Below are 113,250 nucleotides of genomic sequence, written 5' to 3' on the forward strand. Positions count from 1 at the left end.
TGCCAAACACCTCAGACGGATCGCGGCCAGCCAAAAGCTGGTCCAGAAGTTCCTTGTCGATAGCCATGTGATGATTCTCTCCTTTCCATCATCATGGCCTCACGCACAGAATTCCTGACAGTCCCCCCGGCATCCCTGAAAACGCACATGATCGTCGAAAATACCGAGCGTATTTTTCAGATGCGGCTCGATAAATACCTTGTCCACTCCGAACCGGCTCACGCCCTCGGCGGTCAGCCAATTGATCGCGGCAACCATCCGCTGCTCCTCAAGCCGATAGTCCGGAAACAGCGGCTGCAGCACATCCAGATCCCATCGCCCGGTCAGCCAGTCATTCCGTCCTTTGCATGGCTGCTCCTCGCCATCGGCGGGTTGCTCGAAGGCGAAATAGCCGATCGGTGAGCGGGTGCCGCCATCGAGGAAGTTGCCGCTGGCATCCTTATAGTAATAGGCGAGGTCGAGCTTTCTGCCGTCGGTATGCGACAGGTGCGGCAGCAGGGGAAAGCCGGCAAGGAAGGGGAAATTGGCATCCAGCGCGATCGTCGTCGTTCCGGGAAATTCCTTGTCCATATGATCGGCCAACGCATGGGCCAGATCGCGCAGACGCGGCGTTACATAGTTGCGATTGAGAGCACAGTAGATCGGTGAGCGGACGACGAGCTTATCCGAAGCGTCTGCCAGACAGGACAGGGGAACACGCCCGAAGATCGGTGCAACGATGCTGGTGGCGAGTATCAGGCTAGTATAGACGAGCAGGAAGATCGCAAGCTTCGGCACCCATCTGCGCACGCCCCAGCGGCGCGTAACTGCAAGGCCCACGAGATAAGCGATACCGCCAATCTGGGTGAGCAAGGTCAGAAAGACGGCGACTGCGAAGCGGAAGGCGAAACGAAGCATTTGATATTTTCTTGCACCGGAAGTTGTGATTTTCTTTTACTGCCATTCTGATGAGCGATGGCACAAGGGGTAAGTTTGATGCGAACACGTCCGTCGGCACGGCTGCTCCTGCTCGATCAGTTCGGCTGCGTCCTCCTGTTCAAATTCGTCTTCAGATCCGGTGCGCTTGATGGCGAATAGTGAATAGTGAGTAGTGAGTAGTGAATAGTGAGTAGAATGGAAGGCCCGGCTGCGAAGCTGGGCTTTCTGGTCGTTGGGCTGCCGCCCATTCACCACCTCATTCCTGTGCCTGTCACAGGAATCCAGTGCGCCCAAGTCATTGGGCGCGAAAGACTCTTTTCTTCCGGCATGCTCAAGTCGCTCACCAGGCATCAGTTGCGCATGGCCTCCCGCAGCAATTCGATCGTTTCCGCCACGGGCGGTCCTTCGATCGCGGGCGGGTCGGACCTTTCGCAGAATTTGCCGCCGGATGAAGAAGGTCAGTGACGAGAAGCGGTGGCTGCGAGCGCTTGATGGAGAATAGCGAATAGTGAGTAGTGAGTAGAACGGAAGGCCCGGCTGTGAAGCTGGGCTTTCTGTTTGTTGGGCGTCCGCCCATTCACCACCTCATTCCTGTGCCCGTCACAGGAATCCAGTGCGCCCAAGTCATTGGGCGCGAAAGACTCTTTTCTTCCGGCGTGCTCAAGTCGTTCACCAGACATCAGTTGCGCATGGCCTCCCGCAGCAATTCGATCGTTTGTGCCACGGGCGGTCCTTCGATCGCGGGCGGGTCGGCCCTTTCGCAGAATTCCCGCCAGATGAAGAAGGTCAGTTCGGCGCCGTCGGTCGGGGTTTCGCCGGGGCCTTCGGCAAAGGTCTGGAGCAGGCGGTATCGCTCGTCGCGCCAGAAGAGCGCTTCCACCCAGTCATAGACCGGGATGATGTGGAAGTGGACGGGAAGTCCGGGCGTGTGGCCGTATCGGCCGATATAGACGCGTTTTGCGCCAAGCCTGCCGCCGAGGACCTTCTGTGCTTTCGCCAGCAGCGGGCCGAGTTCGGCGAGCGCTTCCGGCGACAGGTCCGAAAGGTCGTTGGTAAAGTTTCGGGAACTGACCATGAGATAGCCGGGCAGGGCGGAGTTGATGCGATGGTTCACCAGCCAGCCGGGCGTTTGCGCAATATGGAACTGGGGAGGAATTTCCAAGGACTGTTTCCTTCATCTGCGCAGGGCACCAGAGCGGAATCGCAGAGTGGACGACGGCGGCCTGTTTCGGCAAGGGTCATGTCTCGGACTGCTGGGGGGCAGTTCCGACACCATCCATAACGGAAGGCGCGCCGCAGGGACGCGCCTTCCGCCATGTTCGCCAGGAAACTCAGCCCTTGATGAAGGCCAGGATGTCCGGGTTGATGATTTCGGGATGCGTGGTGCACATGCCGTGCGGGAAGCCGGGATAGGTCTTCAGCGTGGCGTTCTTCAGGAGCTTGGCCGAAAGCGGCGCGGAATCGGCATAGGGGACGATCTGGTCGTCGTCGCCGTGCATGACGAGGACAGGCACGGTGATCTTCTGCAGGTCTTCGGTGAAGTCGGTTTCGGAGAAGGCCTTGATGCAATCGTAATGGGCCTTGGCGCCGCCCATCATGCCCTGGCGCCACCAGTTTTCGATGACGCCCTGGCTGACCTTCGCGCCCTCACGGTTGAAGCCGTAGAAGGGGCCGGTCGGGAGATCGAGGAAGAACTGGGCGCGGTTGGCAAGGAGAGCCGCACGCAGGCCGTCGAAGACTTCGAGCGGCAGGCCGCCGGGGTTCTTGTCCGACTTGACCATGACGGGCGGCACGGCGCCGATGATTACCGCCTTGGCGACGCGGCCTTCCTTGGCGCGGGCAACATAATGGACGACTTCGCCGCCACCGGTGGAGTGGCCGATATGGATGGCGTTCCTGAGATCGAGATGGTCGGTCAGCGCGGCGACGTCGGCCGCATAGGTGTCCATCTCGTTGCCTTCGAAGGTCTGGGTGGAGCGGCCATGGCCACGCCGGTCATGGGCGATGACGCGGAAACCCTTTTCGAGGAAGAACATCATCTGCGCGTCCCAGTCGTCGGCGCTGAGCGGCCAGCCGTGATGGAAGACGATCGGCTGGGCGTCCTTCGAACCCCAATCCTTGTAGAAGATTTCAGTTCCGTCCGTAGTCTTGATGAAAGGCATGGTCTGGCTCCGATTTTTCAGGTGATGTTGGACTGGCTGCGGCGCCGCCTGTCGGAAGAAGGTCCGCCGCCAGCGCAAAACTGCGTTCAAACATGGCTAGGCACGTTCGCCTCCGTGCGGGCTTGCGCGCGCCCCTTCGACGAGGCCACGCTCACCCGCTTGCGGCGGCGATACGCGTTAACCGTCGTAAATTGATGCAAAGCAAAAATGACGGCAATGGGCAAAAAGGCGTAGCGGGCTTACGAAGACAGCAAGTTGTCCGCACGTTTCTTCTTCTCGAAGCCGCGAAAGCCTTGATGCGCCAGGGGCGAGAGCGTGGCGATGAGATAGGCAAGGCCCGTCAGGAACAGGGCCGCAGACAGGCCCAGGGCATCGATCAGCACGCCGCCGACCAGCCCTCCGAATGGAAGCAGCGCCCAGCAGAGCGCGGCGTTCAGCGACGTGACGCGGCCGGTCAACGGCTTCGGGATGCGCTCGAACAGCACGGCCGAGAGGATGGGATTGAGAAAACCCGAGGCGAAGCCGCCAATGGCGAGCGTGGCGAAGATGAGCACGAGCGGCGAATCCACCGCAAAGACCAGGAAGCGCGGAAAGCCGGCCAGCAGGAAGGCGACCGTGTAGACGGCAAGGCGCGGCAGGCGCTCGCCGATGACGGCGGCAAGCATGGCGCCGGCGATCGAGGCGCCGGAGAAGGCGGCGAACATGATGCCGAGCAGGGCCGGCCCATTGCCCGAGGCCTGCGTCCAGACCGGCAACAGGACGGCGGCGAAGGCCTGATCGAGCAGGTTGGTGGTTGCCACCATCAGCACGATTGCGACCAGCACCGCGTCGCCGCGCAGGAAACGCCAGCCTTCCGCCAGTTCCCGGCCGTAGGCGGAGATACCGGCCGGTCCGGCCGCCGGGGCACGCGGCAATGCGGGGATGCCGGCTGCGACGGTCATGGCCGCAGCGGCGAAGGTGAAAGCGTTGACGACCAGCGCCTGGCCCGGCCCGGCAAGGGCGATCAATGCGCCGGCGCCGGCCGCTCCGGCCGTCGATGCCAGGCGCTCTATGGCGCCGACGACGCCCGTCACGCGCTCCAGCGGCACCGAGGCCAGATCGGCGATATCAGGCACCATGGATTGCTTGGCGGCGTCGGAGGGGCCGCGCAGCACGCCCATGGCAAAGACGATCGGAAGCAGGAGCGGCATGGTCAGCAGGCCGAAGAGATGCAGGAACGGCACGAGGCCGACCGCGACCACCGATGCAGCGTCGCAGACAATGGCAATGCGCCGGGCGCCGAGGCGGTCGATCAGGGGGCCGCCCAGCGCCTTGGCGACGACATAGGGCAGCATTTCCATCATGGCGACGAGACCGGTCAGCACCGGGCTGCCCGTCGTGCTCAGCACCAGCCAGGGAATGGCGACGCCGGAGAGCCGCGTGCCGGACAGGGAGAGCGTTTCGGCAAGGGCGAGCGCGAGGAAGGGGCGGCGCCCGCTCACGGCTCGTTCCCGTCTTCGCCATGCGGCACCCGGCCCGGATAGGGGAAGGCGTGCAGCATGACCGAGAAGGGCACCATATCGGCGGGCAGGGGCTTTCCGAGCGGCGGGGCGGCGGCCATCGCTTCCATCACGATATCGTTCAGCCGCCCGGTCAGCGCTTCGGCCTGCGCCGGCGTCAGGGGTATGACGATGTCGTTGGCCGCACTCGCCCTGCGCCATGCAAGCGGCAGTTCGGCATATTCCTCGACCGCCTTCTGCATCAGGCTGACCTGCAGCGACAATGCGGCCTGCGTGAAGGCGACATCCATGTCGAAAGCTTCGCCTTCGCTTTCGGCGGCCGGCACCGAGGTGATCTCGTGACTTGCACGCCATCTGCGATCGCGGCGCGAGGGACCCGGCGCATCCTCGATGAAACCGTATTGGGCAAGCTGGCGCAGGTGATAGCTGGTGGCGCCGCTGTTGAGGCCGAGGCGCACGGCAAGCTCGGTTGCCGTGGCGGGTCCGTCGATGCGCAGCATGCCGAGCATGCGCAGGCGCACGGGATGGGCAAGCGCCTTCAGCGCCGTGACGTCGGGAACGACCCGGCTGACGTTGCGGGAGATTGCTGGCCTTGCGTCAGGATCGGCTGGTGTCTTCATGCCGCCAGCATAATACCGCAAACAAATCTTTGCAAAGATTCCTTTGCAAATTCCGTCTGCGCATCAGGCCTGCCCGCGCTCTCCCAGAATGGAATGCAGGCGGGCGATTTCCTCGCGCACGGCCGTCAGTTCCGTCAGCACATGCATATCGATCTTCTGGTGCAGCGACAGCACTTCCAGTTCCGCCTTCAGGTTTACCTCATAATCCTTGGCGGCTTCGAAACGGTCGCGCTCGGCCTGCCGGTTCTGCGACATCATGATGATCGGCGCCTGGATGGCGGCGAGCATGGAGAGGATCAGGTTGAGGAAGACGAAGGGGTAGGGATCGAAGGCGCGCGACAGCAGGATGACCGTGTTGACGATCGTCCAGACCACCAGAAAGCCGATGAAGGCGAGAATGAAGGACCAGGAACCGCCGACGCGGGCGATGCCGTCGGCCAGCCGCTCGCCGAAGGAGGCTTCGGCGGAAAAGGCGGCGTTGACGTCGGTGGAGATGATCCTGCGTTCGTGCGCCTTGGCGATCACGCGCTTTTCGATATCGCCGAGTTCGTCGGCCGGCTTGCCGAAATGCAGGTGGACGAAATTCGGAAGGTTATACATGGCATTGTCCCGGAAATGGATCGAATTGGCGCGCAGTATTCCGCCAATGCCGCAAATTGCAATGCGCATCGGCGTCGCGCAAGGCAAACGCAGGGATGGGTTCCGGCACCGGCGCCGCCTTCATCAAATTTTCGCCGCAGATCGCTACGGCTTTTCAAGCGGCTTATTGCGGTGCACGAAGGGGCGGATTAAATGAATGACATGACACAGGAAAACGCTCTCTCCCAGATCTTCAACATCGCCATCGCCCAGCTGAACCCCACGGTGGGCGATATCGCCGGAAACCTTGCCAAGGTGCGCGAGGCGCGCGCCGACGCGGCCCGGCAGGGCGCGCATCTGCTCATGATGACCGAGCTTTTCATCTCGGGCTATCCGCCTGAAGACCTGGTTCTCAAGCCGGCCTTCATCCGCGCCTGCTGGAAGGCCGTCGAAAGCCTGGCGGCCGATACGGCCGATGGCGGGCCGGGCATCGTCATCGGCTTTCCGCGCCAGGACGAGACGGGGCGTTACAATTCCGTCGCCGTGCTCGACGGCGGCAAGGTGATTGCGGTGCGCGACAAGATCGACCTGCCGAATTACGGCGAGTTCGACGAGAAGCGTGTCTTCGACCAGGGCGCGATGCCCGGTCCGGTGAATTTCCGCGGCGTGCGCATCGGCATCCCGATCTGCGAGGATATCTGGGGCGATCTCGGCGTGTGCGAGACGCTGGCCGAGAGCGGGGCGGAAATCCTGCTCGTGCCGAACGGCTCGCCCTATTATCGCGGCAAGGTCGATATCCGCCATCAGGTCGTGCTAAAGCAGGTGATCGAGACCGGCCTGCCGATGGTCTATGCCGCCCAGCTCGGCGGCCAGGACGAACTCGTCTTCGACGGCGCAAGTTTTGCCTTCAATGCCGACAGGTCGCTCGCCTTCCAGCTCAGCCAGTTCGAAGCGACGCTCGCCGTGACCACCTGGAAGCGCACGGAAAAAGGCTGGCATTGCTCGGAAGGGCCGATGGCGCGCGTTCCCGAGGGCGAAGAGGCCGATTACCGCGCCTGCCTGCTCGGCTTCCGCGACTATGTGAACAAGAACGGGTTCAGGAATGTCGTGCTCGGCCTTTCCGGCGGCATCGATTCGGCGATCTGCGCGGCGATCGCCGTCGACGCGCTCGGCGAAGAGCGGGTGCGCACGGTCATGCTGCCCTATCACTATACGTCCGAGGATTCGCTGAAGGACGCGGCCGATTGCGCCAAAGCGCTTGGCTGCCGCTACGACATCGTGCCGATCGAGGCGCCGGTGACGGGCTTTTCCTCGGCCTTGTCGAACCTTTTCGAGGGCACGAACAGCGGCATCACCGAGGAAAACCTGCAGAGCCGCGCACGCGGCGTCATCCTGATGGCGATCTCCAACAAGTTCGGCTCCATGGTGGTGACGACCGGCAACAAGTCGGAAATGTCGGTCGGCTACGCCACGCTCTACGGCGACATGAACGGCGGCTTCAACCCGATCAAGGACCTCTACAAGATGCAGGTCTATGCGCTCGCCCGCTGGCGCAACGAAAACGTGCCGCCGGATGCGCTCGGCCCTTCCGGCATGGTCATTCCGCAGAACATCATCGACAAGGCGCCGTCGGCCGAACTTCGCCCGGACCAGAAGGACCAGGATTCGCTGCCGCCCTATCCGGTGCTGGACGACATTCTCGAATGCCTGGTCGAGCGGGAAATGGCGGTCGAGGAAATCGTGGCGCGCGGCCATGATGTCGAGACGGTACACCGCGTCGAACATCTGCTCTATCTCGCGGAATACAAGCGCCGCCAGTCGGCGCCGGGCGTGAAGATCACCAAGAAGAATTTCGGCCGCGACCGGCGCTACCCGATCACCAACCGGTTCCGGGATCGCTGAGACGCTTCAAAAACCTGGGAGGGATGAATGCGCAGCTCAGTTGAAATCTACAATGTGCGGCGGGGCGAAAGCCGTGTCGTCTGGCAGACGGAAGCGCTGGTGGAGGCGCCGAATTTCTCGCGCGACGGGGCCTATCTGCTGATCAACGGCGACGGGCTGCTCTATCGCCTGCGGCTCGACGGCAGCGATCTGGTCGAGCGGGTCGATACCGGCTTTGCCGTCCATTGCAACAACGACCACGGCATTTCGCCGGATGGCGAGCAGATCGTCATTTCCGACAAGACCGAGTTCGGCAAGTCGGCGATCTATATCCTGCCGATCGAGGGCGGCAAGCCGCGGCTGATCACCAAGAACCTGCCGTCCTACTGGCACGGCTGGTCGCCCGACGGGCGCGAGCTTGCCTATTGCGGCATCCGCAACGACCTCTTCGATATCTACACGATCTCGGTCGATGGCGGCGAGGAGAAGCGGCTGACGCATGGCGAGGGCCGCAACGACGGGCCGGACTGGTCGGCGGACGGGCAGTGGATCTATTTCAATTCCAGCCGCACCGGGCTGATGCAGATCTGGCGCATCCACCCGGACGGCACGGGTCTTGAGCAGGTGACATCGGACAATTACGGCAACTGGTTTGCGCATCCGTCGCCCGACAACGACAAGGTACTGATCCTCTCCTACGACCCCGACGTTTTCGACCATCCGCGCGATCTCAACGTGCGCCTGCGCATGATGGACATGGACGGCGGCAACCTGACGGAGCTGTTCGAGCTGTTTGGCGGGCAGGGCACGATCAATGTGCCGAACTGGTCGCCAGATGGCGAGGAATTCGCCTACGTGCGTTATTTTCCGGCGAAGTCTTGAGGGGTGCGCACCACTACTTGATGATGGGGTGGTGGGCACTAGCGTTTCATTGCAACTTGACGTAACAAGCACATCGACGCGACACGATGGGCGCTAGGTTGAGGGATTTTTTAATGTCGAACTGGCTTTTCCCACCTGTGCCAGTTTTTTTTGCTCTCTTCGGCCTGTGGATGATTTACAGCGGCTGGGGCAAACACTGGTCTGTCGCCTTCTCGACCAATCTTGTGCTTCCCTATTTCTATGGGAACATTTTTGTCGCCAACTTCTCGAGAACACCAGCGTCCATGTTCATCGCCGTTTTCCTGACGATGATCCCCTGCCTGTGGGCAGCCTTCTACCTCGTGTTAAAGCTTAAGGTAGCGGTTTTGCGGAACGCGGAATTCTCTGATACGAAATCGTTTTTTAGAGCTGCCGGCTTTTTCTTGTCGGCAGCGATTGTCACCTATGCCGCCGCATTTGTCCCCTCGACATGCCAAAACGCAAAGTGTGAAACTGGTGTCAGCCTTTTTGGCCCGCTGGACTACTCTGTAGTGTGGGCGGTGTGTATGTGGAGCGGATCCCTTGCCTCCGGGTCGGTACTGCTTTTTTTCGACATCGTGAGACGGCGATTCAATTTTCGCTGACAGAATCGCCCACGTTTTGATTGAGGGCGGCGGGATATCTCCCGCCGCGCTTGGATAGTGCCACTCAGGCCGCAACAGCAGCCTTCCGCCGCTCGCGGACAGCCTTCGCCAAATCCTCAAGCACATCCACCGACATATCCCAGCCGATGCAGCCGTCGGTGATCGACTGGCCGTAGACCAGCGGCTTGCCGGGGACGAGGTCCTGGCGGCCGGCGACGAGGTTGCTCTCGATCATCATGCCCTTGATATGGTGGTTGCCGGCGACGATCTGGCCGGCGACGTCGCGGACGACCTTCGGCTGGTTCATCGGGTCCTTGTTGCTGTTGGCGTGGCTGGCGTCAATGAGGATGCGCGGATCGACGCCGAGCTTGATCGCCTCGGCGATGACGGCCTGGACGTCGGCAGCCTCGTAGTTCGGCCGCTTGCCGCCGCGCAGGATGATGTGGCAGTCCTCGTTGCCGCGGGTAGACGCAATCGCGGCCTGTCCGTCCTTGGTGACGGCCGGGAAATGGTGGGGCTGGGAGGCCGCGACGATCGCGTCGAGCGCGATGCGCGCGCCGCCGTCCGTGCCGTTCTTGAAGCCGATCGGGCAGGAGAGACCCGAGGCGAGCTGGCGGTGGATCTGGCTTTCGGTCGTGCGCGCGCCGATGGCGCCGTAGCTGACGAGATCGGCAATGTATTGCGGCGTGATCGTATCGAGGAATTCGCAGCCGGCCGGCAGGCCCATGGCGTTGATGTCGAGCAGCAGGCGGCGCGCGAGGCGCAGGCCTTCCTCGATGCGGTAGCTGCCGTCAAGATGCGGGTCGTTCATCAGGCCCTTCCAGCCGACGGTGGTGCGGGGCTTTTCGAAATAGACGCGCATGACGATTTCGAGATCGCCGGAGAGGCGTCGTCGCTGCTCGACGAGGCGGGAGGCGTATTCGCGGGCGGCTGCCGGATCGTGGATCGAGCAGGGGCCGATGATGACGAGCTGGCGGTCGTCCTTGCCCGTCAGGATATTGTGGATCGTATCGCGCGTGCCGGTCACGGTCTCGGTGACGGCGCGGTCGCGCGGGATTTCCGAGAGGATGTCGGCAGGCTTGGTCAGCGGGGTGATCTCGACGATGCGCAGATCATCAATGGTATCGGTCACGGTATGCTCTCCTGTTTGGTCATACCGTGCGGAACAAAAAAGCCGCCAGGTAGACTAGCGGCTGTTCGGGTTGTCGTCGCGTTAGTTTCGGTTACGCACAGACCCGCATCCGCTGGAAGCAGCGGTACGAATAAAATCGCGATGCGTAAACGGACGAAATCGACATGCCGCCTATGTAGACATGCGAATTGGAATTGTCACGCGGAATCTGTGAGGAAAAATGACGGGTCGGTGAAGTTTTCAGCGGCTTTCCGCCATTGCCTCTTCCGGATGCCGGTTCTTGCGGCGCCGCGTCGTCAGTTCCTCGCCGGCATTGGCGGGCAGGCGCAGGAAGGTGATGCAGGCAAGCGCCGAGATCGTCGCCACGATGAAGAAGGCGATGTGGAAATCGCCGACCGTGAGCCTGCCGCCATGGAAGCTTGCGGAGACTTCCAGGATCGTGCCGGCCACGGCAACGCCCATGGCCATGGAGATGCGCTGCGCCACGGCATTGATGGCGGTTGCCTGGCTGCTGTCCGCCTCGTCCACATCGCCGAAGGCCATGGCGTTGACGCCCGAGAAGGCCATGGAGCGCAGCAGGCCGCCGACGAGAAGACAGCCCATGATGACGTAGACAGGCGTTTCGGCGGTGAAGAAGCCGTTGATGCCCAGGAAGATCGCCGCCAGGAAGGTCGTCAGCGCGATGACGTTGCGGAAGCCGAAGGCATTGTAGGTGCGCGATGCCGCGAATTTCGAGCCCATGGAGCCGAGCGCGCTGACGAAGGTGATCGAGCCGGACTGCAGCGGCGTCAGCCCGAAACCGAGCTGCAGCATCAGCGGCAGGAGGAAGGGCAGCGCGCCAAGCCCCATGCGGAAATTCGAAGCGCCGAGAATCGCCGCCCGGAACATCGGATAACGGAACATTTTCGGATCGAGCAGCGGATGCGGCGTGCGTTTCGCGTGCACGAAATAGAGGATGCCGGAGAGGATGCCGACGGCGACGGTGACATAACCGTAGACGATGGGAACGGCCGGCAGGCTGATGACGGAAATGCCGAAGACGAAACCGGCAAAACCTATCCCTGAAAGGAAGAAGCCCGGAAAATCCATCGGCTTGGGGCTGCGCGGCTCGACCGCCGGCAGGAAGCGGGTGACGAGAGCAATGCCGATAATGCCGATCGGCACGTTGATCCAGAAGATCCAGTGCCAGCTCAGATAGGTGGTCAGGAAGCCGCCGATCGGCGGCCCCATGATCGGGCCGATGAGCGCCGGTATGGTCAGCCAGGCCATGGCATTCACCAGCTGGTGACGTGGCGTGCCGCGCACCAGCAGCAACCGGCCGACCGGCGTCATCATCGAGCCGCCGGCGCCCTGGATGAGGCGGGAGATCACGAAGGCGGCGATGGAATTGGAAAAGGCGCAGGCGACCGAGCCGACCATGAAGACGAAGATCGCCAGCCGGAAGACGTTGCGGGCGCCGAAGCGATCCGACATCCAGCCGCTGATCGGAATGAAGATCGCCAGCGCCACGAGGTAGCTCGTTACTGCAAGCTTGAGCGCGATCGGCGAGGTGCCGATATCGGCGGCAATGGCCGGCAGGCTGGTGGCAATCACGGTCGAATCCATCTGTTCCATGAACAGGGCGACCGCAAGGATCATCGGCGTTAGACGGGACACGGGCAACCGGAATGCAACGGGATGGGATTCGGCGCCTTCGGCACCGGTCGGATTCTGGCTTCCTTCTAGGCCAGCATTTTCGGCCTGTCCACGAAATCAATGTCGCAGCGGCTTGCCGTCGTGCCGTTTCCGCGCCATAGATCCGATTGTCAGGTGCCCGCCGTCACAGGCGGGAGAATCGGGAATCCGGTGCAAGACCGGAACGTGCCCAACGCTGTAAGGCCGACGCCCGCCGCTTCATGACGCCACTGGCCGCAGGGCCGGGAAGGCAGCGGCCGGGCGGATGACGCCGAGTCAGAAGACCGGCCTGGCAAGATAGACCTAACCCGCGCGGACGGCGGGCGGTTGCGTTGTTGGGGATTTGACGATGCGACCCATTGACGATGCCGTTTGCCCGGCATCCGGTTTTTCTGCGGCCGAACGCGAGGCCGTCTATCACGCAATCATGACGCGGCGCGACGTGCGCGGCGAGTTCCTGCCCGATCCCTTGCCGGACGACCTGATCAGGCGGCTTCTGACGGCCGCCCATCACGCGCCTTCGGTCGGCTTCATGCAGCCGTGGAATTTCGTTCTGGTCAAAAGCGCCGAGGTGAGGGCGCGGGTGCGCGACGCTTTCGTCAAGGCCAATGAAGAGGCCGCCCTGATGTTTGCGGCCGAACGGCGGCAGGCCTATCGCGCGCTGAAGCTCGAAGGAATCGTCGAGGCGCCGCTCGGCATCTGCGTCACCTGCGATCCCACCCGCAGCGGCAGCGTCGTGCTGGGGCGCACGCACAATCCGCGCATGGACAGCTATTCCACCGTCTGCGCCATCCAGAACCTGTGGCTTGCGGCACGAGCCGAAGGCGTCGGCATCGGCTGGGTCAGCATCTTTCGCGAGGGCGACCTGAAGCAGATTCTCGGCATACCCGATCATATCGAGGTCGTGGCCTGGCTCTGCGCCGGTTTCGTCGATCGGCTCTATGAAGAGCCGGAACTGGCGGTCAAGGGCTGGCGGCAGCGCCTGGCGCTGGAAGAGCTGGTCTTCCATGACGGCTGGGGGCAGGCGGCAGGCTAAGGCCGCGCCGTCTTTTACGGCTGCTGCTGCGGCTGCGGGCCTGACACGGCCGGATTGGCAAGATCGATCTTGCCCTGATCGCCGGCAAGGAATTGCGGGCCGACCTGGCGAACCTTGGTTGCCGGATCGTAGGGGCGATCCGGCACCTGCGCCTGCGGCGGCGTATTCGCGGCCTTCGGGGCCTCAGTGCGGATCGTGGTGATCGAGCCCTGCGGCTCGGGCGCCGGCGCGGAGACCGTCTGGCTCCGGCGCATTTCCTCGTAATAGGCCGTCAGGTTGCAGGAGCAGGCGGATTTTTCGCCGGGCGGGCGGGTCTTGTAGGCGAAGGCGTTCTTCATCGCGCCATAGGGCGCGCCCGTCGCCGTCGAGATCATGTTTGCGGCTTCGGTGCTGGAAATATCGCGATAGTAGAGTTCCGTCTCCACGCCGGGGCACATCTTGGCGCAGGTCGCGGCATCGCGGCCGAAATCGACCGAGGTGGCGTTGTTGCTGATCGGGAAGAAGCCGCCGTCGCAGGTGCGCACGCAGATGGTGCTGACGGGCGAGAGCATTTCGGCGCGCGGCAGGCCGTAGCGCTCACCGCCGCCGAGGGGAATGAACGTATCGCCGCGCATGGCCTGTTCCTCGATCGAGGGGGCCGGCGCATAGAGATCGCCCTGTGCGGGTTCGCTGAAACTCTCGCCGTTGCAGCCATTGTCTTCAAGCGCGGCCAGCAGGCCTTCGCGGGCCGGATCGACAGCGGACTGGCGCAACGCGTCGCGGCGGTCCTGCAGGTAGCGGATGTTGTCCACCATCTTTGCCTGCGCCTGTTCCAGCTCCTCGCAGAAGCCGGCATTCTCGCCGCCGACGACGACCATGCTGCCGGACGTGCAGCCGTAGCGGCGCAGATCGCCGCGCACCTTGCGCAATTCCAGATTCTGTTCGGCCAGCGCGCCCGCATATTGGCGCATCTCGGTGCCGTTGGCATTGCCGATCACCTGCGGCAGGTCGGCAAGACGCCCGCGCAGATCCTCGCAGATCGCATTGGTCTGCGCCTCTGCGGGAACCGCGAATGCCAGAAAGAAGACGAGATACAGGTTTCGGCGCTTCACGACGTCGTTCCGGAGTGAGAAAAAGCATCCATCGGCGAATTGCGGCTTCAATCCGCCGCGCTTTGTCTTAACGTATTTCCCTTAATAAGCTCGGATGAATTCCTAGCGCATTTTTGCGATCTTATCCAGAAGACCCGATGCTCCGTTTCCGCCGCTCCCGCAATCGCGCGGGGGCATCCGTGACAGCTAAACAGTTGATATGACAGATATCCCACGCGACATGCTCTCCCGCGCAGCCGCATCGGCAATGCCGCAGGGCAGACAGGGCCTTCACGTTTTCGTGGACGGCTGTTTCGAGCCCGGTTCCGGGCAGGGAGGATGGGCCTTCGTCGCCTACCGCGACGGCGCCGAAATCGCCGCCGGCTTCGGCGGCGCGGAGAATTCCGCCAATAACAGGATGGAACTGACCGCCGTGCTTGAGGCGGCGGCCTGGATCGGCGGCGCGGCGGCGGGCCTGCCGGCGCTGATCTGGTCCGATTCCGTCTACGCCGTCGAAGGCTGCAACCATTGGCGGGCGATCTGGCGGAACAACGGCTGGAAGAAGAGCAATCCCGGCGGCAAGGCCCGGAACCGGGCGATAGCGGATGCGGACCTCTGGAGGGCCGTCGATCTCAGGCTGTTGCAGAATCCGGCGATCGGCATTGCCTGGTGCAAGGGCCATTCCGGTATTGCCGGCAACGAGCGCGCCGACGAACTGTCGGATCGGGGACGCCGCTCGATAGGGCGTCCCCGACAGGCTTGACATGTTTAGGCCGGCTGCGAGGCCTCGACGACGGCCAGCGCCGCCATGTTGACGACGCCGCGCGAGGTGACTGACGGTGCCAGGATGTGGGCGGGCATGGCCGTGCCGAGCAGGATCGGGCCGACATGCAGGCCGTCGGTCATCGACTTGACGACGCCGAGCGTGATGTTGGCGGCATCGAGGTTCGGGAAGACCAGGAGGTTGGCTTCGTCATTGAGCGTCGTGTGCGGCATGACGCGGCGGCGCAGCTCCTCGGAGATCGCGCTTTCGCCGTGCATTTCGCCGTCGACCTCGAGATCGGGTGCTGCCTCGCGCACGAGCTGCAGCGCATTGCGCATCTTGGTGGCGCTTTCGGATTCGCGCGAGCCGAAGTTCGAATGCGAGACGAGGGCGGCGCGCGGGGTGATGCCGAAACGCTTGATTTCCTCCGCTGCCAGAACCGTCGCCTCGGCGATCTCTTCCGCCGTCGGGTTGAAGGTCACGTAGGTATCGGTAAAGAAGGTGGCGCCGCGCTGCGAGATCATCAGGCTGAGGGCGGAGAAATCGCGCACGTTCGGGCGCTTGCCGATGATCTGGCGCACGTCGCGCAGGTGCTTCTCGTAACGGCCTTCGAGGCCGCAGATCAGCGCATCGGCTTCGCCGCGCTTCAGCGCCAGCGCGCCGATGACGGTGGTGTTGGTGCGCACGATGGTGCGCGCTGCTTCCGGGATCACGCCGCGACGGCCGACGAGCTGCAGGTAGAGATCGACATATTCGCGGAAGCGCGGATCGTCCTCGGGGTTGATGACCTCGAAATCGGCGAGCGGGCGGATGCGCAACCCGTAGCGCTTCAGGCGCGTCTCGATGACCTGCGGGCGGCCGATGATGATCGGCTCGGCAATGCCTTCTTCGAGCAGCACCTGGGCGGCGCGCAGCACGCGCTCGTCTTCCCCTTCGGAGAAGATGACGCGCTTGCGCTCGGCCGTCTTGGCGGCCGTGAAGATCGGCTTCATGACGAAGCCGGAGCGGAAGACGAAGCGGTTCAGCTGGTCGAGATAGGCATCGAAATCGGCGATCGGGCGGCGCGCGACGCCGCTTTCGGCCGCAGCCTTGGCGACTTCAGGCGCGATGCGCAGGATCAGGCGCGGATCGAAGGGCGAGGGGATGAGGTAATCGGGGCCGAAAACGGGCGTTTCGCCGGAATAGGCGCGGGCGGCAACGTCGGACGGCTCCTCGCGGGCAAGGGCTGCGATGGCGCGCACGGCGGCCATCTTCATTTCCTCGTTGATCGTCTCGGCGCCGCAATCCAGCGCACCCCTGAAAATATAGGGGAAGCAGAGGACGTTATTGACCTGGTTCGGGAAGTCGGAGCGGCCGGTGCAGATCATCGCATCCGGGCGGGCGGCGCGGGCGAGATCCGGCATGACTTCCGGCGTCGGGTTGGCGAGCGCCATGATGAGCGGTTTTTCGGCCATCTGGGCCAGCAGTTCCGGCTTTAGAACGCCTGCGGCCGACAGGCCGAGGAAAACGTCGGCGCCGCCGATATTTTCGGCGAGCGTGCGCGTGTCGCTCTTCTGGGCGTAGACGGCCTTCCATTCGTCCATCAGCTCGACGCGGCCTTCATAGACGAGGCCTTCGAGATCGTGGACCCAGATGTTTTCGCGCCTGGCGCCGAGCGTCACCAGGAGGTTGAGACAGGCGAGCGCGGCCGCGCCGGCGCCCGAAGCGACGATCTTGACCTCGTCGATCTTCTTGCCGGCGAGTTCCAGGCCGTTGAGGATGGCGGCGGCGACGATGATGGCGGTGCCGTGCTGGTCGTCGTGGAAGACCGGGATCTTCATCTTCTCGCGCAGCTGCTTCTCGATGCGGAAACATTCCGGCGCCTTGATGTCCTCGAGGTTGATGCCGCCGAAGGTCGGCTCCAGCGAGGCGACGGTGGACACCATCTGGTCGACGTCGGCCGCATCCACTTCGATATCGAAGACGTCGATATTGGCGAATTTCTTGAACAGCACCGCCTTGCCTTCCATGACCGGCTTGGAGGCCAGCGGGCCGATATTGCCGAGGCCGAGAACGGCGGTGCCGTTGGAGATGACGGCGACGAGATTGGCGCGGGACGTATAGTCGGCAGCCTGTTCCGGATTGTCACGGATGGCGAGGCAGGGAGCGGCCACGCCGGGCGAATAGGCGAGCGCCAGGTCGCGCTGGTTGCCGAGCGGCTTGGTGGCCTGGATTTCCAGCTTGCCGGGGCGCGGATAGCGATGGAAGAAGAGCGCCTGCTCGTCGAGGCTGCCGCCCGTCAGATTCTTTTCCGATTTGGATTTCTCCTGGTGATCCATCGCCGCCTCCAGCGTTGTTCGAAGTCTTTTGGAGCTTCCTCCATACATCAATCGACCGGCCTGGACAGTACGGAAATGCGGCGTGGGGAAAGTTTTCGTGCGGGGGGCGGGGCGGCTCTTGGTGCCGAACGGTTGCCGCCAGCTAATCCTTTTGGGGAAACTTGTCTGGTGAGGGCGGCAAGCGCAGAATGCCGCACGCGACGGTGCGGGGCGCCGGTCGCATGGAGGAACTCATGGACAACTTGAACCTCACGACCCTGCAAAGGGGTCAGGCGATGGTCAATGACGTGGCCATCGATGCATTTGCCGCCGGATTTCGCGGCAGTCTCCTGACGAGCAAGGATACGAATTACGACGAGGCGCGGGCGATCTGGAATGCGATGATCGACCGGCGGCCCGGCCTCATCGCCCGCTGTGCGGGCGCTGCCGATGTCGTTCGAGCGGTGCGATTTGCGCGCGACAACAATCTTCTCGTTTCGGTGCGCGGCGGCGGGCACGGCATTGCCGGCAACGCCGTCTGCGACGGCGGCGTCGTCATCGACCTGTCGGCGATGAAATCGGTGCGGGTCGATCCGCAGACGCGGCGCGCCAGGATCGAGCCGGGTGCAACCCTTGCCGATGTAGACAAGGAAACGCTGGCCTTCGGGCTAGTGCTGCCGACCGGCATCAATTCCACGACAGGCATCGCCGGCCTGACGCTCGGCGGCGGCTTCGGCTGGCTGACTCGCAAATTCGGACTGACCCTCGACAATCTGCTCTCGGTCGACGTGGTGACGGCGGATGGCGAACTGGTCAAGGCGAGCGAGACGGATAAGCCCGATCTCTTCTGGGCATTGCGCGGCGGCGGCGGCAATTTCGGCGTCGTGACCTCCTTCGAGTTCAAGCTCAACCCGCTCGACACCGAGGTTCTCGCCGGGCTAGTCGTGCATCCCTTCGCCGATGCGGAAAAAGTGCTGAAGGAATACCGGCAAGCGCTGGAGGCGGCGCCCGACGAACTGACCTGCTGGGTGGTGATGCGTCAGGCGCCGCCGCTGCCCTTCCTGCCGGCCGAATGGCACGGCAAGGAGATCGTGGTGCTGGCGATGTGCTATTGCGGAGATGTCGCGGCGGGTGAGAAGGCTGCTGCCAGGTTGCGCGCTATCGGAAAGCCGATTGCCGATATCGTCGGCCCGATGCCGTTCACCAGCTGGCAGCAGGCCTTCGATCCGCTGCTCACACCAGGTGCGCGCAATTACTGGAAGAGCCAGGATTTCGCTTCCCTGTCCGATGCGGCGATCGACGTGCTGCTCAAGGCGGTGCGCAGGCTGCCCGGCCCGGAATGTGAGATCTTCATCGGCCATGTCGGGGGTGCTGCCGGGCGCGTGGCCAACGAGGCCACCGCGTTTCCGCAGCGCAGCTCGCATTTCGTCATGAATGTGCATGCCCGCTGGCGGGAAAGCGGGATGGACGGAAGCTGCGTCGGCTGGGCGCGCGAGCTTTTCGATGCCACCAAGCCGCATGCTGTGGGAACCGCCTATATCAACTTCATGCCTGACGACGAAACCGACCGCGTCGAAGCCGCCTATGGCACCAACTACGCCCGCCTTGCTGAGATCAAGCGGCGTTACGATCCGAACAATCTGTTCCGGATGAACCAGAACGTGAAACCGATGGCGACGGTGCGCACTGCCTGAGGATTGATGTTTTAGGGAAGGAGTTTCGCGCCAGCGCCGGAATTTGAATGTGTTGGCGTGAAGCCGGCCAGAGCCTCGAAGGGGAGGTTCGGTTGGCGTTCCCGGTGAAGCACCGTGGAAAGGCCACCAGGCGCTCCACATCTAGCCTGTATGAACGGCTTTGCAGGGCTTTCCCGCGCTTTGTCATCTTCCTGATACACGAGTCTGATTTTGGAAGACCAGACGAAGAACGATGGGACACGAGCGGAAAGGCTTGTGACAGACATGATGGAACCCCGGCGCTTCCGCACCCTCTTCATTTCCGATCTGCATCTGGGCTCGAAGGCCGCCAAGGCGGATTTCCTGCTGGATTTCCTGCGGTATCACGAGGCCGACACGATCTACCTCGTCGGCGATATCGTCGACGGCTGGCGCCTGAAGCGCAGCTGGTACTGGCCGCAGGTCTGCAACGACGTCGTCCAGAAACTGCTGCGTAAGGCGCGCAAGGGCACGCGCGTCGTCTATATTCCCGGCAATCACGACGAATTCCTGCGCGCCTTTCCGGGCACGCATTTCGGCGGCATCGAAGTGGTCGACCGAATCGTCCATGACGGCGCCGACGGCAAGAAATACCTGATCCTGCATGGCGACGAATTCGACGTCGTGGTGCGCAACGCAAGGCTGCTCGCCTATCTCGGCGACTGGGCCTACGACATGGCGATCCGCGTCAACGTGGTGCTCGCCGCCGTGCGCCGCCGCCTCGGCATGCCCTACTGGTCCTTCTCGGCCTGGGCCAAGCTGCAGGTCAAGCACGCCGTCAACTTCATCGGCGAGTTCCAGCGCGTGGTGGCCGACGAAGCCCGCAAGAGCGGCGCCGACGGCGTCATCTGCGGCCATATCCACCATGCGGTGATCGAGGATATGGAGGGCATCCGCTACATCAATACCGGCGACTGGGTGGAAAGCTGCACGGCGATCGTGGAGCATGAAGACGGTACGTTCGAACTCATCACCTGGCGCGCGCTGACCAGCAACGTGCCGGCATTGACATCTGTCGAATTGCTTGAAGAGGGCGATCTCGCCCCGCAGGCTGCCTGAATAATGTGTGCGTACCGCATCGGCGGCCTGCCGCCGGTGCACCATGAATTTAGCCGTTGCCTTCGGGCGACAGGCCCTATTTATTTTTTAAATCGTTTCGAATTCTATCCGTATCGTTTCGATCGGGCTATTTCTCGCCATAGTCGTGTCTGATTGGATGTGTTAGGCAACGCAGAGTTTCCTTCAGGTCCATCATGATTCCCGCTCAAAATCCCTCCAGGGGCGAGGGAGCGCCACCGCGCTTCCGGCTGCTCAGCGCGCTGTGCTACAGCGCGCCGCTGCTGGTCAACGGTATCGTCCTGCCCTTCTTTCCCGTCTGGCTGTCGACCCACCAGTTCAACGACCACCAGATCGGCACGATTCTCGCCGTGCCCATGGTGGTGCGCGTTCTGGTGGCGCCCATCGTGGCGGTCTTTGCCGACCGCATGCAGGAGCGGGCGCATGTGCTGCTCTGGTCGGGCATCCTGTCGCTGCTGACGGCCATCGCGCTCTACTGGACGACGGATTTCTGGCCGGTGCTGATCGTCTTTGCGCTGCAGGGCGCGACCTTTGCGCCCTATGTGCCTGTGGTCGAATCGATCGTGATTTCGGGCGTGCGCCGCTGGGGGCTCGATTACGGCTCCATGCGCGTCTGGGGCTCGGTCGCCTTCATCGTCTCGACGCTCGCAGGCGGCGAGCTGGTCGGCCGCTGGGGCGGCGGCATGGTGCTGCCGGTGATGATCTTCGGCTTCCTGCTGACCATCGTCATGGCGATCTTCTGTCCGCGCATCGGCCCGACGCGGCGGCGCGGCCAGCCGATCAACCTTCCGGCCACCACCGGCAGCGGGCTGCGCGAGCCGCATCTTCTGCTTCTGCTGCTCGGCGTGTCGATCCAGCAGGCAAGCCATGCGCTGCTCAACGCCTTCTCCTCGATCTACTGGCACCAGCTCGGCTTTTCCGGCACCGAGGTCGGCCTTCTCTGGAGCGCGGGCGTCGCCTCCGAGGTGACGGTCTTCTTCCTGTCGCGCCGCCTCAACCGCCGCTTCAACGCCTGGACGCTGATCCGTTTCGGCTGCGCCGTCAGCATCTGCCGCTGGGTCTTCTTCCCGACGGAGACGAGCTTCATCGGCTTTTTCGCGCTGCAATGCCTGCACGGCTTCACCTATGCCTTCGTGCATACGGGCGTGCAGCGGCGCATCGTGGCGACCGTGCAGGAGACGCAGGAGGCTTCGGCCCAGGGCGCCTATTTCTTCTATATCGGCATGGCCTCGGGGCTGATGACGATCGCCTCCGGCTATATCTACGCCGCACTCGGCCTCGACAGCTATTATGTCATGGCCTGCGTCGCGGCCTTCGGGCTCGCGCTCGTCATCATCGCCTATTACCTTCAGCCCCAGAGGCTGGCTTCGGGCGGGGATACGAGGGAGCCGGCATAGGTCAGGCCCGGCTCGCGGTCGCGGGCAAGCAGCAGCGGGCCGTCGAGATCGACGAAATCGGCATCCTGCGCCAGCAGGACCGCCGGCGCCATCGCCAGCGACGTGCCGACCATGCAGCCGATCATGATCGAGAAGCCGAGCCGCTGGGCTTCCTCCTTCATTTCAAGCGCTTCCGTCAGGCCGCCGGTCTTGTCGAGCTTGATGTTGATGGCGTCGTAGCGGTCGGCAAGGCTTGCGAGATCGCCGGTGTGGTGGACGCTTTCATCGGCGCAGACAAGGACATGACGGGCGATCTCGGCCAGCATGTCGTCGCGGCCGGCCGGCAGCGGCTGCTCCACCAGCGCGATCCCGGATTCGGCGGCGATGCGAAGATGATGTTCCAGCCGATCCTCCGGCCAGCCCTCGTTGGCATCGAGAATGATGGCGGCGTTCGGGGCGGCTTGGCGCACGGCGCGGATGCGGCTTTCGTCGTCGCCGGTGCCGACCTTGACCTTCAGGAGCGGGCGCTGCGCATGTTCGCGCGCCTGGGCCGCCATCACGTCGGGTTCGCCGAGCGAGATCGTGTAGGCCGTGGTCAGCGGCTTCAGCTTGCGCAGGTCGAGGCGGGAGGCGACGCTTCTGCCCGTCAGCTTGGCCTCGAGATCCCAGAGCGCGCAGTCGACGGCGTTGCGGGCGGCACCCGGCGGCATGGCATGCAGCAGTTCGGAGCGCGAAACGCCGTTCTCGATCAGCGGGCGGGCCGCTTCGATCTGCGCCATGACGCTTTCCATCGTCTCGCCGTAGCGGCGGTAGGGCACGCATTCGCCGAGCCCTCTGGCCGTTGCCTCCGTCAGCGTGCAGGTAATCACCTCTGCCGAGGTCTTTGCCCCGCGCGAGATGGTGAAAGTTCCGGCAATCGGGAATGAATTCATCTGGATATCAAGGTGACGCGGCATATTTGCTCTCCTGCGAGCATGGAAATTGCGCGTTGCTTCTGTATATTGACGCGCCGGCGGCGAATATAGTGTTCGCGAGTCGGAACTGTCGCCGCAAGCATTGAAAGACACAAGTATTTTGAAGTCCGAGAAACGCAACGCCGCCTCGCTGCATGTGGACGACCGAGCCGGTGGCTCGGGCCAGCACGTGCATCTTGAAGGCAATTGGCGCAGCGCCAACATCCATCTCGTGCTGCAGGATTTCGACAAGCTTTCGCGCAGCAACAGCGGCGACCTGACGCTCGACCTTTCCGGCGTCACCGATATCGATACGGCCGGCATCTGGCTTCTTTGCCGACTAAAGAAACAGCAGGAAGAGGCCGGGCGGACGGTTCGCTTCGAGGGAACCAACCCGCATATCGACGAGCTGATCGCCACTTTCTCCAGGGAGCCCGAAAAGCAGGAGCCCGAGCAGAAGGAGCGGCTGTCGATTACCGAGCGCATCTTCGCGCCGATCGGGCGCATGACGCTCGACGTCTGGGACAACCTGGCCGCCGCCATGTATATCCTCGGCTCGGCGGTGCGCGGCGCGCAGATGAAGTTCGGCCGCGGCAGCGGCGTTTCTCCGGCCTCGATCGTCAACCAGATCGACCATATGGGCGTGCGCGCCGTTCCGATCATCCTGCTGATGTCCTTTCTGATCGGCGCGATCATCGCGCAGCAGGGCGCCTTCCAGCTTCGTTACTTCGGCGCGGAAATCTTCGTCGTCGATCTTGTCGGCATCCTGCAGCTGCGCGAAATCGGCGTGCTGCTGACGGCCATCATGATCGCCGGCCGTTCGGGCAGCGCGATCACCGCCGAAATCGGCTCCATGAAGATGCGCGAGGAAGTGGACGCGCTGAAGGTGATGGGGCTGAACCCGATCGGCGTCCTGATCTTCCCGCGGCTGGTGGCGCTGACCGTGGCGCTGCCGCTTCTGACGGTGATCGCCAACTTTGCCTCGCTCGCGGGTGCCGCCGCCGTCGCCTATGCCTATTCGGGCATTACCTTCGCCACCTTCCTGTCGCGCCTGCACGAGGCGGTGACGCTCTCGACCGTGCTTGCCGGCATGATCAAGGCGCCGTTCATGGCGCTCGTCATCGGCATTGTCGCAGCCGTCGAGGGGCTGAAGGTGGGCGGCAGCGCCGAATCGCTCGGCCAGCATGTGACGGCCTCCGTCGTGAAGGCGATTTTCGTCGTCATCCTGATGGACGGGCTTTTTGCGATGTTCTATGCAGCGATCGATTTCTGACATGGCGGGCAACGTGGATCAGCAACCGATCGAAACGGGCAGGAACGGCACCCAGAACGGGGGGCGCGACGTCGTGCTTTCGGCGCGCGACGTCACCGTCGGTTTCGGCTCCAAGGTGGTGCTCGACAAGCTCAGCCTCGATATCTACCGCGGCGAGATCCTCGGTTTCGTCGGCGCCTCCGGCACCGGCAAATCGGTGCTGATGCGCACCGTGCTGCGCCTCCTGCCGCGCCGCTCCGGCACGATCAGGATTCTCGGCCAGGATTTCGACGAGCTGGACGAGCCGGAGCGCAATGCGCTGGACATGCGTCTCGGCGTTCTCTTTCAGCAGGGCGCGCTCTTCTCCTCGCTGACGGTGAAGGAGAATATCCAGGTGCCGATGCGCGAATATCTGGATCTGCCGGCGACGCTGATGGACGAGCTGGCGCATCTGAAGATCCGCATGGTGGGTCTGGCGGCCGACGCGGCCGACAAATATCCGTCCGAGCTTTCGGGCGGCATGATCAAGCGCGCGGCCCTTGCCCGCGCACTGGCGCTCGATCCCGAACTCGTCTTCCTCGACGAGCCGACCTCGGGCCTCGATCCTATTGGTGCTGCCGAATTCGACGAGTTGATCGCCAACCTGCGCGATAGCCTGGGGTTAACCGTCTATATGGTGACGCATGACCTCGACAGTCTGTTTTCGGTCTGCGACCGTATTGCCGTGCTCGGAAAGAAGCGGGTAATGGTGGAAGGAACGATCGACGACATGCTGGCCTACGACGATCCGTGGGTGCAGGCCTATTTCAGGGGCAAGCGGGCGCGCTCGATCGTGCCGCAGGACGACGCGCCGGCAAGGGCGCAGCATGACAGCGGGAAGTGACCGGAGACGATGGAAACCAGAGCCAATTACACGATCGTCGGCTTTTTCACCGTTCTGGTGATCGCGGCCGCATTCGGCTTCGTCTACTGGATGGCCGAATATGGCCGCAGCGGGCCGATGGCCGAGCTGATCGTGCGCATTCCGGGCTCCGCCAACGGCCTCAGCGTCGGCTCGCCCGTGCGCTTCAACGGCATTCAGGTCGGCTCGGTGCAGACGCTCTCCATCGATGCCGACGATCCGCAATATTCGCTGGCTTTCACCGAGGTACGCTCGGACGCGCCGATCTATCCCTCCACCAAGGCCGCCCTTGAAATCCAGGGCCTGACGGGTGCGGCCTATATCGAGCTTTCGGGCGGGCGCAAGGAAGACAAGAACATTCTCCAGCAGGCGCTGGAAAGCGGCAAACGCGCCGTCATCGTCGCCGACCAGTCGAGCGTCACCAACCTGCTTGCCACCGCCGACAAGATCCTCGACCGCGCCAACGATGCGGTCGGCGACGTGCAGGGCTTCGTGCGCGATGCGCGCGGGCCGCTCACCAAGACGCTGCAGAATGCCGAGACCTTCTCGGATGCGCTGGCCAAGAATTCCGGCAATATCGACAGTTTCCTGCAGAGTGTCGGCGATCTCTCCAACACGGTGCGCAACGTCTCGGGCCGGGTTGATTCCACGCTTGCCGCCGTCGAGGATCTGGTGAAGGCCGTCGACGCGCAGAAGATCAACACGATCCTGACAAACGCCGAGAAGGTGAGCCGCGATATCGCCGATGCGTCCGGCGATCTGAAGGGTCTGGTCGACAAGGTCGACCAGACGGTGACGACCTATAACGAATTCGGCAAGAAGGCGCAGGTCACGCTCGACCGCGTCGATACGCTGGTGGCCGCCATCGACGCCAACAAGATCAAGGGCTCGGTCGACGATATCGCCCAGGCGACCAGGGATGCGCGCGTCGCCGTCGCCTCGATCCGCGATGTCACCAACACGGTGGCCGACCGGAAGAAGGATATCGACCAGACGATCCAGGACGTGCAGCAGATGGCGAACAAGCTGAACTCGGCTTCGACGCGTGTCGACGGCATTCTCATCAAGGTCGATGCGCTGCTCGGCTCGGACAATACGAATTCGCTCTTCACCGAGGCGCGCGCGACGCTCGAATCCTTCAAGAAGGTGGCCGACAGCATCAATGCCCGCATCGGGCCGATCGCCGACAATCTGCAGCGCTTTTCCGGCAGCGGCCTGAGCGACGTGCAGACGCTGGTCAACGAGCTGCGCGGCACGGCCAACAATCTCAACAATGCCATTACCAATTTCGACCAGAACCCGCAGCGGATCATCTTCGGCGGGCCGACGGTGAAACAGTATGACGGGCGTACGCGGCGTTGAGGCGGTTCCGGCAAAAATGCGCAGCGGTCTTGCGTGCGGAATTGCCGAGCTGCAGGCAGCAGTTTCAGTCAGGATTTGCGGGAAAGAAGAACAGAGGTCAGGGGTAGCGTAATATGGGTCTATCGCATGTGATGTCGCGCCGTTCCTGGATCCGCGGAACGGCGATTATTTTGCCGCTGACGGCCGCACTTCTGGCAGGCTGCGGAACGACGGCAAAGAACGACACCTTTGATCTATCGGCAGCCAACGTCGACGGCACCGGCCCGTCGGCCAAAAACAAGCAGATCCTGATCGCCGACCCCACGGCTCTGAAAGCGCTGAACAGCGACCAGATCGTCATCCGCGTTTCGCCCTCCGAAATCCAGTATCTGGCACGCGCCCAATGGAGCGATACGCTGCCGCGCATGGTGCAGTCGAAGCTCGTCGAAGCCTTCGAGAATTCCGGCAAGCTCGGCGGCGTCGGCAAGCCGGGGCAGGGACTGGCGATCGACTATCAGGTGGTGAGCGATATCCGGTCCTTCGAAATCGATGCTTCCTCGGGCAACAAGGCCGTGGTCGAGATTTCCGTCAAGATCCTCAACGACCGCAACGGCACGGTGCGCGCCCAGCAGGTCTTCCGCGCAACGGCTGCGGCCGGCGGCGACAATGCGGGCTTCGTGAAGGGGCTCGACCGGGCGTTCACGGCCGTGACCGACCAGATCGTCGGCTGGACGCTGAAGTCGATCTGAGCCTGCTCTTCCAAAAGAGAAAGCCCGAAACCGTCAGGCGGTTTCGGGCCTTTTTCGTTTCCGGCCTGTCCGGAGGCCTTACTTGGTCGGCTGCGCGTCCGTCATTGACGGCGTGCCACCCGTTGCCGAGGCCGTCGCGGTCGAGGCCTGGGGCAGGTAGCTGTCGAGCAGGCCGGCCATCTTGTCGTCGCGCAGGCTGGCGGTCTTTTCGCCCATGACGACGCCGACGACGCGGCGGCCGTCCTTGGCGGCCGATATCACGACATTGTAGCCGGACGCATCGGTGAAGCCGGTCTTGATGCCGTCGACGCCGGCATAGCGGTACATGAGGTTGTTGTGGCCGCGCAGCTTCATGCCGCGGAACTGGAAGCCGCGCATGGAGAAGAGCTTGAACTCCTCGGGAAAGTCGCGCATCAGCGCCACGCCGAGCGTCGCCATGTCGCGGGCGGTGGTCACCTGTTCGGGATCGGGCAGGCCCGAGGGATTCTTGAAGACGGTGTCCTTCATGCCAAGCTGATGGGCCTTGTCGGTCATGACAGTGGCAAAAGCCTGTTCCGAGCCGCCAAGCTGTTCGGCAAGCGCCACGGCGGAATCATTGGCCGAGAGCACGACGATGCTTTCGACGGCTTCCTTGACCGTGACCTTGCGGCCGGCGCCGACGGCGAGCTTGAAGGGCTCCTTGCTCTCGGCATTTTCCGACATGGTGATCTTCTGGTCCCAGGTCAGGCGCTTTTCATGCAGCGCCTGGAAGGTCAGGTAGAGGGTCATCATCTTGGTCAGCGATGCCGGGAAGTTCAGCTCGTCCTGGTTGGAGGCTTCCAGAACCTGGCCGGTCTGCACGTCCACGAGGATGCTTGCCTGGCCGGCTTCGGCCCGCATGGATGCGCCCAGGAGAAATGCGGAGGACAGGGCGGCGGCGATCAGCCGGGAGGTCGTCTTGGTCATCAATGTCTGCGGTCTCTGTCGTGGCAAGCGATTGGCTTGGCAAAGGTCTTGATGGAGCCATGGCCTGATACGGCCCGGCCCGTCGATGGATGCGGATCGGGAATGTTTGTGACGGAATGAAGGAGCAGGGGCAATAAAAAAGGGCCATCCACAGATGACCCCTTTTGTCTCACCATCTTTCGGCGCGCTCTCAGCTGAGCCGGCCTGCCGCATGGGCCAGCATCGTATAGACCTTGCCGGTATCGGAGGTCAGGTAGGACTGCGTGACCGTGCGGTTCGGATCGGTGCGCGCGACATCGGCAAGCAGCTTTTCGAAATCGCCGATGTAGCGGTCGACAGCGGTGCGGAATTCCGGCTCGCGGTCGTACTTGCGCTTGATCTCGTCAAAGGTCTGCTGGCCCTTCAGCGTATAGAGGCGACGGGTGAAGACGTCGCGCTCGCCGCGCTGGTAGCGGCGCCACAGGTCCACCGAAGCGTCGTGATCGATGGCGCGGGCGATATCGACCGAGAGCGAATTCAGCGATTCGACGACATGGCGCGGGTTGCGGGCATCGTTGGCACGCTGGGCGGGAGCAGGGGCCGCGGCTTCCGCTGCCGGGCGGGCCGGGGCCGCACGCGGGGCTTCCTCGGCCTCGTCACGCGAGGCGCCGCGCAGGAGATCGCTGATCCAGCCGCCGCTCGTGGCTTCCGGGCGCGGCGCTTCCTGCCGGGCTGCGGCCGGTGCCGACTGGGGAGCCTGGGCAGCCGGACGCTGCGGGGCCGGCGCAGGGGCTGCTGCCGGGTTCGGGGCGATGGTGCCGCGCAGGCCCATGGATTCGATCGACTGGCGGGCCGTCGGAGCCGGCTGCGGGGCCGGCGCCGCCGGGATCACCGGCTGGCTGACACGCGGCGCCGGCTCTGCCTGGGCGAGCGAGCGGGCGACCGGCTCGGAGATTTCCAGGCGGTGGCTGGAACGGCCGACGATCTGCGAAATATCCTGCAGGGCCTTGATCTGCTCGGCGACGGCGCGGCGCATGGCGGACGCGCTTTCCTTGGCTTCTTCCGGCAGGTCGAAGGCGCCGCGCTTCAGCTCGGCGCGGGTGGCGTCGAGTTCGTTGCGGATGTCGGCCGCGGAGCGGCGGATTTCTTCGGTGGCGCCCGAGAAGCGGCCGACCGCTTCGTCGATCGCGTCCCGCAGCGATTCACGCAGGTTCTGCGCCGCATTGTCGGAAGCGCGGCCGGCTTCGCCGAGCATGCGCTCGACTTCCGACAGCGAGGCCGTCAGGCCGCCGCGCAGGCGGTTGGTGAGATCGCCGGAGCGGCGCTCGACATTGGCAAAGCTGTTGTCGATCGTCGCATTGGCCTCTTCGCCGGCGCGGTTGATCGCCTCGCGCATGGTCAAGGCCGCTTCCTCGGCGCGCTTTTCCGTATCCGAAAGCACGCGGCCGATATCGGCAAAGGATGCCTGCACGCTCTGGCGCAGCGTCCCCGTGACCTGGTTGGAGCGCTGTTCCGCACGTTCGAAGACGGTCTCGATCATGCCGCCCAGGCCGCGCATGGTCTTTTCGATCTCGCCGGAGCGCTGGACGAGGCCGCTTGCCAGCGTCTGCAGCGCGGCCTCACGCTCTTCCAGCGTGGAGACGAGGCCGGACTGGGCGGCCGCGAGAAGTTGCGATGCCTGGCCGAGAACCTTGGAATGGTCGTCGAAGCGGCCGATGATGCTGCCGACCTGGGCGAGCGTCTGGCCGGATATATCCGACAGGCGATCGACCTTGCCTTCGAGCAGGCGGGTGGATGCGGACACCATTTCGGCAGCCTTGGCGGCCGAGTCCGTGAAGCGCGTCGTCGTGTCGCCGAGGCGGCTGTCGACGCCGCTCAGCTGATCGGCGGCGCGCGTCATCATCATGGACATGGCGGCGCTGCTTTCCGACAGGCGCTGGACAAGGCCGTTGACGTTGTTCGTCAGGCTGTTCTCGATGGCGGCGACGGCATTGGCGACATTTTCGGCGCGGGCGGCGACGGCCTGGGTCAGCGCGTCGTTTTCCGCCCGCAGGCGCTCGGCGCTGAGGCTCGCGGCCGCGGTGATGCGGGCTGCGGCTTCCTGGCCGGCATCGCTGTAGCGGTCGATGATCGGGCGCGCCGTCTCGTCCAGGATGCGCGTCAGCTCGGTGGAGCGGCCGGCCAGCATGGAGTTCAGGTCGCGGGTGCGCTCGTCGAGCGTGGCGCGGATCGAATTGCCGCGCGCTTCCAGCGCCTTGTCGATATCGCTGAGCGTGGTATCGATTTCGCGGGCACGCTGCTCCAGGCTGGAGCGGATGATGCTGCTGCGGGCCTCCAGCGCGCGGTCGACCTCGGCCATGCTGGAGGTGATCTGGCTGCCGGCATCCGTCAGCGTCGAGCGGATCGAATTGCCGTGCGCCTCCAGCGTCTGGCCGGCATCGGCCAGCGCACGGTTGATGGCGCTGACCTGGCCGCTGACGATGTTTTCGGCTTCCGCCACCTTGCTGACGATGACGTTGCCGGCTTCGGAGAAGGTCTGGGCAACGGCGGCAGCCTGGCCGGCGAGGCGGCTCTGCGCTTCGGCGACACGGTTGACGATCTGCGAGGAGCGCTCGTCCATGGCGTCGGCGAACTGCTGGCCGGTGCGGCTGAGCAGTTCGGAGGATTTGACGGCTTCGCCGTCCATGCCTTCGGCCGCTTCGGCAACGGCGCTGCGCAGGCTCGCGGCAAGGCCGGCGGCCTTGCCTTCGATCGTGCGGTTGACGGCGTCGAGGCCGACGGTCAGGGCGCGGTCCATGGTGGACAGGCGCTCTTCGATGCGCGCGGTGCCGCGATCCATCATGTCGCTCAGGGCCGCGGTGCGGCCGTCGATCGACTGGGCCAGGTTCGCGCTGCCGCTTTCGAGCGTTTCGGCAAGCTGCGCCCGGCGGCTGTCCAGAGCCTCGGTGAGATGGGCGCTGTGGCTGTCGAGGGCGTGCGTGAGGTTGGCGCTGCCGGCCTGCAGCGCATCCGTCAGGCTGGCGGCGCGGCCGTCGAAGGTTTCGGTCAGGCTGGCGGTGCGGCTGTCGAGCGCCTGCGTCAGGTTTGCGGCGCTGGTGCCGAGCGTCGTGGCGATGCGCTGGGCCGCGTCGTCGCCGATCGAGCCCAGACGCGAGATACCGTCGTCCAGAAGGCCGGAGAGGTGGCTGCCTGCGGCATCGACCCTGCCGACCACGCCCTCGACGCCATCGGCGATGCGCGCCTCGATGGCGGCAAGGCTGGCTTCGACGCGGGCGCCGGTTTCGGTGAAGCGGCCCGTGAGGCTGTCGACGGACTGGTCGAGATGACCGGAGAAATCGACGGCCGAACGCGAGATCGTGTCGGCCGCTTCCTGGAAGCGGCCAGCAATCTGGCCGGCGCCCTCGCGCATGCGCTCTTCGAGCGACTGGGCGCTGCTGTCGATCGCCTGGCGGATCGCCGCCTCGCGATCTTCCAGCGACATTTCGAGCATGCTGATGCTGGTCGCAACAGAGGTGCCGATCGAGGTCGCCTGTTCGGAGAGCGTGTCGTTGATGAGGTTGTGCGCCTCGCTCAATGTCAGCGTGATCGCATTGGTACGGTCTTCAAGCGTGGTGCGGATGCGCTCATGGGCGGCGGCAAGACCGCCTTCGACATTGTTTGCCGCGTCGTTGGCAAGGGCGGCCATGCGCTGCTCGGCGTCGGTCAGGCCGTTCTCGATGCGGCCCGTCATGCTGCCGATGATGCCTTCCATGCGGGCGCTGCCGGCGTCGAGGGCTTCCGACAGGGTGGACGTGTGCTCGGCCAGCGCGGTTTCCAGGCGCGCCTGATTGTCCGTATAGGCGGCGCGGATCGCTTCCGTGCGGTCGGCAAAGGCACCGGCGACGCGCTCTTCGGCATTGGCAACGGTGTCCATGATGGCGTTGCTGCGGTTTTCGAGCGCCGATTCGAAGCGGCTCTGGCCGTCGTCGAGCGAAATGGCGAGCGCCATGGTCTTTTCGTCAAGCGTGTCGGATAGGCGGTCGGTGCTGTTGGCAACGGCAAGGACGATGGATTCGGCGCGGCTGGCGAGCGCTTCCTCGATGCGCAGCTGGCTTTCGCCGAGCGAGGCGGTAATCCGCTCATGCGTGCCGGCGGCCGCGTTGACCAGCGCGTCGGCGCCCGCCGTCAGCGTGTCTTCCAGGCGGCTCTGGCTTTCGTTCAGCGAGATCGCCAGCGCCATCGCCTTTTCGTCGAGCGTTTCGGCGAGACGGTCATGCGTGCCGGAAACGGCGCTGAGGAACGATTGCGAATGGGTCGAGAGCGTGTCTTCGATGCGCGACTGCGTTTCGTTGAGCGAAATGCCGAGCGCCATCGCCCGCTCGTCGAGCGCTTCGGCAAGGCGGTCATGGGTGCTGGAAACGGCGCTGAGCAGCGCCTCCGAACGGGTCGAGAGCGTGTCGTCGATACGGGCCTGGCCTTCGTTCAGCGAGATCGCCAGCGCCATCGCCTTTTCGTCCAGCGTATCGGAGAGGCGGTCATGGGTGCCGGACACGGCATCGATGAGCGATTGCGAACGGGTGGTGAGCGTGTCTTCGATGCGCGACTGCGTTTCGTTGAGCGAAATCGCCAGCGCCATCGCCTTTTCGTCGAGCGTCTCGGCAAGACGGTCATGCGTGCCGGAGACCGTATTGATAATGGCTTGCGAACGGGTGGTGAGCGCCTCGTCGAAGCGGCTGTGGTGGTCGGCGAGCGCGCCGATCAGCGCTCCGCCGCGTTCGGCCATCACGCTGTCGAGATCGCTGTGCGCCGTCTTCAGCGCATCGGTGATCTCGGCGGCGCGGGCGGCGAGAACGCCGCTCAGCTCTTCGGCGCGGCCGCCGAATGCGCTCGTGACCTTTTCGGTGCCGCTATCGACGGCAGCGGCAAGTTCGCTCGTGGTGGTCTGCAGCGTCTCGCGGAATTCGGCGGCGCGGGCGGCGAGGTTGTTCTGCAGGTCCGAGGTGCCGGCCGCAAGCGCCAGCGAGATTTCCGAGGTGGCCGTGCTCAGCGCCGAGCCGAGTTCGCCGGTGCGGGCCGTCAGTGCCGAGGTGATTTCGTCGGCGCGGTTGGCCAGCGTGTTTTCCAGCACGTCCTGGCCGGTTGCAAAGGCGGTCGCCAGCGCCAGCGACCGCTCGCTCATGGACGCGCCGAGGCGATCGATATTGCTGGTGAGGATGCCTTCGATGGAATCGGCGTTGCCCGACAGCGTCTCGTTGATGCGGGTGAGGCTTTCGATGAGCTTGGTATCGAGCGAGCCGGAGCGCTTGTCGAAGGCATCGGTGAATTCGGCGACGCGCTCGTCGAAGGCGGTCGAAAGCTGGGCGACGGTCGTCTGCAGGCGTTCCTCGAAGAAGCCGGAACGCACGTCGAGATCCATGACCGCGTCGTCGGCCGTCGATTGCAGGCTCTGGCGGAAGCTCGCGCCCTTTTCGTCGAGCGCGGCGTTCAGCCTGGAGAGCACGTCGTCCAGCGTGCCGCCGATCGTGCGTTCGCCGGTCGTCAGGCTCTCGTTGATCTCGCGGGTGCGGGAAATCAGGATTTCGTTGAGCTGCTGGGTGCGCTCCTGCAGCGCCGCGTTCAGGCGCTCGGTGCTCGCATCCATCGTCGAGGCGCGCGTCTCGAACTGGGTGAGCAGGCGCTCGCCATGTTCGTTGATCGTGTTGGTGAGCGCATCCAGGCGGTTGTCGAATTCGTTGCCGATCGCAAGGCCGGAGGCGGTCAGCGTGTGGAGCAGCGTATCGGCCTTGGCGGCCAGCAGCGTGCCGAGCGACTGCATGGCGCTGTCGGACTTTTCCATGATCGCGGCGGCGCGCGTATCGATGAGCGAGGCGAAGGCTTCGCCCGAGGTCGCAAGGCGGATGGCGATCTCTTCCGTCGCCAGCGACAGTTCTTCCTTGAGCTGGTCGTGAACGCCGGCAATGGAGGAGCGGATGCGGTCGGCATGGTTGACGATCGCTTCGCGCTCGGAGCCGAGTTCATGGACGAGGCCGCGCACGCGCAGTTCGTTGTCGGCATAGGAGCGCTCGAGCGCATTCACTTCGGAATGCACGAGCGTTTCGAGTTCGGAAGCGCGCGCAATGGTGCGCTCGATGCCTTCGTTCATCGCCGAGACTTCGCGGCGCACGGCCTGGCCGACCGTCATGATGCGTTCGGAGGCGATGGTTTCCGGCTCGGAAAGGCGCAGCGCCACTTCGGCCATGGAGCGGGCGGCGTTGCGCATGTCCTGGGCGCGCGAGATCATGATGGCAAAGGCGTAGAACATCATGACCGGCACGACGATGCCGACGATGCCGGCAATCACGCCCGGCAGGGCGGCAAGATCGGTCAGCGAGCGGATCTGCGAGATCTGCGGCGCATAAAGCATGAACATCAGCCCGAGGCCGATGACGACCCAGAGGATCGAGACGAGGGCGGCCGTGCGCAGGGCAGGGCGGCTGGAGCCGCTTTCCAGCGACTTCAGCAGCGAGGCCGGCGAGTTGCGGCTGGCATCGTTGGCGGGCGAAAAGGCCGGTGCGCGCGGAGCCTGCTGATCGCCGGTGCGGGCGGCGCGGCCGCGGCGGCGCTGCGTTTCTTCCTGGGACTGATTACGGGCATTGGATGGTTCAGTCACATTAGCCTCCGGGGCATGGGGCGCGCTGCCGCGGCGAGACGGCACGTTCTCCTGGCCGAAATCAATCTGAAGCGCCTCGTCCAATGCCTTGAACGCCTTGTCCTCGATCGATTCATTGTATTTGTTATTCGCCATTCCGGTATGCCTCGCAATTCCCGGCCAGCCCGGCAGCGCGTCCGGGCCATCGCCTTCGCCCGGATGAACCTTCGCCGTTCCAGCCTTCCATCCCAAGACGGACGGATAAGCATGTCATTTCAGAGTAGATAGCCGATTTTTCAAACGAAAGGTATCAAAACACTACCATTATCCACTCTGGCGGCAAAGGCGCGCGGCAGGAGCCCGCCTCAACAGTATCGTAGTGACACATCTGCGCCCCCGAGACAATTAACGAACCCTTGCCTTTGCATGGCTCTTAACCTGTTGTTAACACCTTTAAATTTCGGAAGCCGCCCAAAAGCCGATATTTTAGCGTTATTTAAGGGACGTTAACCATATGGTCAGATTTCCGTCGCGAAGGCGCCGGAATTTAACGGGATCGCCATTCTCCGACCGCACAACGGAAGCAAGCGCGGACGATACAAGACGGGAGAATTGGCAAATGGCAGCAATGAATATCGCATTCGAGGCACCGGACAATTCCACGGGTCCTTCGCCTTCCAAGGTCCGGCCGATCGACCTTGTTCACCTTGCGCGCCAGACGATGGGCGACAAGACGGTGGAAATCGAAGTTCTCCAGATGTTTGCGCGCCAGGCGCGCGCCTGCCTGCAGGAGATCGCAAGCGGCGAAACCGCCAAGGTGGGCGCTGCGGCACATCGCCTGAAGGGAGCCGCAAGCTCCGTCGGCGCCTTCCGGGTTTCGCAGTCGGCCGAAGCGGTGGAAGAGAACAATGGCGACGCCGCCGCGATGGCGGCGCTCGGCGCGGCTGTCGTCGATGCGGAGAATTTCATTCTGAAACTCTGCCGCGGATAAGGCAGGACAGATCGGCAAGACACCAGGCCCGCTGTTCCATTCGGGAACGGCGGGTCTTTTTGCGACCAGGGCCATGACGCATTCTGAATGGCGCAAGCCTGCCCGATCTGCGACGTTCGAGGCACGCCGGCAATGTTGACTGACACGCCGAATTGTCGGAAGAAAATCCGCCCATCTCCTACGAAAGACCGGAAATAGTCCTGATGCCCAAACTTACCATCGTCGCCTTTGACGGAACGCGCTTCGATCTCGATGTCGATCAAGGCTCCACCGTGATGGAGAACGCGGTCCGCAATTCCGTGCCCGGCATCGAGGCCGAATGCGGCGGCGCCTGCGCCTGTGCGACCTGTCACGTCTATGTCGACGAGCAGTGGAGCGAAATCGTCGGCCCGCCGGAGGCGATGGAAGAGGATATGCTGGATTTCGCCTTTGACGTGCGTCCGACCTCGCGCCTTTCCTGTCAGATCAGGATGAAGGCCGCCTATGACGGGCTGACCGTTCACGTGCCGGAACGGCAGGCCTGATTTTCCCGCAAGCTCTTCAAAAAGAGAGCCTCGCACGCCGGAGGCGGGCGAGGCGAGGCGGGCGCATTACCTACGGATGAGGGAGGAACACCCGCGGCTTCGGAACGCGCCAGGAGAACACAGTCACGAAAGCCAGCTGCCTCACTGCACTTTCGAATATAGTCATATTACCGCGTTCCGGTTGAGTCCACCAGAATGAAAAATGACCGGTAAAAGGCTGTGACGTCCACAAGCTTCGCACAGGTTTCATTGTGCAGCTAACGATCTCTGCTCGCGCTGAGGGCAAAAAAGGCTTATCTTTCGCCGCCTTTGCCTCTGAGTCTGTTATTGAGCAGCCGCAGCATGCGATTCTGGAAATTGACCGCCTCGACCCGGTCGAATCGCGCCTGCAACCTGTCGTGCTCTTCTATTCCGCGAGCCGACCTGTCCGAAACGAGTTCCTGCATGAGCTCGCAGCTGCGCTGCGCAGGCAGCGCCTTCAGTCCGCGCTCCATGGCGCGCGCCTGGGTGCGGGCGATCTCGGCATGGCGCTCCTCGTGGCGCTTGATGTCGCTCGACAGCGCATCCCAGATCATCGACAGTTCGCGGCTCGCGCCCTTGCGGTTGCGCCAGCGCGGCATGATGATCTGCGTGTGGACCGTGACCTTGACGTTGCCGACGCGGCAGCGGCCATTGTCCTGGATATAGGTCGCCTCGCCGCCGAAGCGGATCTTGGTGGCGCCGGGATGGCGGGCCGAGGAGCCGTTCGCCGTCGGGCCGCGCCGGCTCAGCTCGTCGTCCAGCTCGTCGGCCGTCTTTCCCTTGATGTCGAAATAGGAATAGCTTTTCGTCGCAATGACTTCGGCTGCCGCGGTGCCGCAGAAAAAGGCAATCACAAAAAAGGCGATGGGCAGGCGTATATAACGCAACGCAAGCGGCATTCTGAACTGTACCCGTGTTGAAGTTCGGGGGAGCTTGGGGCATAGCCACCGCAAGCGCAATATCGGACGGCGGCTTTTTTGGCTACAGCATGCCGCGCAAAAGTGCGAAACGGCTCTGCGGCAACGACATGGGCCGGACAGATTCGAAGCCCGGCGGGCCGATCCGGGGCTGCGACAGGCTTCGGCGAGGAGACGGGACGAAACGGATGAAGCAGCTGGAAAGCAGTGTCTGGCGCGTGGCCCATGGCCGCGAGATCGCGCTCAACGGGCGCTCGGCGATCATGGCGATCGTCAACGTGACGCCCGATTCCTTTTCCGACGGCGGGCGCTACGACACGGTGGAGAGCGCCGTCGAACACGCGCTGCAGGCGATCGCCGACGGGGCCGACATTCTCGACATAGGCGGGGAATCGACGCGGCCGGACGCGGCCCCCGTCAGCCCGGCGGAGGAACAGGCGCGCGTGCTGCCGGTCATCGAGGCACTCAGGGCGCGTACGCAGGCCCTGATTTCCATCGATACCTATCGCGCCGAAACGGCGCGGCTTGCCATCGGCGCCGGCGCCCATATCGTCAACGATGTCTTCGGCCTGCAGAAGGAGCCTGCCATCGCCGCGCTTTCGGCAGAGACCGGGGCGGGGCTCTGCATCATGCATACGGGCCGCGACCGGGCAAAGCTTGCCGATATCATCGACGACCAGGTCTTCTTTCTCGAGCGCTCGCTGGAAATCGCGTCTGCCGCCGGTGTCGGGCGCGACCGCATCGTGCTCGATCCCGGCTTCGGCTTTGCCAAGGAGACGCCGGAAGAAAATCTGGAACTGATGGCACGTTTCGAAGAGCTGCACCGTTTCGGCCTGCCGCTTCTGGCCGGCACGTCGCGCAAGCGCTTCCTGGGCGCCGTCACCGGCCGGCAGCCTGCCGAGCGCGATGCCGCGACGGCTGCGACAAGCGCGCTTCTGAGGCTGCAGGGTGCCGCTGTTTTTCGCGTGCACAATGTCGCAATCAACAGGGATGCGCTTGCCGTCGCCGATGCTATGCTGGCCGCCCGGAACAGCAATTCCAAGGCGGGTCGCGATCCTTCAGGTCCGCGCATCCCGCTTTAAGTCTTTGTTTTACGCATGTCGCTATCGCAAGGGTGCCGCACACCTTTGCACGACACGCTCTAGAGAAGAGGCCGTCATGGGCACCTATACGATCCTGATGCAGAACTGCGCCTTCTTCGCCCGCCACGGCGTGCATGCCGAGGAGGAATTCCTTGGCCAGCGCTTCTTCGTGGATGCCGAACTGGAGGTGGAAGCGGGCAGCGCGCTGGAAAACGATTCCATCGACGAAACCGTGCATTACGGCACCGCCTTCACCATCATCGAGGAAATCGTCGTCGGCCAGCGGCGCTACCTGATCGAGGCGCTGGCGCTCGATATCGCCAAGGGACTGTGCAGGAAATTCCCGCAGATCATCCGGGCCAGGATCACCGTGCGCAAGCCGAATGCGCCGATCCCCGGCGTGCTCGACTTCGTGCAGGTGACCGTTGAGCATCGTGCACGATAATCCCTTCCGTCTCGCAACGCTCGGCCTCGGCGGCAATATAGGCGATCCGGTCAGGGCGATGGCGGCAGCGCTTGCCACGCTCGACGCCCGCGCGGACTGCCGGGTGGCCGCCGTCTCCCGGCTCTACCGCACGCCGCCCTGGGGCAAGACCGACCAGTCCTATTTCTTCAATGCCTGTGCGGCGGTGGAAACGCGGATGGCGCCGGAAGCGCTGCTCGACCTCTGCCTGTCGATCGAGCGGGACATGAAGCGCGAGCGCATCGAGCGCTGGGGGCCGCGCACGCTCGATATCGACGTGCTGACCTTCGAGGGCGTCGAGCAGGACGCGCCGCGGCTGGAACTGCCGCATCCGCGCATGACGGAGCGGGGCTTCGTGCTGATGCCGCTTGCCGATATCGCGCCCGAACTCACGGTCCGGGGCAGGGCTGTCTCCGACTGGCTGGCCGGCGCCGACGTCGCGGGTATCGAGATCGCGAACGAGGACCGCGGCTGGTGGCGCAGGCCCTGACGGCATAAAGCCCTGCCGAGCCTGTGTTCAGGGCGAATTGATGCTGGGCAGGAAATCCTCCACCTGCTTGCGGTCAGCGGCAGGCAGCGGCTGAACCCGTTCCTGCCAGAAACGTTCGGCCTCCGGCGGGTCCTTTTCCCATTGGCGCACAGTGGTGATGTTGTCGTCGATCTTGCAGCGGCGGCGTCCACCAAGGCGCAGATATTCCTCGGCGAGCCGCAGGCTCTTGGTGGAAGTATCCTTGTCGTCCGTGTTCATGTCATCGGCCTCCTTGGTTGCGCAGGGACAAGCCCCGGCATCCAGGAAGAACGACGTGCGAGGGGAAACGATCCCGCTCGGCGATAAATTTTGGCCAAACAAAAAGCGGCGGGAGACCGCCGCTTGGAAAACCCGCGAGAAGCAGACGGCTTACTGGATGGAGCCGACCGCCATTTCGTCCACCTGGCGCGTCAGGGTCAGGCCGATGACCGGGATCATCTGGCTTTCCACCTTGACCGAAACGGTGACGTTCATGGTCTTGTCGTCGCGCACGCGGGCGATCATGGCGCCGTTCAGCTTGGCGCGGTTGATGCCGACAACGACGGTATCGTCGGTGACGGCGCCGGAAACGACATCGAGGCCCTTGCCTTCGGCTCCGTCAAGGAACTTGCCCTTGTAGGTGGAGCCGGACTGGGAAATGACGGCGGTCATCGGCTGCTTGAAGACGCCGACGCGGCAGGTGCCGTCCAGCTTGATGCCGGCAGAGGAATCCTCGGTCGGCGAGCCGACGAGATTGCAGGTGAACTTGGTGCCCTTGTATTTGCCGGCGACGATTTCGCCCGGACCCTTCCAGGTGCCGGCAACGGATTCGAAGAAGGCCTTGTCGCGGGTTGCGGCAGTGGCGTTGGAAGCGACGTCTGCCACCGGAGACAATGCCGCGGCGGCCAGGCCGCATACAAAAAGAAACTTGCGCGAGTACATGGATTTTCCTTGGCAAACACCACTCGGGAACTGGTCGGAAGTTTTGCCGAAGAATGGTTAATCATTTCTTTCCGGCGGCGCTGAAATGCATGGAGATACAAGGCTTTCGCAAGGCGACGTCTCTGAGGCCGCAGCTATAGCGCCTTGAATCCGCTATGATTTTTCGCGCCACTCGAAATCGGCCGGCAATGCGGCGAAATTCGCCGCCTTCTTAAGGATTGCCGTTGCGTGCCGTCATCGAGGGCGTCAGGTCGGCGATGAAATCGCCGATTCCCGGCCGTTTCAGCGCGCGGAAGGTCAGCGGGCGGCAGAGATCCATGGCGGCAATGCCGATGCGCGCCGTCATCAGGCCGTTGATGACGCCTTCGCCGAGTCGGGCCGACAGCTTCGAGGCAAGGCCGTGGCCAAGGACCTGCTGCACCAGGCTGTCGCCGACAGCGATCGAGCCGGTCACGGCAAGGTGGGCGAGCACGTCGCGCATCAGTCGCAGCATGCCGAGCGTGCCGGGCCGGCCGCCATAGAGTTCGGCCATGGCGCGGATCAGGCGGGCGGACTCGTAGAGCACATAGAGCAGATCGACGACGGCGCGCGGGCTGACGGCGGTGACGATCGACACGCGCTTGGAGGAATTGACGATCAGCGCGCGTGCCCGGCGGTCGAGCGGGGCAAGCAGCTCGCGCTCGGCAAGCGCAATCAGATGCGGCGCGTCGATGACCTCGCCTTCGGTCTCCTTCAGCGTGGCGCGGCCCCTGGCGGTTTCAGGCTTGCTGGCGAGCAGCCCCGTCAGGCGGGCGACGACCGCGCGCGCCCTGGCGGGGCGGGTTTCCAGGATCGCGGCATCGGCCTCGGCCTTGACGGTCTGCACGGCGGCAAGGCGCATCATGCCCGCCGTCTCGCGGATGGCGATGGCGATAACGGCGAGGATGCCGATCGCGAGAACGGCAAGCGCGGTGTAGCCGAGCCAGTCGGCGCGGCTGAAGAGATCGCGGATCAGCCGGTCGGTCCACAGGCCGAAGGCGAGCGACAGCAGGATGCCGAAGGCGCCGGCGGCAATGCCGGCAAGGGAGGTGCGGCGCTTGCGCGGGCTGGCGACAGGCAGCGGGCTCGGATCCTGTTCCGGATTGAGGAAGGGATCGTCCTCATCCGGCGTCAGCACGACCTCGCCGGAGAAGCTTGCCGGCTTGCGGCGCCCGGCGCGCGGCGTTTCGGGCGCGGCGTTCTCTTCCTCGTAAGCGAAGGCGGCAGGCGCCCGGCGCGGCGGATTGGGCTGGTCGATCGGCGGCTTGCTCATGCGAGGCGATCTCCGAACAGGAACTGCATGGCGCGGTCGAGGCGGATATGCGGCACGGAAAGCTTGATGCCGCCGCCGGTTTCCTCGAGCTGCGGCGGGCGGAAGCGCACGACGCTGACGTCGGGCAGTTCGACCGAACTGTCGCCGGCCTCGATGCGCTCGAACAGGCTTTCCGGATTGTCCGGCAGATCGCCGGGGAAGATCGCCGTCTTGCGCTCGCCGTCGAAGGTTTCGCCGGCGATCCTTTCGCCGGCCATGGGCGTGCCGACGATGACGGGCAGGTCGTGGCCGTCGCGGCGCACGCTCGCCTCGCGCGTGGCGCGCACGGAGGCGAGCGCCATGACGTCGATGCCGGCGCCGGCCATGCCGATGCGGTCGATGGCGCGATCGACGAGGCGGCGCGTCAGCCGGTCCAGCCGGTCATGGCTTTCGTGGTGCAGGTGGTCGGCCTTGGTGGCGGCGACCAGAACGCGGTCGATACGCCGGCCGAGCAGCGACGACAGGATGGAATTGGTGCCGGGGCGGAAGCAGGCGAGCACGTCGGTCAGGGCGCGCTCCAGATCCTGCACGGCTTCCGGGCCGCGGTTCATCGCCTGCAGCGCATCGACCAGCACGATCTGCCGGTCGAGCCTGGCAAAATGCTCGCGGAAGAAGGGTTTGACGACGACGGACTTATAGGCCTCGTAACGGCGCTCCATCATCGCCCAGAGCGAGCCGCGCCCGGCGCGGCCCTCGGGCGGCAGGGCAAGCGGGGCAAAAGTCAGGGCAGGGGAGCCGTCGAGATCGCCGGGCAGCAGGAAACGGCCGGGCGGCAGGGTGGAGAGCGAGCGCTCGTCCGTTTTGCAGGCCTTCAGATAATCGGCGAAGCTGGCGGAAAGCGCGCGGGCGGCCATCTCGTCGGCCGTGGCGTGGATATCCGTTGCCTTGGTCAGCGCCAGCCAGCGGCTCGACAATTCCCGGCGGATGCCGGTTGCGGCAAGAGCGATGGTTTCCTCGCTGAAGGTGCGGAAATCCTTGCCGAGCAGCGGCAGGTCCAGCAGCCACTCGCCGGGATAATCGACGATATCGATCGACAGGCGACCGGGCGAGAACATGCGCGTCCAGGAACTGGCGCTCTGATAGTCGAGCGTGATGCGCAGCTCGGAAATCGCGCGGGTGGAATCCGGCCAGATGCGCTCCTTCACCAGCGCGCGGATATGATCCTCGTACTGGAAACGCGGCACGGCGTCATCTGGCTGCGGCTCCAGGCGAACGGCCGAAACGCGGCCGGACTGCACCGCCTCGAAGAGCGGCAGCCGGCCGCCATGCAGGAGATTGTGGACCAGCGACGAAATGAAGACCGTCTTGCCGGAACGGGAAAGGCCGGTGACGCCGAGCCGGATGGTCGGATTGACGAGACCGCTGGCACGGTCGGCAAGGTTATCAAGCGCGATCAGCGCATCGTCGGCAAAGGTTGTCAGGCGTGGCGGCAAATCGGGATCCCTGATGGCACTGTCCGCAATATAGGAAACCGTCGCTGCCTGAAAAAGAAGCGGCGCGAAAGCTCAGTCGATGACGAAATCGACGAGACGCCAGGCCGACGTCGTCGCGACATAATCGATGACGGCGAGCCCGGCTGTCGGAAAGCCCTTCGGCGCGGAGGCCGCCATGGCCTTCTGGCCGATCAGCGCCGAAAGGACCTGCTCCATCGTCGGGTTATGGCCGACGAGCATGACGCTTGCCGCATCCTGCGCGTCGATGATTTCGAGATAGGTGTCGAGCGAGGCATTGTAGAGCGTGTCGACGAAGCGCATGTCGAGCGCCTCTCCCATGGCGCGGTGCACGGCCTCGGCGGTGTCGCGGCAGCGAAGGGCCGTCGAGCTGATCAGGATATCGGGACGGTAGCCCTTGTCGGCGGCGCGGTCGGCGATGATCTCGGCATCGCCGAAGCCTTTCCGGCTCAGCGGGCGGTCGAAATCGCGCTGTCCGGGCTCGGCCCAGGCGGCTTCGGCATGTCGCAGCAGGTAGATCCGATGGGGCGGAGGCAGGAGGGCGGCCATGGGCAAATCCAGCTTCGAACGGAGCCTTTTCAGTAGCGGTTGCGGTCCGGCAACGTCAACTACTAGCCGGCCCTCAACGGCGCGAAACGGCATGGCAGAGAGGGCGTTTTGACGGCGAAGCTAAAATCGCCGTTCCGAATAATGGTGAGAAAATAGACTGTTAGCTTAAAATTGTGACAGATTTAAAAATCTGTTTACCTGTCTTATTTGGCTTGAATCGCGGATAGCGCTTGGGATATACACCCGGCCAGATGAGATGTTCTTCAGGAGAATCGCGTTGAGTGAGAAGATCGATCTTAGCAATTATGTTCCTTCGGAGGACGAGGAATTCATGAATGCAAATCAGCGGGCCTATTTCAGGGCCAAGCTGATCGCCTGGAAAAACGACATCCTCCGCGAAGCGCGCGAAACTCTCGATCACCTCGCAGAAGAAAGCGCAAACCACCCCGACCTTGCAGACCGTGCCTCCTCCGAAACCGACCGGGCCATCGAACTTCGCGCCCGCGACCGCCAGAGAAAGCTGATCTCCAAGATCGACGCAGCCCTGCAGCGCATCGAAGACGGCACCTACGGCTATTGCGAGGAAACCGGCGAGCCGATCGGTCTCAAGCGCCTCGACGCCCGCCCGATCGCCACGCTGTCGATCGAAGCGCAGGAGCGCCACGAGCGCCGCGAAAAGGTTTACCGGGACGAATAACCGCTCCCGACCGGCAATTGACCCGACCGGCAATTGAAAAGGCACCGCGAGACGATCGCGGTGCCTTTTTGTTTTGGCGGTCTTGCGCCGGGCTCACGCAAGCCGGCTGCTATTTGTCGCGATTGACGCTCATTTCGCCGAAAATGCGGGCGACCTCCTTCTGAAGGGCGGCATCCGCGCCGGTGATCGGCGCCATTTCCGGGTCGCGGCGCGGCATCGATCCCGGCTGGGCGGGGCCGGGCTGCGGGGCAGGGCGCGCCTGCTGCGCATTGGGTGCGGGAACCACGCGCTCGGCGGCCGGACCGGCTGCTATTTCCTCATCGAGGATGCGCTGGAAATCGCGGCGGATGGCGGCCGATTGCAGGCCGCCGTCCTCAGCCGCGAGCGGCGTGCTGCGGGAGGCGGCGGGCACGGCCTGGGCCGGCGGGGCGGACACTTCCGGCTCGATGCGCTGCTGCGGCAGCACGCGCTGGCGGGCTGCGTCGAGGATATCGGCGGCACTGGCGGCATCCGGCACAGGCTGCGGCGCGGGGCGTTCGGGCTGGCGGGACGGAAGCTGCGACACGCGCTGCGGGCCGTCGCGCTCGGCTGTCAGCGGCGGGGCGGAAACCTGCGGTGCGGACATTTGTTGCCCGGAAATTTGTTGGCCGGAAATTTGTTGGCCGGACATGGGCGGCGCAACGGCCGGAGCGACCGAAGGTTCGGGCCGCTGGCGGATGGGCTCGGCCGGTGGTGCGATGACCGGCGGGGCGATGACTGGAGCCGGCGCCGGGCTGTAGGGTTCGAAATCGGGCTCGGCGCTTGCCGCAACAGGCGGTGCGGCGACAGGGGCGACCGGCCTCGGCTGCGGGGCGGGCGGCGGTTCGCGGCGCGGCTGGACGGCCGTCGGCTCCTCGGCCGGCTGCGGGCGGGCATCGCCCGCCGTTTCGGCCTCACCTTCCGGCAGGATGCGGCTTTCGATGACGATATCGGTCGGGCCGCCGATCATGACGAGATGTTCGACATTGTCGCGGCGCACGAGCACCAGGCGGCGGCGCGCATCGACGGCGGCGGCATCCAGCACCTGCAGGCGCGGCTGGCGGTTGCGCCCGCCGCGCACGAAGGGCGAGGGGGCGCGGCTGCGCAGGAACCAGAGAACCAGGACGAGCAGGATGAGGGCAAGGCCGACGCCGCCGGCGGCGACCAGAAAGTTGCTACCGTATGCCCCTACAACATCATCGAACATAGGCACTCACTCCATTTCGCATTTTGGCACAACAGACGACGTTTCCGCTCCTTAGGCAAGAGCCGGCCTGTCTGTCCAGTCACCGGCGAACGCGATTTCGTGTTCTGCGGCCATTTGGCCGGGACAGGCTGTGCGCAGGCCGGCGAACTCACGGGCAAACTGGCGCGTTTGCCTGTGAATTCAAGCAGTCTCACGAAAGCCTGCTGTTTTTGCCGGCGCGGCAAGTTGATAAGAAGGAGAAGAATGCCTGATTCCCGCTGCGCGACGGTGTTACGCGCGGGGCGGATAAGGCTCATGCGAGGAATAGATGACGAAATCGCGTCAGGTCGACGACTATAACGCGCCGCTTGTGGACCGCGAGGGGCGTTCGGGCACGGCGATACGCATCATTCTGCTGGCGATCGTGCTGATCGCGGCGGCGGCCGCCTTCGTCTTCTTCAAGGATTCGCTCGGCAACGAGCTGGTGCTCGGCTGTCTCGGCGTTCTTGCCATGGTCGGCATCTTCTTCCTCGTCTCCTCCGTCATCGGCTTCATCGAGGTCATGCCGCAGCGCCAGTCCGACGGCCTGGCGCGCGCTTTCCTGAACAGCCATCCCGACGGAACGCTGATTACCGACGACAAGGGGCGCATCGTCTATGCCAACGCCGCCTACGGGGCGCTGACGGGCGCGCGCAAGGCGACCGAGGTGCAGACGCTGGAGACATTGCTGTCGCGCCACCGCGAATCGAACGAGGCGCTTTACCGGCTGGTGAACGGTCTGCGCGAGGGACGGGAGGGGCGCGAAGAATTCCGCCTGCTGCGCGCCGTCGGGCCGGGCAGCAGCGCCGGCGCGCACTGGTATCGGCTGAAGGCGCGGCTCCTGAAGGCGGAAGACGGCGACGGCAAGCCGCTGCAGATCTGGCAGATCACCGACATCACCGCCGAGCGCGAGGATCAGGAGCGCTTCTTCAAGGAGCTGCAGAACGCGATCGACTATCTCGACCACGCCCCATCCGGTTTCTTCTCCGCCGGGCGCAAGGGCGAGATCTTCTACCTGAACGCAACGCTGGCCGAATGGCTGGGCCTCGATCTCACCAAATTCATACCGGGCTCGATGAATATCGGCGATCTCGTCGCCGGCGAGGGGCTGGCGCTGATCCAGTCGGTGCAGGCCGAGCCGGGGCTCAAGAAGACCGTGACGCTGGATCTCGACCTGCGCAAATCGAACGGCCAGAGCCTGCCGGTGCAGATCATCCACCGCGTCACGTCCATGCGCGACGGGGCGCCCGGCGAAAGCCGCACGATCGTGCTGACGCGCGATGCGGGTGAGGAAAGCGGGCAGTCCGCCTCGGCGGCGGCCATGCGCTTCACGCGCTTCTTCAACAATACGCCGATGGCGATTGCGTCCGTCGACGGCAAGGGCAAGATCCTGCGCACCAACGCGCCGTTCCTGAAACTCTTTTCCAATATCGTCTCGCGTGACGATCTGGAGCGTGGCGCGCTGCTCGAAACCATCGTGCAGGAAAGCGACCGGCCACAGCTTGCCGAAGCCCTTGCCGCCGCCAAGGACCGGCAGGGCGATATTGCGCCGATCGATTCCCGCACGCCGACCGACGAGGCGCGCTTCTTCCGCTTCTATGTGAATGCCGTCATCGACCAGTCCGACGAGGCGCCCGAGGAGGCGGCCATCGTCTATGCCGTCGAAGTGACCGAGCAGAAGGCGCTCGAAGCGCAGATGGCCCAGACGCAGAAGATGAACGCGGTCGGCACACTTGCCGGCGGCATCGCGCACGATTTCAACAACGTGCTGACGGCGATCCTGCTCTCCTCCGACCACCTGCTCCTGCAGGCGCGGCCGGCCGACGCGAGCTTTGCCGACCTGATGGAAATCAAGCGCAACGCCAACCGCGCCGCCGTTCTCGTGCGCCAGCTGCTCGCCTTCTCGCGCAAGCAGACGATGCGGCCGACCGTGCTCAACCTCACCGATGTCGTCGGCGACCTGCGCATGCTGGTCGACCGGCTGATTTCGGGCACGAACGTCAAGCTCGATGTCGAATATGGCCGCGATCTCTGGCCGGTGAAGACCGACCTGTCGCAGTTCGAGCAGGTGCTGATCAACCTCTGCGTCAACGCGCGCGACGCCATGCCCCAAGGCGGCACGCTGACGCTGCGCACCCGTAACCTTCCCGCCGCCGAAGTCGCGGCCTTCAACTATTCCTACATGCCGCACGAGGACATGGTGCTGGTGGAAGTGACCGATACCGGCACCGGTATCGCGCCCGAGATCATGGACAAGATCTTCGAGCCCTTCTTCACCACCAAGGAAGTGGGCAAGGGCACCGGCCTCGGCCTTGCCATGGTCTATGGCATCGTCAAACAGTCCGGCGGCTATATCCAGCCGGAATCGGAAGTCGGCAAGGGCACGACCTTCCGCATCTTCCTGCCGCGCCATATCGTCGAGCCGGCCGTCGCCGCCGAAGCGGATGCCGCCGATCAGGCGGTTGCTTCGGGCGGCGCCAATGTCGTGGAACTGGTGCAGCCGAAGCAGCCGGAAGACCTGACGGGCTCTGCCGTCATCCTGCTCGTCGAGGACGAGGAGGCGGTGCGCCGCGGCGGCAAGCGCATGCTGGAGACGCGCGGCTATACGGTCTATGAGGCGGGCTCGGGCGTGGAAGCGCTCGACATCATGGACGAGCTCGAAGGCAAGGTGGATATCGTCGTTTCCGACGTGGTCATGCCGGAAATGGACGGGCCGTCGCTCTTGCGCGAATTGCGCAAGAAATATCCGGACCTGAAATTCATCTTCGTGTCCGGTTATGCCGAGGATGCCTTTGCCCGCAACCTGCCGCCGGAAGCCAAGTTCGGCTTCCTGCCGAAGCCGTTCTCGCTGAAACAGCTGGCCGTGGCGGTGAAAGAGACGCTGGATAGCTGACGGGTCGAGTGATTCAGGCGGTCAGCGCGGGCAGTGCGTGCGGCCCCCCTTTCGACAGGGAATTCTGCCGCACAAATGCGTCGGCAGGGCGGGTCCAGCCCGCCCCAACAACTAATTACTCACCCAGCGCCACGGCGATCTCTGCCGCCAGCCGCGCATTATTCTCCACCAGCGCGATGTTCGTCTTCAGGCTCTGGCCATCCGTCAGGTCGAAGATCGTGCTCAAGAGGTAAGGTGTTACCGCCTTGCCGGTGATTTCGTCGCGTTCGGCGCTGTCGAGCGCACGCTCGATATAGATTTCCATTTCCTCGCGGGCGATTTCGTCGGCTTCCGGAACCGGGTTGGCGATCAGCATGCCGCCGTCGATGCCGAGCTGTTCGCGGGTCGTCTGGAAATTGGCGATCGCGGCCGGGCTGTTCAGGGTCAGCGGGCTTGGGATGCCCGAGGAGCGCGACCAGAAGGCCGGGAATTCGTCGCTTTCATAGGTGACGACGGGAACGCCGCGGGTTTCCAGCACTTCCAGCGTCTTCGGAATGTCGAGGATCGCCTTGGCGCCGGCGCAGACGACGATGACGCCGGTGCGGGCGAGTTCTTCAAGGTCGGCGGAAATATCGAAAGTCTCTTCCGCGCCGCGATGCACGCCGCCGATGCCGCCGGTCGCAAAGACCTTGATGCCGGCGCGCGCGGCCGCAATCATCGTGGCGGCAACGGTGGTGGCACCGGTGCGGCGCTCGGCGATCGCAAAGGCGATATCGGCGCGCGACACTTTCATCACGTCCTTGGCCCTGGCGAGCTGTTCCAGCTCGGCGGCCTCCAGGCCGATATGCAGCGTGCCGTGGATGACGGCGATCGTGGCGGGAACGGCACCCTGGTCGCGAATGATCGATTCGACGCTGCGCGCCATTTCGATATTGCCGGGGTAGGGCATGCCGTGGGTGATGATGGTCGATTCGAGGGCGACGATCGGGGCGCCGCGCTGCTTGGCGGCGGCCACTTCCTTCGAATAGGAGATCGGCAGCAGGGGCGAGAAGGGTTTGGTCATGATCCGTATCCGTTTATCGATGTTGCCGCTTCATTGCAGAATTCTCGCCGCCGGGACAAGCGAAAGCATGTCGCGGAGCAATTCGGGAGAGAGATTTTCGCTCACCGCGTGATGCGACTGGACGGTGAGTGCGGCCGCCGCCGCGCCGTGGCGAACCGCCTCTTCCAGCGGATGGCCGAGCATCAGGGCCGCCAGCGTGCCGGCGGCAAGCGAGTCTCCCGCACCGGTGACATCGGCGACAGTATCGGAGATCGGCGGCTGCAGGAGAAGGGCGCGCCCGTCCTTGAAGGCGACGAGTTCCCGCTGGCCGCGGGTGACGACCGCGCCGCCGATGCCGATGTCACCGAGCAGGGGCGGCCAGGCGGCGGCATTGTCGGGCCGCTCGCCGGTCAGCGCCGCGGCCTCGGCTTCGTTGAGGAAGAGATAGTCGATGCCTTCAAGGCACGGCAGAAGGCGCACGACCTTGGCCGGGGAAATGGCAATCGCGGCGACCGGCTTGCCGAGCGCATTGGCCCTGGAAACGATCGCGGCTGCGGTCTCCTCCGGCAGGTTGGCGTCGAAGAGGACGAAATCGGTGGCGGCAAAGGCGTCGCGCACCCAGCGGATCGACAGGCGGCGCGGCACGAAGAAACGGTAGAGTTCCATGTCGGCCAACGCGATGACGAGATTGCCGTCCCTCTCGATGATCGCCGTGTAACTCGGCGTCTTGCGGTCGAGGAAGACGAAGGGGCGGTCGTCGATGCCGGCAAAGTCTGCCGCCTCGCTCACCATCTCGCCGATCGGGTCGCCGCCGCGCGGCGAAATCATCGTCACGTCGAAGCCGAGGCGGGCAAGATTGCGGGCCGCGTTGAAGCCGCCGCCGCCCGGTTCCTCGAACCATGTGCCGGGATTGCTGGCGCCCGGTGCCGTCTCGCCGGAAATACGGCCGCGGCGATCGATATGGGCGCCGCCGAGAACGAGAATCCTGGCGCTCATTTCTGCACCCCGCAAGCGAATCGAATGGCGGCGGACGCTGTCGCGTCCACAGGGCGGGGCGCACTAAGCCGTTGCTTTGCATCGATAAAACAAAAATAGAACACGGGCCGTTTTACCTTTTTCTTTCAGATATTTGCAACCCCATTGCGAAATAAGAACAAATGGGGTACAAACTTCGCATCAGCGGCGACATTGCTAGAGCAGCGTCAATAACCTAAAGGTGGATCGAATGTCTCAGAATTCATTGCGGCTCGTAGAGGACAAATCGGTGGACAAAAGCAAGGCGCTCGAAGCGGCACTCTCACAGATCGAGCGGTCGTTCGGCAAGGGCTCGATCATGAAACTCGGCTCGAACGAGAACATCGTCGAGATCGAAACGGTTTCCACAGGTTCTCTCAGCCTCGATATCGCTCTCGGCATCGGCGGTCTGCCGAAGGGTCGTATCATCGAGATCTACGGTCCGGAAAGCTCGGGCAAGACGACGCTGGCGCTGCAGACCATTGCCGAGGCGCAGAAGAAGGGCGGCATCTGCGCCTTCGTCGATGCCGAACATGCGCTCGATCCGGTCTATGCCCGCAAGCTCGGCGTCGACCTGCAGAACCTCCTGATCTCGCAGCCCGACACGGGCGAGCAGGCGCTCGAAATCACCGATACGCTGGTACGCTCCGGCGCCATCGACGTTCTGGTCGTCGATTCCGTTGCGGCGCTGACGCCGCGCGCCGAAATCGAGGGCGAAATGGGCGACAACCTGCCGGGCATGCAGGCCCGCCTGATGAGCCAGGCGCTGCGCAAGCTGACGGCCTCGATCTCCAAGTCGAACTGCATGGTGATCTTCATCAACCAGATCCGCATGAAGATCGGCGTCATGTTCGGTTCGCCGGAAACCACGACCGGCGGCAACGCGCTGAAATTCTACGCCTCCGTCCGCCTCGACATCCGCCGTATCGGCCAGGTCAAGGAGCGCGAAGAGGTGATCGGCAACCAGACGCGCGTCAAGGTCGTCAAGAACAAGATGGCGCCTCCCTTCAAGCAGGTCGAATTCGACATCATGTATGGCGAGGGCGTGTCGAAGACCGGCGAACTCATCGACCTCGGCGTCAAGGCCGGCATCGTCGAGAAGTCCGGCGCCTGGTTCTCCTATAACAGCCAGCGCCTCGGCCAGGGCCGCGAAAACGCCAAGATCTTCCTGCGCGACAATCCGGATCTCGCCCGCGAGATCGAAACCGCGCTTCGCCAGAATGCCGGCCTGATCGCCGACCGCTTCCTGCAGAACGGCGGCCCGGACGCCGGCGACGATGCAGGCGATGGCGACATGTAATCCAGCCTGAGCGCAAAGCGAATTCGAAGCGGCCGCATTCCCTCACGAGAATGCGGCCGCTTCTGTTTGTGTGCCGGACTTTGTTTGTATGCTGGACAGTGGCAGGGCCGGACGATAAAAGCCGATGGATTTAATTTTACCTGCCTGCTGGCAGCATCGAAGGGCATGAAATGAGCGGTGTAAACGATATCCGGTCGACCTTCCTCGACTATTTCAAGAAGAACGGCCATGAGGTCGTTCCATCAAGCCCGCTCGTGCCGCGCAATGATCCGACGCTGATGTTCACCAATGCCGGCATGGTGCAGTTCAAGAACGTCTTCACCGGCCTCGAAAAGCGTCCCTATTTGACGGCGACGACCTCGCAGAAATGCGTGCGCGCCGGCGGCAAGCACAACGACCTCGACAATGTCGGCTATACCGCGCGCCACCTGACCTTCTTCGAAATGCTCGGCAATTTCTCCTTCGGCGACTATTTCAAGGAGAATGCGATCGAGCTTGCCTGGAAGCTCGTCACCGAAGGTTTCGACCTGCCGAAGAACCGGCTGCTGGTGACGGTCTATTCGGAAGACGAGGAAGCCGCGACGCTGTGGAAGAAAATCGCCGGTTTCTCCGACGACAAGATCATCCGCATCCCGACCTCCGACAATTTCTGGCAGATGGGCGATACCGGCCCCTGCGGCCCGTGCTCGGAAATCTTCATCGACCAGGGCGAGAATATCTGGGGCGGCCCTCCCGGCTCGCCGGAAGAGGATGGCGACCGGTTCCTGGAATTCTGGAACCTCGTCTTCATGCAGTTCGAACAGACCGAGCCCGGCGTTCGCAACCCGCTGCCGCGTCCGTCGATCGATACCGGCATGGGCCTGGAGCGCATGGCGGCCGTCCTGCAGGGCGTGCAGAGCGTTTTCGACACCGACCTGTTCCGCACGCTGACCGGCACGATCGAGGATGCCGTCGGCGTCAAGGCCGAGGGCAATGCCAGCCACCGCGTCATCGCCGACCACCTGCGTTCCTCCGCCTTCCTGATCGCCGACGGCGTGCTGCCGTCGAATGAGGGCCGCGGCTACGTGCTGCGCCGTATCATGCGCCGCGCCATGCGCCATGCCCAGCTTCTCGGCGCCAGGGAGCCGCTGATGTACCGGCTGCTGCCGACGCTGGTGCAGGAGATGGGCCGCGCCTATCCGGAGCTGGTGCGCGCCGAGGCGCTGATTTCCGAAACGCTGAAGCTCGAGGAAAACCGTTTCCGCAAGACGCTGGAGCGCGGCCTGTCGCTTCTCTCGGACGCGACCGTCAACCTGTCCAAGGGCGACATGCTGGACGGCGAGACCGCCTTCAAGCTCTACGATACCTATGGCTTCCCGCTCGACCTGACGCAGGACGCGCTGCGTGCCCGCGAGATCGGCGTCGACATTTCCGGCTTCACCGATGCGATGGAGCGCCAGAAGGCCGAGGCCCGTTCGCACTGGGCCGGTTCCGGCGAGAAGGCCACGGAAACGGTCTGGTTCGAGCTGAAAGAAAAGCACGGCGCGAGCGAATTCCTCGGCTACGACACCGAGACGGCCGAAGGCGTGGTGCAGGCGATCGTCAGGGACGGCGCCGTCGCAGCCGAAGCCAGGGCCGGCGACAAGGTGCAGATCGTCGTCAACCAGACGCCGTTCTACGGCGAATCCGGTGGCCAGATGGGCGATACCGGCGTGATCTCTACCGATCACGGCAGGATCGAAATTTCCGACACGCAGAAGAAGGGCGAGGGCCTGTTCGTGCATTCCGGCACGGTTGTCGAAGGCGTGGTCAAGGCCGGTGAAGCCGTCGCGCTGACGGTCGATCATATCAGGCGTTCGCGCCTGCGCGCCAACCATTCGGCCACCCATCTTCTGCATGAGGCGCTGCGCGAGGTGCTTGGCACGCACGTTGCCCAGAAGGGCTCGCTGGTCGCGCCCGAGCGCCTGCGCTTCGACGTGTCGCATCCGAAGCCGATGACGGCCGAAGAGCTCAAGGTCGTCGAAGAGATGGCCAACGAGATCGTGCTGCAGAACGCGCCGGTGACGACACGCCTGATGAGCGTCGACGATGCCATCGCGGAAGGCGCAATGGCGCTCTTCGGCGAAAAATACGGCGACGAAGTGCGCGTCGTGTCGATGGGCACGGGCCTGCACGGCGCCAAGAAGGACAAGCCCTATTCGATCGAACTCTGTGGCGGCACGCATGTCTCGGCGACCGGCCAGATCGGTCTCGTGCGTATTCTCGGCGAAAGCGCCGTCGGTGCGGGCGTTCGCCGTATCGAGGCCGTGACCGGTGAATCGGCGCGCGAATATCTTGCCGAGCAGGACGAGCGCGTGAAGACGCTCGCCGCGTCGCTGAAGGTTCAGCCTTCGGACGTTGTGGCGCGTGTCGAGGCGCTGATGGACGAGCGCCGCAAGCTGGAAAAGGAACTGGCCGATGCCAAGCGCAAGCTCGCCATGGGCGGCGGGCAGGGCGGTTCTGCCGATGCCGTGCGCGAGGTCGCCGGCGTCAAGTTCCTCGGCAAGGCCGTGGCCGGCGTCGATCCGAAGGACCTCAAGGGTCTCGCCGATGACGGCAAGGCCAGCCTCGGCTCCGGCGTCGTGACGCTGATCGGCGTGTCCGAAGACGGCAAGGCGAGCGCGGTCGTGGCCGTCACGCCCGATCTCGTCGATCGTTTCAGCGCCGTCGATCTGGTGCGCGTCGCCTCTGCAGCGCTTGGCGGCAAGGGCGGCGGCGGCCGCCCCGACATGGCGCAGGCCGGCGGCCCGGATGGATCCAAGGCCGATGAAGCGCTTGAGGCTGTCGCCGCGGCACTCGCCAGCTGATCGACAAAGACCCGGAGGGCAGGAGGTTCCCTGTGAAAGTCCATCGCTCTCCAGGCAAGACGATCGGTCTTGCCGTTCTCTCGCTGCTGATGACGGCGCTTCTGGCCGCCCTCAGCTTCGCCGGTTATCAGAAGGAAGGCGTGAACGGCGTATCCGTCGTGCTCGGCCTCCTCGGCGTGCTTTTCCTCGTCGCCTTCATCGCGTTCCTCCGGAAGGCGTTTGACCGGCGTCCGGTGATGGATTTCGCTGACGAGGGCCTTCTGGTGACCGAAGTCGCTCCCCAGCGGATCGGTTGGGGTGACGTGGCTGTCCGCGCATTCCAGGTGCACAGGCAGCCCTTCATCGAACTCCAGATCACACCGGCCGCAGCCGCACGGCTGACGATCTCGCGCATGACGCGCCTCAACAACAAGGCGCTCGGAAAGTCGAACGACTATCTGACCTTTTCGGTCAGCGGTCTCGACCATCCGGTGGAGCAGATCCTGTCCGAGCTTCAGGAGCGGGCGCAGGCCGTGCGCCAAGGCTAATCGCCACGCGCTTTCATACCAGCCTCAAGTCCGCAGGATTTGTCAAATCGGGTTATGCTTTGTTGCCGCCGATCGAAGAGCGAGGTTCGACATGACAGGCGAAACGGCATGGGCGCTTTACGAGGACCGTCTGAGACGGGTCTCGGCCTATATCCACGATCATCTCGACGAGGATCTGGATATGGAGCGGCTGGCCGAGATCGCCTGCCTGTCGAGCTATCACTGGCACCGGATCTATCGGGCGATCTACGGCGAGACGCTGGCGGCGACCGTCAAGCGGCTGCGGCTGCATCGCGCGGCGGGCGAGATCGTCCGCACCGAGCTTGGTGTCAGCGAGATTGCGAAGCGATCGGGCTATCCCAATCTCCAGTCCTTCAACCGCATCTTCAAATCGGTCTACGGCATGCCGCCGGCGCGCTACCGGAAAGAGGGAAGCCACAAGCAGTTCGAACCCTCAATCTCCGGAAAGGCGCCAGCCATGTTTGATGTCACCCTGAAAACCATCCCGCCGCTCGAACTCGTCGGCGTTGCCCATACCGGCTCCTACATGGAGATCGGCAAGGCTTTCGAGACGCTGTTCGGCACGCTCTACGCGCGCGGGCTGGCAAGGCCCGAGATGCGGATGATCGGCGTCTATCTCGACGATCCCGATCTCGTGCTGCCGGAAAAGCTGCGCTCGGTCGCCTGTGTCACGGGCGGGCAGGAGACGACCGCCAACGCTCCCCTGGAGCGGCGGCTGGTGGAAGGCGGCGATTATGCCGTGCTGCATCACAAGGGGCCTTATGCCGACATGCACAAGGCCTATCAGTGGCTCTACGCCCGGTGGCTGCCAGCCTCCGGCCGGCAGATCCGGGATCGCGTCATGTTCGAGGAATATCTCAACAATCCGCGCGAGGTCGCGCCGACCGAGTTGCTGACGGATATCTATATGCCACTGGCCTGAGCGAAACGCTCAGGCGGCCTGCATCGCCTTCGCCGCCTCTTCGTCCAGCGCGCTTGCCCGCTTATAGGCGTCGCGTTCTGACAGCCTGCCAAAATAGTCGACGAAGGCCTGGCGCTTTTCGATACTGCCGAAGGCAAGGCCCCAGCCGATATGCGAGCCGACATAGACGTCGGCGGCCGTGAAGCGCTTGCCGGCAATATAGGGGGAGGCGGCCGAGACCGCCTTTTCCAGCGTGCCCATGACATCGCCGAAGGAGCCGCAGCCGGCCATGCGCAACCGCTCCTGCGGGATTTCGAAGCCGAGCGCCTTCAGCGTGACGGCAGCTTCCAGCGGCCCGGCGGCGAAGAACATCCATCGGTAGTAATCGGCGCGTTCATCAGGCTGCGGCGCGAGGCCCGCCTGCGGAAACGTATCCGCAAGATAGGCGCAGATCGCCGCGCATTCCGTCACGATCGTCGTGCCGTGACGGATCGCCGGCACCTTGCCCATCGGGTTGACGGAAAGGTAGTCCGCACCCTTCATCGTCCCGCCGAAGGTCAGGATTTCAGTACGGTAGGGGACGCCGGTCTCCTCCAGCATCCACCGCGCTATCCGGCCGCGCGACATCGGATTGGTGTAAAAGGTGATTTCCTCGCTCATCCTGGTCTCCTCTCTCCCATGTTGTTTTCGTAGCGCCGGCGCGGGAGATTTCAACCCTTGGAGAGGGCGGCACCTTCACAGCCGCAGGCGGCGCGACCGGCGTCGGCGTGATCCCGGAAGCCTGGCCGGGAGGGGAGCGCCAACGCTGATTGTAATATTGCGTCCCGGTCTCCAGCAAAGCGAGATCGAGATAAAAGACAATCATATCCTGGCCCTCGCGCCGCGCGAGAAGCCTTACAAGCTGCAGGAATTCGGGGACAATACTCGTCTTGACCATCGGAACCTCCATGCCCGGGTGAGATTCCAGATAGGCCTTGCAACTTACGCGAGGCTTATTTGCGAAAGTTTCCACTAAATTAGCGACAGGATCCGATTTTATCCGGCAACAAAAAACCCGGCGCGAAGGCCGGGTTTCTCGATCTCCGTGCGAGCAGGGCTCAGGCCATTGCGGCCTGCAGGTTCTGGTCGATCTTGTCGAGGAAAGCGGTGGTGGAGAGCCACGGCTGATCGGGACCGATGAGCAGCGCCAGGTCCTTGGTCATGAAGCCGGCTTCGACGGTGTCGACGCAGACCTTTTCCAGCGTGGAGGCGAACTTGGCGAGTTCGGCATTGTCGTCCAGCTTGGCGCGGTGGGCGAGGCCACGGGTCCAGGCGAAGATCGAGGCGATCGAGTTCGTCGAGGTTTCCTGGCCCTTCTGGTGCTGGCGGTAGTGGCGCGTGACCGTGCCGTGGGCGGCTTCGGCCTCGACCGTCTTGCCGTCGGGCGTGAGCAGAACCGAGGTCATGAGGCCGAGCGAGCCGAAGCCCTGGGCAACGGTATCGGACTGGACGTCGCCGTCGTAGTTCTTGCAGGCCCAGACATAACCGCCGGACCACTTCAGCGCGGAGGCGACCATGTCGTCGATCAGGCGGTGTTCGTAGGTGATGCCGATTTCGTCGAACTGCGCCTTGAACTCGGCTTCGTAGACTTCCTGGAAGATGTCCTTGAAGCGGCCGTCATAGGCCTTGAGAATGGTGTTCTTGGTCGACAGGTAGACCGGCCACTTGCGCATCAGGCCGTACATCATCGAGGCGCGGGCGAATTCGCGGATCGACTCGTCGAGGTTGTACATCGCCATGGCGACGCCGGCGCCCGGCGCGTTGAAGACTTCCTTCTCGATGACCGTGCCGTCCTCGCCGACGAACTTGATCGTCAGCTTGCCCTTGCCGGGGAACTTGAAGTCGGTCGCGCGGTACTGGTCGCCGAAAGCGTGACGGCCGACGACGATCGGCTGCGTCCAGCCGGGAACGAGGCGGGGAACGTTGCGGCAGATGATCGGCTCGCGGAAGATGACGCCGCCGAGGATGTTGCGGATCGTGCCGTTCGGGCTCTTCCACATTTCCTTGAGGTTGAATTCCTTCACGCGGGCTTCGTCCGGCGTGATCGTCGCGCACTTGATGCCGACGCCGTATTTCTTGATGGCGTTGGCGGCATCGACCGTCACCTGGTCGTTGGTGGCGTCGCGGTTTTCGACCGAGAGGTCGTAATAGTCGATGTCGAGGTCGAGATACGGATGGATCAGCTTATCCTTGATGAGCTGCCAAATGATGCGAGTCATTTCATCGCCGTCGAGATCGGCGACGGGATTGGCGACCTTGATCTTCTTCATGTATCTGCCTCGTAAGCTTAAGAAAGGGACAGCTGTCCCGGGTGGGTGATGTGGGTCCGGAGCGCTATAGCATTGTGAGCCGGGAACGCAAAGCAGAACGGGCAGGCGCCGTGACGTTTTTGCCGCCTTTGCCAAGCGCGGGAAAATGGCTAGTCTCGCCGGCACAAGCCCCGAGTCTCGGACATTTCGCCATGAAAAAGATCGCCGTTCTCTTCGCCGGCCTCGTTGCCGCCTCGTCCGTCCTGCCCGGCGTTTCGGCCGCTGCGGACGCGACCGCGCCGGTCAAGGAGATCATCGAGGATACGAAGAAGAACTGGGCGGGCGACAACAGCGACTGGATCGACATTTTCGACGAGGCCACGCTCGGCCGGCTCTACAGCAAGGACTTTGCCGACAAATACAAGGCGGCCGCCCAGAACCCGGCCGCCGACGAGGACGGCATTTCGCCCTTCGATTACGACGTGATCGTCAACGGCCAGGATGCCTGTCCGCTCCAGGACCTTTCGATGGAAAGCGGCCAGCCGGCCAACGGCACGACCGAGGTGACGGTCAAGTTCAAGGCGGCGACCTGCATGGAAGGCACGCCGGACAAGGATGCCTTCACGACCGTGCGCTTCGAGGTGATCGACGAGAACGGCAAGCCGGTCATCGACGACATCATGATCCAGGGCGAGGAAGGCCAGGGGCCGATCTCGCTCAAGGAAGCCATGGTGCAGATCGCCAACGGCGAATGAGGCTTCTTCGGCGTCACCGGCCGGCGACATCGGCTGCGATTTGATTTTTGCCGGGGCAGCGGTATCTCGCTCTCGGGCGCCGCCGGCGCTGGCGCGCATGAGGATTGGCAAGGGTGATTTCCGGATTCGAGTTCCGAGACTGGCTGCTCGCCAATGACCCGGCGCTTTCGCGCCTGCGCATGGGCACGCGCGTCACGCTGTCGATCGGCCTGTCCTTCGCGATCCTGCTTCTGATCCACGCGCTTGTCGTGCCGCTGCCGATCGCCTCCTATGCCCTCGGCATCGTGCTGTCGATCGAAGGCGGGGTCGCCGTGCGCGACAAGGGTTCGGCGCGCCAGCTGGTCACGCGGCTGCTCGGCTGCCTGGCGAGCGTGATCGTCGTCGGCATTGCGGCGGTGCTCGAGCCCTATCGGTATTTTTCGGATTTCATCTTCCTCGTGGTGATCTGCCTTGCCTCCATCGGGCGCGTCTATGGGCCGCGCGGCTTTGCGATCGGCATGTTCGCCTTCACCTCCTATTTCATGGGCGCCTATTTCCACCCGACCGTCGAGGAACTGCCCGTCATCGTCATCGGTCCTGTCGTCTCCGCGCTCGTCAGCCATTGGGTGAGGGCGGTGCTCCTGCCCGACAATTGGCGGCGCGACCTCCTGCGTTCGCTCGAAAGCGTGCGCGGCCGCATCAACCAGATCCTCTACAAGCTCGCGGCACTGGCCGCGGTCGGGACGGTGAACGAGGCGGACCGGCAGGAGCTGCGCCAGCTGGAAGACCGGCTGAAGGAAGTGGTGCTGATGGCCGAGAGCTTCATTCCGCGGCCGCCGGGCGGCGTCTTCGACGGCGCCTCCGCACCGGCCGCGCAGCTGGCGATCCGCCTGTTCGACGCGCATCTGGCGACCGAGAGCGCCATCGTGCTGAGCTTTCAAAGCCCGCCGTCCTTTGCGCTGGTCCATGCGGTGATCGAGGACGACCGCGCCGCACTTTCGGCCGAGGAGAAGGCGGCGGAGGACAGGGAAGGCGAGCCGCGGGGCGAGACGGTACGCGCGCTGCTCTGGCTTGCGGCGGCACGCCGGCAGCTTGCCGAAACCATCGATGCCGGGCGCGGCTCCGACTTTGCCGAGATTGCCTCGGTGGAAGAGGCGAGCGCATCGGCAGCAATCGATTTTTCCCTGAAGAACCCGCTCATGCGCTCGGCCCTGCAGATCACGCTCGCTGCGGCGATTGCCATGACGCTGGGGCTTGCCCTGTCGCGCGAACGCTGGTTCTGGGCGGTGCTGGCCTCCTTCCTCGTGTTCACCAATACCAATTCGCGCGGCGACACCGCCATCAAGGCGCTGCAGCGGTCGATCGGCACGCTGTTCGGCATCGCCTTCGGCCTGGTTCTGGCGACGCTGCTGACAGGGCATGTGGCGATAGGGGTCGCCGTTTCGGTCGCCTGCATCTTCCTCGCCTTCTACTTCCTGCAGATTTCCTATGCGACGATGACCTTTTTCGTCTCGATCGTGCTCTGCCTCGTCTATGGCATGATGGGCGTGCTGACCTTCGATCTCTTGAAGCTGCGCCTCGAGGAGACGTTGATCGGCGCGGTCGCCGGAACGCTGGTTGCCTTCCTCGTGCTGCCGGCGCGCACGCGCGGGACGCTGGATACGGCGCTCGCCAAATGGTTCGACGCCCTGAAGGAGCTGCTGTCGGCCGTATCGGAGAAGAAGAGCCAGCAGGAACTCATCGTCATCTCGCAGAAGGTCGATGCCTGCTACCGCGACATGACGCTGGCCGCCCGCCCGCTCGGCTCGACCTGGTCCATTGTCACCAGGCCGGGACAAATCCGCCAGACGCTGGCGATCTTCCTTTCCGTCACCTACTGGTCGCGCATCCTGGCGCGAAACCACATGGCCGATGCGGTCGATGACGATCTGCAGCGCAGCATCGCCGCCGATCTCGGCCTGCTGGATGCGGCGGCGCCGCGCGGTTCGGAATGTTTCCTGATCGTGCGCAAGCAGATGCGGCCGACCGGCCGCCACCTGCCGCTCTGGCGAGAAGGGGCGCGGCTTGCGGTGGAAATGATCGGCTCGACGCTGGAGCGGCTCTACCCGGAAGAGGCGCAGGACTTGCCTGTTGCGGCCGGCAAAGCTATTGCGCCGGTAAATCAGGAATAGGAAGCACATGGCGGGTACCAACAGCGAGCGTCAACTTCTGGCCGAAGGGCCTGTCATCATTCTGGTCGAGCCGCAGATGGGCGAGAATATCGGCATGGTGGCGCGCGCCATGGCGAATTTCGGGCTTGCAGATCTGCGCCTCGTCAATCCGCGCGACGGCTGGCCCAACGAGAAGGCGCAGGCCGCCGCCTCCAAGGCCGATCACGTGATCGAAGGCACCAGGGTTTTCGGCACGCTGGAAGAGGCGATCGCCGACCTCAATTTCGTCTACGCGACGACGGCGCGCAGCCGCGACAACTACAAGCCGGTGCGCTCGCCGGTCTTTGCTGCCGGAAACCTGCGCAACCGGTTCAGGGCAGGCGAGGCGACGGGCATCCTCTTCGGCCGCGAGCGCTGGGGCCTGACCAACGAGGAAGTGGCGCTTGCCGACGAGATCGTCACCTTCCCGGTCAATCCCGCCTTTGCCTCGCTCAATATCGCCCAGGCCGTGCTGCTCATGTCCTATGAGTGGATGAAATCGGGCATGGAGGATCTGGAAGCGGTGCCGTTCCAGGCGCTGGAACAGCGGCCCTCCACCAAGGAGCAGCTGTTCGGCCTGTTCGAGCAGCTGGAAGAGGCGCTGGATTCGCGCAACTATTTCCATCCGCCCTCGAAAAAGCCGAAAATGGTGGACAACCTGCGCGCCGTTCTCTCCCGCCGGGCATTCACGGAGCAGGAAATCAGCGTGCTGCGCGGCGTCATCTCCTCCCTCGACCGCTTTACGCGCAACAGTCCGCGCAAAGGCGGTTTCACCCGATCCGGCAAGGATGCGCCCACCGATGACAGCGCCGACAAGTGAGCTGAAACCCGTCCTCGTTTTCGATTCAGGCATAGGCGGGCTGACCGTGCTGCGCGAGGCGCGCGTGCTGATGCCCGAGCGCGGCTTCATCTATGTGGCCGACGATGCCGGCTTTCCCTATGGCGGCTGGGAAGAACAGGCGCTGAAGGAGCGGGTGATCGGGCTCTTTGCCCGGCTGCTCGAAGAATACGATCCCGAAGTCTGCATCATCGCCTGCAACACGGCCTTCACGCTGGTCGGGGCGGACCTGCGCGCCGCCTTCCCGCAGATGACCTTCGTCGGCACGGTGCCGGCGATCAAGCCCGCGGCCGAGCGCACGCGCTCCGGCCTCGTCTCGGTGCTGGCCACCCCCGGCACGGTCAGGCGCGCCTATACGCGCGATCTCATCCAGTCCTTCGCGCAGCAGTGCCATGTGCGGCTTGTCGGCTCCGAGAACCTGGCGCGCATGGCGGAGGCCTATATCCGCGGCGATGCGGTTTCCGACGAGGCCGTCATGGCCGAGATCGAACAATGTTTCGTCGAAAGGGAAGGGCGCAAGACCGATATCGTCGTGCTGGCCTGCACGCATTATCCGTTCATGGCCAATCTGTTCCGCCGGCTGGCGCCGTGGCCGGTCGACTGGCTGGATCCGGCGGAAGCCATTGCGCGGCGCGCCCGTTCGCTGGTGCCGCAGGTGGCCGATGCCGTGCACCCGGATCATTTCGACTTCGCCGTCTTTACCTCCGGCAATCCGGATTTCGCCACGCGGCGGCTGATGCAGGGCTTCGGGCTGAGCACGCGGTAAGGCGCAGCGCTTTATTTCACCGGCCTCATCGCGCAAGATCGCCGCGGGGAATCGCAAGCGGGTCTCTGCCGCTCAAGATGCAAAGGGATGCGCCGTGCCGCTGCAAAGACTTGTCATGCTGATCTTCTTTCTGCAACCGATCGCCTTCGGCGCCTGGTTGCCGCGCATTCCCGACATCCAGGCGAAACTGGGACTCGGCACCGCCGATCTTGCTGTTGCCCTTCTCGGATTGCCGATCGGCACGCTGATCACGCTGCCCTTTGCCGGCCGCCTTGTCTCGCGCATCGGCGGGCGCATGGCGATCGTCTACGGTTTCGTCTTCTTTCTTGCCGTGGTTTCGCTGCCGGCCTTCGCGCCGAGCGCCGTGCTTCTGTTCCTTGCCCTGATGATCGTCGGGGTGGCGCTTTCGACGGTGGAACTCGGCATGAATGTCGAGGCAGACGTGACGGAAAAGGCGACGGGGCTGATTATCATGAGCCGCTGCCACGGCTTCTGGAGCCTCGGCATCATGGCCGGCAGCCTGCTCGGCGTCGGTGCCATCGCCATCGGGCTTTCGCCGCACTCGTCGATCCTGTTCACGGCCATCGTCATCCTGCCGGTCGCGCTGCTTGCCAGCCTGCGCCTGCCGAAACTGCCGGAAAGTCACCAAGCGGAGAATGCGCAGGCAAGCACCGGCTTCAAGCCGCCGAGCCTTGCCCTGCTCGGCATCTGCGCCTTCGTCTTCGGCGTGACGATGACGGAAGGCGCGATCGCCGATTGGTCGGCGGTCTATCTGCGCGATGTCATGAATAGCGAGGGCGCGCAGACCGGCCTCGGCTATTCGGTCTTCGCTTTCATGGTTGCGGCAGGGCGTTTCAGCGGCGACTACATGAAGGGCCGGTTCGGCGCGGTTGCCATTGCCCGCGGCTGCGGCATCGCCTCGCTTGCCGGCATGCTCGTCGTTCTCCTTGCGCCGGCGACGCCGCTTGCCCTGCTGGGTTTTGCCGCAGTCGGTGTCGGCGTCTCGGTCGGCTTTCCGCTTGCGGTGACGGCCGTCGCTTCGCTGACCGACCGCCCGCCGGCCTCAAGCGTTGCGACGCTTTCCTTCGCGGCGCTCAGCGGTTTTCTCATCGGGCCGCCGATCATCGGCTTTCTCGGCGAACATCTCGGTCTGCGGGCAGGGCTTGCGGTCCTGCTGCTTCCGCTTTTCGTCAGCCTGCTCTGCACCCGCCTGCTGATTCCGGCGCAGGCAGAGATGGCGGGCGGCCTCGTCGAGCGCGAGGCGGTGTGAGGCATCTTTCCGCAGCGGACTTTCCCTGTGGGTTTTTGAAGGTTTGAAGACAACAGCGCCTGCGAATCTGCTAGGGACGTGGGCTGGAATTTGTAAGGGGAATGGGACGTGCAGGTTGGCATCGATATGGGAATGGCGTCCGGCGGTCCGGCGACGCTCGATATCGAGGAATTGCTGGCGACGCGTCTGCTCGTGCAGGGCAATTCCGGCTCCGGCAAATCGCATCTGCTGCGCCGCCTGCTGGAGCAATCGGCCCAATGGGTGCAGCAGGTCATCATCGATCCCGAAGGTGATTTCGTGACACTCTCCGATCGCTTCGGCCATGTGGTGGTCGATGGCGAGCGCACCGAGGCCGAGCTTGCCGGCATTGCCAACCGTATCCGCCAGCACCGCGTTTCCTGCGTTCTGACGCTGGAAGGGCTCGATATCGAGCAGCAGATGCGGGCGGCGGCCGCCTTTCTCAACGGCATGTTCGATGCCGATCGCGAATATTGGTATCCGGTGCTCGTGGTGGTGGACGAAGCGCAGATGTTTGCGCCCTCGGTCGGCGGCGACGTCTCGGAAGATGCGCGCAAGGCCTCGCTCGGCGCCATGACCAACCTGATGTGCCGCGGGCGCAAACGCGGGCTTGCCGGCGTCATCGCCACGCAGCGGCTCGCCAAGCTTGCCAAGAACGTCGCGGCCGAAGCTTCGAATTTCCTGATGGGCCGCACCTTCCTCGATATCGACATGGCGCGCGCGGCCGACCTGCTCGGCATGGACCGCCGCCAGGCCGAGATGTTCCGCGACCTGAAGCGCGGCCATTTCGTGGCGCTTGGCCCGGCATTGTCGCGCCGGCCGCTGCCGATCCAGATCGGCAATGTCGAGACCTCGGCGCGCTCTTCCAGCCCGAAGCTGATGCCGCTGCCGGATTCGCCCGACGATGTCGAAGACCTGATCTTCACGCCCGATCCGGAAGAGTTCCAGCGGCCGATCGTGCGCCGCGCGCCGCCCGCACCGCGCCCCACCACCGATATCCTGGCCGAACTCTCGCGGTCCACGCCCGCAGCCGGCCCGGTGCAGCCTGCCGAAACCAGGGCGGCGCAGCCGGAACTGTCGGCCGAAGAGCGCGAGGAGCGGCTTGCCGGCGTGCTCGCCGAAATCCTCGACGATCCGGGCTCCGGCTTCCGCACGGATGCCGTTCTCTATCAGGAATTCCTCGTTCGGCTGCGCATGCGCCGCGTTCCCGGCCCGCCGATGTCGCTGCCGGAATTCCGGCGGCGCGTGGCGGTGTCGCGCTCTGGCGTCGATCCCGAAATGGCGGCGAGCGAGGCCTGGGCGACGGCGCTTTCGCTCTCCAACGGCGTCACCGACGATCTGCAGGGCGTGTTCCTGATGATGGCGAAGGCTGCGATCGGCGGCGAGGCTTGCCCTTCGGATGCCCGCATCGCACGGGCCTATGGCACCCATTCCGCCCGGCGCGCACGCCGGCTGCTTGGCTATTTCGAAGAGCAGGGGCTGATCGTCGTGCATACGGATTTTACCGGCAAGCGCATCGTCGCCTTTCCGGACCTGCAGGCAGAGACGGCACCCGGTTCGGCCGACGCGCCCGATAGCGACTTTCTGAAGAGCGCTGCCGAATAAGCTTGCTCAGACCCAGCTCTGGATGATTTCCGGGCTGGCGTGGATGCAGGTGAGTTCCAGCCGTGTCGTTCCCACATTCTTGAAGCAGTGCGGCGTCTCGGCATTGACGACGACGATATCGCCGACATTGGGTTCCAGCGTTTCTTCGCCAACGGTGAAACGGGCCTTGCCGGAGCGCACGATCCACATTTCCGCATAGGGATGAACATGCAGTTCCGGCCCCTGGCCGGGTTCGTTGTCGATCAGGAAGATCGAGACCGGCGCACCATATTCGCCGCCTTCGAAGCGGATGGTGCGGTTGGCGAATTGCTGCTGGCTTTCACGCGGTATGACATGGAACATGATTTCCTCCTTGATCACTCGGCAGGCTCCGCTATGAATTATCTTCACGAGAAGATAATTCCCTCAATTTATCTTCTCGTCAAGATAGTTTTGGAGAGGCCATGGAACAGCAAGACCATGTGGACCGGCTGCGCGCGCTCTGGGCCGCGGAGTTGCCAGATCTCGATACGACGCCGATGAGCATTCTCGGGCGCATCTACCGGATCTCCAATCTGGTGCGACCGTCGATCGAATCGACATTTGCCGAATTCGATCTTGATAGGGGCGAGTTCGACGTGATCTCGACAATCCGCAAGGCAGGGCCGCCTTACCGGATGATCCCGACAGAACTCTACGGCCTGCTGATGATCTCCTCGGGCGGACTGACGCACCGGCTGGACAGGCTGGAGAAATCGGGGCTTATCCGCCGGGAGCGATCGGCGCAGGACAAGCGCAGCTTCGAAGTGGCATTGACGGACGAGGGCATCCGCCGCGCGGAAAACGCCTTTCGCGAAGATATGAAACGGGAGCTTGCGCATCTCGATGGGCTGGAGGAGGGTGAGCGCCAGGCGCTGGCGGGGTTGCTGCGCAAGCTTGCCGGTTCGCTCGAGCGGGCAGGCGAGAACGGCCCTGAAACGGCAGATTCTGTTTGACAATCCTGTGACTTATCCCTAAAGACCGCGCCAGCACCGGGCAGCAATGTCCGGTGTTTCATTTGACATGTCCCGTGGATCAGATCCGTTCGCGTAACGGAAAGATCCTGTCGGCTCCCGGAAACGGGATCAAAGGAGGGCGTGTTTCCTTCGCGCGGTTTGGTAACAGACCGTCACAACACTTTGAAAGGAAATACGATGAGCAAGCGCGAATCGTCCAAGTACAAGATCGACCGCCGTATGGGCGAAAACATCTGGGGCCGTCCGAAGTCCCCGGTGAACCGCCGCGAATACGGTCCGGGCCAGCACGGCCAGCGCCGCAAGGGCAAGCTTTCCGACTTCGGCGTGCAGCTGCGCGCCAAGCAGAAGCTGAAGGGTTACTACGGCGACCTGCGCGAGAAGCAGTTCCGCGCCATCTTCGCCGAAGCAGCCCGCCGCAAGGGCGACACCTCGGAAAACCTGATCGGTCTTCTGGAGTCCCGCCTCGACGCGATCGTCTACCGCGCCAAGTTCGTTCCGACGGTCTTTGCTGCCCGTCAGTTCGTCAACCATGGCCACGTCACGGTCAACGGCGTGCGCGTCAACATCGGTTCTTACCGTTGCAAGGCCGGCGACGTTATCGAAGTTCGTGAAAAGTCCAAGCAGCTCGTGACCGTTCTGGAATCCGTTGCACTCGCTGAGCGCGACGTTCCGGACTATGTCGAAGTCGACCACAACAAGATGGTTGCCACTTTCGCACGCGTCCCGACGCTGTCCGACGTTCCGTACCCGGTCGTCATGGAGCCGCATCTGGTCGTCGAATTCTATTCGCGTTAACGCATAACCCCGACAATCGATTTCGATTGTCGGAGAGGCTTATGCGTCTCTATAAGTGCTGCTGCGTCCCTTGCACATCTTCGATGTGCGGCGCAGCAGGGCGCGAGACGTTTTCGCATACGGAAAAGCCGCCCTCCAAGGCGGCTTTTTTGTCTTCGGAGAGAAGTCATGGTGGATTTGCAGGCAGTCCTCGACAGCATCTACAAGGAATTGGCGCCGCGCATCGGCGAGGGCAAGGTCGCGGATTACATTCCCGAGCTTGCCAAGATCGATCCGAACCAGTTCGGCCTGTCGGTCGTCACCGTCGACGGCAGGGTCCATAGCGTCGGCAATGCCGATGTCGCTTTCTCCATCCAGAGCATTTCCAAGGTCTTCATGCTGACGCTGGCGCTCGGCAAGGTGGGCGAGGGGTTGTGGAAGAGGGTCGGGCGCGAACCGTCGGGATCGGCCTTCAATTCCATCGTCCAGCTCGAGCACGAACACGGCATCCCGCGCAATCCCTTCATCAATGCCGGCGCGATCGCCGTCACCGACGTCGTCATGGCCGGCCATGCGCCGCGTGAGGCGATCGGCGAGCTCCTGCGCTTCGTGCGTTACCTCGCCGACGACGAATCCGTCACCATCGACGACAAGGTGGCGCGTTCGGAGACGGCAACCGGCTATCGCAATTTCGCGCTTGCCAATTTCATGCGCTCCTACCGCAATCTCGACCATCCGGTCGACCATGTGCTCGGCGTCTATTTCCACCAGTGCGCGCTGTCGATGAGCTGCGAGCAGCTCGCCCGCGCCGGCCTGTTCCTGGCGGCGCGCGGCAGCAATCCGCTGACCGGCCATTCGGTCGTCTCGCCCAAGCGCGCGCGGCGCATCAACGCGCTGATGCTGACCTGCGGCCATTACGACGGATCGGGCGATTTCGCCTATCATGTCGGCCTGCCCGGCAAGAGCGGCGTCGGCGGCGGCATCTTTGCGGTCGCACCCGGCATCGCCTCCATCGCGGTCTGGTCGCCGGGGCTGAACAAGGTCGGCAATTCGCAGCTCGGCGCCGTGGCGCTGGAGATGCTGGCGGCGCGCACCGGCTGGTCCGTTTTCGGCGATTGAGGCTGTGTTGGGCTGCGGCTTTCTGCTAAGCAGGGCAGGCACAGCAGACAGGTAGGAAGATGAATATCGCAGCCAATATTGCCGACGATCTGGAAGCGGCCGACCCCGGCATCGGCCATGCGCTGTTTGCCGATGCGCCTCACTCCGTTTCCTTCAACAAGCTGCGCAAGCGGCTGTTGCGGCAGGTGCGCCAGGCCTTCGACGATTTCGACATGCTGAAAGGCCAGAAGCGCTGGCTGATCGGCATTTCCGGCGGCAAGGATTCCTACGGGCTGCTGGCGCTGCTGCTCGACCTGCAATGGCGCGGCCTGCTGCCGGTGGAACTGATCGCCTGCAATCTCGACCAGGGCCAGCCGAACTTTCCGAAACATGTGCTGCCGGACTATCTCACCCGGATCGGCGTCAAACACCGGATCGAATATCGCGACACCTATTCGATCGTGAAGGAGAAGGTGCCGGAGGGGGCGACCTACTGTTCGCTCTGCTCGCGCCTGCGGCGCGGCAATCTCTACCGCATCGCCAGGGAAGAGGGCTGCGACGCGCTGGTGCTCGGCCATCACCGCGAGGACATCCTCGAAACCTTCTTCATGAACTTCTTCCACGGCGGGCGCATGGCCGCCATGCCGGCGAAGCTTCTGAACGACGAAGGCAACCTGATGGTGCTGCGTCCGCTCGCTTACTGCGCGGAGGACGATATGGCGAAATTCGCGGCCGCCATGCAGTTTCCGATCATCCCCTGCGATCTCTGCGGCTCGCAGGACGGCCTGCAGCGCAATGCGATGAAGGACATGCTTGCCGATATCGAGCGCCGCATGCCCGGCCGCAAGGACACGATGCTGCGGGCGCTCGCGCATGTGAACCCGTCGCATCTGCTCGACCCCAAACTTTTCGACTTTTCTGCGCTGAGCGTCACCCAAACGTCATAACGGACTTGCTATGAGCCTCTGCAGATCCATGCAACGAGTCCAGAATGATTTTCTCAGACAATGACATAGAGTTTCTCGGCGATTGCCTGCGGCATGTCGCCGAAGAAGAAATCATGCCGCGGTTCCGCAATGCGGCCGCCGCCAACGTTTCCGAAAAAACCTCCTCCGTCGATCTCGTCACGCAGGCCGACCTGCGCTCCGAGGCCTATCTGACGGCGGCGATCCGCGAGCGCTTTCCCGATGCGCTCATCGTCGGCGAGGAGGCCTATGAGGCGGACCGGTCGGTGGTGCCGGCGCTTGCCGATGCCGATCTTGCCTTCGTCATCGACCCGGTGGACGGCACTTTCAATTTCGCCGCCGGCCTGCCGGTCTTCGGCACGATCCTCGCCGTAACGGTCAAGGGCGAGACGGTTGCCGGCATCATTCACGATCCGGCGCTCGGCGATACGGTGATTTCCCTCAAGGGTGCCGGCGCCTTCCAGCAGAAGCGCAATTGCGAGCCGGTCCGCCTGAAGGTCGCAGAACCGGTCGAGCTTGGCCGCATGGTCGGCGCCATGGCCTGCAGCCATATGGAGGAGCCGGATCGTTCGCGCATTGCCGGCAACATGGCGAAGATCCGCATGACCTTCGCCTTCAACTGCTCGGCCTATGAATATTGGATGGCTTCGTCCGGCAAACTGCATTTCATCGGCCACGCCAAGCTGATGCCGTGGGACCATCTTGCCGGCGTGCTGACGCATCAGGAAGCCGGCGGCCATACCGCGAAATTCGACGGAACGCCCTACAGGCCGGGCGAGATTTCCGGCGGCATCATCTCGGCTCCCGACAGGGAAAGCTGGCAGATGATCCGCAGCGAGATCGTCGGCCACCGATAGACCGAAAGGAAAGCGCCATGACGACTGCCATAGATACGATGAAGCTTGCCGATCTCCTGCGGCAGGCAGCGAAAGCCGAGATCCTGCCGCGCTTTCGCCGGCTGGGCAGCGGCGACGTGCGCGCCAAGACGGAAGCGACCGATCTCGTAACCGAGGCGGACGAGCAGGCCGAACGTTTGATGAAGGCGCAAGCCCAGCGCCTCTGGCCGGAAGCGCTGTTCATCGGCGAGGAATCGGTTGCCGCCGACGCGTCGCTGCTCGACAGGCTCGCGGGGGCGGATCTCGCCATCGTCGTCGATCCGGTCGACGGCACGTTCAACTTTGCTGCCGGCATTCCGGCCTTCGGCGTCATGGCCTCAGTCGTTTCCAAGGGCGAGACGGTTGCCGGCATCATCTACGATCCGATGGGCGACGACTGGGTCATGGCGGAAAAGGGCGGCGGCGCCTGGTTGCGGCGGCCGGACGGCGAGGCGCAGCGGCTCAAGGTGGCAGCGCCGGTTGCGCTCGACCAGATGGTCGGCATGGCCTCCACCGGCTACCTGCCGCAGGAAAAGCGCGCCGAAATCCTCGGCAATCTCGCCACGGTGCGCTTCCTCACCAACTACCGCTGTGCTGCCCACGAATACCGCACCTTTGCCGGCGGCCATGTGCATTACCTGATGTATAACAAGCTGATGCCCTGGGATCATCTGGCCGGCACACTGATCTGCCAGGAAGCCGGCGCCCATGCCGCCCGTTTCGACGGCTCGGCCTATCTGCCGCACCATGTCACCGGCGGACTGCTGATTGCGCCCGACAGGGACAGCTGGGACATCCTGCGCCGCGAGGTTTTCACGGTCTGAGCCCGAGGCGGCCTGAATGTGCGTTCAGGCCAATATCTCCCTCAGCGCGTCCAGCAGCCTGTCGCATTCGGCATCGGTGCCGATGGTGATGCGCAGGAAATCCTGGATGCGCTCCTTGCGGAAATGCCGGACGAGGATTGCTCGCTTGCGCAGTTCCGCCGCCAGCTCCGCACCGCCGCGGATGCTATGGCGGGCAAAGACGAAATTGGCGGATGAGGGCAGGACCTCGAAGCCGAGTTCGCCAAGGGCTGCCGTCAGCCGCTCGCGGCTGGCGATGATCAGTTCGCAATGTTTCTCGAACCAGTCCCGGTCCTCCCAGGCGGCGACGGCGCCGGCCTGGCTCAGCCTGTCCAGCGGATAGGAATTGAAACTGTCCTTGAGCCGTTCCAGCGCGTCGATGAGCGGGCGCTGGCCGACGGCGAAACCGACGCGCAGGCCGGAGAGGCCGCGCGATTTGGAGAAGGTCTGGACGACGAGCAGGTTCGGGTATTTCCGGACCAGCGGAATGGCGCTCTCACCGCCGAAATCCACATAGGCTTCGTCGATGACGACGACCTGATCGGGGTGCTCGGATATCAGCGTTTCGATCGCCGTGAGCGGCAGCGCCGTTCCGGTCGGTGCGTTCGGGTTGGTCAGGATGATCGCGCCGCAGGGCTGGCGGTAATCCTCGATCCTCACCCGCATCTTCTCATCCAGCGGGATTTCGCGGAATTCGATGCCGTAGAGGCGGCAATAGGTCGGGTAGAAGCTGTAGCTGATGTCGGGGTAGAGCAGGGGCAACTCGTGCTTCAGGAGCGCCTGGAACGTGTGGGCCAGAACCTCGTCCGAGCCGTTGCCGACGAACACTTCGCCGGGATCGAGATCGTGGCTTGCGGCAATCGCCTGGCGCAGCTTCAGGCCGGTCGGCTCGGGGTAGAGGCGCAGCGTGTCGTTGACCGCCTGCCCAATCGCCGCCAGCGCATGCGGCGAGGGGCCGTAAGGGTTCTCGTTGGTGTTCAGCTTCACGAGGCCCTCGATGACGGGCTGTTCGCCCGCCACATAGGGTGTCAGGGAATGAACGACGGGGCTCCAGAAACGGCTCATCATCACCTTCCAATATTGGCGCTCAAGCACCATTACATGTGAACGGCGCCGGGGTCGATCTGCGGGCTGTCGCCGGGGTGGGTGAAAAGCTTGCCCTTTTCGGCCCAGAGCACCATGACGATGGTAATGGCGCCGAAGAGCGCGAAACCGCCGAAGAGCGGCTGGACGGTGCCGTTGAAGAGCTGGCCGACGACGCCGCCGAGAACGGCGCCGAAAGTGGTGGAGACGAAACCCGTCACCGCCGTTGCCGTGCCGGCGAGGTTGCCCATCGGCTCCAGGCTGATGGCCGTGAAATTGGTGGCGATCACGGCAAACATCATCAGGAGGATCGAGAAGAGCGCATAGGAGAAGGCGAAGGACGGCGTGCCGCCGAGGGCTGCGACAAAGCCGATTGCCGAAATGATGGTGAAGAGCAGCATGGCGGCATGGGAGATGCGGCGCATGCCGAAGCTGCGCACCAGCATGCCGTTCAGGAAGTTTGCGACCGCGATGCCGCCTGCCGTCGCGGCAAAGGCGATCGGCAGCCAGTCGCCGAGGCCGTAGACTTCGCCGAAGACCTGCTGGACCGAGATGACATAGGCGCTGATGACGCCGGTGAACATGGTGAGCCCGATCATGTAGCCGCAGGTGATTCGGTTGGTCAGAACCGTCCTGAAACCATCGGCAACGGCGGCGAAGGAGAGCGGAATGCGCTCGTCCGGCGGCAGCGATTCCTTCAGGCGCAGGAGCGCCCAGACGAAAAGGATCGAGGCGACGACGCCGAGCAGGATGAAGATCCAGTGCCATTCGGCATAGGTGATGATCAGCTGGCCGACGGAGGGGGCAACGATCGGCACGATCATGAAGACGATCATGACATAGGACATGACGCGGGCCATCTCGCGGCCGCCGAAGCAGTCGCGCACGATCGCCATGGTGGTGATGCGCACGGCCGCGCCGCCGATGCCCTGGACGAAACGCATGACCAGCAGCATTTCGAAACTGCCGGTGGCAGCCGCCGCAAACATGCCGATGACATAGCAGGCGAGGCCGCCGAGCAGGATGTTGCGGCGGCCGAAGGCATCCGACAGGCTGCCGAAGACGATCTGCGAGGCGCCGAAGCCCAAGAAGAACACGCCGATGACGAGCTGCGTGTCGTTGTTGTTGGTCACGCCGAGCGAATGGCCGATGCTCGGCAATGCCGCCAGCATGCTGTCGATCGCCATGGCGATCGAGGCGGTCATGATGGCGATCGTCACCACGAATTCGACGAAGCCCATGCCGATGCGGGCCGAGCCCTGGTTTTCCGTATGCGGTTTGTGTGTCGGAGTCATTCGAATCCCCCTGAATGACGCAAGAGCGGCCGCAACGCGGCCGAATGAAGCGGGATGCGGCGAGCCCCTACCAGAATGCCCCGCCGCCTGATGTGTCTGGAAGCTTCCGGTGCCCGATATCAGTGGCCGATATCGGTGAAGCTCGAAAGCGATGCGTCCTTCGACAGCGGCGCGTGCTGCGCCCTGAACAGCCGGCCCTTTTCGGCGATCAGCACGAAGACGATGCCGATCAGCGAGACGACGAAATAACCGGCGATCATCGGCGTTGCCGTGCCGTTATAGGCCTGCCCGATCATGGCGCCGATCGAGGCGCCGCCGACCGTGCTCATGAAGCCGATCACCGAGGAGGCCGTGCCGGCAAGATGGCCGAGCGGCTCCATGGCGAGCGAGTTGAAGTTGGAGCCGATCCAGCCGAACTGGAACATGACCAGCGCGAAGAAGACGATGAAGATCGCAAAGGGCATCGGCTGCGGCCCGAAGGCTTGCACCAGAAGCCAGACGAAGCTCAAGAGGCAGAAGCCGATGATGGAGGCGTGCGACAGGCGGCGCATGCCGAAACGGCCGACGAGCTGGGAATTGATGAAGGACGAGAAGGCCATGAACAGGGCCACGCCGGCGAAAGCCACCGGCGCGTATACGCCGAGCCCGTAAATGCCGACATAGATCTGCTGGGCGGAATTGATGAAGCCGAACAGCGCGCCGAACAGGATCGTGCTGGCGATGGTGTAACAGAGGGCGATGCGGTTGGAAAGGAAGATCGCAAAACCCTGCAGGATGGAGCGCGCCGTGAACGGGCGCACATTGGCCGGATCCAGCGTTTCGGGCAGGCGCAGATACATCCAGATGCCGACGGCCGTCGCCATCGTGCCGATGAAGACGAAGATCATGTGCCAGGTGCTGACGAGCATGATGATCTGGCCGCTGCCGGGCGCAATGACGGGCACGATCATGAAGACCATCATGATGAGCGACATGACCTCCGCCATCTGCCGGCCGCCGTAGACGTCGCGGACGATGGAGATGGTGATGACGCGGGTGGCGGCCGAACCGAGGCCCTGGATGAAGCGCAGCGCCAGAAGCCCGGCGAAGGTCGGCACGACGGCGATGCCGAAAGCGGAAACGACGTAGATGCTGAGGCCGATCAGCAGCGGAACGCGGCGGCCGAAGCGGTCCGACAGCGGGCCGTAGAAAAGCTGGGCGAGGCCGAAGCCGAACAGATAGGCGGAAACGACATATTGGCGATGATTTTCGTTTTCGACACCGAGACTCGCGCCGATCTGCTGCAATGCGGGCAGCATGATGTCGATCGCCAGCGAGTTGACGGCCATCATGAAAGCCGCAAGCGCGATAAATTCCAGCTTGCCCATGGGCAGCCGACCCGCGGACATGGCTTGTGATGAATCTGTCACAATGAAATTCCCATAAACAGGTCAAGGCGCTGCTTGGCGCAGCGCCTCGAACTCAAAATACAGATTTGGAAACCGGACGGACGCCCGATGACCGATCAGGCGGCGCCTTTGACCGTGACGCCGTTTTCCTGGAGATGCTGCTGGAGCTCACCGGCCTGGAACATTTCCCGGACGATGTCGCAGCCGCCGATGAACTCGCCCTTGACGTAGAGCTGGGGGATCGTCGGCCAGTTGGAGTAATCCTTGATGCCCTGGCGGATTTCCGAATCGGCGAGCACGTTGATGCCCTTATAGTCGACGCCGAGATAGTCGAGGATCTGCACGACCTGGCCGGAGAAACCGCACTGCGGAAACTGCGGCGTGCCCTTCATGAAGAGGACGACGTCGTTGCTCTTGACTTCGTTGTCGATGAATTCGTTGATACCGCTCATGGGACCTAATCCTTTCAACAGGCAGGTTAAAGGCCCGCCGTTTCAATCATTTTCCTTAGATAGCATGTGGGGGCGGGAATTCCACCCGCCCAAACCAAAAAAAGACCAATCCGCGACACTCTGCGGCTGGTATTGTTGCCCATGTGTTACTGCTCCCTGGCGAGGTAAGCCTGGATCTGTTCAATCTCGCTGTCGGTGAAGTGGCTGAAGTCCCACTGCGAGACTTCGGTCATGACGCCGAGGTCGCGTCCGCCCATGCCCTTGCCGGTGCGCAGCAGGGCCTTGAACTGTTCGGGCGGATAGGATTGCGCGAGGGGCTTCAGGGCAGGGGCCTTGAAGGCCGGCGACTGTTTCTCGGTATCGAGATTGTGGCAGTGGCTGCAATCCGTCTTCCACATATATTCGCCGATATCGGCCGGGCGCGCCGCCGCCGGCTTGAAACCCGGCGCCACGTCGTCGGCCTCGAAGGGGATCTGGCCGAGCGCCAGCGCGATTCGCCCGACAGGCCCCCAGCTCGTGCCGCCGTCGACGGCATCGGGAAGCGGCTTCTGGCTGCGCAGCCAGGCGATGATATCGGCCATGTCCTCGTCCGAAATATTGGAGAGGTTGCTGGCCGGCATGATGACGGCGCCGGTGCCGTCCCGCTTGATGCCGTGGCGGATGAGGCGCACCAGTTCGGCATCGGTATATTCGGGAACCAGCCGCGTCAGGTTCGGTGCGACGAGGCGGCCGAGCGCGGGGTCGTCCAGCAGGACATTGCCGGCATCGCGGTGACAGCCGCCGCACATGAAGGTGCGGGCGCGCCGTTCCGATTCCTCCGGCGACAGCGTCGTCTTGACGGTGAAATCGGCGGCCGCCAGATCGTAGCTCCTTGCGAGCCGCATTTCGGACAGGCTGTAGACGGCGCCAACCGCCACAAGACAGAGAACGACGAGTGCGGCGAGAACGATTTTCAGGATGCGAAACATTTGAAGACCTCCCAGGAAGATATGGTTCAGGCGGCGGCCGGACGCTGCCTTGCGGCAACAGCCCGTTCAAAATCGCCATAGGCAAGGTTCCAGCCGCGGCGTTCCCTCAGCGTCGCAAGCCAGCGCAGGACATTGGGAAAGGCGGAGAGATCGACATCCGCAAAAGCGCCGAGCGTGACGTTGGCGGCGCCGACATAGTCTGCAAGCGTGATTTCGCTGCCGCAGACGAACTCGCCGTCGCCGATCATGCGGTCGTTGAGAACCTGCAGATATTTGCGGCTGCCCTGCGCGCCGATCGCGCGCATCGCGGCAAGCGTCTTTGCCTCCAGCGCCAGCAGGGGCGGCAATATATGGGTGTAGGAAAGCAGGACGCAGTGGAAGACGTGGAAATTCGTCTGGAACCAGCTGATGGCCTCGTCGACACGGGTGCGGGCCTGCAGTTCCGCCGGATAGACGGGCATTTCATATTTCAGGGCGACGTAGCGGATGATCGCCGAACTCTGCGCCACAGTGAAATCGCCATCGACCAGCACGGGAACCTGAGCATTGGCATTGATGCCGCTAAATTCGGCCGTGTATTGCTCTCCGTCGGCGATCGAGATGATCTGTTCTTCGAACTCGACATTCTGGTCAAACAGGAAAAAAGAGGCGATGCGCGAAGATGTCGAGGTCGGATCGTATATAAGCTTCATGATATTTACTACCCGGGAATAGAAACGGCGGCGGCGATCTGCTAAGGCAATTCTTGGGCGGGCTCAAACACCGATATTGAAAGTTGGTTCTGCATTTTTGCATAATGGATGCATGGTGGAGTGGGGCGATCTCAGATTTCTGCTGCATGTGGTGCGCGAGGGCTCAACGCTCGCGGCCTCGCGCGTGCTCAATACCAGCCAGAGCACGGTCATGCGCCGCATTGCCGTGCTCGAAGGCCAGCTTGGGCTGAGCCTGTTCGAAAAGCGCCGCAGCGGCTATGTGCCGACCGATACGCTGCTCGGCCTGCTCGGCAAGCTGGAGGCGGTGGAGGCTGCCCATTCGGCCTTCGAAAGCGAGGCCCGCGTCATCTGCCGGGGTTTGAGCGGCACGGTGCGGCTGACGACGCCGGAACTGATCTCAAGCCATTTCCTGAAATTTCCGCTGCAGCAGTTCCGCCAGCTCAATCCCGATATCCGGATCGAGCTTGTGGCGAGCGACGATTATCTCGATCTGTCCTGGGAGGCCGATATTGCGCTGCGGGCCGGCGACCCGCCGACGGACGGCGCGCTCTTCGGGCGGCGCATCATCAACGACACCTGGAGCGTCTATTGCAGCCGCGCCTATGCGGAAGCGAACGGCTACCCCACCACGACGGCCGATTTCAGCAAGCACGGCTTCATCTGCATCGTCGAGCGGGCGCGGCCGGACAGGCTGACGGAGTGGATGAACACGCATTTTCCGCCTGATAACATCGTCCTGCGCCACAGCAGCCTCATGTCCGCCTTCTTCAGCGTCAAGGCCGGTGACGGCATCGGCATCTGTCCGGACATGATCGGCATGAACGAGCCGGATTTCATCCGCTGCATGCCGGTCGACGTGCAGACCGGCAAGGAAGTCTGGCTGCTCGCGCATGAGCGCAACCGCCAGACGCCGCGCATCCGCATCGTTCTCGATTTCCTGACCGAGCACCTGATGAAAAAGGTGCAGACGATGCGGCTGGTGATGGGGGAGAAGGTCTGAAGCGTCTGCCGGCCTATGCGCGCCGCTGCTTGCTGCGGCCGGCGGCGGTACGGCGCCTGCTCACCTGTTTGCGGGCCGGTTTGCGGCTCACCGACGCTGCCTTGCGGGTGGTGCGGCCCGTTGTGGCCGATGCGGCCTTGCGGCGCTTGCGCTTGGTCGTGGTGCGGCCCGCCGTCTTCTTCAGAATTTCCTTCAGCACGCTGTCGATGACGCCTGATACAAGTTCGTTCACGAGATTGGCCACAAAATCCCCCTCAATCCTATCGAAACGCCGCTTTTCCTATTGAATTCCCGAGGAGTTCGCTTAGCAAGGCGGCTCGAGGTTTTTATCCGTTTTTTCGCCGTATTTTCAAGCGAACCGGTCACTCGATCAACGGCGCATTCAACCCGCCTGAAAGAAGAAAAAGACTATGAAACTCGTCGAGAAGCGGGTGGTGCTGCATTTTCCCGGATTCGAACCACTGGATGGCGCAGCGCATCGGGCGCGCTACGAGCGCAGTGCAAGGCAAAGCGCCTCCGTCTGGGGCTACAATGTCGCGACCGGTGCCGCCGACGACCGGCACCATGTTTCCTTCGATGTCGGCACCGGTGCCGACGGCTGGCAAACGCAGACGCGCGTGCATGTCTTCGATCACAATGAGCTGGTGCAGCGATTGCGCGCCGGCAATACGGCCGGGCGGATCGCGTCGGGTTTTGCCAGCTTCTGGCAGGTCGTGCGCGAGGGCGGCATGGCCGGCTATTTCCGCCATGCCTGGCGCTTCGGCCTGTTCTTCATCTTTCCCTTCCTGCTGACGGCGTTCGCGATCCTCGTCGCGCTGCAGATCCTGACGCTGCATTACTGGCTCGGCCTTCCGGGCTGGCACTTCGGCTGGAGCGCGCCGCTGGCGGCCGTTTTCTTCATCTTCGGCTTTCTGCCCTTTTCCGAGCGTTTCCACACGCTGCACCTCTTCGCCGACTGGGAAATGGCCGTGGCGCTGGCGCGCATGGACAGGCCCGAATTCAACGACTGGCTGGAGCAATGCGCAAGCGCGATGCGCGCAGCGCTCGACGAGGAGGCGGACGAATATGTCATCTCCTCGCACAGCATGGGCTCCAGCGTCGCCGCCCATGTCGTCGGCATCCTGCTGGAGCGGGAGCCGGACGTCTTCAAGGGCAAGCGCGTGGTGTTTGCGACACTCGGCTGCGCCATCCTGCAATGCGCGCTGATGTCGTCGGCAACGCTGCTGCGCTCGCGCGTCGGTCTGATTGCCCGTTGCCCGGATATTTTCTGGCTGGACGTGCAGTGCCTGACGGACTCGATCAATTTCTACAAGGTGCCGGTCGTCAGCGTTTCCGGCCACCCGGACGCGCCGCAGGCCAGCATGATCCATATCCGCGTGCGGCAGATGCTGACGCCGGAGCATTACAGGAAGATCCGCGGGGATCAGTTGCGCGTGCACCGGCAATATGTGCTGGGGCCGGACACGAAATCCGCCTTCGATTTCACGCTGCTGACCGCCGGGCCGATGCCGGCCTCCGTCTTTGCCTATCCCGAGCAGAGCAAGCTTCCGGCCTGAACCTGCACACCAGCAGAGAGCGTCGATCGCCTTCGCGCGGGTCCGTCCGATCGTCAAAAGGCCCGGCGGGAAAATTCTTCCAGCCGGGCCGTTCGTTTCCGTTCTTCAGTAGAACCCGGATTTCAATCCGGCGCCGAGGTCTGCAGGGCAAGCGCGTGCAGGATGCCGCCCATGTTGCCTTTCAGCGCCTCGTAAACCATCTGATGCTGCTGCACGCGGCTCTTGCCGCGAAAGGCTTCCGCGACGACTTCGGCGGCGTAGTGGTCGCCGTCGCCCGCCAGATCGCGGATCGTTACCTTGGCACCGGGAATCCCGGCCTTGATCATGTCTTCGATATCGCCGGGTGTCATCGCCATGATCGTTACTCCCTATACATTATTCCGCAGCGACAAGCTCGCCGCTGTTATCCATGAAATCAGGGAACCACGATTCATGGGCATCACGCAATTGCTGAATCGGCAGGGCGATCAGATCGTCGACGACGAGCGCATCCCCCTGGACGGTGCCGAGACGGCGGAAGGGCACGCCGGCGCCTTCGGCATTGGCGCAGACGAAATCGGCGACATCCTTCGGGACCGTGAGAACGTAGCGCGCCTGATCCTCGCCGAAGAGCAGGGCATGCGCGGCACCCTTGCCTTCGCTGAGGCTGATGCGCAAGCCCTTGCCCGAGGCCATCGCCATTTCGGCGAGCGCGATCGCAAGACCGCCCGAGGAAATGTCGTGGCAGGCAGTCGCCTGGCCGTTGCGGATGACGGAGCGGACGAAATCGCCGTTGCGGCGCTCGGCAAAGAGATCGACTTCCGGCGCCGGGCCTTCCGCGCTGCCGACAATATCGCGCAGGTAGACGGACTGGCCGAGATGGCTGCCGTCGGTGCCGATGAGCAGGACCCTGTCGCCTTCGGCCGCACTGCCGATGCGGGCCATCTTGCGCCAGTCGGGCATCAGGCCGACGCCGGCAATGGTGGGCGTCGGCAGGATGGCGACGCCGTTGGTCTCGTTATAGAGCGAGACGTTGCCGGAGACGATCGGGAAGTCGAGCGCGCGGCAGGCTTCGCCGATGCCCTTCACGGCGCCGACGAACTGGCCCATGATTTCGGGCTTTTCCGGATTGCCGAAATTGAGGTTGTCAGTCGCGGCCAGCGGCTCGGCGCCCGTTGCCGTGATGTTGCGCCAGCATTCGGCGACGGCCTGCTTGCCGCCTTCGAAAGGATCGGCCTCGACGTAGCGCGGGGTGACGTCGGAGGAAAAGGCGAGGGCCTTCAACGGGTGGCCCTCGACGCGCACGACACCGGCGTCACCGCCCGGAAGCTGCAGGGAATTGCCCTGGATCAGCGTGTCGTACTGTTCGTAGACCCAACGGCGGCTGGACTGGTTGGCGGAGCCGACGAGCTTGAGCAGCGCTTCGTTGTAATCCGTGGGAGCGGCAACGAGATTAGCCGGCAGGGGCGCGCGCTTGTCGGATTCGCGCCAGGGGCGGTCATATTCCGGCGCCTGGTCGCCGAGATCCTTGATCGGCAGGTTGGCGACTTCCTCGCCCTGATGCATGACGCGGAAGCGCAGGTCGTCGGTGGTCTTGCCGACGATGGCGAAATCGAGGCCCCACTTGACGAAGATCGCCTTGGCTACCTCTTCCTTTTCCGGCTGCAGGACCATGAGCATGCGCTCCTGGCTTTCCGACAGCATCATCTCGTAGGCCGTCATGCGCTCTTCGCGCACCGGCACCTTGTCGAGTTCCAGCAGGATGCCGAGGTCGCCCTTGGCGCCCATTTCGACAGCCGAGCAGGTGAGGCCGGCGGCGCCCATGTCCTGAATGGCGATGACGGCACCCGTCTGCATCAGCTCAAGGCAGGCTTCGAGCAGGCACTTTTCGGTGAAGGGGTCGCCGACCTGAACGGTCGGGCGCTTCTCCTCGATCGATTCGTCGAATTCGGCCGATGCCATGGTGGCGCCGCCGACGCCGTCGCGGCCGGTCTTGGCGCCGAGATAGACGACGGGCAGGCCGACGCCCTTGGCTTCCGACAGGAAGATGGCGTTCGACTTGGCAAGACCTGCCGCAAAGGCGTTGACGAGGATGTTGCCGTTATAGCGGGCGTCGAATTCCACTTCGCCGCCGACCGTCGGCACGCCGAAGGAATTGCCGTAGCCGCCGACACCGGCAACCACACCGGCGACGAGGTGGCGGGTCTTGGGATGGTCGGGCTCGCCGAAGCGCAGCGCGTTCATGGCAGCGATCGGGCGCGCGCCCATGGTGAAGACGTCACGCAGGATGCCGCCGACGCCGGTCGCGGCCCCCTGATAGGGCTCGATATAGGAGGGGTGGTTGTGGCTCTCCATCTTGAAGACGACGCAATCGCCGTCATCGATATCGACCACGCCGGCATTTTCGCCCGGTCCCTGGATGACCCGCGGCCCCTTGGTCGGCAGCGTGCGCAGCCACTTCTTGGAAGACTTGTAGGAGCAGTGCTCGTTCCACATGGCCGAGAAGATGCCGAGCTCGGTGAAAGTCGGTTCGCGGCCGATCAGATCGAGAATGCGCTGGTATTCATCCGGCTTGAGACCGTGCGAGGCGATGAGTTCCGGCGTGATCTTGATGGTGTTTGGAATGGTCATGAGCTCTTGAAAGTCCCTGCCTAGAGCAATCCAGCGAAAGTGCGCAGCGGTTTTGCGTCCGGAATGCGTGAAAACAAAGAGATAGAGCATGCCTGCGATTCAAGCGAATAACGGGCATGCTCTAGCGCGTTTGTCGTGTCTTTAGCTTATGTAGGAACCGCGCGCGACAGGAAAATGCCTGCCGTCAACAGAGGGCCGGCACATAAGCTTCACAATGCCGTCTCCGGCGGTCGCCACGGTCAGAATTTGTAGCCGACCATCAGCCCGGCGCGGGTCATGCCGTCATTCGGGCCGTCGCAGAGATTGGCGTTCGAGGAATGGGCGAGCTGCGCCATGACATTCCAGTTGCTGTCGAAGCGATAGCCGGCGCCGAGATATTCGTGGAACAGCACGCGACAGCCGAGATCCGGACCGTCGTCATTGCCGCGAAGATCGCCGGTGTGGACGACACCGCCGAAACCGGCTTCGGCGAAGATCCTGTCGCTGAGATCGACGGTCCAGGTGAAACCGGCGAAAAACTGCGTCGCTTCGCCAGCCGTGCCGATCGAGGTGCCGACATGGACGCGCGGGTGCATGAGCTGCTGTTTCCAGCCCGTCGCCTGCTCGAAGCCGAAGGGGTCGAAAAGGGCCGTTATTTCGGGAAAGACGCCGTCTTCACCCGAATGGCCGCCCTGGATGGAGGCGGATGCGCCGAAGCGCAATTCGTCGAAGACCTTGTCTGCGGCCGCCGCCGCCGATGACATTCCCAAGCTGCTGGCAATTGCTGCGACCGACGCGATACCGGACAGGCGCAGCAGGAACGAAGGAAGATCGAATTTCATCTGCTGTCCTTTGATTCCCGCCTGAACAGCGGGACAGGACAGAGGTAACATGCAGGCATCAGCGGTAAAGCGCCGCTCTTCCGATCAGGGGCTTTTCCACATTCCTGACACCGAATTGCAACAGTTCAGATCTCCCCATCATAGGCCGAGCCGCCGTTTTCCAGCAGTCTTTTCAAGATCATAAGCCCCGACAGCATCTCGCTTCTATCCTTCGGCGAGGAGATTCCGATGCGCACCCGGTGGTAGGCCTTCTCGCCGCGGGCGGCCTTGAACTCGTCCTCGTCGTCCACCAGCACGCCGTCCCGGTAGGCGGCATTCTTGAAGGTGCCGGACATCCAGGGCTCCGGCAGCTTGAGCCAGAGGAAGGGCGCGTGCGGGTGGGATTCGAATTCGAAGCCCTGCAGATGCTCGCGGGCGAGGCCGACGCGGGCAGACAGTTCCACGACGCATGTATTGCGGATCTCGTGCGCCTTGCCGCTGGCGACCAGCCGCGCGCAGGTTTCGGCGAGGATGAAGGGCAGGCCGCCCGTCACCATCTTGTGCGTGACCTTGATGCGCTGGGCGAAATGCGGCGGGCAGGCCACCCAGCCGCCGCGCACGCCCGCGGCAACCGATTTCGACAGGCCGTTGACCAGGAAAGTGCGGTCGGGCGCGATCGAGGCCAGCAGCGGCGTATCGTCATTGGCCATGCCGCCGTAAAGGTCGTCCTCGATGATCCACACACCGTGGCGCCTGGCAATCTCGGCAATGGCGACGCGCCGGGCATAGGGCATGATGGCGAGCGTCGGATTGTGGACCGTCGGCATCAGGAAGATGAGCTTCGGATGCTGCTGCTGGCAGAGCCGCTCGAAATCCTCGGGGATGACGCCGTTCTCGTCCGACTCCACCGTCAGCGTACGCCGGCCGAGCAGGCGCACGCTGCGGCTGACCTGCGTATAGGTGAGGTTTTCGAAGACGATCTTGTCACCGGGCGCAGACACGGCGGCGATGACGGCAATGGCCGCGGCATGGGCGCCGAGCGTGGGGACGACGTTTTCGACCTCCGGCGACCAGTCGTTGCGCGCCAGCCAGAGACGGCCGGCCTCGAACCAGTTCATGGGAAAGCTGCGCGAATAGGAGGAGATTTCCGCCAGGTGCTGCTCGCCGATCTCGGCCATGATGCCGGCAATGACCTTGCCCTGACCGAGATCGGGGGCGGCGGTCGTGTCGAAGCGAAGCTTGTTTGCCGGGGCCTCCGCAATGCGCGTGCCGCTCAGAGAAAGGGTAAGCGGATCGGCCTGTTCGCTCGGGGGCGTATTGGCGCGGTCGAGCACATAGGTGCCGCGGCCGACTTCGCCGGCAACGAGACCGCGTTCATGCACCAGCGCATAGGCGCGGCCGATTGTTCCGATTGTCACCCCGATGTCATAGGCGAGGTTTCTCTGCGGCGGCAATTTCGTGCCCGCCGGCAAGGCGCCGGAAGCAATGGCGGATTCGATATTGTCCGCAAGCCGCATATAGACCGGGCCGGAGCCCTGCGAGAGATCGGGGAGCCAATTTGTCATGGTGACAATGATTAGATTGTCACCCTTACCCTGTCAAGACTATGTGACAATCCCATGAGCGGAAACAACAGGAGCCAAGGATGTCCGTTGTACCTCAAGTAAAGTGCGATATTGTATCGATTGTCTCTATCGATAGCCCGCATGCGATTGTTCTCCCCAGGCAGGCGCCGGCCAAGACATGGCTCGGCCGGCTGTGGGCCGCCTTTTGCCTGTGGCAGCAGAAGCGGGAGGGGCGCCGCGCGCTGCGCGGGCTGACGGCGGACCAGCTCAAGGATATCGGCCTGTCGCGGTCCGATGCCGCACGCGAAGTCAGCAAGTCGTTTTTCTGGGATTGAGCCTGGAGCAATTCCCGCAAAAGCGGTTCCCACTTTTGCTGGAATTGCTTTAGCTGCAGGCGCGGTTGCCGCCGGACCAGCGGGTCACATCGGCGGCGATGCGGCCGGCGACGGGCTCGGACATCATCGGGCCGAAGGCCTGCATTCTCGCCGGATTGCCTTCCGCCTGCACGACGAGCAGCGGCCGGCTTTCCGGGCTGCCCTTGTGCACCACGAGAATGCGCGGACGACCGGAGAAGGAATTGAGTTCCGGTGCCAGCTTGTAAGCGGCAAAAGCCGCGTCGCCCGACTTGAACCAGCAGCTGTTGGCGCCAAGCGCCACACGCTCCATCGTCGACAGCGCGCTGCGGTCCGGCCCCTTTGCGGGTGTCGAGGACTGGCAGGCGGCGACGAGTGCGGCAAGGCCGGCAAAGGCAGCGGCGTGAGCAATGGCTGCGAAAAGGCGAGGGCGCATCTGTCTTGTTCTCTGGCCGGAAATCAGGCGGCGATGACGTCGAGCGCCGAAGCGAACAGGCCGCGGCCATCCGAACCGCCATGGGCGGCTTCGATGAGATTTTCCGGATGCGGCATCATGCCGAGAACGTTGCCCCTGGCATTCATGACGCCGGCAATGTCGTTGACCGAACCGTTCGGATTGGTGCCTTCCGCATAGCGGAAGACGACCTGGCCATTGCCTTCGATGGCGGACAACGTCTCGGCATCGGCGAAATAATTGCCGTCGTGATGGGCGACCGGGCAGCGGATGATCTGGCCCTTTTCATAGGCGCGGGAGAAATCCGTCTCGGCATTGACGACTTCGAGCTTGATCTCGCGGCAGACGAATTTCAGCGAGGCATTGCGCATCAGGGCGCCGGGCAGCAGGCCGGCTTCGACGAGGATCTGGAAGCCGTTGCAGACGCCCAGAACCTTCACGCCCCTGTTGGCCTTCTCGATGATCGCCTGCATGACCGGCATGCGCGCGGCAATGGCGCCGCAGCGCAGGTAATCGCCGTAGGAGAAGCCGCCGGGAATGACGATCAGGTCGACGTCAGGGATTTCCGTCTCCGTCTGCCAGATCGTCACCGGCCTGTGACCGGAGATCTTGGTGAGAGCGGCGATCATGTCGCGATCGCGGTTGAGGCCCGGAAGTTGAACGACGGCTGATTTCATGGTTGCGGTTCAAACCTTGCTTGTGCTTCTGCCAGTTCTCGAAGTTCGAGACGATTTTCGATACGGTCGAGCCGATCAAGAATTTGGCCAATCGTACCGCGCAGATTGTTTATGTCGCCCTGCATGACATGCATGTGGTTTCGAAAGCTGACCATCTCCTGGCGCATATCGCGCTGCCCTTCCTTTACGGAAGACACATCTGTCTGAATCCTCCTCAGGATTTCAAACAGAAGCTCTTGGTTTACTTCAGCCATCGATTATTCCTCACAACCCCTAGTCGAGAGAAATAGTATAGTTCTCAATCACCGTATTGGCCAGCAGCTTTTCGCACATTGCCTTGAGATCGGCCTCGGCCTTGGCCTTGTCGGTGCCTTCCAGTTCCAGGTCGAAGACCTTGCCCTGGCGGACATGGCCGACGCCGCCGAAGCCGAGCGCGCCGAGCGCGCCTTCGATGGCCTTGCCCTGAGGATCGAGAACGCCGTTTTTCAGCGTGACGGTGACGCGAGCCTTGATCACTTGTTTTTCCCTGCTTTGCTTGACCAGACGGTTTTTACTTGACCAGAACCGGGCCGGTGCCGCGCACGGGCTCGTTCTCATTGATGATGCCGAGACGGCGCGCGACTTCGGAATAGGCCTCCAGCAGACCGCCCATATCGCGGCGGAAGAGGTCCTTGTCCATCTTCTTGTGCGTCTCGATATCCCAGAGGCGGCAGCTGTCGGGCGAGATTTCGTCGGCCAGGATGATGCGCATCATGTCGCCTTCGAACAGGCGGCCGCATTCGATCTTGAAATCGACAAGCTGGATGCCGACGCCGAGGAAGAGGCCGGTCATGAAGTCGTTGACGCGGATGGCGAGCGCCATGATGTCGTCAAGCTCGGCCGGATTGGCCCAGCCGAAGGCGGTGATGTGCTCTTCGGAGACCATCGGGTCTTCGAGCGTGTCGGACTTGTAATAGAATTCGATGATCGAGCGCGGCAGGACCACGCCTTCCTCGATGCCGAGGCGTTTGGCGAGCGAGCCGGCGGCGACGTTGCGCACGACGATCTCGAGCGGGATCATCTCCACTTCCTTGATCAGCTGCTCGCGCATGTTGAGCCGGCGGATGAAGTGGGTGGGAATGCCGATCTTGTTCAGATGGCTGAAGATGTATTCGGAAATACGGTTGTTGAGGACGCCCTTGCCATCGATGACTTCGTGTTTCTTCTTGTTGAAAGCGGTGGCATCGTCCTTGAAGAACTGGATCAGCGTGCCCGGTTCAGGTCCCTCATACAGAATCTTTGCCTTGCCCTCGTAGATACGGCGGCGACGGTTCATTGTGGTTATTCTCTAGCTGTTGGCGCTCTTGGGATGGCGCGCGTGGATCGATCTCGTGGCGTCCCCTTAAAGGAAAAGAGAGAGTTTCACAATCCGCCTGTCACTCCTTCCCCGGTTTCCGGCCTCGGGCGGGAAAACCGCATAGAGAATCGAAATCTTGCCAAGGGGAGACTACCGCCTTTTTCTTTACGGTGGAATGAAGGCAAAATCCCGGACGGGTTATACAGGCCCTTATCTGGAGGCCGTCCTGGAAACGGAGCGGCGCAGAGCCCTCTGCAGCGCGCGAGCCTCGCCCTCCGGACGCCGCCAGCCTTCCTCGCGGGCAAAAGCCGGGATCTGCCGGGCCGGCATCGGCCGGGCAAGCGCGTAACCCTGCAGCATGTCGCAGCCGATCTCCTGCAGGATGCGGACGTGATCGGTCGTCTCGACACCTTCGGCGGTCACGAGGATGTTCAGCGAACGGCCGATCTCGACGATGGAGCGCACGAGCTTGCGCTGCTCGGCCGATTGCGGCAGCCGGCCGATCAGTTCGCGGTCGATCTTCAGCGTTTTCGGGCTCAGCCGCAGCAGGCTGACGATCGAGGCGTGGCCGGTGCCGAAATCATCGACCTCGATATCGATGCCGAGCTGCTTCAGCTTCTTGAGATTGGCCGCGACCGCATCGTCGCAATCGTCGAGCGAGATCGATTCCAGGAGTTCGAAGGACACCGTGCCGGGCTCGATCTTCAGCGAACGCAGCTTCTTGCCGAGCTGCGGATCGGACAGTCTCCGGCCGGAGACATTGACCGAGATGCGGGGGACGGCAAAACCTTCGCCGATCCAGGCCTTGCGGTCGGCGATGGCGCGTTCGAGGATCAGCGCGTCGATGGTCGAAACGACATCGAGATCCTCGGCGATATCGAGGAAACGATCGGGCGCCAGCAGCCCGTGTTCGGGGTGCTGCCAGCGGGCGAGCGTCTCGATGCCGGCAATGTCGAGCGTGCGGGCATCGAACTGCGGCTGGTAGAAGGGCACGAATTCGTTGCGCTCCAGGCCGATCAGGATTTCGTCGGCAAGGCGCTTGGCCGTCAGGATCGAGCGGCGCGCGGCATTGGAGAAAAATTCGTGGCGGTTGCGGCCGGAGCCCTTGGCCCGGTAGAGCGCGATGTCGGCATTGAGCAGGAGCTGTTTTTCGTCGAGCCGCGCACCGGCGTCGATGGCGATGCCGATGCTGGCGCCGAAACGGCAATCGTGCCCCTCATATTTGATGGGCTTGCGCAATTCGCGGATGATGCGCTCGGCGACGGTGGCAATCTTCTTCGAGGCGGTATCGACGATGCAGAGGATGACGAATTCGTCGCCGCCGATGCGCGCCACGAAATCGGTCGCGCGAATGGAATCGCGCAGCACCCGGGCGGCATGTTTGAGCATATGGTCGCCGGCGCGGTGGCCGAGCGTGTCGTTGATCTGCTTGAAGCGGTCGAGATCGATATGGAGGATGGCGAGCGCCGTGCCTTCCTCGCGGCAACGGGCCGAATAGGCCTCGACCATCTTGTCGAGATAGCGGCGGTTCGGCAGGCCGGTCAGATAGTCGTGCAGGGCCAGATGCTCGATGCTTTCCTTGGCGGCTTCGAGTTCCCGGTTGCGCGCTTCGGCCAGGTCCTTGGCGCGCTGCAACTCGTTGCGCAGCGCCACTTCCTCCGTCACGTCCCAATTGGCGCCGATGAGCTTGCGGCAGCCGTTGCCGTCCACGAAGAAGGCGCCGCGGGCGCGGATGATGCGCTCGGCGCCGTCGCCCCTGACGATGCGGAATTCGTGATTGAAGCCGGTCTGGTCGCGGACATGGCGCTCGACGGTGCCGAGCACGCGCTCGCGATCGTCGGGATGGATCGCCTGCGGCCAGGCCGTCACCGCCGTCCGGCGATCGAAGCCCTTCAGGCCGTAGATGGCGATCAGCCTGTCGTCCCATTCCACGGTTTCATGATCGATATCGGCTTCGAAAACGCCGATATCGCTGATCTGCAGGGCAAGGTCGAGGCGGCGGGAAAGCTGCGCCAGCATCTCCCCGGTTTCCTTGCGCGCGGTGATGTCGGTGTCGGTGCCGACGACGCGCTGGGCCGCGCCGCTCTCATCCCATTCGACGGGCGCGCCGCGGCATTCGATCCAGACCCAGCGGCCGTCCCGGTGCCGCTCGCGATACTCGAAGACATGATAGTCGGGGTCGCCGGCATTCTGGCGCTCGATGGCGTTGACGACAAAATCGCGATCGTCGGGGTGGACGAGCTGCAGCCAGGCCTCGTAATCGCCGTCGGCCTGCTCGTCGGGCGCCATGCCGCGAATGCTTTTCCAGGTCTGCGAATAGAATTTCTTGTCGAGCCGGTAATTGTGGTCCCAGACACCGAGACCGGAGCCGACGAGCGCATAGTTCCACCGGCTCTCGCGCTCGGCAATATCGGAATCGTCGGTGTAGCTTGCAAACCCGTCGGCCGCCGGCTCGTCACGACTGGCATCGGCGGCTTTTGGCGGCTGGCTTTGCTTCACGGGCGCTCTCGCTTTTCTGGCGTCGGCGCAGTCTGCGGCCATTCCATTAAGAAATGCTTAGAAAGCCATCTCTTAATTCTCTGGAAATACCGGATTTTTCGGCTTCGTCAGCCGGGCAGGCGGCTCAGGAACTGGGCAAAGACCATCGTGCCTTCCGGCCAGGGGCCGTGGCCGGATTCGGCATTGATGTGACCGGATTCGCCGGCATCCACCAGGAAGGAACCCCAGCTGCTGGCGATATCGTCGGCATGTTCGTAGGTGCCGAAAGGATCGTTGCGGCTGGCGACGGTGATCGACGGGAAAGGCAGCGGATCGCGCGGGTAGGGGCCGAAGGTCATCAGGTGCTTCGGGCGGATATCCGGATTGGCGACATCGGGCGGCGCCACGAAGAAGGCACCGGCGACGCGCTTGCGAAACAGCGGGATCGCGTGGATCACCGAGGGCACGCCAAGCGAGTGGGCGACGAGCACGACGGGGCGCGTGCAGCCGTTCACCTCTTCGGCGATGCGGGCCACCCAGTCCTCGAGCACGGGCTTGGACCACTCCGCCTGCTCGACGCGGCGCGCGGTGGAAAGTTTCGCTTCCCAGCGGCTCTGCCAATGGTCGGGGCCGGAATTGGTATAGCCGGGAACGATGAGAATATCTGCGTCTGAAGCTTTCATAGTGCGCCGATGTGAGAAAGCTTAACCGCGATGTCAAGGGAAAGAGCGACTTAGCTCAAGAAATTTGCTATTGTCACTTTGTGCCGGTTGCGTTCTCGTGTCGGCCTATCGTGCCGACATACTCGCCTCCGGCTTCATCTTGGCTGAGGAGGAGAAAGCCATGGCGACATTTCATGTCATGACAGGTGCCGGCGAAAGTTTCGCACGGCCTGCGATCAATCGCATCAGCATAGCCGACGTCTTCGATGCGCTGAGGCTGGGTTTCGAGGATTTCCGCGAGAAGCCTTCGCATTACGTTTTCCTGTGTCTCATGTATCCGATCGCCGGCATCTTCCTGACGATGCTGACCTCGGGCGCCAATCTCGCACCGATGGTCTTTCCGCTGATGTCGGGCTTCGTGCTGATCGGCCCGCTCGCCGCGGTCGGTCTCTATGAAATCAGCCGCCGGCGCGAGGCCGGGCTCGACACGTCCTGGCAACATGCGCTCGAGGTGCGCCGTTCACCGGCCCTGCCGTCGATCATCGCCGTCGGCCTGCTGCTGTTCGGCATCTTCACCGTCTGGCTGGTCACCGCACAGACCATTTACGCAAATCTCCTCGGCGAGGTTTTCCCGCGCTCCACCTCGCTCTTCCTGCAGCAGGTGTTCGGCACGCCGGAAGGCATGCAGCTCATCCTGTGGGGCAACCTGGTCGGTCTCGGCTTTGCGCTCGTCGTTCTGGCGATCACGGTCGTGACCTTCCCGATGCTGCTCGACAGGGATTGCGGGGCGGTGGCCGCAATGGTCGCCTCGGTCCGGGCAACCGCCGCCAATCCGGTGCCGGTGCTGTTCTGGGGCCTGATCGTCGCGGCATTGCTCGTCATCGGCACGATCCCGGTCTTTGTCGGCCTGGCGCTCGTCATTCCCATCCTCGGCCATGCGACATGGCATCTCTACCGCAAGCTGATTGCCCGCGAAGCCATGTAGCGGCAGCGGCACGTTGCCGGGGTATCGCAAACTCTCCCGATACCCCGGAATTTCCACAGCGCCCGGAACCTCGCAACCGTGCCTGGAGTTTGTCTTGCGCCGGCTTCGAAGGAGGATTTCCAGGTGACCGTACGCCATGTGTTCGCCCGCTTCGCCACCAGGATATCGGAGTGGGCGGGCAAGCCCGTAAGCTTCATTCTGGCGCTCATCGCCGTCATCATCTGGGCCGCCCTTGGCCCCGTCTTCGACTATTCCGAAACCTGGCAGCTGGTGATCAATACCGGCACGACGATCATCACCTTCCTGATGGTCTTCGTGCTGCAGAACGCGCAGACGCGCGACACCCGCGCCATCCAGGCCAAGCTCGACGAAATCATCCTGACGAGCCATGCCGAGAACCGCTTCATCGGCATCGAAAACCTCGACGAGGAGGACCTCAAGCATCTCGACCGGCTGGTGGCCAAGGCGGCCAAGGGCAGGGGCGAGACCGAGGCCCGCCGGACGACCGAGAAGCAGGCCGATCTATCCGCCGCCAAGCCGGAGAAAAGGAAGCGCGCGGCGCCGGCGACAGCATCGCGCAAGCGCAAATGAAAACGGCGCCCCGCAGGCGCCGTTTCATGCCATGACCCCGGCCGGTCAGGCCTGGCCGAAGACGCGGCGGAAGATCGTATCGACGTGTTTCGTGTGGTAGCCGAGATCGAATTTCTCGCGGATATCGGCTTCCGAAAGCGCTGCGCGCACTTCGGCGTCGGCCAGCAGTTCTTCAAGGAAGTCCTTGCCCTGTTCCCAGACCTTCATGGCGTTGCGCTGCACGAGGCGATAGGCGTCCTCGCGGGAGACGCCGGCCTGCGTCAGCGCCAGCAGGACGCGCTGCGAATGGACGAGGCCGCGGAACTTGTCGAGGTTCTTCATCATGTTCTCGGGATAGACCACGAGCTTCTCGATGACGCCGGCCAGGCGGTTCAGCGCGAAATCGAGCGTGATGGTCGTATCCGGGCCGATGGCGCGCTCGACGCTCGAATGGCTGATGTCGCGCTCGTGCCAGAGGGCCACGTTTTCCATCGCGGGCACGACCGACATGCGCACGAGGCGGGCAAGGCCCGTCAGGTTTTCGGTCAGGACCGGGTTGCGCTTGTGCGGCATGGCCGAGGAGCCCTTCTGGCCCGGCGAGAAGAATTCTTCAGCTTCCAGCACTTCGGTGCGCTGCATGTGGCGGATCTCGATCGCGACGTTTTCGATCGACGAGCCGATGACGCCGAGTGTCGCGAAGAACATCGCGTGGCGGTCCCGCGGGATGACCTGCGTGGAAACGGTCTCCGGCACGAGGCCGAGGGCGGCGCAGACATGCTCCTCGACCTGCGGGTCGATATTGGCGAATGTGCCGACGGCGCCGGAAATGGCGCCGGTGGCGATTTCGGCGCGGGCCGCGACGAGGCGGGCGCGGTTGCGGCTCATCTCGGCGTAGAAGCGGGCGAAGGTCAGGCCCATCGTCGTCGGCTCGGCATGGATGCCGTGGCTGCGGCCGATGCGGATCGTATCCTTGTGCTCGAAGGCGCGCGTCTTCAGTGCCGCCAGAACGCGGTCCATGTCGGCAAGCAGGATATCGGCGGCGCGTACGAGCTGGATGTTCAGCGTCGTGTCGAGCACGTCGGAGGAGGTCATGCCCTGGTGGACAAAGCGGGCGTCGGGGCCGACGATTTCGGCAAGGTGGGTCAGGAAGGCAATGACGTCATGCTTGGTGACTGCTTCGATCTCGTCGATACGGGCAACGTCGAAGGTCGCCTTGCCGCCCTTTTCCCAGATGGTGGCGGCCGCCGATTTCGGGATCACGCCGAGGTTGGCAAGCGCGTCGCAGGCGTGCGCCTCGATCTCGAACCAGATGCGGAACTTGGTTTCGGGAGACCAGATGGCGACCATCTCTGGCCGGGAATAACGAGGGATCATGGGCGAGCGCCTTCATTTCGTGACAGTAGCTGCCGCCCCTGTAGCAAAGACGGCCGGCAATCTCAACGCATGCGTTTGGCAAGAGCCAGACTGGTGGCAAGCAGGCAGACAAGGCCGATGGGCAGGAACAGCCCGAGACCGATGACGAGGAACTGATAAACGGCGCTGACGCTGGTGAAGATGAATTGCAGCATCCAGATGAAGGAACCGAACGGCGCGTGCCAGCGGGAATAGAAAATCCGGTAATCCATGGCGAAGAGAAAGGCCGTCATCAGCACCGTGCCTGCCGTCAACGCCAGGAAGAAGGCGGCAAAACGCGCTTCCACCCGATGGCCGAGCGCCAGATAGCGCCCGACCAGCAGGTTGAAGGGCCAGGAAAGCAGGCCGCCACCGAAATAAAGGATGGCGAGATCGAGGACGTGGCTCGTCTCCAGGCGATTGCGCAGGTAGAGGCCCGATATCGCCGAGATCAGCATCAGGACGCCCCAGAGCGGGGCGCCGACGAAAAGTTCCGGAAAGGACGGCCATGCCGCCCGCAGACGGTTCATTCTCAGGGGTGAACCGGAACGGCGATCCAGCGGCCGTTGCGGCCGTCGGGAGACGCGCTCAGCGCCAGGACGAGGGCGATATGGACAGGCTTGCCCGATTCCGGCTGATAGACGAGGGCGCCGCCCATGCGATATTCCACCGCGCAGCCGCGCTCGGCCGGAATGGCCTTGTCCTCATGGACGAGCTGGCGGTTCGGCGCGCCGTCCTTTTCGATGAGCTGCAGCGTGAAGCCGACGGCACGGTTGTTCATGCCCTTGCAGGCGTCGGGGGCGGCGACCTGCGCATCGCCGAGCAGCAGCGTATAGGCGCCGCGTGCCGGCCCGTCCGTGGCAAGCGTCGTATAGCGGATCGTCTTCATCGGCGAGCCGAGTTCGGTCGGCGGATTGAAGGCCGCGATCAGGCCGGGATTGGTCAGAAGGTCGTATTTGTCCATCTGCTGGCGGGCAGCCGTCAGGTTCTGGCGGCGCGCCTTGGAGAGATTGGCGTCCTTGTCCGTCAGCTCCAGATGAAAGGGCGTGCCCTCGAGATCGGCGCCCGTGTCGGTATCGATGAAATAGGTGTCCGAATAGGGGACCTTGCCGTCCTTCATGCCGAATTCCTGGAAGGCAAAGACCTTGCCGTCGGCGGAAAAGCCGACAGGCTGAATATTGGCGATATCGCCGGCATGGGCCGTTGCGGCCATGCCGGTCAGCACGGCGGCAAGAAACCCGCCCATGAACATGCGCTTCGTCATCTAGCGAGCTCCCTCAGCCGCGTTGCGAAGGGCCGATATCGCCTGGCGATAGGCCTCGACGGTGTCGCCCTTGAAAATTGCCGATCCGGCGACAAGCACATTGCCGCCGGCCTTTGCAACGGCAGGCGCGGTATCAACCGTCACGCCGCCGTCCACCTCAAGCTCGATCGGGCGATCACCGATAAGTGACTTCGCCGCTGCGATCTTGCCTGTCATTGCCGGAATGAATTTCTGGCCGCCGAAACCGGGGTTGACGGACATAATGAGAATGAGGTCGATATCGTCAAGCACGTTCTCGATCACCGAGAGCGGCGTGGCCGGATTGAGCGTGACGCCGACCTTCTTGCCGAGATGGCGGATGGTCTGCAGCGAGCGATGCAGGTGCGGTCCGGCCTCGGCATGGACGGTGATGCGGTCGCAACCGGCCTTGGCGAAAGCCTCCAGGTAGGGATCGGCCGGCGAGATCATCAGATGGCAGTCGAAGGTCGCGTCCGTATAGGAGCGCAGCGACTTGATGACATCGGGGCCGAAGGAAATGTTCGGCACGAAATGCCCGTCCATGACGTCGAGGTGGATCCAGTCGGCGCCGGCCGCGGTGACGTTGCGCACTTCCTCGCCGAGCTTTGCAAAATCAGCCGCCAGGATCGACGGGGCGATGCGGATGGGCAGTGTCGTCATGGGTCTCGGTCTCCATCTCAGCCGGCAGCGGCATGCCGCCTCACGGCATATACAACAGGTCAGTCCGTCCCGTCGGCGGACGGGACGAAAGCACCGTCGCGCCATTCGAGAAGACGATAGGGATTTTGCGCCAGTTCATGAGCCGGCGTGAACGTGACCGGACCGATCGGCGTATCGAATTGCGTGCCGATCAGCTTTTCGGCCACCGGCTTGCCCTCGGCCGCGGCGGCCTGCACGGCCTGATCGGCAATCAGCGCGGCTGCGGCCGCCGGCAGCACATAACCTTCCGGCTCGGCTCCGGCCGCGCGCAGCGCCTCGACGCTTGCCGCCGCCGCCGGCAGAAGCGCATATTCGGGAATGGCGACGGCGCGCACGCCGTCCATCAGCGCCAGCGGCTCGTTTGCCGCGCGCATCGCGTCGCCGCCCAGAATGTCGAGCTGGATGTTCTCGGCCTCGGCGTCGCGGGCGATGGTGGCGACATCGTTCCTGTCGCCGCCGATGAAGACCTTGGTGGCGCCGGCCCGCTTCAGGCGCCGCACGAGGCCGACCTGCTGATCCTGTCCCGGCCGGTAGGTATCGGTGAAGACGGGCTTCAGGCCGTTTTCCTCCAGCGCGTTGCGCACGGCCTCCGTCAGTTCGCGGCCGTGGATCGTGCCGTCCTCGACAAGGGCGATCGGGGACGCCGTCCATTGCTGCAGGATGATCTGGATGATCCGGGCCGCTTCATCGCTGTCCTGCGGCCCCAGGCGGAAGAGGGGCCAGCCGTTCTTCAGCGAATCTTCCATCAGGATGCGCGAGCGCACCGACACGGTGATGACGGGAATATTGGCGTCCTTCAGCTTCGGCAGCGCGCCTTCCAGCGTTTCGCTGCAGAGGAAGCCGATGGCGATCTGCACCTTGGCGGCGATCAGCGCATCGGCGATCGCCTGGCCGCTATTGTCCTGGCAGGTTTCGTTGACGGCAACGAGCGTGTCGCCCGCCTGCCGGATCTGGAAGCCCGCGCCGGCGGAGATCTGGGCGCCGAGCGAGGCGAAGGTGCCTTCCTGCGGCGCCACGACGCCGATCGTCACGCCGGCCGCGCGGCTTTCGGCCGTCAACGCCATCAGCGTCAGGAGGGCGGCTATGACACGCAGGCTCGTCATGAAAGGTGCAGGTCTCTCGTCTGGTCCATGCCCTTTTATCCGCACGGCGGCAATCGTCAAAGAAAAACAAGCGCGTTCTGCAGCTTTTAGCGGGCGCTATTGTAGAAAAGGTAACCGATGCCCGCCATATTGGTGAAATAACAAGAACAAGAAGCGGATTGCGGAGAAGCACGTGTTGAACAGGCAGCATATCGATCCCGGCCTCTATCGCGATGCCATGAGCCGCTACGCCGGCCATGTGCAGCTCGTGACGACGGCGCTCGGCCAGGCCCGGCGCGGCGTTACCATCACGGCCGCCTGTTCGGTGTCCGACAATCCGGCTTCCGTTCTCGTCTGCCTCAACAATACCAACGTGAAGAACGAGATTTTCTGGCGCAGCGGCATATTCGCGCTGAACTCGCTCGGCGCCCACCATCAGGACGTTGCCGACGCCTTTTCGGGCCGTACGCATCTGGAAAACGAGGAGCGTTTCCAAAGCGCCCGTTTCGAAACGCTGGCAACCGGCGCGCCCGTGCTTGCCGATGCGCTTGCGGTTTTCGACTGCCGGGTAACGGACATCAAGGAAATGCCGACCCACAATGTCATCTTCGGCGAGGTCGCCGCCGTGCGCTTCACCGAAGTCCATCCGGCGCTTCTCTACCTGCACCGCGGCTACCATTCGATATAGGCGACAGACCATGGACAATGCCGGCATCGAGGAAATGTTTCAGTCGCTTGGACCCGTCACCATCAAGCGCATGTTCGGCGGCAAGGGCATCTACCATCTCGGCCGCATTCTGGCGCTCGAAGTGCGCGACGAAATCCTGCTGAAGGCCGACGAGGAGAGCGCGCCCGAATTTGCCGCGGCAGGTGCCAGCCAGTGGTTCTACGAGGGGAAGAAAGGCGCGCCGGTGAAGATGCCCTACTGGAGCATTCCCGACGAGGCCTATGACGACCCGGACGTCATGGCGCGCTGGGTGCGGCTTGCCTATGAAGCCGCATTGCGGGCCGAGTGATCAGCGCAACGCGCCGGGCGGAAGCGCCGACAGCGCAGCCCTGGTGAAAGCCGATAGCGGCTCGGGCAGGTCGGCAAGGCCGAACCAGCCGAAATCCGAAAGCTTGTCCGGTTCCGTCAGCTTCGGTTCGCCCGTGACGTCGCGGGCGATATAGAGAAGGGAAATCCAGTGCTGGCGGTCGGCCTCGATGATCTGCTCGGTCGAGCCGATCGGCTCGACACGGCCGATGGTGAGGCCGGTTTCTTCTTCCGCCTCGCGGCGCGCGGCTTCCTCGGCCGGCTCCATATGATCGACCTTGCCGCCGACGATATTCCAGTAGCCGGCTTCGGGCGGACGCATACGCTTGTAGAGAAGGATCTTGCCGTCGCGCAAAATCACCAGGCCTACGCCGAGGCCGGGGAAATCGATGCCGGGCTTGCCCATCGAGGGTCTCAGACCTTGGCGTTTGCCGCGATCAGCATGAAGGCAGGGATATCGTCACCGAATCCGACCGGCGTCGGGCCGTCGTCGTGATCGCGGTGGCGGCGGCGCTCGCGATTGTCGTCGTTGGCGGGATAGGGCCGATTGCCGCGCGCATTGTTCTGCGGCTTCTGTTCTGCTTTGCGCTCGTTCTTCACGCTGTCGGCCTTTGCTGCTGCTTCCACGACTACGCCACCATTATCTTCGGCGTTGATATCAGATTTATGACTCGAAGACCGGCGGTCGCGGCCGCGATCCTTGTCCCGCTCGCGACCCTTGCCGCGACGGGGAGAACGCTCGCTGTCGCGGCTTTCTTCGGCCGGCGGCAGGGCGGAGAGATCGCCGTTCAGCCATTCGACCTTTTCGCCGATCAGCTTTTCGATCGCGTCGGCATATTTCTGGTCATGGCGGGTGACGATGGTGAAGGAAGCGCCGGAGCGGCCGGCACGGCCGGTGCGGCCGATGCGGTGAACATAGTCTTCCGAATGGATCGGCACGTCGAAATTGAAGACGTGGCTGACATCGGGAATATCGAGGCCGCGGGCGGCGACGTCGGAGGCAACGAGCAGCTTGATGTTGCCGTCCTTGAAGTTGGCAAGCATGGTCATGCGCGAGCGCTGGTCCATGTCGCCGTGCAGCGCGCCGACGGAGAAGCCGTGGCGGTCGAGCGACCGGAAGAGTTCGGCGACGTCCTTCTTGCGGTTGCAGAAGATGATCGCGTTCTTGAGGTCTTCCTGGGCGCGGATGAGATCGCGCAGCACGGCGCGCTTCTCGTAATCCTTGCCATGCGAGGCGACGAAACGCTGGGTGATGGTCTTGGAAGCCGAAGCCGGCTTGGCGACCTCGATGCGTTCCGGGTTCTGCAGGAAGCGGTCCGCGAGCTTCTGGATTTCCGGCGGCATGGTGGCCGAGAAGAACAGCGTCTGGCGGGTGAAGGGGATAAGCTTGGCGATGCGCTCGATATCGGGGATGAAGCCCATGTCGAGCATGCGGTCGGCTTCGTCGATGACGAGGATTTCGACGCCGCTCATCAAGAGCTTGCCGCGCTCGAAATGGTCGAGAAGGCGGCCGGGGGTGCAGATCAGAACGTCCGCGCCGCGCTCCAGCTTGCGGTCCTGTTCCTCGAAGGAAACGCCGCCGATGAGGAGGGCGACGTTGAGGCGGTGGTTCTTGCCGTATTTCTCGAAGTTTTCGGCAACCTGGGCGGCCAGTTCGCGGGTCGGCTCCAGGATCAGCGTGCGCGGCATACGGGCGCGGGCGCGGCCCTTTTCCAGAAGCGACAGCATGGGAAGAACGAAAGATGCCGTCTTGCCGGTGCCGGTCTGCGCGATGCCGCAAATATCGCGGCGCTCGAGCGCGAAGGGAATTGCCCCGGCCTGAATGGGAGTGGGGGTCGTATAGCCCGCATCGGTAACAGCGGAGAGCACTTTGGGGCTCAAACCAAGTTCAGCAAATGTCGTCAAAGGGAAAACTGTTTCCGTTCCGTTCGGCCGGTCTCTGGCGAGTCGGCGGGATTGCATGCCGCAATGCTGGGCGACATAGTCCGAAACGGCCGGCAAGTCAAGGAATAGCGCCTCCACCCCTGGGAGCGAGGTGAAGCGTTCGTTACTCCGATCCGGCTATTTTATATAAGTGGCAAGTTTAAGGCCGGCATTCATGAAATAGATCGGATCGACGGCATGTCCATCCTGGCGCACTTCATAGTGCAGGTGCGTGCCGGTGGAGCGGCCGGTGCTGCCGGCCAGCCCGATCACATCGCTGCGGTCCACCGTGTCGCCGACCTTGACCAGGATTTCCGACATGTGGCCGTAGCGCGTCGAAATGCCGTTGCCGTGATCGACCTCGACCATGTTGCCGTAGCCGCCCGTCCAGCCGGCGGCGATCACCTTGCCGGGCGCGGTCGGCCGGATTCGTTCGCCGGGCGAAAAGCGGAAATCGATGCCGGAATGCAGCGCCAGCCGGCCGAGGAACGGATCGCGCCGGTTGCCGAAGGGGCTGGTGATTTCCTTGCCGATGGCCGGATTGCGGAAGGGCAGGGATTCGGCGGTGCTGCGCACGGCCTCCAGGCGCGTCAGCGCGCTGTCGAGCTGGGCCAGCGAATTGTTGAAATCGTCGTTGCTTTCAGGCTCCACATAGGGGCCGCCGACGGCGCTGTCCTCGCCCTGTTTTGCGGCGACCGCCTCGGCCGGAACGGAAATATGGAAGCGGTCGAGCACGCCTTCGATCGTATCGGCGGCATTGCCGGCATCGCTCGTCAGCTGGTCGATGCGGTTCTTCTGGTCCTGCTCGACAGCCTTCAGCGACAGCGTGACCTTGGAAAAGATGCGGTCGGCGCGATCGCCGACGGTTTCTTCCGACGGGACGTAGGCGAGGGTGGAATTGTCGGGCGCCCCGGCATCGGCCGGCTGGCTGTCGCCGGCCAGAAGCTTTCCGATGGCCTCGGCGCCGCCGCTCAGCGACGCATGCTTGTCCTTCATCTCGGGCGCATAGGATTGCGCCGGGGACTGCGCCTGCGCATCCGCCGCGGCGGCGTCCTTGCCCGTCAGGCCGGAGCTTTCGGCACGGTCGAGAAGGTTGTCGAGCTTCCCGTGGCGCGACGTCAGCGCCATCTGCTGTTCCATCAGCTTGTCCACCTTGTCCTCGACCACCTGCTGATCGAGAAGCTGGCGGGAGGTGATGCGGTCGACCTGGGCGCGCAAGGCGGCGATACGGTCCTCGTAATCGTGCTGCATGCGGGCCTGCCGGGCCATGGTGGCGCCGATCAGATCGTCGCGCAGCACGAGGTAGGAGGTGGCGAGCAGGTAGCCGATCGAGAAGACGCCCACGAAGCAGAAGGCCAGCGCCGCCATCCACGGCTTCACCGTCATGTGGCGCACCTTGTCGCCGCTCGCGAGAATGAGGATGTGTTCCTGTGCCCTCTTGCCGAATACCCGACTGTGATGCCCGCTCGTCACGGAGGGTCCCCCAAAGATTCGCTTTTCAGCGCCCGCCTCATTGGGAAACGATTACATACATTTATGGTTAACGGTCGGTTTACGCGCCCTTGTCGAAGCTTGCCGTTCAGCTCTGGCTGGTCGATGTCAGCGAACGATAGAAAGAGGGCGTCAGGCCGGCTTCGGCGCGCGCCACATCGTTGAAGGGCGCCTTCAGCGGACCGCGGAAATTGGCGCGCACCAGCTCCTGGAACGTGCGCGCCGGATCGCGCTTCTCGCGCGCGCAGAGGAAGCGGAACCATTTGGCGCCGACGGCGACGTGGCCCTTTTCGTCATTGTAGATCACGTCGAGAACGGCGGCGCTTTCGAGATCGCCGGTCTCGCGCATTTTCGCCTGCAGGGCCGGCGTCACATCGAGGCCGCGCGCTTCGAGAATCAGCGGCACGACGGCAAGGCGCGCCGTCAGGTCGTTGCGGGTCGAGTGCGCGGCCTGCCAGAGGCCGTCATGGGCGGGCAGATCGCCGTAATCGGCGCCGAGATCGTTGAGCCGCTTGCGCACCATGCGGAAATGCTTGGCCTCTTCGAAGGCCACCTGCATCCAGCCGTCGAAGAAGGAATTCGGCACATGGGCGGAGGCGAACCGCGCAACGATATCAAGCGCCAGATCGACGGCGTTGAGCTCGATATGGGCAATTGCGTGCAGAAGCGCGATGCGGCCGGGCACGGTGTGCAGCGAGCGCTTCTCGACCTGGGTCGGCGGCACCAGCAGCGGCTTTTCCGGCCGGCCGGGACGCTCGGGCAGGGGCGCGTCCAGCGGCGAGCGCAGCGAGATGCGCCGCGCGAACCACCTGTTTGCGCTCTCCTGGGCGAGTTCCGTCTTGCGGTCGAGATCGGCCGAGCGGATCGCATCGATCGCGCCGCCGCGCAGCGAGGTGATGGACGTCACGCGGCGAGGTTCCTGACGGCTTCGAGCACCGTTGCGGCGTGGCCCGCCACCCTGACCTTCTGCCAGATGGTGGCAATCGTGCCGTCCCTGCGGATCAGGAAGGTGGTGCGTTCGACGCCCATGAAGGTGCGGCCGTACATCTTCTTCTCCTTCCACACGCCATAGGCCTGCAGCGTGGTCTTTTCCTCGTCGGAGGCGAGCGCCACCGTCAGCTTGTGCTTCCTGATGAAACGGTCGTGGCAGGCGGCAGAATCGGGCGACATGCCGACGACGGCGGCACCTGCGGCGGCGAACTCATCGGCAAGGGCTGTAAAGTCAAGCGATTCGGTCGTGCAGCCCGTCGTGTCGTCCTTGGGATAGAAGAACAGGACCACCGGCTTTCCATGGAAATCCGAGAGCGAAATGCGCCCGCCGCCATCGCGGGGCAGGCTGAAATCGGGAGCGGCAGAGCCAATACCGGGAGCGGACATTCTCAAAACTTTCTTTTGCCGGGTTTAGGAGAGATACTATATCAGACAGGGTATATAGTGGACGAAACGGCGTCCCGCCCAGAGTCATTCAGATCAGATTCAGGAGTTTCCCAAGGCGCATGTCAGCCATCCGCGGCGAAAAAGTCACGTTTCGCAAGAAGGACATCGTCGCATTGCACAACCTGCCCTCCGCCCAGGTGGAGGACCCGCTCATCGTGCATTGCCCGCCGCCACGCTCGCGCATGCGCGGCACCGCAAGGGCCACCGGCGGCTTCTGCGCGGTGATCCTGTTCATCCTGGCGGCGATCGTCTTTACCATCGAAAGCGGGATTATCGACGCGCCGCTGTCGCAGCAGGCGCAATCGGCGCTGAACGGCGCGCTCGGACCGCGCTACCGCGCCGAAGTCGGCTCCACCGTCATCCGCTTCACCTCCGGTTTCAGGCTGGCGCTCGAAGCGCGCGACGTCAACATGATCGACCAGCAGAGCGGCCAGCATCTTTCCACCACAGCCTCCATGCGCATGGCGCTCGATCCGCTGCAGCTCTTCCGCGGCCGCATCGCCATATCGTCCGTCGAAGCCGACGATATCGCGCTCGACACGTCGCTGCTTCCGTCGGGCGCTCCCGTCAAGCTCGACGACCTGCGCGTCGATGCGATCCCGGCGGCGATGGAGTCGATCTTCTCGCATCTCGACCTGTTCGAAGCCTTCGTCGAGCGCGGCGCGACCGATTCGGTGCGCATCTCCGGCATCGACATCAAGCTCGCCGATACGGCAAACGGGCCGCTTTCGCTGGTCGTCGACAATCTCGCCTTCGAACATGCCGGGCCGAACGCGCTGCAGCTCAGCGGCCAGATTTCCATCAACGGCGAGGCGGCCGATCTCAACGTGATCACGGAGCAGGCGGGCGGGCGCGCATCCCGGCTCGTCGCCACATTGTCGCATGCCGACCTGACGCCCTTTGCGCTGAAGCGCAACGAACAGGGCGAGATCCGCCAGGGCCTCAACGCCTTCGGCGACCTCACCATTTCCGCCGTCAGGGCCGCCGATGGCGTCAAGCCGTCGCTCAACGCCGCTCTCAAGCTCGATCCGGGGCTGATTTACGTCGACGGCGATTCCCAGGAGCTGACGGACGGGCAAATCAACCTCGGCTATGACTTCGACAAGCAGACGCTGGAGATCGCCAGATCGCAGCTGCAGCTCGGCGCCACCATTCTGCCGTTGACCGGCGCCGTCATCGATCTCGACAAGCTCGATCCCGATGCGGGCAAGGGGTTCGGCATCGATGCGCTGATCAGCGGCGGCACCGCCGCCCCCAATTCCGGCGAGCAGCCGCTGTCCTTCGATCTGCAGGCGACCGGGCGCTATCTCGTTGCCGGCCGCGAATTCCAGTTCGCCAACATGGTCGCGTCCTCGCCGCTCGGCTCCCTTTACGGGGCGCTGCATATCAAGCTGAACGACAAATCGCCGGAGATCAGTTTTGCCGGCAAGTCGCAGCGGATGCAGACGACGGCGGTCAAGCAGCTCTGGCCCTTCTGGATGGCGTCCAAGGCGCGGGTCTGGGTGCTTGCGAACCTGTTCGGCGGCACGGTCAGCGACGCGTCCATTTCGGTCTTCATTCCGGCGGGGCGCCTGGACGAGGCCGCGGGCGGGCGCGGGCTGCGGCTCGACGAAAACCAGCTGCGCATCGCCTTCGACATAGACGGAACGCGCATGAACGTCGCCGGCGAAATACCGCCGGTGCGCGACACCGCGGCGCATTTCGACCTGACGGGCGGAAAAGCGACGATTTCGCTGAAGAGCGGCACCTCCTATTTCTCGTCGGGTCGTTCGGTCGCGCTGCAGCCGGGCACTTTCGTGATGCCGTCCGTCTACGACAAGCCGCTGATGGCCGATATCGACATTTCCGTTTCGGGTTCGGCCGATGCGGTGGGCGAGCTGTTGACCTACAAGCCGATCAAGGTGCTGCAGCGCGCGGGTTTCACGCCGGATGACCTCAAGGGCAATATCGACGCGCATGTGCAGGCGCATTTCGGACTTCTGTCCTCGCAGAACCCGCCGTCGCCCGAGTGGCACGCGCAGATGAAGCTTACCGATGTCGCGCTTGCCAAGCCGTTTTCGGGGCGCGCGATCACCAATCTCGACGGCACGCTGGATGCCGATCCGCAGCAGGTGAAAGTCAAGGGCAAGGCCGATATCGACGGCGTTACCGCCGATATCGACATGCTGGAACCCGTCGAAAAATCCTCCGGCATCGAGCCGCAGCGCGTGATCACGGCAACGCTGAACGGCGACCAGCGCGACAGGCTGCTGCCTGGCCTGTCCGGCATCCTCGGGGGCAGCGTCAAGCTGGTGCTGACGCGGCTCGACGAGGACCGGCAGGACGTGCAGCTCGATCTCGGCAAGGCCTCGCTCGATCTGCCCTGGATCGGCTGGTCCAAGGGCGTCGGCATTCCCGCCGATGCCGAATTCGAGGTTTCCGGCCCGGCCGACAATACGCAGGTGAAGAATTTCCGCCTCAAGGGGGACGGCTTCGGCGCGACGGGCGCGCTCGTGATCGGCAAGAACGGCCTGATATCGGCCGATTTCGACAGCGTGAAACTGTCCTCCGTCGATGATTTCGGTCTCTCGCTGAGGCGCAACAAGGGCGGTTTCGATATTTCCGTCTCCGGCGCCAGCGCCGACGCGCGCCCGATCATCGCCCGGCTGAAATCGGATTCGGACAGCGATAGCGACGGCAGCGACAACAGCAGCGTGACCGTCAAGGCCAAACTGCAGAACATTATCGGCTTCAACGACGAGAAGATCGGCAATTTCCAGGCGCAGATCGCCTTGAGCGGCAGCCGGCTGCAGGCGCTGAACTTCTCCGGCGTCACCGATAGCGGCGAGGCGGTCGTCAGCCAGATGCAGGGCGGCGGCGTCATCAACATCACCAGCGGCGATGCCGGCTCCGTTTCGCGTTTCGCGGATCTCTACCAGCATATGCAGGGCGGCCTGCTCAATCTTTCGATCCGCCTCGGTGCCGGCAGCGGCTGGGACGGCTCGCTCGACGTGCGCCGCTTCTCGATCGTCAACGAGCAGCGCCTGCGTTCCATCGTCTCGACGCCGGTCGGATCGGACCAGCGCAGCCTCAGCGAAGCCGTCAAGCGCGATATCGACACGTCCTCGCAGCGCTTCCAGCGCGGCTTTGCGCGCATCGTCTCGCGCGGCGGGGCGGTCTCCATCGAAAACGGCGTGCTGCGCGGCGACCAGATCGGCGCCACGTTCCAGGGCGTGGTACGCGACGCGAAGGGCAGAATGGACCTGACCGGCACCTTCATGCCGGCCTACGGGCTGAACCGGCTGTTTGCCGAACTGCCGCTGATCGGCGTCATCCTCGGCAACGGTTCGGACCGCGGGCTGATCGGCATCACCTTCAAGCTGACCGGCAAGTTCGACCAGCCGAACCTGCAGATCAATCCGCTCTCGGTGATCGCGCCGGGCGTCTTCCGCCAGATCTTCGAATTCCAATGAGCATGGGAAAGCCGAGACAGGCGCCTGCTTCAAACTGCCGGCAAAATCAGCCGAGCACATCCTCGGCGCAAGGCCGAGGATGACGCCGAGTAAAAGACGAGGCTTGTCCGCAAAGAAAAAGCCGGCGCGACGGCCGGCTTTGCGATTTCATCTTGTCCGCGCAGATCAGGCCGCGCGGCGGATCAGGATGTGCTTCTTCTTGCCAAGCGACAGCTTGATGACGCCGTCGGCGGTAATCTCGCCGCTGCCGATCATCTTGCGTTCGTCGCTGACGGCCTGATCGTTGATGCGCACGGCGCCGCCCTGGACGTGGCGGCGGGCTTCGCCGTTCGAGGCGGCAAGACCGGCGCGCACGATCAGCGAGAGCAGGCCGATGCCGGCGTCGAGTTCGGAGGCAGGGACCTCGACCGACGGCAGGTTTTCCGACAGGCCGCCTTCCTCGAAGGTCTTGCGCGCCGTTTCGGCCGCCTGTTCGGCGGCTTCACGGCCGTGCAGGATCGCGGTGACTTCGGTCGCCAGGATCTTCTTGACCTCGTTGATCTCGGAACCGCCGAGCGCGGAAAGGCGGGCGATCTCGTCCATCGGCAGCGTCGTGTAGAGCTTCAGGAAGCGCGAGACGTCGGCATCCTCGGTGTTGCGCCAGTACTGCCAGAAATCATAGGCCGAGAGCATGTCGGCGTTCAGCCAGACCGCACCCGTGGCCGACTTGCCCATCTTGGCGCCGGACGAGGTGGTCAGGAGCGGCGAGGTCAGCGCGTAGAGCTGCTTTGTCCCCATGCGGTGACCGAGGTCGATGCCGTTGACGATATTGCCCCACTGGTCCGAACCGCCCATCTGCAGGCGGCAGTCGTAACGCTTGGCGAGCTCGACGAAATCGTAGGCCTGGAGGATCATGTAGTTGAATTCCAGGAAGGAGAGCGACTGCTCGCGGTCGAGGCGCGTCTTGACGCTGTCGAAGGACAGCATGCGGTTGACCGAGAAATGCTTGCCGACATCGCGCAGGAACTCGAGATAGTTCAGCGAGCGCAGCCATTCGGCATTGTTGATCATCAGCGCGTCCTTCGGACCATCGCCGTAATTCAGGTAGTTCGAGAAGACGCGCTTGATGGAGGCGATGTTGCCCTCGATCGTATCGACCGTCATCAGCTGGCGCGCCTCCTCCTTGAAGGAGGGATCGCCGACCATGCCGGTGCCGCCGCCCATCAGCGAGATGGCGCGATGGCCGGTCTTCTGCATCCAGTGCAGCATCATGATCTGGATGAGCGATCCGGCATGCAGGCTGGGCGCGGTCGGATCGAAGCCGATATAGGCCGTCACGGTTTCCTTGGCGAAGAGATCGTCGAGGCCGCTTTCATCGGAAATCTGATGAATGAAGCCGCGCTCTTGCAGCGTGCGGAGGAAATCGGACTTGAACTGCGACATGGGTTTCGTCTCTTGAACGTCGAACGGGAATTGGGATTGACGCTTGTTGAACCGTCGCGGCGCGTTTAGCACTGTTTTTGCAAAAGTGCATCCGGGAATCGCATGAAAGGCGCGCGGCGCAATGGATATCGTCAGGACTGCGATCGGCTTGATGAGCGGCACCTCGATGGACGGCATCGATGTGGCGCTTCTGCGGACAGACGGGCGAGGCTTCATCGAGCGCGGGCCGTTTCTCGGCGTGGTCTATGACGGCGGCTTTCGCGAGCGGCTGAAACGGGCGCTGGAATTGGCGCGGCCGCTCACCGATCGCACGGCACGGCCGGACGAACTGCGCGAGATCGAGGCCGAACTCACTGAACGTCATGCAGATGCCGTTACGGCATTTCTCGAGAAATTCGGCCTCGGCAGCCGCGAGATCGACGTGCTCGGTTTCCACGGTCAGACCGTGCTGCACCGGCCCGACGATGCGCTGACGATCCAGATCGGCGACGGCGCGCTTCTGGCCGAACGCACAGGCATTCCCGTCGTCTACGACATGCGCGCCAACGACATGGCGCATGGCGGGCAGGGCGCACCGCTGGTGCCGGCCTATCATGCAGCCCTTGCCGGCCGCTTCCAGAAAGACGGGCAAAGCGTCTGCTTCGTCAATATCGGCGGCATTTCCAACCTTACCTATATCGGCGCGGAAGGCCGCATCGCCGCTTTCGACAGCGGCCCCGGCAATACGCTGATCGACCAGTGGGTGGAGATGCAGACCGGCAAGATCTACGATCCCGGCGGCGAGATCGCCGGGCGCGGGCAGGTGGTGGCCGATATTGCCGCCCGCTATCTCGACAGCCCGTTCTTCGAGGGCAATATCCGCCGCTCGCTCGACCGGGGCGACTTCAAGCCGCTCGGCGACGGCGAGGCGAGCCTCGAGGACGGCGCACGTACGCTGGCCCATGTGGCGGCTGCCTCGATCATCAAATCGGCCGCCTACCTGCCCGAGAGCCCGTCCGTCTACATCGTCTGCGGCGGCGGGCGGCTGAACGGCGCGATCATGGCGGAGTTTGCCGAACTGGCCGGAAGGAAGGGCTCCACCGTCATGAGCGCCGAACAGGCCGGCTTCGACGGCGACGCGATGGAGGCGGAGGCCTGGGCCTATCTGGCGGTGCGGTCGCTGGAAGGACTGCCGCTGACCTATCCCGGCACGACGGGGGTCAGCCAGCCGGTCAGTGGCGGCATTCTGGCGGAGCCTTGAAACGCAAAGAAGCCGTTATTCAACGCCTTAGAAGCTCAAGAGCTTCCTTTTCACGGCCGCGACCACGCTCGGCCATCTCCTGGTAGAGTTTGATCGCTTCGAATTGCTGAACCAGGTCTTCGGCCATGTGTTCCAGCAATGTTTCGCTTCGCAGCCCCTTCTCGGTTGCGATAAATTCGATCTTTTCGCGAATGCTTTCGGAAAGCTCGATTGTAATTGCGCTCATTGCTGCAACCTTTCCATGAAAAGCTCAGGCGTCTGCACGACCAAATGCGGAAATTTGAGCTCCGATCTGGAAAAATCCCGTATGTTCGATGTGACGATAATATGCGCGTTCGCCGCGATTGCCAATTCGACAAGGTGATTGTCGCCTTCATCGGCAAGATTGGGCCGCCATTTGAAGTGCAGAATGCTAAACCTGCATTTGGAAACGAACACATCAAGCAGGAACGTCCGCTCACTTGCGTTCAATCGGGCCGCACGGAAAATCTCGTCACGGCCGATAACATCGCGATATTCCAGCAGCAGCGGCCCGGAAATACAGGGTATGACGCGGTCTTCGAGACAAGCCTCTATAACGCGTGACGCCGCCCCGCGGCCGATACAAGCGCTTATCAAAACGTTCGTATCCACCACGAGACGTACCAAGAAATCACCTGATGCGCTTGGCTGCCGGTTCCGGCACCAGTTCGCCGTTGAGGCGGCGGTCGAGGTAATCCTCGCATTCGGCCATCAGCGTTTCGACCTGACCGTTGAAGAAGTGGTTGGCGTTCGGCACGGTGCGATGGGTGATGAGAATGCCCTTCTGGGTCTTCAGCTTCTCGACGAGGCCGTTGACGTCCTTTTCGGGCGCGACCTTGTCGGCCTCGCCATTGATGATCAGGCCGGAGGACGGGCAGGGCGCCAGGAACGAGAAGTCGTAGGTGTTCGGCTGCGGCGCGATCGACATGAAGCCTTCGATTTCCGGACGGCGCATCAGGAGCTGCATGCCGATCCAGGCGCCGAAGGAATAACCGGCGACCCAGCAGGTCTTCGAATCAGGGTGCAGGCCCTGAACCCAGTCGAGCGCCGAGGCGGCGTCCGAAAGCTCGCCCGCGCCGTGGTCGAATTCGCCCTGGCTGCGGCCGATGCCCCGGAAATTGAAGCGCAGCGTCGTAAAACCACGCTTCTGGAACATGTAGAAGAGCTGGTAGACGATCTGGTTGTTCATCGTGCCACCAAACTGCGGATGCGGGTGCAGAATGACGGCGATCGGTGCGCTTTTTTCCTTGGAGGGCTGGTAGCGGCCTTCAAGACGGCCGGCAGGGCCGTTGAAAATGACTTCGGGCATCGGTACTCCGGGTTTTATTTCGCGTCCACGCTACGTTTGGCGACAACATGACTTGACGACGGTTGTCAGCTTTTCTAAAACGCAGTTTAGAACAATTCGAAACTTGCATGGCGATCCACGCAGCGTGGAACGTGTCATAAGGCAAGCCCGGCGGAAATTTCAAGAAAAATGCACCGCCGCGCCCGAAGCAAGCTCGTCAAGCGCAGGACCGAAGACAATGGCGCCGCCACGCCTTTATCTCGATTGGAACGCAACATCGCCGATGCACCCTGCAGCGCGTGACGCGATCATGCGTGCCGTCGATGTTTTCGGCAATCCCAATTCCGTGCATGGCGAAGGCCGCGCGGCCCGCGCCGCCATTGAAGGCGCACGCCGCAAGGTGGCTTTGCTGGCCGGGGCCGACCCCGCCAACGTGATCTTCACCAGCGGCGCCACGGAAGCCGCCAATATGGTGCTGACGCCGGATTTCAGCATGGGGCGCACGCCGCTGAAGCTCGGCCGCCTCTATCATTCCGCCGTCGAGCATCTGGCGGTGCGCGAAGGCGGGCGCTTCCCGAAGGACAAGACAACGGAAATCCCGGTGACGGATGCCGGCATTGTCGATCTCGCCGCGCTTTCGGCCCTTCTCGACGCCCACGACAAGACGAGCGGCTTGCCGATGGTGGCGATCATGTTCGTCAACAACGAGACGGGCATCGTCCAGCCGGTGGAAGAGGCGGGCCGGATCGTGCGCGCTCATGGCGGGCTTTTCGTCGTCGATGCCGTGCAGGCGGCCGGCCGCCTGCCGATCGAGATCGAGCGCATCGGCGCGGATTTCATGATCGTTTCCTCCCACAAGATCGGCGGGCCGAAGGGCGCAGGCGCCTTGATCGCCCGCGGCGAAGCGCTGATGCCGAAGGCCCTGATCCGCGGCGGCGGCCAGGAGAAGGGTCACCGTTCGGGGACACAGAATTCGCTGGCGCTGATCGGCTTCGGCGCTGCGGCAGAAGCCGTGCTGCAGAACCTTGAAGAGCGCAATGCCGGCATTGCCGCCCTTCGCGACCGGCTGGAAGCCGGCATGCGGGCGGCCGCACCCGATGTCATCATCCACGGCGCCGGCGGTCCGCGTGTTGCCAATACCATCTTCTTCACGCTTCCCTGCCTGAAGGCGGAGACCGGGCAGATCGCCTTCGACCTCGAGGGCGTCGCCCTTTCGGCGGGCTCTGCCTGCTCCTCCGGCAAGGTCGGCGAAAGCCATGTGCTGACGGCGATGGGCCGCGATCCGAAGCTCGGAGCCTTGCGCATGTCGCTCGGCTTTTCGACCACGGAGGAAGACGTGGACAGGGCCATTGCCGCCTTTGCGAAAATAGCCTCCCGGCGAAAGCCGGCGGGCGAGGCGGCCTGAACGCCTCACAAACTTGCGGAAACGAAAATTTCCGCTTGCCAATTGGGCTGAAAAGTCTCTTTTGGCCGCTTATATCAGGGGCAAAAGAAAATTGCCCGCACGACAAGCTGCCGGACCTTTTCTCCGGCGAGATTGGAGAACGACATGCCTGCTGTCCAGGAAACAGTCGATCGCGTCCGTCAGATCGACGTGGACCAGTATAAATACGGCTTCGAAACCGTCATCGAAATGGACAAGGCGCCCAAGGGCCTTTCCGAAGACATCATCCGCCTGATCTCCGCCAAGAAGCAGGAGCCGGAATGGATGCTCGAATGGCGCCTGGAAGCCTACAAGCGCTGGCTGACGATGGAAGAGCCCACCTGGGCCCGCGTCGATTATCCGAAGATCGATTTCAACGCGATCCACTATTACGCGGCGCCGAAGAGCACGCCGGGTCCGAAGTCGCTCGACGAAGTCGATCCCGAGATCCTCAAGGTCTACGAAAAGCTCGGCATTCCGCTGAAGGAACAGGAAATCCTCGCCGGCGTCGAAAAGCCGAAGATCGCCGTCGATGCCGTCTTCGATTCCGTCTCGGTCGTCACGACCTTCAAGGAAGAGCTGAAGAAGGCCGGCGTGATCTTCATGTCGATCTCGGAAGCGATCCGCGAGCATCCCGACCTCGTGCAGAAATATCTCGGCTCCGTCGTTCCGACGACCGACAACTATTATGCGACGCTGAACTCGGCGGTCTTCACCGACGGCTCCTTCGTCTACGTGCCGAAGGGCGTGCGGTGCCCGATGGAGCTTTCCACCTATTTCCGCATCAACGAGAAGAATACCGGCCAGTTCGAGCGCACGCTGATCATCGCCGAGGAAGGCGCTTACGTCTCCTACCTCGAAGGCTGCACCGCGCCGCAGCGCGATGAAAACCAGCTGCATGCCGCCGTGGTCGAGCTGATCGCACTCGACGATGCCGAGATCAAATATTCGACGGTCCAGAACTGGTATCCGGGCGACAAGGACGGCAAGGGCGGCATCTACAATTTCGTCACCAAGCGCGGCGATTGCCGCGGCGACCGTTCCAAGATCTCCTGGACGCAGGTCGAGACCGGCTCCGCCATCACCTGGAAGTACCCGTCCTGCATCCTGCGCGGCGATGACTCCAGGGGCGAGTTCTACTCGATCGCCGTTTCCAACGGCCATCAGCAGATCGACAGCGGCACCAAGATGATCCACCTCGGCAAGAACACGTCGAGCCGCATCATTTCCAAGGGCATTGCCGCGGGCGTATCGCAGAACACCTATCGCGGCCAGGTTTCGGCCCACCGCAAGGCGTCAAATGCGCGCAATTTCACGCAGTGCGACTCGCTTCTGATCGGCGACAAGTGCGGCGCCCATACGGTGCCCTATATCGAGGCGAAGAATTCGACGGCGCAGTTCGAGCACGAGGCGACCACCTCGAAAATCTCCGAGGATCAGCTGTTCTACTGCCTGCAGCGCGGCATTCCCGAGGAAGCGGCGATCGCGCTGATCGTCAACGGCTTCGTCAAGGAAGTCCTGCAGGAACTGCCGATGGAATTTGCCGTCGAGGCGCAGAAGCTGATCAGCATCTCGCTGGAAGGCAGCGTCGGCTAAGCATGCCTCCGTCATCCTCGGGCTTGTCCCGAGGATTTGCCGTGGCCGCAGACAAAGCAAATTTGATCCTCGCCTCCGAGGATAACGATCGAGACCGGTGCGAACGGTCATTCAAGCGGCCCTTGAACCCGCTTATGGACAGGAAAAACGAAATGCTTGAAATCAAGAACCTTCATGCCCGCATCGCCGAAGACGGCACCGAGATCATCCGTGGCCTGAACCTGACCGTGAAGGCCGGCGAAGTTGCCGCCATCATGGGTCCGAACGGCTCCGGCAAGTCGACGCTCTCCTACATCCTTTCCGGTCGCGAAGACTATGAAGTGACCGAGGGCGACATTCTCTATAACGGCGAAAGCATTCTCGAACTCGACGCTGCCGAGCGCGCTTCCAAGGGCATTTTCCTGGCCTTCCAGTACCCGGTCGAAATTCCGGGCGTTGCCACGATGCAGTTCCTGAAGGTGGCGATGAACGAGCAGCGCAAGGCGCGCGGCGAAGACGAACTGACGACGCCCGATTTCATGCGCCGCGTCAAGGAGGCTGCCGGCAAGCTGCAGATCAATACGGACATGCTGAAGCGCCCGCTGAACGTCGGCTTCTCCGGCGGCGAGAAGAAGCGTGCCGAAATCCTGCAGATGGCGTTGCTGGAGCCGAAGCTGTGCGTGCTCGACGAGACCGATTCCGGTCTCGACATCGACGCGCTGAAGATCGTTGCCGATGGCGTCAACGCGCTGCGTTCGCCGGACCGCGCCGTCATCGTCATCACCCACTACCAGCGCCTGCTCGACTATATCGTGCCGGATACGGTCCACGTTCTCTACAAGGGCCAGGTCATCAAATCAGGCGACAAGACGCTCGCCCATGAACTGGAAGCCAACGGTTACGCCGACATTATCGGCGCCGCAGCCTGAGCGTGGCGGAAAGGACGACGTCCATGAACATGCAAACGACGAGCCGCCTGACCGCGGCCGAATCGGCGCTGATCGAAGCCTTCAACCAGCAGATCGGCGAACTGCCGGGCA

105 protein-coding genes, 1 pseudogene and 1 riboswitch (1 of these 107 only partly in view) are annotated in these 113,250 nt (G+C 63.5%); of the genes and pseudogenes, 49 read left to right on the forward strand and 57 right to left on the reverse strand.

Annotated features, from left to right (window positions below; genetic code table 11):
• Window positions 1-99 precede the first annotated feature (99 nt).
• On the reverse strand, window positions 100-897 hold the full coding sequence (locus ACFPWW_RS00230) for a hypothetical protein (protein ID WP_377309820.1): 798 nt from the start codon (window positions 895-897) through the stop codon (window positions 100-102).
• A 216-nt stretch (window positions 898-1,113) separates the two neighbouring features.
• On the opposite strand from ACFPWW_RS00230, the gene ACFPWW_RS00235 reads away from it, so the two are divergent.
• Complete coding sequence (locus ACFPWW_RS00235) at window positions 1,114-1,383, forward strand: hypothetical protein (RefSeq protein WP_377309822.1); 270 nt, start codon at window positions 1,114-1,116, stop codon at window positions 1,381-1,383.
• Between the two features lie 214 nt (window positions 1,384-1,597).
• Here ACFPWW_RS00235 and ACFPWW_RS00240 read toward each other — a convergent pair whose 3' ends face one another.
• The 5 genes from ACFPWW_RS00240 to ACFPWW_RS00260 form a co-directional block, all read right to left on the reverse strand.
• Window positions 1,598-2,080 carry an HIT family protein gene (locus ACFPWW_RS00240; protein ID WP_377309824.1) on the reverse strand — a complete coding sequence of 161 codons (483 nt, stop codon included), beginning with the start codon at window positions 2,078-2,080 and terminating at the stop codon, window positions 1,598-1,600.
• A gap of 169 nt (window positions 2,081-2,249) precedes the next feature.
• Window positions 2,250-3,080, reverse strand: coding sequence for an alpha/beta fold hydrolase (locus tag ACFPWW_RS00245; protein WP_162703013.1), 831 nt, complete (start codon window positions 3,078-3,080; stop codon window positions 2,250-2,252).
• Between the two features lie 239 nt (window positions 3,081-3,319).
• Window positions 3,320-4,561: an MFS transporter gene (locus ACFPWW_RS00250; RefSeq protein WP_377309827.1), complete on the reverse strand. Its 1,242-nt coding sequence runs from the start codon at window positions 4,559-4,561 to the stop codon at window positions 3,320-3,322.
• Complete coding sequence (locus ACFPWW_RS00255) at window positions 4,558-5,199, reverse strand: ArsR/SmtB family transcription factor (RefSeq protein ID WP_377309829.1); 642 nt, start codon at window positions 5,197-5,199, stop codon at window positions 4,558-4,560. The genes ACFPWW_RS00250 and ACFPWW_RS00255 overlap by 4 nt, the downstream gene beginning before the upstream one ends.
• A 63-nt stretch (window positions 5,200-5,262) precedes the next feature.
• Window positions 5,263-5,799: a DUF1003 domain-containing protein gene (locus tag ACFPWW_RS00260; RefSeq protein WP_377310398.1), complete on the reverse strand. Its 537-nt coding sequence runs from the start codon at window positions 5,797-5,799 to the stop codon at window positions 5,263-5,265.
• A 201-nt stretch (window positions 5,800-6,000) separates the two neighbouring features.
• On the opposite strand from ACFPWW_RS00260, the gene ACFPWW_RS00265 reads away from it, so the two are divergent.
• From ACFPWW_RS00265 to ACFPWW_RS00275, 3 genes are all read left to right on the forward strand, one after another.
• Entirely contained in the window at window positions 6,001-7,680 is a 1,680-nt protein-coding gene (locus ACFPWW_RS00265; RefSeq protein ID WP_112573556.1) for an NAD+ synthase, read from the forward strand.
• A gap of 27 nt (window positions 7,681-7,707) precedes the next feature.
• Window positions 7,708-8,541, forward strand: coding sequence for a TolB family protein (locus tag ACFPWW_RS00270; RefSeq protein WP_112759098.1), 834 nt, complete (start codon window positions 7,708-7,710; stop codon window positions 8,539-8,541).
• Window positions 8,542-8,654: 113 nt separating this feature from the next.
• Complete coding sequence (locus ACFPWW_RS00275; protein WP_377309831.1) at window positions 8,655-9,164, forward strand: hypothetical protein; 510 nt, start codon at window positions 8,655-8,657, stop codon at window positions 9,162-9,164.
• Between the two features lie 64 nt (window positions 9,165-9,228).
• Here the strand turns inward: ACFPWW_RS00275 and ACFPWW_RS00280 are convergent, their stop codons facing one another.
• Complete coding sequence (locus ACFPWW_RS00280; protein ID WP_112705248.1) at window positions 9,229-10,296, reverse strand: 3-deoxy-7-phosphoheptulonate synthase; 1,068 nt, start codon at window positions 10,294-10,296, stop codon at window positions 9,229-9,231.
• Between the two features lie 240 nt (window positions 10,297-10,536).
• On the reverse strand, window positions 10,537-11,934 hold the full coding sequence (locus ACFPWW_RS00285; protein WP_377310399.1) for an MFS transporter: 1,398 nt from the start codon (window positions 11,932-11,934) through the stop codon (window positions 10,537-10,539).
• 152 nt (window positions 11,935-12,086) lie between these two features.
• Window positions 12,087-12,278, forward strand: a riboswitch (cobalamin riboswitch).
• A gap of 41 nt (window positions 12,279-12,319) precedes the next feature.
• Between ACFPWW_RS00285 and bluB the strand changes: the two genes are divergently transcribed.
• Window positions 12,320-13,006: a 5,6-dimethylbenzimidazole synthase gene (bluB, locus tag ACFPWW_RS00290; protein WP_112705249.1), complete on the forward strand. Its 687-nt coding sequence runs from the start codon at window positions 12,320-12,322 to the stop codon at window positions 13,004-13,006.
• Window positions 13,007-13,020: 14 nt separating this feature from the next.
• On the opposite strand, the gene ACFPWW_RS00295 is transcribed toward bluB, so the two are convergent.
• A complete protein-coding gene (locus ACFPWW_RS00295; RefSeq protein WP_377309833.1) occupies window positions 13,021-14,097 on the reverse strand; it encodes a DUF2865 domain-containing protein in 1,077 nt (358 codons plus the stop codon).
• Between the two features lie 199 nt (window positions 14,098-14,296).
• On the opposite strand from ACFPWW_RS00295, the gene ACFPWW_RS00300 reads away from it, so the two are divergent.
• Window positions 14,297-14,839, forward strand: coding sequence for a ribonuclease H family protein (locus ACFPWW_RS00300; RefSeq protein ID WP_112759096.1), 543 nt, complete (start codon window positions 14,297-14,299; stop codon window positions 14,837-14,839).
• Between the two features lie 5 nt (window positions 14,840-14,844).
• Here the strand turns inward: ACFPWW_RS00300 and ACFPWW_RS00305 are convergent, their stop codons facing one another.
• Entirely contained in the window at window positions 14,845-17,157 is a 2,313-nt protein-coding gene (locus ACFPWW_RS00305) for an NADP-dependent malic enzyme (protein WP_112759095.1), read from the reverse strand.
• A 233-nt stretch (window positions 17,158-17,390) separates the two neighbouring features.
• Between ACFPWW_RS00305 and ACFPWW_RS00310 the strand changes: the two genes are divergently transcribed.
• The 3 genes from ACFPWW_RS00310 (at window position 17,391) to ACFPWW_RS00320 (ending at window position 21,322) form a co-directional block, all read left to right on the forward strand.
• Window positions 17,391-18,830, forward strand: a complete 1,440-nt coding sequence (locus ACFPWW_RS00310) for an FAD-binding oxidoreductase (RefSeq protein ID WP_112759104.1) — start codon at window positions 17,391-17,393, stop codon at window positions 18,828-18,830.
• 264 nt (window positions 18,831-19,094) lie between these two features.
• Entirely contained in the window at window positions 19,095-19,907 is an 813-nt protein-coding gene (locus ACFPWW_RS00315; RefSeq protein ID WP_377310400.1) for a UDP-2,3-diacylglucosamine diphosphatase, read from the forward strand.
• 194 nt (window positions 19,908-20,101) lie between these two features.
• Window positions 20,102-21,322 carry an MFS transporter gene (locus tag ACFPWW_RS00320; RefSeq protein WP_112759094.1) on the forward strand — a complete coding sequence of 407 codons (1,221 nt, stop codon included), beginning with the start codon at window positions 20,102-20,104 and terminating at the stop codon, window positions 21,320-21,322.
• Here ACFPWW_RS00320 and dgcA read toward each other — a convergent pair.
• Window positions 21,274-22,257, reverse strand: coding sequence for an N-acetyl-D-Glu racemase DgcA (dgcA, locus tag ACFPWW_RS00325; protein WP_112759093.1), 984 nt, complete (start codon window positions 22,255-22,257; stop codon window positions 21,274-21,276). The genes ACFPWW_RS00320 and dgcA overlap by 49 nt on opposite strands.
• 100 nt (window positions 22,258-22,357) lie before the next feature.
• Between dgcA and ACFPWW_RS00330 the strand changes: the two genes are divergently transcribed.
• The 4 genes from ACFPWW_RS00330 (at window position 22,358) to ACFPWW_RS00345 (ending at window position 26,497) form a co-directional block, all read left to right on the forward strand.
• Window positions 22,358-23,527 (forward strand): MlaE family lipid ABC transporter permease subunit, encoded by a 1,170-nt coding sequence (locus ACFPWW_RS00330; RefSeq protein WP_377309837.1) that lies wholly within the window; start codon window positions 22,358-22,360, stop codon window positions 23,525-23,527.
• Window position 23,528: 1 nt separating this feature from the next.
• On the forward strand, window positions 23,529-24,389 hold the full coding sequence (locus ACFPWW_RS00335; RefSeq protein ID WP_377309838.1) for an ABC transporter ATP-binding protein: 861 nt from the start codon (window positions 23,529-23,531) through the stop codon (window positions 24,387-24,389).
• 9 nt (window positions 24,390-24,398) lie between these two features.
• The gene (locus ACFPWW_RS00340; RefSeq protein ID WP_112573294.1) at window positions 24,399-25,769 is read left to right on the forward strand and encodes an MlaD family protein; all 1,371 of its coding nucleotides are present in this window, start codon (window positions 24,399-24,401) and stop codon (window positions 25,767-25,769) included.
• A gap of 113 nt (window positions 25,770-25,882) precedes the next feature.
• On the forward strand, window positions 25,883-26,497 hold the full coding sequence (locus tag ACFPWW_RS00345; RefSeq protein ID WP_112573296.1) for an ABC-type transport auxiliary lipoprotein family protein: 615 nt from the start codon (window positions 25,883-25,885) through the stop codon (window positions 26,495-26,497).
• A gap of 78 nt (window positions 26,498-26,575) precedes the next feature.
• On the opposite strand, the gene ACFPWW_RS00350 is transcribed toward ACFPWW_RS00345, so the two are convergent.
• Window positions 26,576-27,442, reverse strand: coding sequence for a D-alanyl-D-alanine carboxypeptidase family protein (locus ACFPWW_RS00350; RefSeq protein WP_377309842.1), 867 nt, complete (start codon window positions 27,440-27,442; stop codon window positions 26,576-26,578).
• Window positions 27,443-27,632: 190 nt separating this feature from the next.
• Window positions 27,633-34,184: a hypothetical protein gene (locus ACFPWW_RS00355; protein WP_377309843.1), complete on the reverse strand. Its 6,552-nt coding sequence runs from the start codon at window positions 34,182-34,184 to the stop codon at window positions 27,633-27,635.
• A gap of 463 nt (window positions 34,185-34,647) precedes the next feature.
• Between ACFPWW_RS00355 and ACFPWW_RS00360 the strand changes: the two genes are divergently transcribed.
• Together ACFPWW_RS00360 and ACFPWW_RS00365 are read left to right on the forward strand one after the other, a co-directional pair.
• Window positions 34,648-35,019 carry an Hpt domain-containing protein gene (locus ACFPWW_RS00360; RefSeq protein WP_112567514.1) on the forward strand — a complete coding sequence of 124 codons (372 nt, stop codon included), beginning with the start codon at window positions 34,648-34,650 and terminating at the stop codon, window positions 35,017-35,019.
• A gap of 203 nt (window positions 35,020-35,222) precedes the next feature.
• Entirely contained in the window at window positions 35,223-35,543 is a 321-nt protein-coding gene (locus ACFPWW_RS00365; RefSeq protein ID WP_112568251.1) for a 2Fe-2S iron-sulfur cluster-binding protein, read from the forward strand.
• A 293-nt stretch (window positions 35,544-35,836) separates the two neighbouring features.
• On the opposite strand, the gene ACFPWW_RS00370 is transcribed toward ACFPWW_RS00365, so the two are convergent.
• Window positions 35,837-36,463 carry a DUF922 domain-containing Zn-dependent protease gene (locus ACFPWW_RS00370; RefSeq protein WP_377309845.1) on the reverse strand — a complete coding sequence of 209 codons (627 nt, stop codon included), beginning with the start codon at window positions 36,461-36,463 and terminating at the stop codon, window positions 35,837-35,839.
• A gap of 206 nt (window positions 36,464-36,669) precedes the next feature.
• On the opposite strand from ACFPWW_RS00370, the gene folP reads away from it, so the two are divergent.
• The 3 genes from folP to folK all read left to right on the forward strand — a co-directional run bounded on the left by folP (window position 36,670) and on the right by folK (window position 38,516).
• Complete coding sequence (gene folP, locus ACFPWW_RS00375) at window positions 36,670-37,563, forward strand: dihydropteroate synthase (protein WP_377309847.1); 894 nt, start codon at window positions 36,670-36,672, stop codon at window positions 37,561-37,563.
• Window positions 37,564-37,639: 76 nt separating this feature from the next.
• On the forward strand, window positions 37,640-38,008 hold the full coding sequence (folB, locus tag ACFPWW_RS00380) for a dihydroneopterin aldolase (protein ID WP_112705259.1): 369 nt from the start codon (window positions 37,640-37,642) through the stop codon (window positions 38,006-38,008).
• Window positions 37,989-38,516: a 2-amino-4-hydroxy-6-hydroxymethyldihydropteridine diphosphokinase gene (folK, locus tag ACFPWW_RS00385; RefSeq protein ID WP_377309849.1), complete on the forward strand. Its 528-nt coding sequence runs from the start codon at window positions 37,989-37,991 to the stop codon at window positions 38,514-38,516. Before folB ends, folK begins: the two co-directional genes overlap by 20 nt.
• Window positions 38,517-38,543: 27 nt before the next feature.
• Here folK and ACFPWW_RS00390 read toward each other — a convergent pair.
• The 5 genes and pseudogenes from ACFPWW_RS00390 to ACFPWW_RS00410 form a co-directional block, all read right to left on the reverse strand.
• Window positions 38,544-38,759: pseudogene (locus ACFPWW_RS00390) on the reverse strand (hypothetical protein); the annotation flags it as partial.
• Between the two features lie 165 nt (window positions 38,760-38,924).
• Entirely contained in the window at window positions 38,925-39,476 is a 552-nt protein-coding gene (locus ACFPWW_RS00395; protein WP_112567524.1) for a hypothetical protein, read from the reverse strand.
• Between the two features lie 211 nt (window positions 39,477-39,687).
• Window positions 39,688-40,767 (reverse strand): YcjF family protein, encoded by a 1,080-nt coding sequence (locus ACFPWW_RS00400; RefSeq protein ID WP_377309850.1) that lies wholly within the window; start codon window positions 40,765-40,767, stop codon window positions 39,688-39,690.
• Window positions 40,764-42,239 carry a YcjX family protein gene (locus ACFPWW_RS00405; RefSeq protein WP_377309852.1) on the reverse strand — a complete coding sequence of 492 codons (1,476 nt, stop codon included), beginning with the start codon at window positions 42,237-42,239 and terminating at the stop codon, window positions 40,764-40,766. The genes ACFPWW_RS00400 and ACFPWW_RS00405 overlap by 4 nt, the downstream gene beginning before the upstream one ends.
• Before the next feature lie 72 nt (window positions 42,240-42,311).
• Complete coding sequence (locus ACFPWW_RS00410; protein ID WP_377309853.1) at window positions 42,312-42,806, reverse strand: SixA phosphatase family protein; 495 nt, start codon at window positions 42,804-42,806, stop codon at window positions 42,312-42,314.
• A gap of 277 nt (window positions 42,807-43,083) precedes the next feature.
• On the opposite strand from ACFPWW_RS00410, the gene dksA reads away from it, so the two are divergent.
• Window positions 43,084-43,503, forward strand: coding sequence for an RNA polymerase-binding protein DksA (gene dksA / locus ACFPWW_RS00415; protein ID WP_112567532.1), 420 nt, complete (start codon window positions 43,084-43,086; stop codon window positions 43,501-43,503).
• Window positions 43,504-43,612: 109 nt separating this feature from the next.
• Here dksA and ACFPWW_RS00420 read toward each other — a convergent pair whose 3' ends face one another.
• On the reverse strand, window positions 43,613-44,728 hold the full coding sequence (locus ACFPWW_RS00420; RefSeq protein WP_377309855.1) for a flagellar biosynthetic protein FliO: 1,116 nt from the start codon (window positions 44,726-44,728) through the stop codon (window positions 43,613-43,615).
• 307 nt (window positions 44,729-45,035) lie between these two features.
• Here ACFPWW_RS00420 and cckA point away from each other — a divergent pair, with 307 nt between their 5' ends.
• Window positions 45,036-47,639, forward strand: a complete 2,604-nt coding sequence (cckA, locus tag ACFPWW_RS00425; protein ID WP_112705265.1) for a cell cycle histidine kinase CckA — start codon at window positions 45,036-45,038, stop codon at window positions 47,637-47,639.
• Window positions 47,640-47,754: 115 nt separating this feature from the next.
• Here cckA and ACFPWW_RS00430 read toward each other — a convergent pair whose 3' ends face one another.
• Entirely contained in the window at window positions 47,755-48,681 is a 927-nt protein-coding gene (locus tag ACFPWW_RS00430) for a pseudouridine-5'-phosphate glycosidase (protein WP_112567538.1), read from the reverse strand.
• A 30-nt stretch (window positions 48,682-48,711) separates the two neighbouring features.
• Entirely contained in the window at window positions 48,712-49,656 is a 945-nt protein-coding gene (locus ACFPWW_RS00435) for a carbohydrate kinase family protein (RefSeq protein WP_377309857.1), read from the reverse strand.
• 229 nt (window positions 49,657-49,885) lie between these two features.
• On the opposite strand from ACFPWW_RS00435, the gene recA reads away from it, so the two are divergent.
• The 4 genes from recA (at window position 49,886) to ACFPWW_RS00455 (ending at window position 55,269) form a co-directional block, all read left to right on the forward strand.
• Entirely contained in the window at window positions 49,886-50,974 is a 1,089-nt protein-coding gene (gene recA, locus ACFPWW_RS00440; protein ID WP_112567542.1) for a recombinase RecA, read from the forward strand.
• Window positions 50,975-51,144: 170 nt separating this feature from the next.
• Window positions 51,145-53,799, forward strand: a complete 2,655-nt coding sequence (gene alaS, locus ACFPWW_RS00445; RefSeq protein WP_112757628.1) for an alanine--tRNA ligase — start codon at window positions 51,145-51,147, stop codon at window positions 53,797-53,799.
• A gap of 32 nt (window positions 53,800-53,831) precedes the next feature.
• On the forward strand, window positions 53,832-54,326 hold the full coding sequence (locus tag ACFPWW_RS00450) for an STM3941 family protein (RefSeq protein ID WP_377309858.1): 495 nt from the start codon (window positions 53,832-53,834) through the stop codon (window positions 54,324-54,326).
• Between the two features lie 91 nt (window positions 54,327-54,417).
• On the forward strand, window positions 54,418-55,269 hold the full coding sequence (locus ACFPWW_RS00455) for an AraC family transcriptional regulator (RefSeq protein WP_112757630.1): 852 nt from the start codon (window positions 54,418-54,420) through the stop codon (window positions 55,267-55,269).
• 9 nt (window positions 55,270-55,278) lie between these two features.
• Here ACFPWW_RS00455 and ACFPWW_RS00460 read toward each other — a convergent pair whose 3' ends face one another.
• Window positions 55,279-55,908 carry a glutathione S-transferase family protein gene (locus ACFPWW_RS00460; protein WP_112756372.1) on the reverse strand — a complete coding sequence of 210 codons (630 nt, stop codon included), beginning with the start codon at window positions 55,906-55,908 and terminating at the stop codon, window positions 55,279-55,281.
• Window positions 55,909-56,345: 437 nt separating this feature from the next.
• Complete coding sequence (locus tag ACFPWW_RS00465) at window positions 56,346-57,557, reverse strand: NADP-dependent isocitrate dehydrogenase (protein WP_112567554.1); 1,212 nt, start codon at window positions 57,555-57,557, stop codon at window positions 56,346-56,348.
• A 191-nt stretch (window positions 57,558-57,748) separates the two neighbouring features.
• On the opposite strand from ACFPWW_RS00465, the gene ACFPWW_RS00470 reads away from it, so the two are divergent.
• The 6 genes from ACFPWW_RS00470 to ACFPWW_RS00495 all read left to right on the forward strand — a co-directional run bounded on the left by ACFPWW_RS00470 (window position 57,749) and on the right by ACFPWW_RS00495 (window position 64,956).
• A complete protein-coding gene (locus ACFPWW_RS00470; protein WP_112567556.1) occupies window positions 57,749-58,291 on the forward strand; it encodes a hypothetical protein in 543 nt (180 codons plus the stop codon).
• A 113-nt stretch (window positions 58,292-58,404) separates the two neighbouring features.
• Complete coding sequence (locus ACFPWW_RS00475; protein WP_377309860.1) at window positions 58,405-60,441, forward strand: FUSC family protein; 2,037 nt, start codon at window positions 58,405-58,407, stop codon at window positions 60,439-60,441.
• A gap of 7 nt (window positions 60,442-60,448) precedes the next feature.
• Window positions 60,449-61,279 carry an RNA methyltransferase gene (locus tag ACFPWW_RS00480; protein WP_112567561.1) on the forward strand — a complete coding sequence of 277 codons (831 nt, stop codon included), beginning with the start codon at window positions 60,449-60,451 and terminating at the stop codon, window positions 61,277-61,279.
• Window positions 61,260-62,063 (forward strand): glutamate racemase, encoded by an 804-nt coding sequence (murI, locus tag ACFPWW_RS00485; RefSeq protein ID WP_112567563.1) that lies wholly within the window; start codon window positions 61,260-61,262, stop codon window positions 62,061-62,063. Before ACFPWW_RS00480 ends, murI begins: the two co-directional genes overlap by 20 nt.
• A gap of 94 nt (window positions 62,064-62,157) precedes the next feature.
• Complete coding sequence (locus ACFPWW_RS00490; RefSeq protein ID WP_377309862.1) at window positions 62,158-63,333, forward strand: MFS transporter; 1,176 nt, start codon at window positions 62,158-62,160, stop codon at window positions 63,331-63,333.
• 108 nt (window positions 63,334-63,441) lie between these two features.
• Window positions 63,442-64,956, forward strand: coding sequence for an ATP-binding protein (locus ACFPWW_RS00495; RefSeq protein ID WP_377309863.1), 1,515 nt, complete (start codon window positions 63,442-63,444; stop codon window positions 64,954-64,956).
• A 6-nt stretch (window positions 64,957-64,962) separates the two neighbouring features.
• Here the strand turns inward: ACFPWW_RS00495 and ACFPWW_RS00500 are convergent, their stop codons facing one another.
• Window positions 64,963-65,298: a cupin domain-containing protein gene (locus ACFPWW_RS00500; protein ID WP_112568255.1), complete on the reverse strand. Its 336-nt coding sequence runs from the start codon at window positions 65,296-65,298 to the stop codon at window positions 64,963-64,965.
• 101 nt (window positions 65,299-65,399) lie between these two features.
• Between ACFPWW_RS00500 and ACFPWW_RS00505 the strand changes: the two genes are divergently transcribed.
• The 6 genes from ACFPWW_RS00505 (at window position 65,400) to ACFPWW_RS00530 (ending at window position 70,487) form a co-directional block, all read left to right on the forward strand.
• Window positions 65,400-65,930: a MarR family winged helix-turn-helix transcriptional regulator gene (locus tag ACFPWW_RS00505; protein ID WP_377309866.1), complete on the forward strand. Its 531-nt coding sequence runs from the start codon at window positions 65,400-65,402 to the stop codon at window positions 65,928-65,930.
• 198 nt (window positions 65,931-66,128) lie between these two features.
• Window positions 66,129-66,746, forward strand: a complete 618-nt coding sequence (gene rpsD, locus ACFPWW_RS00510) for a 30S ribosomal protein S4 (protein ID WP_112567569.1) — start codon at window positions 66,129-66,131, stop codon at window positions 66,744-66,746.
• A gap of 168 nt (window positions 66,747-66,914) precedes the next feature.
• Window positions 66,915-67,844, forward strand: a complete 930-nt coding sequence (locus ACFPWW_RS00515) for a glutaminase (protein ID WP_112567571.1) — start codon at window positions 66,915-66,917, stop codon at window positions 67,842-67,844.
• A gap of 59 nt (window positions 67,845-67,903) precedes the next feature.
• Window positions 67,904-68,770 carry a tRNA 2-thiocytidine(32) synthetase TtcA gene (gene ttcA / locus ACFPWW_RS00520; protein WP_112756386.1) on the forward strand — a complete coding sequence of 289 codons (867 nt, stop codon included), beginning with the start codon at window positions 67,904-67,906 and terminating at the stop codon, window positions 68,768-68,770.
• A gap of 44 nt (window positions 68,771-68,814) precedes the next feature.
• A complete protein-coding gene (locus ACFPWW_RS00525) occupies window positions 68,815-69,645 on the forward strand; it encodes an inositol monophosphatase family protein (RefSeq protein WP_112567575.1) in 831 nt (276 codons plus the stop codon).
• Window positions 69,646-69,662: 17 nt separating this feature from the next.
• Window positions 69,663-70,487, forward strand: a complete 825-nt coding sequence (locus tag ACFPWW_RS00530) for an inositol monophosphatase family protein (protein ID WP_377309870.1) — start codon at window positions 69,663-69,665, stop codon at window positions 70,485-70,487.
• A gap of 24 nt (window positions 70,488-70,511) precedes the next feature.
• On the opposite strand, the gene hisC is transcribed toward ACFPWW_RS00530, so the two are convergent.
• The 6 genes from hisC to ACFPWW_RS00560 all read right to left on the reverse strand — a co-directional run bounded on the left by hisC (window position 70,512) and on the right by ACFPWW_RS00560 (window position 76,383).
• Window positions 70,512-71,570 (reverse strand): histidinol-phosphate transaminase, encoded by a 1,059-nt coding sequence (gene hisC / locus ACFPWW_RS00535; RefSeq protein WP_112758197.1) that lies wholly within the window; start codon window positions 71,568-71,570, stop codon window positions 70,512-70,514.
• A 32-nt stretch (window positions 71,571-71,602) separates the two neighbouring features.
• Window positions 71,603-72,883, reverse strand: a complete 1,281-nt coding sequence (locus ACFPWW_RS00540; RefSeq protein ID WP_112757645.1) for a multidrug effflux MFS transporter — start codon at window positions 72,881-72,883, stop codon at window positions 71,603-71,605.
• A gap of 119 nt (window positions 72,884-73,002) precedes the next feature.
• A complete protein-coding gene (locus tag ACFPWW_RS00545; protein WP_112567583.1) occupies window positions 73,003-74,250 on the reverse strand; it encodes a multidrug effflux MFS transporter in 1,248 nt (415 codons plus the stop codon).
• Between the two features lie 137 nt (window positions 74,251-74,387).
• Window positions 74,388-74,723: a Grx4 family monothiol glutaredoxin gene (grxD, locus tag ACFPWW_RS00550; RefSeq protein WP_112567585.1), complete on the reverse strand. Its 336-nt coding sequence runs from the start codon at window positions 74,721-74,723 to the stop codon at window positions 74,388-74,390.
• 146 nt (window positions 74,724-74,869) lie between these two features.
• Window positions 74,870-75,691, reverse strand: a complete 822-nt coding sequence (locus ACFPWW_RS00555; RefSeq protein ID WP_112705276.1) for a c-type cytochrome — start codon at window positions 75,689-75,691, stop codon at window positions 74,870-74,872.
• 26 nt (window positions 75,692-75,717) lie between these two features.
• On the reverse strand, window positions 75,718-76,383 hold the full coding sequence (locus ACFPWW_RS00560) for a glutathione S-transferase family protein (protein WP_112757649.1): 666 nt from the start codon (window positions 76,381-76,383) through the stop codon (window positions 75,718-75,720).
• 112 nt (window positions 76,384-76,495) lie between these two features.
• Here ACFPWW_RS00560 and ACFPWW_RS00565 point away from each other — a divergent pair, with 112 nt between their 5' ends.
• Entirely contained in the window at window positions 76,496-77,404 is a 909-nt protein-coding gene (locus tag ACFPWW_RS00565) for a LysR family transcriptional regulator (RefSeq protein ID WP_112757651.1), read from the forward strand.
• A 13-nt stretch (window positions 77,405-77,417) separates the two neighbouring features.
• On the opposite strand, the gene ACFPWW_RS00570 is transcribed toward ACFPWW_RS00565, so the two are convergent.
• Entirely contained in the window at window positions 77,418-77,648 is a 231-nt protein-coding gene (locus tag ACFPWW_RS00570) for a hypothetical protein (protein WP_112757654.1), read from the reverse strand.
• 166 nt (window positions 77,649-77,814) lie between these two features.
• Between ACFPWW_RS00570 and ACFPWW_RS00575 the strand changes: the two genes are divergently transcribed.
• Window positions 77,815-78,960, forward strand: coding sequence for a hypothetical protein (locus ACFPWW_RS00575; RefSeq protein WP_112757656.1), 1,146 nt, complete (start codon window positions 77,815-77,817; stop codon window positions 78,958-78,960).
• 122 nt (window positions 78,961-79,082) lie between these two features.
• Here the strand turns inward: ACFPWW_RS00575 and ACFPWW_RS00580 are convergent, their stop codons facing one another.
• From ACFPWW_RS00580 to ACFPWW_RS00595, 4 genes are all read right to left on the reverse strand, one after another.
• Window positions 79,083-79,316 (reverse strand): BolA/IbaG family iron-sulfur metabolism protein, encoded by a 234-nt coding sequence (locus ACFPWW_RS00580; RefSeq protein WP_112567597.1) that lies wholly within the window; start codon window positions 79,314-79,316, stop codon window positions 79,083-79,085.
• A 19-nt stretch (window positions 79,317-79,335) separates the two neighbouring features.
• Window positions 79,336-81,570, reverse strand: a complete 2,235-nt coding sequence (purL, locus tag ACFPWW_RS00585; RefSeq protein ID WP_112567599.1) for a phosphoribosylformylglycinamidine synthase subunit PurL — start codon at window positions 81,568-81,570, stop codon at window positions 79,336-79,338.
• A gap of 239 nt (window positions 81,571-81,809) precedes the next feature.
• Window positions 81,810-82,391: an acyloxyacyl hydrolase gene (locus ACFPWW_RS00590; protein WP_112705279.1), complete on the reverse strand. Its 582-nt coding sequence runs from the start codon at window positions 82,389-82,391 to the stop codon at window positions 81,810-81,812.
• Between the two features lie 125 nt (window positions 82,392-82,516).
• Window positions 82,517-83,935 carry a PLP-dependent aminotransferase family protein gene (locus ACFPWW_RS00595; protein ID WP_112567603.1) on the reverse strand — a complete coding sequence of 473 codons (1,419 nt, stop codon included), beginning with the start codon at window positions 83,933-83,935 and terminating at the stop codon, window positions 82,517-82,519.
• Window positions 83,936-84,015: 80 nt separating this feature from the next.
• On the opposite strand from ACFPWW_RS00595, the gene ACFPWW_RS00600 reads away from it, so the two are divergent.
• Window positions 84,016-84,270 carry a DUF1127 domain-containing protein gene (locus ACFPWW_RS00600; RefSeq protein ID WP_112705281.1) on the forward strand — a complete coding sequence of 85 codons (255 nt, stop codon included), beginning with the start codon at window positions 84,016-84,018 and terminating at the stop codon, window positions 84,268-84,270.
• Between the two features lie 49 nt (window positions 84,271-84,319).
• Here ACFPWW_RS00600 and ACFPWW_RS00605 read toward each other — a convergent pair whose 3' ends face one another.
• The 7 genes from ACFPWW_RS00605 to ACFPWW_RS00635 all read right to left on the reverse strand — a co-directional run bounded on the left by ACFPWW_RS00605 (window position 84,320) and on the right by ACFPWW_RS00635 (window position 89,916).
• A complete protein-coding gene (locus ACFPWW_RS00605; protein WP_112567607.1) occupies window positions 84,320-84,724 on the reverse strand; it encodes a hypothetical protein in 405 nt (134 codons plus the stop codon).
• 23 nt (window positions 84,725-84,747) lie between these two features.
• Entirely contained in the window at window positions 84,748-85,419 is a 672-nt protein-coding gene (purQ, locus tag ACFPWW_RS00610; RefSeq protein WP_112567609.1) for a phosphoribosylformylglycinamidine synthase subunit PurQ, read from the reverse strand.
• Window positions 85,416-85,673 (reverse strand): hypothetical protein, encoded by a 258-nt coding sequence (locus ACFPWW_RS00615; RefSeq protein WP_112567611.1) that lies wholly within the window; start codon window positions 85,671-85,673, stop codon window positions 85,416-85,418. The genes purQ and ACFPWW_RS00615 overlap by 4 nt, the downstream gene beginning before the upstream one ends.
• 19 nt (window positions 85,674-85,692) lie before the next feature.
• Window positions 85,693-85,935 (reverse strand): phosphoribosylformylglycinamidine synthase subunit PurS, encoded by a 243-nt coding sequence (gene purS / locus ACFPWW_RS00620; protein ID WP_112567613.1) that lies wholly within the window; start codon window positions 85,933-85,935, stop codon window positions 85,693-85,695.
• A 34-nt stretch (window positions 85,936-85,969) separates the two neighbouring features.
• On the reverse strand, window positions 85,970-86,734 hold the full coding sequence (gene purC / locus ACFPWW_RS00625) for a phosphoribosylaminoimidazolesuccinocarboxamide synthase (RefSeq protein ID WP_112567615.1): 765 nt from the start codon (window positions 86,732-86,734) through the stop codon (window positions 85,970-85,972).
• Between the two features lie 231 nt (window positions 86,735-86,965).
• Entirely contained in the window at window positions 86,966-89,296 is a 2,331-nt protein-coding gene (locus tag ACFPWW_RS00630; RefSeq protein ID WP_377309877.1) for a putative bifunctional diguanylate cyclase/phosphodiesterase, read from the reverse strand.
• Between the two features lie 65 nt (window positions 89,297-89,361).
• Window positions 89,362-89,916, reverse strand: coding sequence for an RBBP9/YdeN family alpha/beta hydrolase (locus tag ACFPWW_RS00635; RefSeq protein WP_377309879.1), 555 nt, complete (start codon window positions 89,914-89,916; stop codon window positions 89,362-89,364).
• 160 nt (window positions 89,917-90,076) lie between these two features.
• On the opposite strand from ACFPWW_RS00635, the gene ACFPWW_RS00640 reads away from it, so the two are divergent.
• Together ACFPWW_RS00640 and ACFPWW_RS00645 are read left to right on the forward strand one after the other, a co-directional pair.
• Window positions 90,077-90,880, forward strand: coding sequence for a DUF2189 domain-containing protein (locus ACFPWW_RS00640; RefSeq protein ID WP_112567621.1), 804 nt, complete (start codon window positions 90,077-90,079; stop codon window positions 90,878-90,880).
• Window positions 90,881-91,003: 123 nt separating this feature from the next.
• The gene (locus ACFPWW_RS00645) at window positions 91,004-91,471 is read left to right on the forward strand and encodes a low affinity iron permease family protein (RefSeq protein ID WP_377309881.1); all 468 of its coding nucleotides are present in this window, start codon (window positions 91,004-91,006) and stop codon (window positions 91,469-91,471) included.
• Between the two features lie 45 nt (window positions 91,472-91,516).
• On the opposite strand, the gene purB is transcribed toward ACFPWW_RS00645, so the two are convergent.
• The 5 genes from purB to ACFPWW_RS00670 all read right to left on the reverse strand — a co-directional run bounded on the left by purB (window position 91,517) and on the right by ACFPWW_RS00670 (window position 95,926).
• Window positions 91,517-92,824, reverse strand: coding sequence for an adenylosuccinate lyase (gene purB, locus ACFPWW_RS00650; protein WP_112705285.1), 1,308 nt, complete (start codon window positions 92,822-92,824; stop codon window positions 91,517-91,519).
• A gap of 62 nt (window positions 92,825-92,886) precedes the next feature.
• Window positions 92,887-93,372 carry a hypothetical protein gene (locus ACFPWW_RS00655; protein WP_112705286.1) on the reverse strand — a complete coding sequence of 162 codons (486 nt, stop codon included), beginning with the start codon at window positions 93,370-93,372 and terminating at the stop codon, window positions 92,887-92,889.
• Between the two features lie 2 nt (window positions 93,373-93,374).
• Complete coding sequence (locus ACFPWW_RS00660) at window positions 93,375-94,106, reverse strand: DUF2259 domain-containing protein (protein WP_377309883.1); 732 nt, start codon at window positions 94,104-94,106, stop codon at window positions 93,375-93,377.
• A complete protein-coding gene (gene rpe / locus ACFPWW_RS00665; protein ID WP_112567632.1) occupies window positions 94,107-94,784 on the reverse strand; it encodes a ribulose-phosphate 3-epimerase in 678 nt (225 codons plus the stop codon). It abuts the gene before it with no gap.
• A 59-nt stretch (window positions 94,785-94,843) separates the two neighbouring features.
• Window positions 94,844-95,926, reverse strand: coding sequence for an ABC transporter substrate-binding protein (locus ACFPWW_RS00670; RefSeq protein ID WP_377309884.1), 1,083 nt, complete (start codon window positions 95,924-95,926; stop codon window positions 94,844-94,846).
• A 172-nt stretch (window positions 95,927-96,098) separates the two neighbouring features.
• Here ACFPWW_RS00670 and ACFPWW_RS00675 point away from each other — a divergent pair, with 172 nt between their 5' ends.
• A complete protein-coding gene (locus ACFPWW_RS00675; protein ID WP_112567636.1) occupies window positions 96,099-96,593 on the forward strand; it encodes a flavin reductase in 495 nt (164 codons plus the stop codon).
• Window positions 96,594-96,603: 10 nt separating this feature from the next.
• A complete protein-coding gene (locus ACFPWW_RS00680; protein WP_112547728.1) occupies window positions 96,604-96,921 on the forward strand; it encodes a TfoX/Sxy family protein in 318 nt (105 codons plus the stop codon).
• On the opposite strand, the gene ACFPWW_RS00685 is transcribed toward ACFPWW_RS00680, so the two are convergent.
• The 5 genes from ACFPWW_RS00685 to ACFPWW_RS00705 all read right to left on the reverse strand — a co-directional run bounded on the left by ACFPWW_RS00685 (window position 96,922) and on the right by ACFPWW_RS00705 (window position 101,729).
• Window positions 96,922-97,344, reverse strand: a complete 423-nt coding sequence (locus ACFPWW_RS00685) for an NUDIX domain-containing protein (RefSeq protein ID WP_112567638.1) — start codon at window positions 97,342-97,344, stop codon at window positions 96,922-96,924. It abuts the gene before it with no gap.
• Between the two features lie 8 nt (window positions 97,345-97,352).
• The gene (locus ACFPWW_RS00690; RefSeq protein ID WP_112567640.1) at window positions 97,353-98,843 is read right to left on the reverse strand and encodes a DEAD/DEAH box helicase; all 1,491 of its coding nucleotides are present in this window, start codon (window positions 98,841-98,843) and stop codon (window positions 97,353-97,355) included.
• A gap of 156 nt (window positions 98,844-98,999) precedes the next feature.
• Entirely contained in the window at window positions 99,000-100,334 is a 1,335-nt protein-coding gene (locus tag ACFPWW_RS00695) for a peptidoglycan DD-metalloendopeptidase family protein (RefSeq protein WP_112756414.1), read from the reverse strand.
• Window positions 100,335-100,440: 106 nt separating this feature from the next.
• Window positions 100,441-101,259 carry a ferritin-like domain-containing protein gene (locus ACFPWW_RS00700; protein ID WP_112757667.1) on the reverse strand — a complete coding sequence of 273 codons (819 nt, stop codon included), beginning with the start codon at window positions 101,257-101,259 and terminating at the stop codon, window positions 100,441-100,443.
• A complete protein-coding gene (locus ACFPWW_RS00705) occupies window positions 101,256-101,729 on the reverse strand; it encodes a peroxiredoxin (protein WP_112757669.1) in 474 nt (157 codons plus the stop codon). The genes ACFPWW_RS00700 and ACFPWW_RS00705 overlap by 4 nt, the downstream gene beginning before the upstream one ends.
• Window positions 101,730-101,848: 119 nt before the next feature.
• Between ACFPWW_RS00705 and ACFPWW_RS00710 the strand changes: the two genes are divergently transcribed.
• Window positions 101,849-105,241 (forward strand): DUF3971 domain-containing protein, encoded by a 3,393-nt coding sequence (locus ACFPWW_RS00710; protein ID WP_377309890.1) that lies wholly within the window; start codon window positions 101,849-101,851, stop codon window positions 105,239-105,241.
• 165 nt (window positions 105,242-105,406) lie between these two features.
• On the opposite strand, the gene tyrS is transcribed toward ACFPWW_RS00710, so the two are convergent.
• Window positions 105,407-106,663, reverse strand: a complete 1,257-nt coding sequence (tyrS, locus tag ACFPWW_RS00715) for a tyrosine--tRNA ligase (protein WP_112567650.1) — start codon at window positions 106,661-106,663, stop codon at window positions 105,407-105,409.
• Between the two features lie 121 nt (window positions 106,664-106,784).
• Here tyrS and ACFPWW_RS00720 point away from each other — a divergent pair, with 121 nt between their 5' ends.
• Window positions 106,785-107,903, forward strand: coding sequence for an anhydro-N-acetylmuramic acid kinase (locus ACFPWW_RS00720; protein WP_377309892.1), 1,119 nt, complete (start codon window positions 106,785-106,787; stop codon window positions 107,901-107,903).
• A gap of 19 nt (window positions 107,904-107,922) precedes the next feature.
• Here ACFPWW_RS00720 and ACFPWW_RS00725 read toward each other — a convergent pair whose 3' ends face one another.
• From ACFPWW_RS00725 to ACFPWW_RS00735, 3 genes are read right to left on the reverse strand one after another with little or no spacing between them, the layout of a single operon-like run.
• The gene (locus ACFPWW_RS00725; RefSeq protein ID WP_112567654.1) at window positions 107,923-108,129 is read right to left on the reverse strand and encodes a hypothetical protein; all 207 of its coding nucleotides are present in this window, start codon (window positions 108,127-108,129) and stop codon (window positions 107,923-107,925) included.
• Window positions 108,126-108,551 (reverse strand): putative toxin-antitoxin system toxin component, PIN family, encoded by a 426-nt coding sequence (locus ACFPWW_RS00730; protein ID WP_377309894.1) that lies wholly within the window; start codon window positions 108,549-108,551, stop codon window positions 108,126-108,128. The genes ACFPWW_RS00725 and ACFPWW_RS00730 overlap by 4 nt, the downstream gene beginning before the upstream one ends.
• A 4-nt stretch (window positions 108,552-108,555) precedes the next feature.
• Complete coding sequence (locus tag ACFPWW_RS00735; protein WP_112567656.1) at window positions 108,556-109,233, reverse strand: alpha/beta hydrolase; 678 nt, start codon at window positions 109,231-109,233, stop codon at window positions 108,556-108,558.
• 217 nt (window positions 109,234-109,450) lie between these two features.
• Between ACFPWW_RS00735 and ACFPWW_RS00740 the strand changes: the two genes are divergently transcribed.
• From ACFPWW_RS00740 to sufD, 4 genes are all read left to right on the forward strand, one after another.
• On the forward strand, window positions 109,451-110,617 hold the full coding sequence (locus tag ACFPWW_RS00740; RefSeq protein WP_112757677.1) for a cysteine desulfurase family protein: 1,167 nt from the start codon (window positions 109,451-109,453) through the stop codon (window positions 110,615-110,617).
• A gap of 144 nt (window positions 110,618-110,761) precedes the next feature.
• Window positions 110,762-112,231: a Fe-S cluster assembly protein SufB gene (gene sufB, locus ACFPWW_RS00745; protein WP_377309898.1), complete on the forward strand. Its 1,470-nt coding sequence runs from the start codon at window positions 110,762-110,764 to the stop codon at window positions 112,229-112,231.
• Window positions 112,232-112,383: 152 nt separating this feature from the next.
• A complete protein-coding gene (gene sufC / locus ACFPWW_RS00750; RefSeq protein ID WP_112567662.1) occupies window positions 112,384-113,139 on the forward strand; it encodes a Fe-S cluster assembly ATPase SufC in 756 nt (251 codons plus the stop codon).
• A 23-nt stretch (window positions 113,140-113,162) separates the two neighbouring features.
• Window positions 113,163-113,250 carry the beginning of a Fe-S cluster assembly protein SufD gene (gene sufD, locus ACFPWW_RS00755; protein ID WP_112756424.1) on the forward strand. Its footprint extends 1,187 nt past the window's final position, so 88 of the gene's 1,275 nt are visible here — the first part of the coding sequence; its start codon is at window positions 113,163-113,165; its stop codon lies beyond the right edge, outside the window.

Origin of the sequence: Rhizobium sp. GCM10022189, from assembly GCF_042656325.1 — a bacterium.
GTDB lineage: Bacteria > Pseudomonadota > Alphaproteobacteria > Rhizobiales > Rhizobiaceae > Rhizobium.

Bases quoted from the DNA above. Each gene is read 5' to 3' on its own strand.
- recA (WP_112567542.1), top strand. From the start codon at position 49,886: ATGTCTCAGAATTCATTGCGGCTCGTAGAGGACAAATCGGTGGACAAA.
- purC (WP_112567615.1), bottom strand. From the start codon at position 86,734: ATGAACCGTCGCCGCCGTATCTACGAGGGCAAGGCAAAGATTCTGTAT.
- ACFPWW_RS00560 (WP_112757649.1), bottom strand. From the start codon at position 76,383: ATGAAGCTTATATACGATCCGACCTCGACATCTTCGCGCATCGCCTCT.
- murI (WP_112567563.1), top strand. From the start codon at position 61,260: ATGACAGCGCCGACAAGTGAGCTGAAACCCGTCCTCGTTTTCGATTCA.
- sufB (WP_377309898.1), top strand. From the start codon at position 110,762: ATGCCTGCTGTCCAGGAAACAGTCGATCGCGTCCGTCAGATCGACGTG.
- dgcA (WP_112759093.1), bottom strand. From the start codon at position 22,257: ATGCCGCGTCACCTTGATATCCAGATGAATTCATTCCCGATTGCCGGA.
- ACFPWW_RS00545 (WP_112567583.1), bottom strand. From the start codon at position 74,250: ATGGGCAAGCTGGAATTTATCGCGCTTGCGGCTTTCATGATGGCCGTC.
- ACFPWW_RS00605 (WP_112567607.1), bottom strand. From the start codon at position 84,724: ATGCGCCCTCGCCTTTTCGCAGCCATTGCTCACGCCGCTGCCTTTGCC.
- ACFPWW_RS00580 (WP_112567597.1), bottom strand. From the start codon at position 79,316: ATGGCGATGACACCCGGCGATATCGAAGACATGATCAAGGCCGGGATT.
- rpsD (WP_112567569.1), top strand. From the start codon at position 66,129: ATGAGCAAGCGCGAATCGTCCAAGTACAAGATCGACCGCCGTATGGGC.
- ACFPWW_RS00600 (WP_112705281.1), top strand. From the start codon at position 84,016: ATGTCCGTTGTACCTCAAGTAAAGTGCGATATTGTATCGATTGTCTCT.
- ACFPWW_RS00525 (WP_112567575.1), top strand. From the start codon at position 68,815: ATGATTTTCTCAGACAATGACATAGAGTTTCTCGGCGATTGCCTGCGG.
- ACFPWW_RS00335 (WP_377309838.1), top strand. From the start codon at position 23,529: ATGGCGGGCAACGTGGATCAGCAACCGATCGAAACGGGCAGGAACGGC.
- ACFPWW_RS00420 (WP_377309855.1), bottom strand. From the start codon at position 44,728: ATGTTCGATGATGTTGTAGGGGCATACGGTAGCAACTTTCTGGTCGCC.
- ACFPWW_RS00685 (WP_112567638.1), bottom strand. From the start codon at position 97,344: ATGGGCAAGCCCGGCATCGATTTCCCCGGCCTCGGCGTAGGCCTGGTG.
- ACFPWW_RS00505 (WP_377309866.1), top strand. From the start codon at position 65,400: ATGGAACAGCAAGACCATGTGGACCGGCTGCGCGCGCTCTGGGCCGCG.
- ACFPWW_RS00345 (WP_112573296.1), top strand. From the start codon at position 25,883: ATGGGTCTATCGCATGTGATGTCGCGCCGTTCCTGGATCCGCGGAACG.
- ACFPWW_RS00565 (WP_112757651.1), top strand. From the start codon at position 76,496: ATGGTGGAGTGGGGCGATCTCAGATTTCTGCTGCATGTGGTGCGCGAG.
- ACFPWW_RS00480 (WP_112567561.1), top strand. From the start codon at position 60,449: ATGGCGGGTACCAACAGCGAGCGTCAACTTCTGGCCGAAGGGCCTGTC.
- ACFPWW_RS00235 (WP_377309822.1), top strand. From the start codon at position 1,114: ATGGAAGGCCCGGCTGCGAAGCTGGGCTTTCTGGTCGTTGGGCTGCCG.
- rpe (WP_112567632.1), bottom strand. From the start codon at position 94,784: ATGACGACACTGCCCATCCGCATCGCCCCGTCGATCCTGGCGGCTGAT.
- ACFPWW_RS00460 (WP_112756372.1), bottom strand. From the start codon at position 55,908: ATGAGCGAGGAAATCACCTTTTACACCAATCCGATGTCGCGCGGCCGG.
- purQ (WP_112567609.1), bottom strand. From the start codon at position 85,419: ATGAAATCAGCCGTCGTTCAACTTCCGGGCCTCAACCGCGATCGCGAC.
- ACFPWW_RS00305 (WP_112759095.1), bottom strand. From the start codon at position 17,157: ATGGATCACCAGGAGAAATCCAAATCGGAAAAGAATCTGACGGGCGGC.
- ACFPWW_RS00530 (WP_377309870.1), top strand. From the start codon at position 69,663: ATGACGACTGCCATAGATACGATGAAGCTTGCCGATCTCCTGCGGCAG.
- ACFPWW_RS00740 (WP_112757677.1), top strand. From the start codon at position 109,451: ATGGCGCCGCCACGCCTTTATCTCGATTGGAACGCAACATCGCCGATG.
- ACFPWW_RS00275 (WP_377309831.1), top strand. From the start codon at position 8,655: ATGTCGAACTGGCTTTTCCCACCTGTGCCAGTTTTTTTTGCTCTCTTC.
- ACFPWW_RS00260 (WP_377310398.1), bottom strand. From the start codon at position 5,799: ATGTATAACCTTCCGAATTTCGTCCACCTGCATTTCGGCAAGCCGGCC.
- ACFPWW_RS00350 (WP_377309842.1), bottom strand. From the start codon at position 27,442: ATGACCAAGACGACCTCCCGGCTGATCGCCGCCGCCCTGTCCTCCGCA.
- ACFPWW_RS00455 (WP_112757630.1), top strand. From the start codon at position 54,418: ATGACAGGCGAAACGGCATGGGCGCTTTACGAGGACCGTCTGAGACGG.
- ACFPWW_RS00310 (WP_112759104.1), top strand. From the start codon at position 17,391: ATGGACAACTTGAACCTCACGACCCTGCAAAGGGGTCAGGCGATGGTC.
- ACFPWW_RS00725 (WP_112567654.1), bottom strand. From the start codon at position 108,129: ATGAGCGCAATTACAATCGAGCTTTCCGAAAGCATTCGCGAAAAGATC.
- tyrS (WP_112567650.1), bottom strand. From the start codon at position 106,663: ATGTCGCAGTTCAAGTCCGATTTCCTCCGCACGCTGCAAGAGCGCGGC.
- ACFPWW_RS00370 (WP_377309845.1), bottom strand. From the start codon at position 36,463: ATGCCGCTTGCGTTGCGTTATATACGCCTGCCCATCGCCTTTTTTGTG.
- ACFPWW_RS00270 (WP_112759098.1), top strand. From the start codon at position 7,708: ATGCGCAGCTCAGTTGAAATCTACAATGTGCGGCGGGGCGAAAGCCGT.
- ACFPWW_RS00630 (WP_377309877.1), bottom strand. From the start codon at position 89,296: ATGGCCGCAGACTGCGCCGACGCCAGAAAAGCGAGAGCGCCCGTGAAG.
- ACFPWW_RS00720 (WP_377309892.1), top strand. From the start codon at position 106,785: ATGGATATCGTCAGGACTGCGATCGGCTTGATGAGCGGCACCTCGATG.
- ACFPWW_RS00555 (WP_112705276.1), bottom strand. From the start codon at position 75,691: ATGTTTCGCATCCTGAAAATCGTTCTCGCCGCACTCGTCGTTCTCTGT.
- folB (WP_112705259.1), top strand. From the start codon at position 37,640: ATGGGCACCTATACGATCCTGATGCAGAACTGCGCCTTCTTCGCCCGC.
- folP (WP_377309847.1), top strand. From the start codon at position 36,670: ATGAAGCAGCTGGAAAGCAGTGTCTGGCGCGTGGCCCATGGCCGCGAG.
- bluB (WP_112705249.1), top strand. From the start codon at position 12,320: ATGCGACCCATTGACGATGCCGTTTGCCCGGCATCCGGTTTTTCTGCG.
- ACFPWW_RS00320 (WP_112759094.1), top strand. From the start codon at position 20,102: ATGATTCCCGCTCAAAATCCCTCCAGGGGCGAGGGAGCGCCACCGCGC.
- ACFPWW_RS00575 (WP_112757656.1), top strand. From the start codon at position 77,815: ATGAAACTCGTCGAGAAGCGGGTGGTGCTGCATTTTCCCGGATTCGAA.
- ACFPWW_RS00470 (WP_112567556.1), top strand. From the start codon at position 57,749: ATGAAAAAGATCGCCGTTCTCTTCGCCGGCCTCGTTGCCGCCTCGTCC.
- ACFPWW_RS00515 (WP_112567571.1), top strand. From the start codon at position 66,915: ATGGTGGATTTGCAGGCAGTCCTCGACAGCATCTACAAGGAATTGGCG.
- ACFPWW_RS00360 (WP_112567514.1), top strand. From the start codon at position 34,648: ATGGCAGCAATGAATATCGCATTCGAGGCACCGGACAATTCCACGGGT.
- ACFPWW_RS00500 (WP_112568255.1), bottom strand. From the start codon at position 65,298: ATGTTCCATGTCATACCGCGTGAAAGCCAGCAGCAATTCGCCAACCGC.
- ACFPWW_RS00410 (WP_377309853.1), bottom strand. From the start codon at position 42,806: ATGGCCGCCCTCCTGCCTCCGCCCCATCGGATCTACCTGCTGCGACAT.
- ACFPWW_RS00465 (WP_112567554.1), bottom strand. From the start codon at position 57,557: ATGAAGAAGATCAAGGTCGCCAATCCCGTCGCCGATCTCGACGGCGAT.
- ACFPWW_RS00355 (WP_377309843.1), bottom strand. From the start codon at position 34,184: ATGGCGAATAACAAATACAATGAATCGATCGAGGACAAGGCGTTCAAG.
- ACFPWW_RS00640 (WP_112567621.1), top strand. From the start codon at position 90,077: ATGGCGACATTTCATGTCATGACAGGTGCCGGCGAAAGTTTCGCACGG.
- ACFPWW_RS00590 (WP_112705279.1), bottom strand. From the start codon at position 82,391: ATGAAATTCGATCTTCCTTCGTTCCTGCTGCGCCTGTCCGGTATCGCG.
- ACFPWW_RS00435 (WP_377309857.1), bottom strand. From the start codon at position 49,656: ATGAGCGCCAGGATTCTCGTTCTCGGCGGCGCCCATATCGATCGCCGC.
- ACFPWW_RS00255 (WP_377309829.1), bottom strand. From the start codon at position 5,199: ATGAAGACACCAGCCGATCCTGACGCAAGGCCAGCAATCTCCCGCAAC.
- ACFPWW_RS00245 (WP_162703013.1), bottom strand. From the start codon at position 3,080: ATGCCTTTCATCAAGACTACGGACGGAACTGAAATCTTCTACAAGGAT.
- purL (WP_112567599.1), bottom strand. From the start codon at position 81,570: ATGACCATTCCAAACACCATCAAGATCACGCCGGAACTCATCGCCTCG.
- ACFPWW_RS00655 (WP_112705286.1), bottom strand. From the start codon at position 93,372: ATGAACCGTCTGCGGGCGGCATGGCCGTCCTTTCCGGAACTTTTCGTC.
- ACFPWW_RS00735 (WP_112567656.1), bottom strand. From the start codon at position 109,233: ATGCCCGAAGTCATTTTCAACGGCCCTGCCGGCCGTCTTGAAGGCCGC.
- ACFPWW_RS00710 (WP_377309890.1), top strand. From the start codon at position 101,849: ATGTCAGCCATCCGCGGCGAAAAAGTCACGTTTCGCAAGAAGGACATC.
- ACFPWW_RS00705 (WP_112757669.1), bottom strand. From the start codon at position 101,729: ATGTCCGCTCCCGGTATTGGCTCTGCCGCTCCCGATTTCAGCCTGCCC.
- ACFPWW_RS00680 (WP_112547728.1), top strand. From the start codon at position 96,604: ATGGACAATGCCGGCATCGAGGAAATGTTTCAGTCGCTTGGACCCGTC.
- grxD (WP_112567585.1), bottom strand. From the start codon at position 74,723: ATGAGCGGTATCAACGAATTCATCGACAACGAAGTCAAGAGCAACGAC.
- ACFPWW_RS00300 (WP_112759096.1), top strand. From the start codon at position 14,297: ATGACAGATATCCCACGCGACATGCTCTCCCGCGCAGCCGCATCGGCA.
- ACFPWW_RS00595 (WP_112567603.1), bottom strand. From the start codon at position 83,935: ATGACAAATTGGCTCCCCGATCTCTCGCAGGGCTCCGGCCCGGTCTAT.
- alaS (WP_112757628.1), top strand. From the start codon at position 51,145: ATGAGCGGTGTAAACGATATCCGGTCGACCTTCCTCGACTATTTCAAG.
- sufC (WP_112567662.1), top strand. From the start codon at position 112,384: ATGCTTGAAATCAAGAACCTTCATGCCCGCATCGCCGAAGACGGCACC.
- ACFPWW_RS00670 (WP_377309884.1), bottom strand. From the start codon at position 95,926: ATGACGAGCCTGCGTGTCATAGCCGCCCTCCTGACGCTGATGGCGTTG.
- hisC (WP_112758197.1), bottom strand. From the start codon at position 71,570: ATGAGCCGTTTCTGGAGCCCCGTCGTTCATTCCCTGACACCCTATGTG.
- ACFPWW_RS00315 (WP_377310400.1), top strand. From the start codon at position 19,095: ATGATGGAACCCCGGCGCTTCCGCACCCTCTTCATTTCCGATCTGCAT.
- ACFPWW_RS00540 (WP_112757645.1), bottom strand. From the start codon at position 72,883: ATGACTCCGACACACAAACCGCATACGGAAAACCAGGGCTCGGCCCGC.
- ACFPWW_RS00660 (WP_377309883.1), bottom strand. From the start codon at position 94,106: ATGACGAAGCGCATGTTCATGGGCGGGTTTCTTGCCGCCGTGCTGACC.
- ACFPWW_RS00430 (WP_112567538.1), bottom strand. From the start codon at position 48,681: ATGACCAAACCCTTCTCGCCCCTGCTGCCGATCTCCTATTCGAAGGAA.
- ACFPWW_RS00230 (WP_377309820.1), bottom strand. From the start codon at position 897: ATGCTTCGTTTCGCCTTCCGCTTCGCAGTCGCCGTCTTTCTGACCTTG.
- ACFPWW_RS00265 (WP_112573556.1), top strand. From the start codon at position 6,001: ATGACACAGGAAAACGCTCTCTCCCAGATCTTCAACATCGCCATCGCC.
- ACFPWW_RS00400 (WP_377309850.1), bottom strand. From the start codon at position 40,767: ATGAGCAAGCCGCCGATCGACCAGCCCAATCCGCCGCGCCGGGCGCCT.
- purB (WP_112705285.1), bottom strand. From the start codon at position 92,824: ATGATCCCTCGTTATTCCCGGCCAGAGATGGTCGCCATCTGGTCTCCC.
- ACFPWW_RS00365 (WP_112568251.1), top strand. From the start codon at position 35,223: ATGCCCAAACTTACCATCGTCGCCTTTGACGGAACGCGCTTCGATCTC.
- ttcA (WP_112756386.1), top strand. From the start codon at position 67,904: ATGAATATCGCAGCCAATATTGCCGACGATCTGGAAGCGGCCGACCCC.
- ACFPWW_RS00395 (WP_112567524.1), bottom strand. From the start codon at position 39,476: ATGTACTCGCGCAAGTTTCTTTTTGTATGCGGCCTGGCCGCCGCGGCA.
- ACFPWW_RS00615 (WP_112567611.1), bottom strand. From the start codon at position 85,673: ATGGCTGAAGTAAACCAAGAGCTTCTGTTTGAAATCCTGAGGAGGATT.
- cckA (WP_112705265.1), top strand. From the start codon at position 45,036: ATGACGAAATCGCGTCAGGTCGACGACTATAACGCGCCGCTTGTGGAC.
- ACFPWW_RS00285 (WP_377310399.1), bottom strand. From the start codon at position 11,934: ATGATCCTTGCGGTCGCCCTGTTCATGGAACAGATGGATTCGACCGTG.
- ACFPWW_RS00635 (WP_377309879.1), bottom strand. From the start codon at position 89,916: ATGAAAGCTTCAGACGCAGATATTCTCATCGTTCCCGGCTATACCAAT.
- ACFPWW_RS00340 (WP_112573294.1), top strand. From the start codon at position 24,399: ATGGAAACCAGAGCCAATTACACGATCGTCGGCTTTTTCACCGTTCTG.